Consider the following 114399-nt stretch of genomic DNA (forward strand, 5'->3'; position numbering starts at 1 on the left):
CTGAGTTGACGAATCCAATCGACTGGGGGCCTGTACGACCATGGGACATGGTTCCTCAGGGCTGCGAAGGATCCTTCGCGAGGTCGCCAAATTCGGTGCGGTCGGCGGAGCGGGGCTCCTCGTCAACCTCGTCGTCTTCAACGTCGTCCGGCATCTCACCGACCTTCCGGTGGTCCGGGCGAGTGTTGTCGCCACGGTGGTGTCGATCGTCTTCAACTACATAGGGTTCCGTTACTTCACGTACCGCGACCGCGACAAGAGCGGCCGCACGAAGGAACTGACCCTGTTCCTGCTGTTCAGCGTGGTCGGCCTGGTCATCGAGAACGGCATCCTCTACGCCGCGACCTACGGCTTCGGCTGGGACAGTCCCCTGCAGAGCAACATCTTCAAGTTCGTCGGCATCGGCATAGCCACCCTCTTCCGCTTCTGGTCCTACCGCAGCTGGGTCTTCAAGACCCTCCCGGCCCGCGAGGCGGTGGCGAGCGCGGAGCACTTCCTGGAGGAAGTGGAACAGGCAGCCACCCGCAAGAGCCGCCCCCGCCAGCGAGCACTCTGACGGTCCGCCAGGACAGGCGGTTGGCCGCGTACGGCGGGCAGGGGACGGGGTGGGGGGTGTCCGCCCGCAGCGGCCGGCGTCCGTTACCGAGCACAGCCAAAGCAGCCGAGCCGCCGGACCGAGGACGGACACCCCCCACCACCACCCCGGCACCGACCCACCCACCAAACCCCACGCGCTACACAAGCCCCCACCGGACCGCAACGGGCCGCCGCAGGCATCAGGGGCGCGGGGAACTGCGCAAAAACGCCCGCCCCCACCGAACCCGCAGACAAACACCGCCCAACCGCCGGAGGCTCACCGCACAGTCGGCTCGTCCTCGTCCAGCAGTGACGACTTCAGCGGGGTGCGGGAGAGGAACAGGCCGAAGACCGGGGGCTGGGCCTGGAGCATTTCCAGACGGCCGCCGTCGGCCTCCGCCAGGTCTCGGGCGACCGCGAGGCCGATGCCCGTGGAGTTGCGGCCGCTGATCGTGCGCTCGAAGATGCGGGCGCCGAGGTCGGCGGGGACGCCGGGGCCCTCGTCGGTGACCTCGATGACGGCCTGGTTGCCGGTGACGCGGGTGCGCAGCGCCACCGTGCCGCCGCCGTGCATGAGGGAGTTCTCGATCAGCGCGGCCAGGACCTGGGCCACCGCACCCGGCGTACCGACAGCCGTGAGGTGCCGCTTGCCCGAGCTCACGATCGCCCGGCCCGCACTGCGGTACGCGGGCCGCCACTCCGCGAGCTGCTGCTGGATGACCTCGTCGAGATCGAAGGTGACCGCGTTGCCGGCCCGGGGGTCGCGGGAGTTGGTCAGCAGCCGTTCGACCACGTCCGTCAGGCGCTCCACCTGGGTCAGCGCGACGTTCGCCTCCTCCTTCACCGTGTCCGGGTCGTCGGTGAGGGTGATCTCCTCCAGGCGCATGGACAGGGCCGTCAGGGGCGTGCGGAGCTGGTGGGAGGCGTCGGCGGCCAGGCGCCGTTCCGCCGTCAGCATGCGCGCGATGCGCTCGGCCGAGGAGTCCAGGACATCGGCGACCCGGTCCAGCTCCGGGACGCCGTAGCGCTTGTGCCGGGGCCGTGGGTCGCCGGAGCCGAGGCGTTCCGCGGTCTCGGCGAGGTCGGTCAGCGGTGAGGCCAGCTTGTTGGCCTGGCGGATCGCGAGCAGCACCGCGGCGATCACCGCGAGCAGCGCCACCAGGCCGATGATCAGGAGCGTACGGCCGACCTCCCGGGTCACCGAGGAGCGCGGCTCCTGCACGGTGACCGTCTCGCCCTCCTCGCCCTTCTCGGTGGAGCGGATGACCTCACCGGTGGGCCGGGCACCGACCTCGATCGGGTCCTTCCCGGGGATCCGGATCACGGCGTACCGTTCCTGCGCGACCTGGTCGCGCAGGATCTCCGCGGTCACGTCCTCCGCGGCGAAGAGCCGGCTGTCCACGATCCCGGCCAGCCGGATCGCCTCGGAATCCACCCGCTCCTGGGCGCTGTTGCTGATGGTGCGGGTCTCGACGATGACGAGGGAGACGCCGAAGACGGCGATCACCACGAGCACCACGGCGAGCGTGGACTGGATCAGTCGACGGCGCATGTCCTCTTACCTGCCGGCCGGATACCCCGACGGATACCCGGGGATTCAGCTCTTCTCGAAGCGGAAGCCCACTCCTCGTACCGTCGCGATGTACCGCGGGTTGGCCGCGTCGTCGCCGAGCTTCTTGCGGAGCCAGGAGATGTGCATGTCGAGCGTCTTGGTCGAGGACCACCACGTGGTGTCCCAGACCTCGCGCATCAGCTGGTCCCGGGTCACCACGCGGCCCGCGTCCCGCACCAGGACCCGCAGCAGGTCGAACTCCTTCGCGGTGAGCTGGAGTTCCTCGTCGCCCATCCACGCCCGGTGCGACTCGACGTCGATCCGCACCCCGTGGGTGGCCGGCGGCTGGGCCGGCTCGGTCGCCCCGCGCCGCAGCAGGGCCCGGACCCGGGCGAGCAGCTCGGCGAGGCGGAAGGGCTTGGTCACGTAGTCGTCAGCGCCCGCGTCGAGACCGACGACGGTGTCCACCTCGTCGGCGCGCGCGGTCAGGATGAGGATCGGTACGGCGTGGCCCTCGGCGCGCAGTCGGCGGGCCACCTCGAGGCCGTCCATGCCGGGCAGACCCAGGTCGAGGACGACCAGGTCGATGCCGCCCTGCATTCCGGCGTCGAGTGCGGTGGGGCCGTCCTCACGCACCTCGACCTCGTACCCTTCCCGGCGCAGGGCGCGGGCCAGCGGCTCCGAAATGGACGCATCGTCCTCGGCGAGCAGTACACGGGTCATGAGCTGATGGTAGACCGCTCTTGACACAAGCTGGGGTGTGATCACGACCCAGTGGTTCTTACCTTTCATGGCTGGGGTGTGAACCTGTGACTATGCGGTGCCAATCCTGTAAGGACCTTAGAAATCAGGTGTACGGTTCCACGGTCACCTGTGATTCACCTCTCAAGTCCTTCCATTTCCGTCAGTATCCTGCCGTATGGTGAATCAATGCCTTTCGCAACGTGGGGACCTTTGGCGCGCATCCGTCGCTGAAGGTCTCTTTTGTGTGCGGTGATCCCCACCAGCAAGGAACGACCATGGCGTCCAGCCTGACGAAGGACTCGGTGACTCCGGGCACCCCCGGTTCCGACAAAGCCTTCTTCGGCCACCCCCGCGGACTGGCCACCCTCTTCATGACCGAGATGTGGGAGAGGTTCTCCTACTACGGGATGAAAGCCCTGCTCACCGTCTACCTGCTCTCCGGCGGCCCCGACGCCGGCAAGGGCAGCATGGGCGGCGGCCTCGCGATGGACCTCGCGACCACCACCGTGATCGTCTCCGTGTACTCGGCGATGGTCTATCTGCTCGCCATGCCCGGCGGCTGGCTCGGCGACCGCGTCTGGGGCCCCCGCAAGACGGTCGCCATCGCCGCCGTCACGATCATGGCCGGCCATCTCACGCTGGCGCTGCCCGGCGGCCAGGCCCCGTTCTTCGCCGGTCTCGCGCTCGTCGCTGCCGGTTCCGGTCTGCTCAAGGCCAACATCTCCACGATGGTGGGCCACCTGTACGACGGCCCGGACGACCCGCGCCGCGACGGCGGCTTCACGATCTTCTACATGGGCATCAACGCGGGCGCCTTCTTCGCCCCGCTGGCCATCGGCACCGTCGGTCAGAAGGTCAGCTGGCACCTCGGATTCGGCATGGCCGCGGTCGGCATGGCGATCGGTCTGGCCGCGTTCCTGCTCGGCACCCGCAACCTGAGCCCGGTCAGCAACGTCGTCCCCAAGCCGCTGGCGGCCGAGGAGCGCGCGGCCTGGCTGCGCAAGGGCCTGTTCTGGCTGATCGCCGCGACCGTCTTCTACGGCGTCGTCGGCTTCACCGGCCACTTCACGCTGAACTGGGCGATGATCCCGCTCACCGTCATCGGCCTGGTCGTCCCGGCGGGTGTGCTGCTGCGCATCAAGCGGGACAAGGAACTGACGACCGCCGAGCAGTCGAAGATGTCCGGCTACATCTGGTTCTTCGTCGCGGCCGCCGTGTTCTGGATGATCTACGACCAGGGCGCGTCCACGGTCCAGGCGTTCGGCTCGAACGACCAGAAGACGGCCGGCTCGCTGCTCGGCTTCGACTTCCCGACCTCCTGGTACCAGTCGCTGAACCCGCTGTTCATCATGGCGCTGGCCCCGGTCTTCGCCTGGCTGTGGGTGTGGCTGAACCGCAAGGGCAAGGAGCCCGGCACCATCGTGAAGTTCGCGATGGGTCTGGTCCTGGTCGGGGTCTCGTTCTTCTTCTTCCTGATCCCGATCGCGATGGCGGCGAACGGCACCGCGGTCAGCCCGATGTGGCTCGTGGGCATCTACTTCATCCAGACCGTGGGTGAGCTGTGCCTCTCCCCGGTGGGCCTGTCGGTGACGACGAAGATGGCTCCCGCGAAGTACGCCTCGCAGATGATGGGCGTCTGGTTCCTCGCGGTCACCGCCGGCGACTCGATCACCAGCCTGCTGTCCAACCCGGCCATCGCCGGGGTCGACCTCAGCGGGACGCCCGCGGTGTTCGGTGAGGCTGCGCTCGCGGTTCTCGCCGGGTTCGCGGTGTGGATGTACCGGCGGAAGGTGAAGTCCCTCATGGGGGACGTTCGTTAGGGCCGGCACCAGAAACGACGGGGCCGTTGGAATCCGGGTGGATTCCAACGGCCCCGTCGGTTCACGTGCCGTGCGCGGTTCTCCGCGCCCCTGAACGCGTTACCTGGTCCGCCTTCCCGGCATGAACGTGAAGATCGCGCCGCCCAGCAGCACCGCCGTTCCCGCCACCAGGCCCAGCGCCTTCAGGGCCGCGTGGTCGTCCGCGCCCGTGGCCGCCAGGCCGCCGCTCGTCGACGAACCGGACGAGGAACCGCCGGAGGACGACGAACCACCCGACGCCCCGCCCTCCTGCTCCTTCGTGGTCAGGGTCAGGGAGACCTCGGTCTTGTCCGGCTTGCAGGTCGTGGTCGTCCCCAGGGCCTCGATCGTCAGCACACCCGGCGACAGCGTCGACTCCCCGGTCGCACCGGGCTTGTATGTGCCCGTCATGTCCGGGATCTCTATCGGGTCGCCCGACTTGATGGCCTCGGAGTTGGTGGGGCCCTCGACATGGACCGAGCCCGTGTCGTCGCCGCCCAGCACCACGTCCATGGAGGGCTTGACCGAGTTCGCCGGAATGTCGGCGGGGCTGTCCATCGGGGAGTTCTTGAACTGCACCGTCAGGCCGTAACTGCCGCCGTTCTTCTTGGCGTTGACCTGGATCGTGGAGGTGGCCTTCTTCTCGCCGAGGGGCGACTGGCAGGTGTAGGGGATGTCGACCGCCTTGCCGGTGAAGTCGGTCTGGCCGTCGTCGGAGGAGGTGGCGCTCGGGCTCGCCGTGGCCGTGTCGGTCGGGGTGGGCGTCGGTGTGGAGGTGGCGGTGTCCGTCGGATCAGGCGTCGGTGTCGGTGTCGGTGTCGACGTGCCGTTCCCCGCGGCCACGTCGATCGTCCCCGCCGCCGGAACCGTCTCCGTCGGCGTGCACACCGTGTTCGTGCCCATCGCGTTCACCGTGTAGGCGCCGGGCGTCAGGGTGACCTGCCCGGCCGCCGTCAGCTTCAGCGTGCCCTTCATGTCGGACAGCACCATGGCGCCGCCCTTGGGGATGGCCGGGTTCTCGCGCGGGCCGGTCATCGCGAGGTCGGCGCTCTGCGCGCCGGACACCTTCAACGTCCCGGTCGGCTGGACCGAGTTCGCCGGCAGGTCGATGATGTTCGGGTTCTTGGACGCGGCCTGGGTGAACTTCCACACCACGTCGATCTCGTCACCGACCTTCGCGCCGGCCGGCGCGGTGATCTCGACCTTGGTGGTGCCGTCGACGGGGTCGAGGCCGACACCGGCGGGCGGCACGCACCGGGTCGCGAACGACACCCCCGCGGCCTGGGCGGGGCCGGCCGCGAGGCCCAGGACCACGCCCGCACCGGCCAGCACCAGCGCCGCACCGGCCGCGCTCGCTCGTCCCGGCCCGCCGGCCGGTGGGACTCTCCTTCGCTTTCTCACGTGGAACCCTCTCTGGTGGGAGTCGTGGGACTCGTCGGGCTGTCGTCGTGCGGTGCGGAGAGCCGGCCACCGGCCGCGCCCGGATCGGCGTCCGGGGTGAACCACGGCAGGGTGGACGTCGAGGGGGCCGCGTGCGCGGCCGTGGAGGGCTTGAACCCCGGCAGGCGCAGGGCGAGTTCGGGCAGCCGCAGGCCGCGGTGCCGGACGCCTCCGGCGGGCCGGGGCCGTACCCGGTCCACCACCGCCATGCCGATGCGGAACAGCGCCGCGGGCACCACCAGGCAGACCAGGATCCAGAACAGGGTCACGCCCCAGGGCCGGCCTACTCCCCAGGGCTGCTCGGCCAGTACCTTGCCGCCGTACTTCAGCGAGACGGTGTACTCGCCGTGCGCGCCGCCGGTGAGCTCGACGGGCAGTTCGATCCGCGCCTTCCCGCCCGGCCGGATCGTGCCGCGCCACTGCTGTTCCTCCCACTGCGGGGCGAACACGCCGTGCGCGGTGCCCACTTGGAAGACCGGGTTCCGGACGGCGGAGGTGCCGACGTTGCCGACGGTGAAGACGAGGGTGCGTGTGGGGGGCGCCCCGAACCAGGTGAGCAGGCCTCCGGAGCCGTCGAGCGCGGTGTCGGTGAGGACGGACAGCCGCCCGCCGTCCGTCTGGGCGGGCAGCGGTTCCACGGCGTGCCCGGCCACCTGGAAGATCGCGTCGGCCTCGGCCTTCGCCCCGGTCACGGTGGCCACGTGCACCACGCAGGGACAGGGCACCGGTGGCTCGGCGACGGGCAGCTTCCTGCTGAAGCGCCCCTTCGCGTCCGTCGTGACGGCCCGGCCGTCCGCGTTGGCACAGGAGTTGGTGCCGCCCGGCACTCCGCGCGAGGGCACCGCCTGTCCGCACACCAGGATCATCAGCAGCGCCCGCTCGCGCCAGCCGCTGCCGCTCACGGTGATCGAACCGCCGGTCCCCGCCTGGGACTTGGACAGCTTCACGCTCGGCCTGTCCGCCGCGGCCGCCGTCCCCGCGAGCGGCGCGAGCAGCAGCGCGAGCACCGCCGCCAGCACCGCCCACCGCACCCTGCCACTGGGGCTCACGTCGTCGCTCCCGTCAACTCGGCTTCCGTACCGGGGATTCGGGCCCGGATGCGGCCGTACGACGCCTCGGGCGCCGTACGAGAGACCGACCGGCGCCCGCCACCACGGCGCCGGGCGGACCGGACCGCCTGGACCGGGCCGCTCAGCGGCGTACGCGGGCGGCCTGGTGGCGCCGGGTCAGCCACAGCGTGCCCGCCGCGCCGGCGAGCAGCACCGTGCCGCCGAGCGTGCCGAGGGCGATCGCCGAGTCCTCGGGGCCGGTCTGCGGGAGTGCGGCGCTCTCGTCGCCGCCGCTGTCGCTCTGAGTGCCGCCGGAGGAGCCCGAGGCGGCGGTGACGTCCAGGGTCAGCGCGGCGCCGGGGCTGTTGGTCGGCGTGCAGGTGGTCGTCGTACCGAGTGCCTTGATGGTGAGCACGCCCGGTGTGAAGGTGACCTTGCCGGACTTCTTCGGGGTGTACGTCCCGGTCAGGTCGTTGATCTTGATGGGGGTGTTGGCCGGGACCACGGCCTGGTTGGCGGGCCCGGTCACGTTCACGGTCCCGCTGTCCGCCCCGCCCAGCTTGATGGTCGCGCTCGGGTTCATCGCGCCCTTGCCGAGGTCGACCGGGCTGGAGGAGACGCCCTTCTGCCAGGACATGGTGAGCCGGTAGCCGCTGCCGCTCTTGACGCCCTTGATGTCGATGGGCGAGACGGCGCTCTTGTCACCGATCGGCGTCTTGCACTGGTAGTTGACGTTCACGACCGCGGCACGGGCAGCGGGGGCGGCCATCAGCACCGCCGAGCCGGCCAGAGCCGCGACGGACGCGAGCGCGGCGGTTCGTTTCGGGTACGACACGGTTCCGCTCCCCTTACTCGTTCCTGACGGCACATCAGATCGGCCGTCAAGGTACGCCGGGGCACCGGAGGAAGGAAGAGAAAGTAAGTGGCGGAACTGTGGGGACACCCGCGGGAGAGCGCCGGACGGCGGCTAGGCGGGTGCGCCGAGCTCCGCCCACACGGTCTTGCCGGTCATCCCGGGAGCCCGTACCACTCCCCAGTCGAGGCAGAGACGCTGCACGATGAACATGCCGTGCCCGCCGGGCCGTCCCGCCCGGTGCGGAGTGCGCGGCGCCGGCTGTCCGGTCCCGCGGTCCGAGACCTCGAGCCGGATCACCTTGTTGTCGCAGGAGATCCAGAGCTGGTCCGGGCCCTCCGCGTGAAGACACGCGTTCGTCACCAGCTCCGAGACGACCAGCAGCACGTCCTCCGCGGCGGCCCGCTGGTCCGCGGACGCCGCCGGCAGCCACCCCCACGCGTACAGCGCCTGCCGGGTGAAGTCGCGCGCGAGCGGGACGACCCCGCTCTCCCCCTCGAAGCTCAGCCGGCGGACCTGCCGTCCCGTCGACACCTCTGCTTCGCCGCCAGGCTCCACGCCGGGCTCCGGGTCACGGTCGCCCGGCGAGTAGGGCCGGGTGGTGCTCATCAGCGCTTCACCTCACCGATTCACCGGTTCACGATTCAAAACGTCGCTGCGTGGTCGCTCACCGAACAGTCAGTACGGATGTCTCCTGCCCGGGCGGACGGGTAGAACACCCCTCCATTCGGGACGTATGTCCGCCATAAGGGGTGTGACACCCGATGGACACCGGCCGGAGGAGACGAACGGGACATGAGCGGGCCACCGAGGGCCGCCACCCGCCCCGCCGCCTCAGTCGCCGGACTCACCGGCCAGGGCCTGCTCCAGCGTGTCGTGCACAGTGAAGACCGCGTCGGCTCCCGTGATCTCGAAGACCCGTGCCACGACCGGCAGCATGCCCGCAAGATGCACGGCACCCCCCGCCGCCTCGGCCTTCAGCCGTGCCCCCAGCAGCACATTCAGTCCGGTGGAGTCACAGAACTCCAGCCGTGTGCAGTCGACGACAAGTCGGCTCTTCCCCTTGGCGAGGCACTCCTCGAGTGGCTCACGCAACAAATCGGCCGTGTGGTGGTCCAACTCACCTGCTGGAGTCACGACGGCGCTGGAGCCCTCTTGCCGCACCTCAACCAGAAGCCGGCCAGACTGTGCGCTGCCGACCGTCCCGCGGTCCATGCCGTCTCTCTCTCCCGACGTCGTGGCTGCTGATGACGCCCTCGAACACTACGCCTTCTCCACACCCTCCGACACCCGAACAATCATCCGCAAACGGACATAACCGCACAGAAAACACTTGCGATCGTGTCGGGAAACCGGATAGGGCTAGTACAGACACGTACTCGACACGGCCGGCTTTGGAGGCGCCGCACACCGCAGTGCACGAACTGGCTTCGGCAGCCTTATGCCGAGAACGATGGAGGACATCATGTCACCCCGGCTCGACGCCTCGCATACCCATCAGGCGACGTCGGCATCCCCCCCGGAACATCTGAATCCCATCGAGCAGGACGGCGAGGACGATGTGCTCGCCGGGCTCCCGGACATCCCGCCCTTCGAAGAGGTGGGGGCCGTGGACGCGCGAGCGCTCTCCAAGACCCTCTTCGCACGGCTGGAGTCGCTGGAGGAGGGCACGTACGAATACTCGTACGTCCGCAACACGCTCGTCGAACTGAACCTCGCCCTGGTCAAGTTCGCCGCCTCCCGTTTCCGCTCCCGCAGTGAGCCGATGGAGGACATCATCCAGGTCGGCACCATCGGCCTGATCAAGGCGATCGACCGCTTCGAACTCAGCCGGGGTGTGGAGTTCCCCACCTTCGCGATGCCAACCATCGTCGGCGAGATCAAGCGCTTCTTCCGCGACACGTCCTGGTCGGTGCGGGTCCCGCGCCGCCTCCAGGAACTCCGGCTCGACCTGGCCAAGGCCGGCGACGAGCTGGCCCAGAAGCTCGACCGCGCCCCCACCGTGGGCGAGCTCGCAGAACGCCTCGGTCTCTCCAGGGAGCAGGTCGTCGAGGGCATGGCGGCGTCCAACGCGTACACCGCCGCCTCGCTGGACGCCCAGCCGGAGGAGGACGACTCCGAAAGCGCGCTGGCCGACCGGATCGGTTACGAGGACCACGGGCTCGAGGGCATCGAGTACGTCGAGTCCCTGAAGCCGCTGATCGCCGCGCTCCCCTCCCGAGACCGTCAGATCCTCTCGCTGCGCTTCGTCGCGGGCATGACCCAGTCGGAGATCGGCGACGAGCTCGGGATCTCGCAGATGCATGTCTCGCGGCTGCTGTCGCGGACTCTGGTACGACTGCGCAAGGCCCTGACCGTCGAGGAGTGACGCGGCGGGGACCACTGACCTGCGCGTGTGCCCGGTGTCCGGTGGGACACCGGGCACCGTGCGTGCGGGGCCCCTCGCGGTTACTCGGAGAAACCCTTTCCCCAACGGTGCGCTTCCCCCACTATGGTCCCTCACAGACTGGCCGGTACGTCAGGAGGAGGGTGCGCATGACTCGCCCCGACGGGGCGTCCGACGCCCGGCTCACGGAGCTGCTGCGCGCCGACACGGCCACGGCGTACGCGGCCCTGGTGGAGCTCCGCGCCCGCCACCAGCCCTCGGTGCTGGCCTACGCCCGCCTCTGCACGGCCGGGGAGAGCGCCGCCCGGCAGCTGGCCGCGCAGACCTTCACCCTCGCCGCCCGGGAGACCGCACGCGGGGTCGACCCCGGCGTCCCGTGGCGCCACCGGCTCCTGCTGCTGACGGCCCGGTCGGCGGCCGCGTGGGCGGGGGACGACCGGGCGGCGGGCCTGGACCCGGGCGTCCTGCTGCTCCTGAACACGGCGAGGCCGGCGGGCCCGGTGCCGCCCATGCTCGCCGCCTTCGAGTCGCTGCCGGCCCGCACCCAGGGCCTCGTCTGGTACGGCCTGGTGGAGGGCGAGCCGGAGCACCGCACCGCCGACCACCTGGGCCTCACCCGCGCGGACGTGGTCCACGGCACGGAGGGGGCCCTGCACTCCCTGGCCCGCACGTGCCTGAGACTGCGCCTGGCCGCCTCGGACGACCCCCGGTGCGCGGACTTCCACCGCCTCATCGAGGAGTCCGTACGACCGGACAGCCCCCGCGTCAGCGCCGACCTGCACGCCCACATGGCCCACTGCCCGCACTGCACGGCGGCCCATGAGGAGCTGTGCGCGCTGCGGGACACTCCGCGGGGGACCCTGGCGGAGGGTCTGCTGCCGTGGGGCGGGGCGGCGTACGCGGCACGGAGCGCGCCCGAGCCGCAGGCACGACCGCGGGCGGAGTCCCGTACGCCGTCCGGCACCTGGCCGCGGCCGCGTCCGCTCGTCCTGGCCTCGGCGGCGCTGGGAGTGGCTCTGGTGCCGCTGTTGCTGTTCCTGGTGCCCCAGGAGGGCGACTCTCCGGCGGACGTGTCGGCCTCGGCTTCGGCCTCTGCTTCAGTGGGCGTGGTGCTGCCCGGCCCACCGCAGGTGACGGTGACGACGACGGTCTCGCCGTCCCCCTCCCCGTCGACGTCGACCAGGCCGCCGTCCCCCTCCCCCACGAAGAGCCCGGCACCGCCCCGCCGGACCAGCCCGCCGCCCTTCCGCGCGCCGGGCGGCTCCTACGCCCAGGTGGTCAACGTCTCCACCGGACGCTGTCTGGACGTCTCGGGCGACTTCGCCGAGGGCACGGACGTCGTCACGGCCCCCTGCACCTCGGCCGGCTCCCAGCGCTGGCGCGTCGACACCGCCCGAGGTGTCCTCCAGTCGTCCGCCGACCCCGACTTCTGCCTCGACAGCCGCGGCGACGTCGACAAGGGCCTCGGCATCTGGTCCTGCGACTCGGTCGAGGGCGACAACGGCGACAACCTGCGCTTCACGGTCGACCCCGACGGGGTGATCCGCCCGGCGATCGCCATCGCGACGGGCATGACACCGGGGCGCGGGACCGGGGTCTCGCTGGAGCCGCTGACCGGGGGTGCGGAGCAGCGGTGGCGGGCGGGACCGGCGTAGCGGCGGCTGCCGTCAGATCACGCGCGTGCCGCGCCGCCAGACCCCGCTGACCAGCGGCACCCCCGGCCGGTAGGCCAGGTGCACATGGCTCGGGGCGTCCAGGAGGATCAGGTCGGCGCGGGCGCCCGGGGTGAGGCGGCCGATGTCGTCGCGGCGGAGGGCGGCCGCTCCGCCCGCCGTGGCCGACCAGACGGCCTCGTCCGGGGTCATCCGCATGTCGCGTACCGCGAGGGCGATGCAGAAGGGGACCGAGGAGGTGAAGGAGGAGCCCGGGTTGCAGTCCGTGGACAGGGCGACGGTGACGCCCGCGTCGAGGAGGCGGCGGGCGTCGGGCCACTCGGCGCGCGTGGAGAACTCGGCGCCGGGCAGGAGCGTGGCGACCGTACGGCTGTTCGCCAGGGCGTCCACGTCCTCGGCGGTGAGGTGGGTGCAGTGGTCGGCGCTGGCCGCGTCGACCTCGACGGCCAGCTGGACGCCGGGGCCGTGGGAGAGCTGGTTGGCGTGGACGCGGGGGTGCAGGCCCCTCGCCTTGCCCGCCGTGAGGATCGCGCGGGCCTGGTCGCCGTCGAAGGCCCCCTTCTCGCAGAAGACGTCGATCCAACGGGCGTACGGGGCGCAGGCGTCGAGCATCTCGCCGGTGACGAGGGAGACGTAGGCCGCCGGGTCGTGCGCGTAGTCGGGCGACACGATGTGGGCGCCGAGGTAGGTGACCTCGTCGGTGTGGGCGGCGGCGATGCGCAGGGCCCTCGCCTCGTCCTCGACGGTCAGGCCGTAGCCGGACTTGGTCTCGAAGGTGGTCGTGCCCTGGCGGAGGGCCTCGGCGAGGTAGCGGGTGAGGTTCGCCTCCAGTTCGGCGTCCGTGGCGGCGCGGGTCGCGGCGACCGTCGTACGGATGCCGCCCGCGCTGTAGGCCCGCCCCGACATGCGGGCGTTGAACTCCTGGGTGCGGTCGCCCGCGAAGACGAGGTGGCTGTGGGAGTCGACGAAACCGGGCAGGACCGCCCGGCCGCCCGCGTCGACCCGATTGTCAGTGGCGGGTGCTTTGCTTTGATCACCGGTCCACACGACGCGGTCGCCCTCGATGACGACGGCCGCGCCCTGGATCAGTCCGAGGGGGGTTCCGTCACCGAGGGAGGGGTCGTTGGTGACCAGAGCGGCGATGTTGGTGATGAGCGTGCTTGCGGTGCTCGCGGAGTGGGCGGGGCTGACGGTCGTCGCGTTGCTCATGGCGTCCTCGGTGGCCTGGTCGGCGGTGGGGGCGGGTTCGGGGACGGGCCGCCGTGGGGGCGGGCGGCCCGGGGTCATCCGTGCAGCGCCGCGACGGCGTCCGCGAGGGCTTTCGGCACATCCGGCACCAGCGCGTGGACCCCGTCCCGCACGACGTGCCGGCCTCCCACGACCGTGTGCGACACGTCTGCTGCCGACGCGGCGAATACGGCCGTCTCGGCCCCGAGCCGCGGAGGCGGCCCTGCCGTCCTGACCGAGTCGAGCGCGATGGTGGTGAAATCGGCGAGCGCACCGGGCTCCAGGGTGCCCGCGCCGTCCCAGCCGAGCGCCGCGTGGCCGTCGGCCGAGGCCGCCCGCAGGAGGGCCGCCGCCGTCCAGTGACCTCGCGTGCGGGTGCGCAGGCGCTCGTCGAGCTCCATCGCCCGTGCCTCTTCGAGCAGGTCGATGACGGCGTGGCTGTCGGAGCCGAGGGACAGCGGTGAGCCCGCCCCCTGGAGGGCCACGGCCGGTCCGATGCCGTCGGCGAGATCCCGCTCGGTGGTCGGGCACATGCAGGTGCCGGTGCCGCTGCCGCCGATCAGGGCGATGTCCTCATCGGTGAGGTGGGTGTTGTGGACGCCGGTGGTGCGCGGCCCGAGGACACCGTGCTCGGCGAGCAGTTCGGTGGGCGTGCAGCCGTGGGCCGCACGGCACGCGTCGTTCTCGGCGGTCTGCTCGGACAGGTGGACGTGGAGCGGGGCCCGCCGCTCCTCGGCCCAGCGCGCCACGGTCGCCAACTGGTCGGCGGGCACGGCCCGTACGGAGTGGATCGCCGCACCGATCCTCGCGTGATCCCGGTCCTTGAGAACTGAACAGCGTTCGGCCCAGGCCTGCGCGCTGCCGTCGGAGAAGCGCAGCTGGTGGGTGTTGGGCGGCTGTCCGAAGCCGGCGGAGAGGTACGCGGTGTCGAGGAGGGTGATGCGGATGCCGGCGTCGGCGGCCGCCTCGATCAGCGCCTCGCCCATGGCGTTGGGGTCGGCGTAGGGGGCGCCGCCGGGGGCGTGGTGCAGGTAGTGGAACTCGCCGACCGCCGTGACACCGGCCAGCGCCATCTCCGCGTACACGGCACGGGCGAGGTCGCGGTAGGTGTCCGGGGTGAGCCGGCCGGCGGTGGCGTACATGACCTCGCGCCAGGTCCAGAAGGTTCCGGAGCCGACCTGGACGGTGCCGCGCAGGGCCCGGTGGAAGGCGTGCGAGTGGGCGTTGGCCAGGCCCGGCAGGGTCAGTCCGCGAAGGATCTCGGCGCCGGGGGGCGGGGTGCCGGTGTCCGTGCGGACGGAGGCGATCCGGCCGTCCGCCCCCGCGGCGGAGCCGCTGGTCGACACCGTCACGGCCACGCCCGGCTCGACATGGGTGCCGAGCCAGGCGTGCTCCAGCCAGTACGTCTTCGCTGTCACCTGCAGGCCAGCCCTTCCAGTACGTCGGCGAGCGCGAGGACTCCGGCCACGCAGTCGTCCTCGGCGGCGAACTCGGCCGGGGAGTGCGAGACGCCGGTGGGGTTGCGCACGAACAGCATGGCGGTCGGGATGTGCCCGGAGAGGATCCCGGCGTCGTGTCCGGCTCCGGTTCCCAGGACGGGCACCTTGAGATCGGTGCCGGTGCCCAGGATGCGGGCGAGTTCGTCGCGCAGGGCGTGGTCGAACTCGACGACGGGGGTGAAGGACTCCCGGACCACGTCGAGATCGATGCCGTGCGCCTGCGCGTACTCCCTGGCCGCCTTCTCGATGCCGCCGACCACCTGGTCGAGGCTCTCCTGGTCGGCGGCGCGGGAGTCGAGCCAGCCGCGCACCAGGGAGGGGATGGCGTTGACGCCGTTCGGCTCGACGGCGATCTTGCCGAAGGTGGCGACGGCACCGGCGAGTTCGGCCTCCCGGCGGGCCGCGAGCACGGTCTCGGCGTACGACAGCATGGGGTCGCGCCGGTCCACGAGGCGGGTGGTGCCGGCGTGGTTGGCCTCGCCCCGGAAGTCGAACCGCCAGCGGCCGTGCGGCCAGATGGCGCTCGCGATGCCGACCCGGTCGCCGGAGAGGTCCAGCGCCCTGCCCTGCTCGACGTGCAGTTCGACGAAGGCGCCGATGCGGGCGAGCCGCTCCGGGTCGGCGCCGATGCCGTCGGGGTCGTGGCCGGCGGCCTCCATGGCCCGCGGGAGTGTGACGCCGTCCCCGTCGGTCAGCAGGTGCGCCTGCTCGGCGGTGAGCTGCCCGGCGGTGAGGCGGGACCCGACGCAGGCGAGCCCGAAGCGGGCGCCCTCCTCGTCACCGAAGTTGACAAGGGCGAGGGGCTTGGTGAATTCGGCCCGCCGCGACCGGAGTTCGTCGAGCGCGGCGAAGGAGGACACGACTCCGAGGGGTCCGTCGAAGGCGCCCCCGTCGGGTACGGAGTCGAGGTGCGACCCGGTGACGACGGCGTCCCCCCGGTCGGGGTCGCCGAGCCAGGCCCACTGGTTGCCGTTCCGGTCGACCTCGTAGGTCAGCCCGCGGGCTTCGGCCTGCTCCTTGAACCAGGCCCGGCACTCGGTGTCGGCCCCGGTCCAGGCGAACCGGCGGTAGCCGTGCGAGCCGGGGTGCCGGCCGATGGGGAGCAGCTCGCGCCACATCTCCTGAAAGGAGGAGGTGCCGGGGGGTCGAGCCGTTCCGGAGTCGGCGCCCACCGTCACGCGTCCTCACCCTCACGCATCGGCACGCGCACGCCCCGCTCGTCGGCGACGGACTCCGCGATGTCGTATCCGGCGTCCACGTGCCGGATGACGCCCATGCCGGGGTCGTTGGTCAGCACGCGGCGGACCTTCTCCCCGCCCAGCTTCGTGCCGTCGGCCACCGTGACCTGACCGGCGTGGATGGACCGCCCCATGCCCACGCCGCCGCCGTGGTGGATCGACACCCAGGACGCGCCCGACGCCACGTTGACCATGGCGTTCAGCAGCGGCCAGTCGGCGATCGCGTCGGAGCCGTCGAGCATGGCCTCGGTCTCCCGGTACGGGGAGGCGACGGACCCGGCGTCGAGGTGATCCCGTCCGATGGCCAGCGGTGCCACCAGTTCTCCGCTCGCCACCATGTCGTTGAAGCGCTCGCCGGCCTTGTCGCGCTCGCCGTAGCCGAGCCAGCAGATGCGCGCGGGCAGGCCCTGGAAGTGGACCCGTTCCCCGGCCATCTTGATCCAGCGGGCGAGGGACTCGTTCTCGGGGAACAGTTCCAGGATCGCCTTGTCGGTCTTGGCGATGTCGGACGCCTCGCCGGACAGCGCGGCCCAGCGGAAGGGGCCCTTGCCCTCGCAGAACAGCGGCCGGATGTAGGCGGGGACGAACCCGGGGAAGTCGAACGCCCGCGCGTACCCGGCGAGTTGCGCCTCGCCCCGGATCGAGTTGCCGTAGTCGAAGACCTCGGCGCCGGCGTCCATGAAGCCGACCATCGCCTCGACATGGCGGGCCATCGACTCGCGGGCCCGGGTGGTGAAGCCCGCCGGGTCCTTGGCGGCGGCGTCGGCCATGTCCTCGAAGGCGACCCCGACCGGCAGATACGCCAGCGGGTCGTGCGCGGAGGTCTGGTCGGTGACGATGTCGATGGGGGCGCCCTCGGCGAGCATGCGCGGGAGCAGTTCGGCCGCGTTGCCCAGCAGGCCGATGGAGAGCGGGCGGCGGGCGTCGCGGGCCTCGACGGCGAGCTGGAGGGCGTGCTCCAGGGAGTCGGCCTTCACGTCCAGGTAGCGGTGCTCGATGCGGCGCTCGATGGCGCGCGGGTCGCAGTCGATGCAGATCGCGACGCCGTCGTTCATGGTGACCGCGAGGGGCTGGGCGCCGCCCATGCCGCCGAGACCGGCGGTGAGGGTGATGGTCCCGGCCAGGGTGCCGCCGAACTTCTTGGCGGCGACGGCGGAGAAGGTCTCGTAGGTGCCCTGGAGGATGCCCTGGGTGCCGATGTAGATCCAGGAACCGGCGGTCATCTGGCCGTACATGGTCAGGCCGAGGGCCTCCAGGCGGCGGAACTCCTCCCAGTTGGCCCAGTCACCGACGAGGTTGGAGTTGGCGATCAGGACGCGCGGGGCCCACTCGTGGGTCTGCATGACGCCGACGGGGCGGCCGGACTGGACCAGCATGGTCTCGTCCTGCTTGAGGGTGCGCAGGGTGCGGACCATGGCGTCGAAGGAGCGCCAGTCACGGGCGGCCTTGCCGGTGCCGCCGTAGACGACGAGCTTGTCGGGGTGTTCGGCGACCTCGGGGTCCAGGTTGTTCTGGAGCATCCGCAGGGCGGCCTCCTGCTGCCATCCCAGGGCGCTCAGTTCCGTACCGCGCGGCGCTCGGACGGGGCGGGGTCCTGACATGGTCTGCCTCCTGGGGGCCTCTGCTGCGGACTGTCGATATTCACATCCTGGCTTTCTGAATAGAACTAGTCAATACGTTCTCGCGTCAGCGTCGGTAGGACAGGGATGTTTGGCTGGACATCCACGGCGCGGATGACGAGCAGGACGGGGACGTGATGGACGGGGACGTGAGGGACGGGTACGGCAACACCGGCGAAGGTCGGGCCGCCCGCCGGGACGAGGCGGTGCGGGCGGCGGTGGAGCAGGGTCTGCTGGGGCCGGACTCCCCCATCGTCGGGCTGCTCGACGTCACCGGCATCCGGGAGTCGGCGGCGGAGCTCCGCGCGGCCTTCGACGAGGTCACCGCGCCGGGCACGCCGGTGCTGCACGCGTTCGCGGTGAAGGCGACCCCGCTGGTGCCGGTGCTGCGGCTGCTGCGCGAGGAGGGCATCGGCGCGGAGGTGGCGAGCCCGGGCGAACTCGCGCTGGCGCGGGCGGCGGGGCTGTCGCCGGACCGGACCGTCCTGGACTCGCCCGCCAAGACGCCGGCCGAGCTCAGGGAGGCGCTGGCGCTGGGGATCGCCGTCAACGCGGACAACCCGCAGGAGCTGGACCGCATCGACGGCCTCATGCGGTCCGCGGTCAGCCGCTCGCCGCTCGGCATCCGGGTCAACCCGCAGGTCGGCGGCGGCTCCATCGGTGCGACCTCCACGGCCACGGCGACCTCGAAGTTCGGGGTGGCACTGCGGGACGAGGGGGCGCGCGAGTGGGTCGTGCGCGCCTATCTCGACCGGCCCTGGCTTTCCCGGCTGCACGCGCACACCGGCTCACAGGGCATCCCGCTCTCCCTGATGACCGAGGGGGTCGCGCAGACGTACGCGCTCGCCGAGGAGATCAACCGGCGGATCGGGCGGCCGCAGATCGACACGATCGACATCGGCGGCGGGCTGCCGGTGAACTTCGCCTCGGACGTGACGACACCGACTTACACGCAGTACGCGCGCACGCTCAAGGAGGCGGTGCCGGGGCTGTTCGACGGGCGGTACGGGCTGGTCACCGAGTTCGGCCGGTCGCTGCTGGCCAAGCACGGCACGATCGTGGCGCGGGTGGAGTACGCCAAGAGCGCGGGCGGGCGGCCGGTCGCGGTGACGCACGCGGGCGTGCAGGTGGCGACGCGGACGGTGTACGTACCGGGGTCGTGGCCGCTGAGGATCACGGCGTACGACGGCAAGGGGCGGCCCAAGAGCGGGCCCGAGGTGGTGCAGGACGTCGCCGGTCCGGCATGTTTCGCGGGGGACCTGCTCGCCGAGGGGCGTGCGCTGCCGTTGCTCGACCAGGGGGACTACGCGGCGGCGCTGGACACGGGCGCGTACTACTTCGCGCACCACTACGCGTACAACTCGCTGGCGCGGCCGGGCATTTACGGCTTCGCCCCCGACCCTGCGGGAGGCATCCGCTTCGCGACCGTGCGGGATCCCCAGACGCTCGCCTCGATCGTGGCCGAATCCGGAGGGGCGCACGCCGGTGCGCTCACCACCCTCCGCGCATCCGGGAGCAGTTGACACACGTCCGGCGGGTGCGCTGATCAAGGCCCCCGTAAGCAAGGCAAGTTGACCCACTCTAGCGACCCGGAGCATGTTCCACCGGAAAATGCCAGATTCCTCACCCGTCGCGCACACGTTGCGTAGTTTCGGCGTCACTCAGCCGAACCCCAGGCGGGAGGGGAGCCACGGTGCAGGGAATCGACGAGTGCCTGCTGGAAGCCATGCGGCTGCCGGGTGCGCGGGGGGCCGCGCTGGTCGACTGGATCAGCGGGCTGGCCCTGGGTGCCGTGGGCGAAGCCCCCGGCGGCGACCAGGAGGCGGCCGCCGCGGAGGCCGCCGAGCTCGCCCGGCTCGCCGCCGAGCAGCGCGCGTTCGCCTCCGGGAGTTCCCCGGCCGCTGAGGCGGGGGCGGGCGGGCCGGAGCCGGACCCACCGGTCGAGGACCTCATCCTCAGCAACCGGGACAGCTACCACGTCCTGCGGTTCGTGCCGACGTCCTTCGACAGCAGTGTGTTCCTGCACCTGTGGCTGGCCCGCGCGGAGGGCAACCTCGCACTGGCCCGGATCCGGCTCGGCGAGATGGCCGGACGGCTGGAGCTCGGATGACGGCCGTCAGAACCACGCCCGCCACCCCGCCGCCCCGGCTGCCGGTGCGGGACAAGGCGTCCGCCCTGGACCGCGGCTGGGGCGGTGTCTCGCCGATGCTGACCCGGCTGGCCGCCGAGCGCGCCACCGGAGTCCTGGTGCGCGAGCGCGGCACCCTGCACCTCGCCGACGGCAAGGTGGTGCACGCCGAGAGCCCGGCCGCCCCCGGCGCCGACGTCCTCCTCGCCGCGCACGGCACGCTGGACGCCGACGTCTGGCGGCAGGCCCTGGCCGAGAGCGTCGCGAGCACCGGCGGCGCCGGCACCGGGGCCCGCCGCCTCACCGGCGCCGAGGTCGTGCACCGGGCGGGCCGCAGGCTGGTCGCGGGCGGACTGCTCACCGCGGGCGCCCTGGAGCTGTGCCGGCTGACCGCGCTGTACGACGCGGCCTACTTCGCGCTCGCCCCGAGCAGCACCCCCGGCCGCTTCCGCTACGGCACCGAGGACGGCCCGGACGAGCCCGCCGGCGTGCCCCGGGAACCCGACGACGCCCCCGGTGTCCCGCGTCCCGTCCCGGTCGCCGACCTGGAGCGCGAGACCCTGCGCCGCCGCGACCTGCTGCACCGCATCTGGCCGGACGCCCTGCCGGACGAGGTGCCGCTGACCCGGGAGCACCGTCCCGCGCCCCCGCCGCTCCCGGCCCGGCGGCAGGCGGTGCTCGCCCACGTGGACGGCGTCCGCACGGCGTCGCAGATCGCGCGCGAGCTGGGCCGCCCGGCCTTCCACACCCTGGTGGACATACGGCGGCTGGTGGCGGCCGGAGTGGTCTCGCCCCGCCCGCCGGTGTCCTTCACCGAGCCTCGGCCCGGACCGCCGGGCGACGGTTCCCTCGTCGGACCCGTCGAGCCCGTCGATCCCCACGTCACCTTGCTGAAGAGGCTCAGGGATGCGCTGGAGGCCCTTTGAACGGCAGCGGATCCGCGCCGAGAGGAGAGACCTGATGGCAGCAGCTCAGGACGCGATCCTGGAGGAGCTGCGCCGGCTCAGAGCCAGGGTGCCGCAGCTCACGGGCGCCCTCGCGGCCGACACCGACGGTCTCGTCCTGGCCCAGGACACCCCGGGCGTCGATCCGGAGACCGTGGCCGCGCTCACCGGGGCCACCCGGGCGCTCGCCGCCCGGCTGGCCGACGGGACCGGCCAGGGGGACCTGCGCGAACTGCTCGTGCGGGGCGTGTACGGCTACGTCGCCACGTACCCGGCGGGCGCCGGGGCCGTCGTCACGCTGCTCGCGCAGGACCGGGTCAACGTCGGCCGCCTCCACCTGGAGGGCCGCCGTGCGGGCGCCCGGATCGCAGAGCTCGTCGGCGACGCGGCCGCCGAGCACACCGAAGCCATCACAAAGGCGCCCGCGAAGCCCGCTCCGGCACGTGCCAGAGCGGCTCGCACATCCCGGGCCAAGCCCGAGGACCCGCGCGCCGCGGCCACCGCACCGACGGCGGCCGGCACCACCACCGAAAGTTAGACAACCGAGGAGACCCAGTCATGGCCAACACCGAAACCACACTGAAGGAGGCTCTCGCCTCCATCGAGGGCGCGACCGGCGTCGCGCTCGTCGACTACACCAGCGGCATGGCGCTCGGCACCATGGGCGGCAGCAAGACCTTCGACCTGAACGTGGCCGCCGCCGGCAACACCGACGTGGTCCGCGCGAAGATGCGCACGATGGAGCACCTCGGCCTCAAGGCCCAGATCGAGGACATCCTGATCACCCTGTCCGACCAGTACCACCTGATCCGCCTGATCAGCGGACGCGGTGGCAACGGCCTCTTCCTCTACCTGGTCCTGGACGCCAAGCGGTCCAACCTCGCGATGGCCCGCCACCAGCTCCGGCAGATCGAGAACGACCTGGAGGTGTGACCCGGGAGCACCGGAACTAGACGAGTGCCGCGGTGCGGCGGCGCGCTCCTCCCGGGGCCGCGTCGCCCGCCGCGATACCCGTGCTGCGGTACGCCTCGACCGCCTTGCCGGCCGGGCGTCCGCCGTTCGCGGCGAGCCAGTCGACCCGCACCCACAGCAGCGCGTCCTCGGCCCGCTCGAGCCGCCCCAGCCAGGCGGCCTTGAGCCGCAGGCCCGTACCGCACCCGGCGAGCAGCATGCCGCCCGCGACGGGCACCGCGAACGAACTCCCCAGTGCGACCAGCCAGGCCAGCAGCAGCCACCAGCGGTGCCCGCGGCGCCAGTTGCGCACACTGACCGCACGGTCCTGGAGCACGTCGTGCCGGCCCGCGCGAGCAGCCCCCCGCCCCAGCGCCGTGTACCGCTTGCGGCGGCCGTACGACACCACGGCGACCGCGACGATGAACAGCGCCGCACCCGCCATCACCCCGATCCGGCGCCCGGTCAGGCCCGGGATCAGCAGCCCGACGCCCGCCGCGAACACTCCGAGCCACCACAGGGGCGCCGCCCCGGCGCGCACGACGACGGCCACCCGAGCCAGCCCCTGAACCCTGCGATCTGCACGTGCCACGTCCCGCCTCCTCGTCGTCCTGGCACAGTCCTGCCGGTCCGGGAGAGTAGCGAGCGAACGTGAGACGAGTGTGAAAAAACGCCCTACTCGACGAAGAGTCCGCGGGAAGCGGCCCGCACGTCGAACTCCTCAAGCCGGGCCTGCGCGTCCGGCAGGTCGTCGCACATCGCCTCCAGCAGCACCCGGCCGAGCAGCATGGGCGCGCAGGCCGTGTCGAAGGCGAGGCCGGTGCCGACGGCGGCGGGCAGCAGCAGGTCGGAGACCTTGGCGACCGGGGCGAAGGCGGAGTCGGCGACCGTGACGACGCTCAGGCCCGCCTCCTTGGCGTAGGCGAGGGTGTCGACGACCTCGCGGGGGTGCCGGGGCAGCGCGAAGCACAGCAGGGCCGAGGCGCCCGCGCGGACGGCGGCGTCGATCCGGTCGTGGATCATCGTGCCGCCCTCGTTGAGCAGCCGTACGTCCGGATGGACCTTGGCGGCGAAGTACGCGAAGCCGTACGCCTGGGAGGCGGCGGCCCGCAGCCCGAGCACCGGCAGCGGGCGGGAGGCGGCGAGCAGCCGCCCGGCCCTCTGCACCGGCCGCGGGTCGGCGAGGACCTCCGCCAGATGCCTGAGGTTCTCGATCTCGGCCTCGACGGCCTGCTGGTACTCGTTGTACGACGCGGAGGCCGCCGTCTGTTCGGCGGGCGCGACCTCGCGCAGGTGCCGGCGCAGGGCGGGGTAGCCGTCGAAGCCGAGGGCGACGGCGAAGCGGGTGACGGAGGGCTGGCTGACCCCGGCCAGTTCGGCCAGCTCCACGCTGGACAGGAACGGCACGTCGGCGGCCCGCCGCACCATGCTGTGCGCGATGCGCCGCTGGGTCGGCGTGAGCCGGTGCCCCTCGAACAGTGCCTGCAGCCGTCCCGCGGGCGTGTCCGTCACACCCGCCCCGCCCATCGCCCCGCCCATGTCGCTCATGCCTCGATCCCCCTCCAGATGTCCGTGAACCGGTCGAGCAGCGCGGCCGCCGCCGTCACGTCGCCCGTGAGCGGCCGGTCGGCCGGGTCCTCCTCGAGCACCGCCTCGGCGAGTTCCAGCGCGCGGCCCACCGGGAGGTCCGGGTCGGGCCGGAGGTCGCGCTGGCGCAGCGCCCGTACGGCGGCGACGAGTTCGCAGCCGACGACGAGACGGTACGCGCCGCACGCGCGCAGTGTCTGACGGGCGGCGAGCGAGGCGAAGCTGGCCTGTTCCTCGACGCCCCGGGAGAGTACAGCGTGGCCGAGCGAGGCGGGCGCGGAGAAGGCCCGCAGATCGCCGAGGGCGGCTCCGGCGGCGTACTCCAGGATCATCACGCCGGAGGAGGCGGGCTCCGGGTCGGCGAGGAAGGGCCTGAGGCGGGTGAAGGCGGGCTCGTTGAGCGTGGAGAGCCGGGACGTGGACAGACGGGCGACCTGGGTGAGGGCCAGTCTGAAGTGGTCCAGGGCGAGGGCGAGTTGGGCCTGGTAGAAGCCGCCGTGGTGGTAGGCGGCCATGTCCTCGGGACAGATGAGGGGGTTCTCGGCGGCCGCGTTGATCTCGATCGCGAGGACCTCCTCCAGGGCGTCGGCCGCGTCGTGGGCGGGCCCGTGGATCTGGGGCAGGCACCGGAAGCCGTACGGGTCCTGGATGCGGCCCAGCGGTGGGGTGGGCCGGTCCTCCGCCCCGATCAACTTGCGCATCCGCCGGGCCACTTCGACGGACCCCCGGTGCGGCCGGGCCGCGTGCACGGGAGCGGCGTACGCCTCGTGCGACCCGTCCACGGCCAGCAGCGACAGCGCCCCGACGACCTGCGTGGCCTCGACGAGCCCGCGCAACTCGTGCAGCGCGAGGGCGGCCTGGCCGAGCGTGAGGGCGTTGCTGCTGATGAAGGCGAGGGCGTCGTTGTTGTCGAGGAGCTGGGGCTCGGGGGCGCCGGCCTCCCTCCAGGGATGCTCCCCCGCCAGCGCCAGTCCCACCTGGGCCAGTGCCGCGATGTCCCCGGTGCCCACCGAGCCGAACTCGTTGACGACCGGGTACGTGCCGCTCTCCAGCGCCTCGCACAGGGCCGTCACGACGGTCGGCCGCAGCCCCGCGCCTCCGGCGAGCAGTTGGTTGGCCCGTACCGCGAGCATCGCGCGGACCTGCCGGGCGGGGAGTTCCTCGCCGATCGCGCCGGCGTGGCTGCGCAGCAGCCGCAGCCCGTGTTCGGCGGCCGCCTCGGTGGGCACGTCCTCGTTCCGGTTCGCGCCGACGCCGGTCGAGCGGCCGTAGACGCGCCCGGTCGCGGCGATCTGGCGGGCGGCGTCCCAGGACTCCGTGACGCGCTTCATCGCTTCGGTCCCGGGCACCGGCCGCGCGCTCCCGTCGGCGAGGCGGACCACGTCCGCGACGTCGAGAGCGATCCCGTCGAGGACCATCAGACCGGTGTGCCCGACCGCGACGGGATCCGGCGCGTCCACGATCCGAGACGACATCTGACTCGAACTCCCCTCGTCGCGGACACCCGACCATGCCTGGAAGTCATCGGTCACCCCGGGGTCGACCCCGGACCGTGACAACCTATTCACCTATCGAGAACTCTGCATGATGTTATGCAGCCAGGCAAGGGACAACCTAGGAAGGACCCCCGCCGCAACAGGGGGGATAACCCCAGTGCAGCGGGCGTTCCGGCTGCCTACCGTGGGCTCCATGACCCCAATGGATGAGCGGGACCCCGAACTCAAGAAGGAACTCAACGCCACCCTGCAGGCCCGCAGGGAACTGGGCGAGGAGTACGAGTCCGCGCTGGTCGACTCGTTCCTGGAGAAGGTCGACCAGCGGATCGACGGCGCCGTGGACCGCCGGCTGCGCCGGCAGCTCGCCGAGCAGCAGATGGTGACGGCCCGGGGCGCCCGTTCACCCAGGCCCACCGACTCCTTCGGCGAACGCTTCGGCTTCGGCATCGTCTCCCTGGTGCTGGCGATCCCGCTCTCCGCGATCGGCGGCGGCATCGCCCACCTGCCCGGCCTGCTGGTCTCCTGGGTCGGCATCGTCGGCGTCAACGCCTTCCAGGCGCTGCGCGTCAACCCGGACCTCTTCCGGGGCCGCCGCGCGAAGCAGTCCTCCCAGAGCAGCGACTGGGAGGGCTGACCCGGCGCTCACACCTGCGCGGTCGGCAGCACCATGACCTGCCGCAGATTGACGTGCCGCGGCCGGCTGGTGACGTAGGCGACGAGGTCGGCGAGCTCCGCGGCCGCCAGCGTGCCCATCGCCTCGGCCATCCCGACGACCTGCTCCCGCAGCCCGTCGTCGTCGATGTGCGTGGCCAGCTCACTCTCCGTTAGCCCCGGCTCGATGTTGGTGACCCGCACCGTTCCTAAAGACTGAGCGGGAGTGAGTCCTGTTGCCAGGATTCATGCTCAGCCGAACGCTCCGAACGGTGTTGGGCGTTCTCGTTGCCCGCGTTCGCTCCGCGGTCCGGCGGCACGCATCTGGTGCGTGGTCCGGGAACGGGAGGGCGGGGTCCCTCACGCCCAGGGACACACCGGTCAGCCTGGACGGTCCGATGCCCCGCACGATCACTCCGGTCGTGAGGGGGCGGTGCCGTCCGTCGCCGGATCGGATGCCCTTGGGCGCGCCTGCCGATCGCCACGGCGGCAACGTCGTGGCGGGTCGTCTTGCGGTTTGTGCTGGTGAGGGGCTTCTGCCAGTGCTGGGCGCCCCACTTGGAGGTGTAGGCCGGGTCGACCGCGATGATCGCGATGCCGGTCTGGTCAGCCATCGAGGTCAGCCGGGTGCGGAGTCTGCCGGTGGGCATGCCGGAGATCAACTGCCGGAAGCGGCGCTTACGTCCCTGCTTCTCGCGCGTTTTCTCCGCCGTGAAGTCCAGGTCCTCGACCGCGATGGCCTTCACGCCGCAGGTTGTGGCCCAGTGCAGGAGCCGGGTGAGGGCGTGACGGACCTGGGCGTCACGGTGATCGGCGGTGCCGGTGAGGTCGAAGAAGAACCGGCGCGGGCTGCCGGTCGGGTTGCCATGGGTATCGAGGCGCCATGCGGCCAGATGATCGGCGTTCATGTCGACGCCGATCACACCGTGCGCGAGCGCGGCGGCCAGCGGCACGGTGTGGCAGACCGGGATCCGCCAGGACGCGGTCACATACCAGCGGCCCCGGCCGGTGTCGTAGTGGATGCGGTAGGCGACGGCCCGGTTGGCCGCCACCCGGTCCGCCCACTCCTGCCCCCGGTGCGCAAACCGCACGTTCGCCGTGAGGATGTACCGGCCGTGCGGGGCATTGGCCAACTCCCTCAGCGGGGCGGGGAGTTTGATGCTGACCTCGCCGTCCGGGCTGATGCGGATCGTCTCGTTGCCGTACCGCTTCCCGGACTCTCCGTCCGCCTGCACAAACCACCGCTCCGCCTCCCACCGCTGGCGCCACTGAGCCTCGGTCAGCTGCGCGTCAGACAGGTGATGGCGAGTGCGGGCCAGGTGCTTGCCGCCGCGTACGACGTGCACCATCCCGGCCTCCCAGTCGGCCCGCGCGCGCTCCAGCCGGTCCTCCAGCACCCGCAGGCGGCGGGACTTGGCATGCCACTCCCGCGTGCTGCGGTAGCCGCCCGGCGTGTTCTTCGAGCCCTTCGCGCCGACCGGCAGCGACAACCGGTGCGTGATCGTACGGATCCCCGCCTCAAGGGACTGGATGTGGGCGAGCTGTCCGGCGGGCCAGCGCCCACTGGTCATGCGTGGCCTTGGTGAGCGAACCCGCCCACCGGGACGACGACACCCCCGTCAAAGCCCGCTTACGCGCCGCCCACGTCTGCGCGGAATGCTCCAGACCCTGCCCGCACCGCACCCTCAGATCCCGGGAGGCGAGGGATCCGAGGTGCGCGCCCACCAGCGCGAGGACCTTCTCATCGGCGGGCGTGAGCTGCTTGAGCCTCGTACGGACCGCCACCCCCGAAGGACTGGGCACGACGAACGACGCCACAAGCTCCCGCAACCCACCCACCCCACACCCCCCAAACCGCCCCTCGAAAACCCGCTCACCACACCCAACGAGCCCAACGCAGAAAGGTCACCCGTTCGACGGACGAACTCTCATTCACTTCGCACGACAACCCCACCCAACCCCGCGCCAGGAACTTCCACACTCACTCACACACGACAGAAGGCACTCGTACGCAGTCGAAACCCAGCAGTTCCCAGCCCCCGCCTTCGTCCTCGGGCCCAGGATGGACGTGCTTACCCGGAACGCCCTCGCCGATACGCTGAGCGGCTACAGCCGCATGGCTCCCGCACGCCGCAACATCGTCCGCCAGCTCTTCCTGGAGCCCGAGGGCCGCGACCTCGTCGGCGAACTCTCCCTCAAGAGCGAGGACTTCCGCCGACTGTGGGCCGACCACCAGGTCAAGGCGTGCATGTACGGCGTCAAACGCGCCCGGCACCCGGTGGCGGGCCTGCTAACCCTGCCGTACGAGTCCCTGGTCCTGCCGGAGACCCCCGACCGGACGCTCGTGGCATACACGCCGGAGCCGGGGTCGGAGACGGCGGAGAGGCTTGCGCTGCTTGGCAGTTGGGCCAGTACGAGCGCGTAGGAAAAAAGCAGAAAAGAGCAGAAGGATATGCGCGGGGACCGCCGCACCCCCGTTACCGGGGGGCGGGACGACGGCGGTCCCCGCGAGGGACGTGGACCGGGTCAGGCCAGGTCTCACGTCCGGCGTCCATGGAGGTCCGGGAGCCGCTCCGGAGGTCCTTGGACGTTCGGCGCCGGCCGGGGCGGGGAGCCGCTCCCGCCCTGCCGACATCCACCAATGTGCCGGACCCGTGTTAAGCGTGTGCTGCGCGGACGTGACGCCCTCGTACCAGTTCCGCGAAGTCCACCCTTTCGGTAGGAAACCGCAAGTCCGCCGCCGTCATCCGGGGTTCACCGGACGTTTGCCGCTACTTCCCGCCCTTGGCGAGGAAGGCGAGCAGGTCCTGGCGGCTGATGACTCCGGTGGGCTTGCCCTCCACGAGGACGATCGCGGCGTCCGCCGAGCCGAGGACCGACATCAGGTCGCCGACCGGTTCACCGGAGCCCACCTGGGGCAGCGGGGCCGACATGTGCTTCTCCAACGGGTCCTCCAACGAGGCCCGCTGGGTGAACAGGGCGTCCAGCAACTCGCGCTCGACGACGGAGCCGACGACCTCCGCGGCCATCACGTCCGGGTGACCGGCGCCCGGCTTGACGATCGGCATCTGCGAGACGCCGTACTCCCGCAGCACCTCGATGGCTTCGCCCACCGTCTCGTCCGGGTGCATGTGGACGAGAGAGGGGATGGCGCCGTGCACCTTGTCGTTGAGGACGTCGGCGACGCGGGCGCTGGGACCCTCGTCCTCCAGGAAGCCGTAGTCGGCCATCCACTCATCATTGAAGATCTTCGAGAGGTACCCGCGTCCGCTGTCCGGGAGCAGGACCACCACGACGCCGTTCTCGTCCAGGCGCTCGGCGACCCGCAGGGCCGCGACGACGGCCATGCCGCAGGAGCCGCCCACCAGGAGGCCCTCCTCCTTGGCGAGGCGGCGGGTCATCTGGAAGGAGTCCTTGTCCGACACCGCGACGATCTCGTCGGCGACGGTCCGGTCGTAGGCGGTCGGCCAGAAGTCCTCGCCGACGCCCTCGACGAGATACGGCCGCCCGGACCCGCCGGAGTACACGGACCCCTCGGGGTCGGCGCCGATCACCTGGACCTTGCCGTCACTGGAGTCCTTGAGGTACCGGCCGGTGCCGGAGATGGTGCCGCCGGTGCCGACGCCCGCCACGAAGTGGGTGATCTTCCCCTCCGTCTGCTCCCACAGCTCGGGGCCGGTGGAGTGATAGTGCGAGAGCGGGTTGTTGGGGTTGGAGTACTGGTCGGGCTTCCACGCGCCGGGCGTCTCGCGCACCAGCCGGTCGGAGACGTTGTAGTACGAGTCCGGGTGCTCGGGGTCCACGGCGGTCGGGCAGACCACGACCTCGGCGCCGTACGCCCGAAGGACGTTGATCTTGTCGGTGGACACCTTGTCGGGGCACACGAAGATGCACTTGTACCCCTTCTGCTGCGCCACGATGGCGAGCCCGACCCCGGTGTTGCCGCTGGTCGGCTCGACGATGGTGCCCCCGGGCTTCAGTGCCCCGCTCTCCTCCGCCGCCTCGATCATGCGCAGGGCGATGCGGTCCTTCACGGAGCCGCCGGGGTTGAAGTACTCGACCTTGGCCAGGACGGTCGCCTTGATGCCCTTGGTCACGCTGTTGAGCCTCACCAGCGGGGTGTTGCCGACGAGGCTGATCATCGAGTCGTGGAATTGCACCGTTGTCTCCGGATGCTTGCAAAAGAAGTGGTCCTAGTGGTCCAGCCAGCCTATGGCCTGATCGGGCGCCATGACGGCCGTTCACTCCCCGTGGGGATTGGGCCACCGTCCGTGCGGGGCAAGGAGTGGGTGTAGCGCGTACGACGGAGGTGGCGGCGACGTATGACGAGCATGTCGAGGGCGAGGGTGGCCCGCCGGATCGCGGCCGGCGCGGCATACGGCGGCGGCGGAATCGGTCTGGCCGGCGCGGCGGCCATGGGCCTGCTGCTGGCGGAGGTACGGCTGGCCAGGCGGCAGGTGGCCAACGGCACGACGACGCCGCACGTCCCGCGGGCCGAGGGCCGGTACGGCCACGTCTATGCCACCGCGGGCGATCCGGCCCTGCGGCTGACCATACTGGGCGACTCGACGGCCGCGGGCCAGGGGGTCAACCGGGCGGGCCAGACGCCGGGCGCGCTGCTGGCGTCGGGGCTGGCTGCGGTGGCGGAGCGTCCGGTGGAACTCCGTAATGTCGCCCTTCCCGGGGCCACCTCGGACGATCTGGACCGGCAGGTGACGCTGACGCTGGCGGACCCCGAGCGGATCCCCGACATCTGCGTGATCATGATCGGTGCGAACGACGTCACGCACCGGATGCCGGCGACGCGTTCGGTGCGGCATCTGTCCTCGGCGGTACGGCGGCTGCGTACGGCCGGGGCTGAGGTCGTGGTCGGTACCTGTCCCGACCTGGGGACGATCGAGCCGGTCCAGCAGCCGCTGCGGTGGCTGGCCCGCCGGGCCTCGCGTCAGCTGGCGGCAGCCCAGACGATCGGCGCGGTGGAACAGGGCGGCCGCACGGTGTCGCTGGGCGACCTGCTGGGACCGGAGTTCGAGGCGAATCCGCGCGAGCTGTTCGGTCCGGACCACTACCACCCCTCGGCGGAGGGTTATGCGACGGCGGCGATGGCGGTGCTGCCGACGGTGTGCGCGGCCCTGAGCCTGTGGCCGGCCGACGAGGACCGTCCGGACGTCTCGCGCCGTGAGGGCTTCCTGCCGGTGGCGAGGGCGGCGGCGGAGGCGGCCTCGGAGGCGGGCACGGAGGTCGCGGCCGCGATGCCGACGGGCCCGACGGGGCCCTGGGCACTGCTGAAGCGCAGGCGGAGGCGGCGGGTGCGGGCGATGGAGCCGGCTCCTGCCGCGACCGCCAATCCGGGCGATCCCCGTCCGTCGGGTGTGTGAGGGGCGGGGATCCGGGTGGGGGTGGCGGGGGTGGCCGAGGCGAGGAAAGCAAGCGCTTAGACATAGGTCACACCGTCATCCCCGTGACCCAGGCCATACGTACGGGTAACTTCCCAAGCAGCCCAGTCGGAAGAACACCCCGTACGCCAATGGAGCCGTGATGCCCGAAGCCGTGATCGTCTCGACCGCCCGCTCCCCCATCGGCCGCGCCGTCAAGGGCTCGCTCAAGGACCTGCGCCCCGACGACCTCACCGCCACGATCATCCAGGCCGCCCTCGCCAAGGTCCCCGAGCTGGACCCGCGCGACATCGACGACCTGATGCTCGGCTGCGGCCTCCCCGGCGGCGAGCAGGGCTACAACCTGGGCCGCATCGTCGCCGTGCAGATGGGCATGGACCACCTGCCGGGCTGCACGATCACCCGTTACTGTTCCTCCTCGCTGCAGACGAGCCGCATGGCCCTGCACGCCATCAAGGCCGGCGAGGGCGACGTCTTCATCTCGGCCGGTGTCGAGACGGTCTCCCGTTACGCCAAGGGCAGCTCGGACGGCCTCCCGGGCACCACCAACCCGCTGTTCGACGAGGCGCAGGCCCGCACCGCGGCCACCGCCGCCCAGGAGGGCACGACCTGGCACGACCCGCGCGAGGACGGTCTGCTCCCCGACCCGTACATCGCGATGGGCCAGACCGCCGAGAACCTGGCCCGCCTCAAGGGCATCACCCGCCAGGACATGGACGAGTTCGGTGTCCGCTCGCAGAACCTCGCCGAGGAAGCCATCAAGAACGGTTTCTGGGAGCGCGAGATCACCCCGGTCACGCTGCCCGACGGCACGGTCGTCTCCAAGGACGACGGCCCGCGCGCCGGTGTCACGCTCGAAGGTGTCCAGGGCCTCAAGCCGGTGTTCCGCCCCGACGGTCTGGTCACCGCCGCCAACTGCTGCCCGCTCAACGACGGTGCCGCCGCGGTCGTGATCATGTCCGACACCAAGGCCCGCGAGCTCGGTCTGACCCCGCTCGCCCGCATCGTGTCGACCGGGGTCTCGGGTCTGTCTCCCGAGATCATGGGTCTGGGCCCGGTGGACGCGTCGAACCAGGCCCTGCGCCGCGCCGGTCTCACGATCGACGACATCGACCTGGTCGAGATCAACGAGGCGTTCGCCGCCCAGGTGATCCCCTCCTACCGCGAGTTGAACATCCCGCTGGAGAAGCTGAACGTGAACGGCGGCGCGATCGCCGTCGGCCACCCCTTCGGCATGACCGGCGCCCGGATCACCGGCACACTCATCAACTCCCTCCAGTTCCACGACAAGCAGTTCGGCCTGGAGACCATGTGCGTGGGCGGCGGCCAGGGCATGGCGATGGTCATCGAGCGCCTGAGCTGATTCCCAACTCTCCGTGTGCGTACGGGGGCCGAGTGTCACCCTTCGGCCCAGAACCTGGGAAACTCCAAGGTTCTGGGCCGATTTGTGATCCAATCTCCCTCAGGATGTGACCTATCTCCCTCCCCAGAGGGATTTGCGCAGCTCAGAGCCGTTTCACCACGAACCCCGGGCTCAAAGCCCTGTCCGATTCGTGACGTTACGCACTGACAGCTGGATAGTCCGCCCTTCAAGCTGATGTAGGAAGTCGGGGGTCGACTTTGAACCGGGAGTACGTCAGTGAGCGCCATGCCGATCGCCTTGCTGGTCACCACGGCCGCCACGGGCGCCGTGGGCGTCGCTGTTCTGCGCACCCTCATGGTGCTGCGCCGACAGGTCGCCGCCCTGCACGCCGAGCTCGCCAGGAACAACCCCGTCTCCGCGCGGGGTCTCGTACCGGCCGCCCGTCCCGCCGCTGACGTCGACGAGATACGCGCCGCTGTGGCCGAGGCCCTCGCCGAGGAGCGCGAGCGTGAGCTCGCCGAGGCGCGGGCGTTCTGGGCCGCCCAGGAGGCCCGTGAAGCCTCCGACGCGCCCTCGCTGCTCGGTCTGCCCGACAGTGAGCTGTTCCTGCCCCGGCAGGCCGATTTCGTGGGCCTGGAGCCGCTGGAGTCGGTGTCGGAGTCCTCGGCCGACACGGACGAGTTCGCCGGGGAGAGTCCCGAACTGGCCGCGGCCCGGCGCCGCCACCCCTCCCACCCGGACTTCGTGCCGGTCGGCTCACCGACCGTGAGCGACCATGAGCGCACGGTGGCGACCCTGGAGGAACTGGCCGCCTCCGGCACCGAGCTGGCCGATGTCCGCCCGGGCCCGCTCGGCACCCTGGACGTCTATGTCTTCGCCGACGGCACGACCCTCTGCATGACCCCGGGCCACCGCGAGACGGCCGAGCGCCTCTCCGCGGCCCTGCGGGCGGGCGAGACCCCGGTGCTCCTGGGCGGCTCGGGGGTCTCGGGCGCGTACACGCTGACGTTCGCCTGCGGCGAGGAGAACGTCTACATCCTGGCCGACCGGGTCATAGCGTCCCTGTAGGAGCCGGGCTGCGGCGCGGGAGTCACACTCCGGCACGCCGCTGGGCCTGCGCCACCAGTTCCAGTGCTTCTTCCACTTGGCCCTCGTCCGTCAGGACGAGGGCCAAGTCGTGCACGGCCACGGTGATCTGGTCGGCGGCGGCGAACATGCCCACGTCCGGCATCTCGCGCGGCTCGGTCCCGGGCTCCTCCAGGGCCTGCGTCCGGCGGGCGAACTCCCGGGCCAGGCCCAGTGCTTCGGCGGCGGCGCCCCGTTGCAGCCGGCTCTGCGGAGCGGCCCGCAGACGGTCGGCGAAGTGGTCCACAGCCCGGGTCAGACGCGAAGTATCAGCCACCGGCCAACCGTACGTGTCCCACCGGGACTGTTGCCAACGGGCGAAGGCTCAGGCACGGTGACCTGAAGGACCGGCTTACATCCCCTTTGCGTCCGGAGGCGCCGATGTCCCACGTCCTCTCCGAGGAGACCCACCGCAACATGCTCGCCCGCATCCCCCATTGCACCGGTCGTGAAGTCTCCGACTGGCTCCGCACCGTCGACGAAGGCCCGGCGCTCTTCCGCTTCGAGGAAAAGGTCAGCTGGCTCCGCCACGAACACAACCTCGCGTACGGCCACGCCAAGGCGATCATCCACGAGTACGACCTGAGGAGGGCCGCGCGCAGGTACTTCTGAGCTGCGCACATGCCGAAGGGCCCCCGGTTGCGACCGGGGGCCCTTCGCCGTACGAACCGTGCGACCGTCGAGGACTAGTCGCTGCTGTTGAGGATCGCGACGAGTCGCAGGAACTCCATGTAGATCCACACCAGCGTCAGCGTGAGACCGAACGCGGCCAGCCACGCCTCCTCGCGCGGGGCGCCGTAGGCGATGCCGTCCTCGACCTGCTTGAAGTCGAGGGCGAGGAAGCACGCACCGAGCAGGACACCGATGATGCCGAACAGGATGCCGAGGCCGCCGCTGCGGAAGCCGAGGCCGTCACCGCCGCCGAAGGCGGCGAACAGCAGGTTGACCACCATCAGCAGCATGAAGCCGAGCGCGGCCGCCATGACGAAGCCGTAGAACCGCCGGTTGACGCGGATCCAGCCGGCCTTGTACGCCACGAGCACGGCGGCGAAGACCGCCAGCGTGCCGATCACGGCCTGCATGGCCGCGCCGCTCGCGATGCGGTTGTCGACCACACTGGAGACGACGCCGAGGAACACACCTTCGAACGCGGCGTACGACACGATCAGCGCGGGCGAGGCCTTGCGCTTGAAGGACTGCACGAACGCCAGGACCATGCCGATCAGCGCGGCACCGATGCCGATGCCGTACGAGCGGCCGATGTTGGCGTCGTCGACGGGCAGCAGCGCCCAGGCGAGCGCGGCCGTGACGATCAGGATGCCGAGCGTGGTGCCGGTGCGCAGGACGACGTCGTCCATCGTCATCCGGCCGGTGGTCACCGGGGTCTGCGGCGGCGCGCCCTGCTGAAGGTCCTGGGCATAGGGGTTGGTCGCGTACGGGTTGCCCTGCGGCTGCGCGTAGGGGTTGGCCTGCGTGCCCACGGCTGCGGCCCCGGCCTGCGGCGCGGTGTTGAAGCCCGCGTAGCCGTTGTCGCGGCTGAACCCCCGTCGCGAGAAGACCGGGTTGCTGCTCCTCATTTCACTCCTCCATGGCCACCGTGTGTGGACCTTGCCCTCAAGAGTAATGGGTAGGCAAAGGAATGACCCTAGTGCTTGAGGAGGATCTTCCCTCGATGTGCTGGCCAACACGCTACGCGTACGCGTGATTCCCGGCACCGGAGGGGCCTCACTCGAAGGGGAAGCCGGTGTAGCCCTCGGCGAGGTCCGTCTCGGCGGCCCGCGACCCGGCGATCCGCTCCAGCCGGGCCCGCTGCAGCCGGTCCTCGAAGGGAGTGGCGTCGGGCGCCCGGTGCAGGAGGCTCGTCATGTCGTACGAGAACCGTTCGGCCTGCCAGACCCGGCACAGGCAGGTCTCCGAGTACGCGTCGAGGCGCTCGGCCGAACCGGTCTCCTGCTGGTGCGTCAGCGCCCTCGCGAAGGTCACGACGTCCCCCACGGCGAGGTTCAGGCCCTTGGCGCCGGTGGGCGGGACGATGTGCGCCGCGTCGCCGGCGAGGAAGAGCCGGCCGTGGCGCATGGGCTCGTGGACGTAGGAACGCATGGGGGTGACCGACTTCTGGGTGATCGGTCCCCTGTCGAGCTTCCAGTCGTCGTCCGTCTCCAAGCGGCGCTCCAGCTCGCCCCAGATCTCCTCGTCGCCCCAGCTCCCGGCGTCCGTGCCCTCCGGGACCTGGAGGTAGAGCCGGGAGACGGACGGGGAGCGCATGGAAAGCAGGGCGAAACCGCGGTCGTGGCGGGCGTAGACGAGTTCGTCGTGGGAGGGCGGGACGTCGGCGAGGATGCCGAGCCAGGCGAAGGGGTACGTCCGCTCGAAGACCTGGGTCAGTTCGGCGGGGATCGCCTTCCTCGCCACTCCCCAGAAGCCGTCGCAGCCGACGACGTACTCGCACTCCAGGACGTCCTCGCGGCCCTCGTGCCGGAACCGGACGCGCGGGGTGTCGGTGTCGGCGCCCTCGACGGCCAGGGCCTCCGCCTCGAACAGCAGCGGGCCGCCGTCCTTCAGCTGGAGGGCGATGAGGTCCTTGCAGACCTCGGTCTGGGCGTAGACCATCACGGACCGGCCGCCGGTGAGGGCGGGGAAGTCGACGCGGTGGCGCTTCCTGTAGTGGCGCAGCTCGATGCCGTCGTGCGGGAGTCCCTCGCGGTCCATGCGCTCCCCCGCGCCGGCCGCGCGCAGCACGTCGACCGTGCCCTGCTCCAGGATGCCGGCGCGCTGGCGGTGCTCGACGTAGGCGCGGTCGCGGCTCTCCAGGACGACCGAGTCGATGCCGGCGTTGTGGAGGAGCCTGGCGAGGAGGAGGCCGGCGGGGCCGGCTCCGATGATGCCGACGGTGGTGCGCACGGGCGTTCCCTTCGGAGACCTCTGTGGTCGCTGTTCGCCTGGTGAAATTTCTTTCATTTTCGTGTGGCGAGTCTGCGCCCGAGGTCTGCCGATGTCAACGGTCTGTGCGGCCGCCGGACCCGCGGAAGGCTGCCGCGGGTCCGGCGGCCGGACGGGTCAGCGGCCGGGCCAGCCGTCCAGGTGGCGGTGCATGGTGACGTCCTCCTGCGCGTCTCCCTTCGGGGCGTGGGCCACGGCGTCCTCGAGGACGGTGTTGACCTCGGCGGCGAGGGCGTCGGCGCGCGTGCGCAGGTCGGTCGCGGGGACGTCGGAGCGGGTCAGGGCGTCCAGTCGGCGGTGGATGTCGGCGAGTTGGCGGCGGTGGGCGGAGTCGAGGGTGAGCGGGGCGGGTGTGGAGACCACGAACTGGTAGGCGCCGGCCAGGGTCTGGCAGCCGGTGCAGCTCTTGTTGGCGGCGTCGCTGAGGTTCACGGCGTTCAGTCGGGTGTGCTCGCCCGCGACGGTGACGATCTGGAACGACAGCGCGACCGAACGGCAGTCGTCGTCGGCGGTGCAGCCCGAGGAGACCGCGTTGGCCTGGTTGCGCACGGAGGCGGCGTTCACCTTGCCGAACTGCCGGATGGTGAACGAGTCCTTCTCCTCGGTGTGGTCGTGGCGGTCGGCGTGGCTGAAGACGTGGTCCGACGCGACGGCGACCTTGGCGGGCCCGCCGGTGGCGGCCTGCGCCGGCACGGCGGTCGCCACACCGGCGACACCGGCGGCGAACAGCCCCACGCGAACGGCACGCCGGGTCAATGGGCTGGAGGTACGGGGTTTTCGGTGGCTGCTCAAGAGGTCTCCTTGGGTGGATGGATGAGTAGGGGCGCGGGGCGGGAGGGGGTGTGGGAGGCGGGATACGGGCCGTCGGCCCGCGGCGGGGACACGGGCTGTCAGCCCACAGCGGGGATACGGACCGTCAGCCCACGGAGGCAGGCGGCCACCGGTCCTCCCCCCGCCGTCCGATCGGTTGTCGCCCTTCCCCCTCAGGACGCCCCTGGTGACCCGCTGGCCGCTGATGGTGACGGCGTCTCGACGGGTGAGGGCGGGATGCTCTCCGACGGGATCGGGGACGAGACGGGGGCGGCCGGTTCCGTGCCCGGGGAGGACGGCTCCGGGTCCGCCGACGTGCCCTGCGAGGACGCCGGCCCACGGGAGGAACCGCCCGACGCCGAGCCCGGTGCTGTCGCCGACGACGCCGGTGCGGCGGACGTCGAGGCGTCGGAGGACGCCCCCGGGGTGGGCGAGGCGGAGCCCTGGGAGCGGCCCGCCGCCGTGGGTGAGTCCGCCCCGGGGCCGGTGCCCGCCGGGTCGTCCGAGGTGTCCGTGTCCGACGTCGAGGCGTCGCCGTCGGGGGTCGTGGCCTGCCGGGGCCGTGGTTCCTCCGTCGAGACCCCGGGCTGGAGGATCGGCGCGATCGGGGGCTTCTTCGGGAGCGGCTGGGGCGTCAGTCCGGACGTCCAGGCGTAGCTGAGACCGGTCAGCCCGGCGAGGACCACCGCGCACAGCGCCACCCGCAACCGGGGCCGCCCCGCCGTGGACCGCTTCGCGGCCCGCAGGATCCGCCCCCCGATCTTCACGGTGAGATAGACGACACCGCCCATCGGGATCAGCAGCATCAGACAGCCCAGCACCCCGACGAGCCCCTCGACGAGCCGGCCGTCCGCGAAGGCCGACCCGGTGCCGGAGAACTGCTCGACCATGGACCGGGTCATCGTGGCGATGATCCGGGGCAGGTTCCACAGCGCATAGCCCATCTCGCCGATGATCAGCGGGACCATGGTGAGCACCCACGCGGCGACGATGGTCCGCGCCGACTTCTTCAGCCCGGCGACCTCTTTGCGCGCGGCCCGCCCCTTCCTGCCCGGCACCAGTCCGAGCAGGATCGGCTTGATCTTGCCGTAGAGGTCCGGGACCCCGGCGAGGTCACCGAGGATGTAGTAGCCGTCGAGGCGCACCGCCGGCATCAGCTGTTCGAGGATCTCGAAGTGCCCGAGATACACGGCGGCCAGGAAGAACGGCTCCCCCGTGGCGAAGTACAGCCCGGCCATGCCGAGCATGAAGACCACGTTGAAGTAGACGCCGCCCAGGTCGGTCCTGATCCGGCCGCCGCGTCCGATCCGGTACACGTCCGTCACGTCCGTGTACATCGACGGCCAGATGAGGAAGATCCCGCAGCCGATGCACCCGGGCCGGGCGCCGCCGTAGCTGCACGCGGAGGCGTGGCCGAACTCGTGGAAGACGAGCGAGGCCACGGTCAGGGCGAAGACGACGAGGATCAGCACCGGCTGGTCGAGGACCTCCAGGACCGGCTCGATGGCCCCGAAGAAACCGAACAGCCAGACGTCCATGGCCACGGTCGTGAGCAGCACGGCCGCGACCACGACCGGCCGGTGCAGCCACGCGAACATCCGCGCGATCCGGGCCGTGCGCCGCTCGTCGAAGATGATCCGGTGGCCCTTGAGGGCGAGCAGCAGGTCGGAGCGCGGCGCGTCGACCTCGTCGCTCTCCTGGCCCTCGGGGACCGTGACCCCGAGCGGTTCGAGCTTCTTCTCCACCAGGAAGCGGATGTTCTCGCCGCTGACCTCGCGGCCGAATCTCGCGCTCACCCGGTGGGCGATCGACTCGGTGTCGCGTACGCCGTCCACGGACGACGCCACGAGGTACAGCAGCCGCGACAGCTGTACGACCTGCCCGTCCCCCCGACGGGCGATGTACTTGGGCTCGGTGAAGCCCGATCCCTGGTACTCGCCGTGCAGTCGCAGTCCCGCGCTCAGCCGCGGCACGAGCCGCTGGTCGACGACCGGCAGGCTGCCCGTCGCCACCTGCTCGTACGTCACCGGCCAGCCGCCCGGCCCGGGCACCGGTCCCGGGTCGTACAGCGTCGGGGGCCCGTCTCCGAGCACTGTCATATGTGGTCTCCCCCCACGTCCTCCCCGCTCCCCCCTGGCACGGCCGTCGGGGTGGACCGCACCGCTGGTACGGGCGGCCCACCCCGACGGCCGGATCACGCCGGCGCTACTGCTTGACGACGATCGACTGCGAGGCCTGCGACTCGGCGACCGAGTAGGAGGAGTGGTCGTTGAGCGCCGCGGACTGGTTGTCCGCCTGGATGTTGGCGATGTGCTTGGTGACGTTGGTCGTCTTGTTGAAGCTGAACTTCAGACGGCCCAGGGCCTCGCGGCCCGGCAGCAGCTCGGCGGACTCGGTCTCCAGCTCGTGCATGTCCATGCTCATGTCGGACGTCCTTTCAGGTGATGCGGATCGGGTTCGAGATGGTGCGCGGGTGTTACTGGGTGACCGTGATGTTCTGGCCGGCCTGCGAGGCGGCGGCCGAGGCCAGGGAGTGGTCGTTGACGGCCAGGGACGAGTTGTGGGCCTCGACGTTGGCGATGTGCTTGGTGACGTTGGTCGTCTTGTTGAAGCTGAACTTCAGACGGCCCAGGGCCTCGCGGCCGGGCAGCAGTTCCGCGGACTCGGCCTCGAGCTCGTGAGCGTCCATCATGATCAATTCCCCCTCAGGGATGGGCATTTCCGGTCGGACCGAGTCAGGTTCCCCCCACACTCTGTCCAACTTGGTCGGACGTGCTGTCCAACGAGATTGGACACTAGGGCCTCGTGGGGCCAGTGCGCAACCCGTTCGGGGAATCACCCTTTCGGCGGCGGGTGGGGCCGCCCGTAGAATCGGCCCCGACATGGACGGTTCCGCCGAGCGGCGAGCAGGAAGTGACCCACCCGTGGCCAACGCACTCCAGCAGTTGATCCGTGAGCGCCTGGACCGCAAGGGCTGGTCCTACGGCGACGTGGCGCGCCGCGGCGGTATCCCGCGCTCCACCGTCCACCACCTGGCGACCACCGACCGCGTCGTCCGCATGCCTCAGTCGACGACCCTGGAGGGACTGTCCAAGGGCCTGGAACTCCCGTTGGACACCGTCCGCCGCGCCGCCGCGGAGGCCTGCGGCATCCACGTGTACGGCACCCCGGCCGGCACCGTCGCCCACCCGGCCGACCCCGAGGTGGACCTCCTGATCGCCAGCCTCCAGAAACTCTCACCCGACGACCGCCGCCACGTGGCCGCCCTTGTGGATTCCCTGCTGGACCGCACCCCCAAGAAGTAGCCGCCGACCCCCGCCCCCACGCCGGGCGGGCGGCCGTCCGGACCGACCCCGGGCCGACTCGCGGGGGCCGAGGCACCCGGCTCCGCTCAACGCATACGGAGCTCCCGGCCGGCTCACGCCCACCCGGACGCGCCGCAAAGCGGCCCCCGGTCGGCCCGCGGGGGCGAGGCCCCGGCTCCGCACAGCGCATGCGGACCCCCGGCCGACCCACGCCGGAGCCACGCCCACCCGGCCGCCGCCGAGCGGCCGCGGGGGCTTGAGGCACCCGCCTCCGCTCAACGCATACGGGGCGACCCACTCCCGGCCGACCCACGCCCACCCGGACGCCGCCGAGCGGCCGCTCGAGCCACCCCACCCAGGCCGCGCTTCCGGCCCCCGCACCACGCGAGTGACCACCGGAGACCGCCCGCCCGAGGCCGTATCGCACGACCGCCCCCAAGGGACCGACTCCGCGCCGCGCACACGGCCACCCGGAGCCCGCCCGCCGCGGCGCCGGCCCTCCGGAACAACCCGCCGCGCGCCCCGGCCGCCCTACCCCGTACGGCTCACGCCGCCCGCACCGCACAAGCGACCACCCGAACACCGGCCCACCCGGATCCGCGCCGGCCCGCCCTGCACGCGCGCCCCCCGCGCCCGCGTCTTCCGAGACCACCCCAAGCGCGCAACCCCCCGCACCCCGCGCCCCCCAAGTGACCGTCCGGAAGCCGGTCCCGGCGCTCCGCGATCGCGGATGTTCACTCTTCCGAGGAGTCGGAAAAAGAATTCGACTGTGCCCGAAAGTGCCGGACTCCCCCGCTAGTCTCTCGTCCTGCCCGAGGAGTGAGAGCCGTACGACCCCGGGCTCCCAGGGGGGAATGTGTTGTTCGTGCATGGCGGGCCGGCCACGGCCGTGGTCCGCGGGCCCGCCGGAGAATCAGTCGTTCTGCTCTCCGGTGAGCTGCCCGAGGTACTGACCGATCAGTCAGTGACCGAACTCGTGCAGCTGGCCGCCGCCGTCCTGGACGCGGACGAGCTGCCCCTGTTCCACACCTGCCTGAGAACACTGCGCCGCGACGGCCTGCGCGCCGGCCGCCGGATCGAGATCGACGGTGCCGTACTGACCGTCTACGAGGGATGACGACAGGACATCCGGCCCACGCGTGAGAACTCGCGTGGGCGGAAAAGTGCCCGGAGCCGGACTTGAACCGGCACGCCCGCGAAGGGGCAGCGAGGTTTAAGCTCGCCGTGTCTGCATTCCACCATCCGGGCAGGCCATGGGCTCCGCGTCGAGGTTCCGAGCCTATCGGGATACATCCCCCGAACAGCGGACGGGCGGACCGATGTTGTCTTATTTTATTGGCGCCTGAGGGTGCATCAGACCGTGGAACACGCCATCCGCACTTGCCAATAGCGTTACGTGCGGCACCCGGCCGCGCATGCGGAATGACGGAATTTCACCGCCCGAACGAGGACGCTCCACCTGTTCTTCGCGCATGCCCCCGTCAGGGGCCACCGTCATCCCCAGGTATGACACCGAGCGTCGCGGTCCCTCCGAAGTCTGCCTTCGGAACCAGAACTGCGGCTGACTACACGACGGGATCCGGCGACCACGATGGAAGACGTCCTTCAACGATGTCGTCCCGCTAGGAGTTCCATCCCGTGACCACCACAACCGTCGCCGGCCGGCCCACCACCGTGGCCGCACGCGCCACGGATCTTTCGAAGATCTACGGACAGGGCGAGACCCAGGTGGTCGCCCTGGACCGGGTCACCGTCGAGTTCCGTCAGGCCGAGTTCACCGCGATCATGGGCCCGTCCGGTTCCGGCAAGTCCACGCTGATGCACTGCGTGGCCGGCCTCGACACCTTCTCCTCCGGTTCGGTCCGCATCGGCGACACCGAGCTGGGCTCCCTGAAGGACAAGCAGCTGACCAAGCTGCGGCGGGACAAGATCGGCTTCATCTTCCAGGCGTTCAACCTGCTGCCGACCCTGACGGCCCTGGAGAACATCACCCTCCCGATGGACATCGCCGGCCGCAAACCGGACAAGCAGTGGCTGGAGTCGGTCATCGGGATGGTCGGTCTGCGGGACCGCCTCAGCCATCGCCCCGCCCAGCTCTCCGGCGGCCAGCAGCAGCGCGTCGCCGTCGCCCGGGCCCTCGCGTCCAAGCCCGACATCATCTTCGGTGACGAGCCGACCGGAAACCTCGACTCGCGCGCCGGCGCCGAGGTCCTGGGCTTCCTGCGCAACTCGGTCCGGGAGCTGGGGCAGACGGTCGTCATGGTGACCCACGACCCGGTGGCCGCGGCGTACGCGGACCGGGTGGTGTTCCTCGCGGACGGCCGGATCGTGGACGAGATGTACAAGCCCACGGCCGACAACGTGCTTGATTTCCTGAAGCAGTTCGACGCGAAGGGCCGCACCTCCTGATGTTCCGCACCGCCCTGCGCAACGTACTCGCGCACAAGGCCAGACTGCTGATGACCGTGCTCGCCGTGATGCTCGGCGTGGCGTTCGTGTCCGGCACCCTCGTCTTCACCAACACCATCTCCGAGGCCTACCAGAAGAGTTCGGCCAAGGGCTTCGACCAGGTCGACGTCGCCGTCACCGCCAAGTCCCGTGAGGACAAGGGCAACACGATCGGGAAGAACCCCGACCTGACCCAGGCGCTGCTCGAGAAGAGCGCCGAGGTTCCGGGCGCCGCGAACGCCATCGGCGTGGTGAGCGGCTTCACCGCCATCGCCGACAAGGACGGCAAGCTCGTCGGCGGCGGCTTCCAGTCGCAGGGCGGCAACTACTACGGGGACAAGGACCCCCGGTACCCGCTCGCCGAGGGCGCCGCACCGCACGGCGCGAACCAGGTCGCGATCGACTCCGAGACGGCGAAGCGGGCCGGCTACAAGGTCGGCGACACCGTACGCATCTCGGTCGACGGCCCGGTCCTCAAGCCGGTCGTCACCGGCATCTTCACCACCGACGACGGCAATGTCGCCGCCGGTGGCAGCCTCGCGCTGTTCGACACGGCCACCGCCCAGAAACTGTTCGGCAAGCCCGGGACGTACGACGAGATCGACGTGAAGGCGGCCTCCGGAACCTCCCAGACCGCGCTGCGGGCGGCACTGGACAAGGCGCTCCCCGCCGATCTGGTGGAGACCGAGACCGGGAAGGAACTCGCCGACAGTCAGGCCGAGTTGATCTCCTCCTCGATGGCCGGTCTCAAGCAGGGCCTGCTGGTCTTCGCCGGTATCGCGCTGTTCGTCGGCACCTTCATCATCGCCAACACCTTCACCATGCTGGTCGCCCAGCGCACCAAGGAGCTGGCCCTGCTCAGGGCGGTCGGCGCGTCTCGCAGGCAGGTCACGCGGTCGGTGCTGATCGAGGCGTTCGTGGTGGGCCTGATCGCCGCCGTGACGGGTCTCGTGGCCGGCATCGGCATCGGGGCCGGGCTCAGGTCGCTGATGGGCACGCTCGGGGCGACGGTCCCGGACGGACCGCTCATCGTCACGCCGGGCACGGTGGGCACGGCTCTCGCGGTCGGCGTCCTGATCACCATGCTGGCGGCCTGGCTCCCGGGCCGCAGGGCCGCGAAGATCCCGCCGGTCGCGGCGATGAGCAGTGTGCACGCCAAGGCGACCACCAAGTCGCTGGTGCTGCGCAACACGCTGGGCGCGCTGTTCAGCGGGGCGGGGGTCGCCGTCATCCTGGCGGCCACCACCATGGAGGGCTCGGACGGCCAGGCTCCCATGGGCATGGGCGCGGTCCTGCTGATCATCGGCGTCTTCATCCTCACCCCTCTCCTGTCCCGCCCGCTGATCGCGGCCGCGGCCCCGCTGCTGCGTGTGTTCGGCGTCTCCGGGAAGCTGGCCCGCCAGAACTCGGTGCGCAATCCGCGCCGTACGGCCGCCACGGCCTCCGCGCTGATGATCGGCCTCACTCTGATCACCGGCATGACGGTGATGGCGGGCAGCCTGCAGAAGTCGATCGACAAGATGGCGTCGGCGGCCGTCAAGGCGGACTACGTCGTCTCCATGGCCAACGGCAACGAACTCTCGGCGGACGTCGAGAAGAAGCTGGCGAAGGTCGACGACGTCACCGCCGTCAGCCCGCTGCGCAACGCGGCCTCCCGCATCGACGGCGAGACCGAGTACCTGACGGGCGTCAACGGCTCCGCGATCGGTGAGCTGACCGACCTCAAGGTGGACGACGGCGCGTTCAAGGTCGGCGGCAGCGACGTGGTCGTGGACAAGGACACGGCCAAGTCCTATGGCTGGAAGGCGGGTTCGGCCTTCACCGCGCACTACGAGGACGGCAAGGCGCAGAAGCTCACCGTCGCCGGGGTCTACGAGGGCAACGAGCTGATCAGCGGCATCATGCTCGACACCGCGACGCTCAGTCCGCACCTGAGCGAACTGTCCGACATGCAGGTCATGCTGAAGACGTCCGACGGCGCCTCCGCCGCGGCCAAGGACCGGCTGGAGAAGGCCCTCGGCTCCAACCCGGCCATCAAGGTCCAGGACAAGAAGGACCTGTCCGACTCCATCGCGCAGATGTTCACGCTGATGCTGAACATGCTCTACGGCCTCCTGGCGATGGCGGTGATCGTCGCGGTCCTCGGGGTCATCAACACCCTCGCGATGTCGGTGTTCGAGCGTTCCCAGGAGATCGGCATGCTCCGCGCGATCGGCCTGGACCGCAAGGGCATCAAGCGGATGGTCCGTCTGGAGTCCCTGGTCATCTCCCTGTTCGGCGGGGTCCTCGGCATCGGCCTGGGCGTCTTCTTCGGCTGGGCGGCCGGTGAGCTCCTCGGCACGAAGATGGCTACGTACGAACTCGTCCTGCCCTGGGCCCGGATGGCGGTGTTCCTGCTGCTCGCGGCGACGGTCGGCATCCTCGCCGCCCTGTGGCCGGCCCGCCGAGCGGCCCGCATGAACATGCTGACCGCAATCAAGGCGGAGTAAGCCCAGTCACCCGTTCACCAGGAGGGGCCCGCTGCTCACCAACGGGTCCCTCCTCTTTGCTCAGAGAGGGGCGGTCCCCTCTTCCCATACGGCATCCCACCCACGGGAGCACGGCAACCTGCGGGGCACACGGGGCCACCACGGAGAGAGCGCTGGCCCCTCGCCGGCCGCCCGGCAGGGCCGCCGTACCCATGGGCGGGCGGCTGCGTCAGTTCCAGGTGCGGGGTCTCAGGGGCAGGCCGGAGGTGCCGGATTCGGGGGTTCTGATGGCGAGGACCTGGTTGACGCCGATGCGGTTGCGTTCGAAGGCGAGGGCGCTCGCGGCCATGTACAGCAGCCACACGCGGGCCCGCCCGGGGCCGGCGATCCGGACCGCGCGCTGCCACTGGGCCTCCAGGTTGGTGACCCAGCGGCGCAGCGTGTGGGCGTAGTGCTCGCGGATCGACTCGACGTCCCGCACCTCGAACCCGGCCCGCTCCAGCATGGTCACGGTGGTGCCGAGGGGGGCGAGTTCGCCGTCGGGGAAGACGTAGGAGTCGATGAACTCGTCGACGTGGTACGCCGATTCGTCGGTGTGCGGGCGCCGGGCGATCTGGTGGTTGAGGAGCCGTCCGCCGGGCTTCAACAGCTTGAGCAGGTCCTCGGCGTACTCCAGGTACCGTTCGGCGCCGACGTGTTCGGCCATGCCGACGGAGGAGATGGCGTCGTACGGCCCGTCGGTGACGTCCCGGTAGTCCTGCACCCGGATCTCGACGCGGTCGGTGAGCCCCTCGTCGGCGACGCGCTTGCGGGCGTAGGCCGCCTGCTCCTGGGAGAGGGTGATGCCGACGACGGTCACGCCGTACTCGCGGGCGGCGTGGATGGCCATCGAACCCCAGCCGCAGCCGACGTCGAGGAGTCTCTGACCGGCCGTCAGGCCGAGCTTGCGGCAGACGAGGTCCAACTTGTCGTGCTGGGCCTGCTCCAGGGTGCCCTCGGGTTCGGGGGCCGCCCAGTAGGCGCACGAGTACACCATCGAGGGACCGAGGACGATCTCGTAGAAGGCGTTGCCGACGTCGTAGTGGTGGCTGATGGCCCGTTTGTCGCTGCGCCGGGTGTGCGGATGGCCGCGGACCCGGCGGACCTCCTCGGGCGGCGGGGCGGGCGGCAGCGGCGGCCCGGCGAGGGCGACGAGTCCGCGTACCGCGGAGCGCACCTCGGGTTCGCGCAGGGCCTGCCAGAGGGTCCTGGCGTCCTCCCCGCGCTCCCACACGAGCCCGGAGATCAGGCCGAGGGCGGTGTAGAGGTCGCCGTCGACGTCCACGTCTCCCGCGACCCAGGCGCGGGCCAGCCCCAGCTCGCCCGGTTTGAACAGCAGCCGGCGTACGGCACGCCGGTTGCGCACGACGAGCGCGGGCGCGTCGGGCGGCCCGGCCTCCGAACCGTCCCAGGCGCGGATCCGCACCGGTAGCGGTACTCCCAGCAACTGCTCGAAGAGGGCTCTGAGCCGCAGCGCGGCACCTGCCATGGCGCACACCTCCGTGACGAGGATCCCGGAATTGTCCACCCGGGTAAACAGCGCCATGCCGGAGCGCAGTCCCTTCGGCGGGTCACGTCCGGGCAAAACACATGCAGCAGCCATGTACACCGGGTGGGCGCGGGAAGCGCGGGAACGCCGAAGGACCTCCCGCACCACGGATGGCGGGAGGTCCTTCGGGGTGGATCAGCGACCCGGGCCGGTCAGGTGACCGGAGTGGGTCAGGAGGCCTTCGCCTCGGTCTTCTTCGGCTCGGCGGCCGGCACGGGCCGCGCGGCCTCGTAGAACTCCTCGCGCGGGTTCTCCATGGCGCCGAGGGAGACGACCTCGCGCTTGAGGAACATGCCGAGGGTCCAGTCGGCGAAGACGCGGATCTTGCGGTTCCAGGTCGGCATGGCCAGACCGTGGTAGCCGCGGTGCATGTACCAGGCGAGACGGCCCTTGAGCTTGATCTTCATCTTGCCCATGACGATCATCGCGACGCCCTTGTGCAGGCCGAGACCCGCGACAGCACCCTTGTTGGAGTGGCTGTACTCCTTCTGCGGGAAGCCCCGCATCCCGGAGATCACGTTGTCGCCGAGGACCCGCGCCTGGCGCAGCGCGTGCTGGGCGTTCGGCGGGCACCAGGCGTTCTCGACGCCGGCCTTGCGGGCGGCGACGTCCGGGACCTGGGCGTTGTCGCCGGCGGCCCAGATGTAGTCGGTGCCCTGGACCTGGAGGGTCGGGGCGGTGTCCACGTGACCGCGCGGGCCCAGCGGGAGGCCGTAGCGGGAAAGGACCGGGTTCGGCTTGACGCCGGCGGTCCACACGATGGTGCTGGAGTCGACCTCCAGGCCGTTCTTGAGCACCACGTGGCCGTCGACGCAGGAGTCCATCGAGGTGGAGAGGTAGATCTCCACGCCCCGGCTCTCCAGGTGCTCCTTGCCGTACTGGCCGAGCTTGGGGCCGACCTCGGGGAGGATCTTGTCGGCGGCGTCGACGAGGATGAACCGCATGTCCTCGCGCGAGACGTTGCTGTAGTACTTGGCCGCGTCGCGGGCCATGTCCTCGACCTCGCCGATGGTCTCCGCGCCCGCGAAGCCACCGCCGATGAACACGAAGGTGAGCGCCTTGCGGCGGATCTCCTCGTCGGTCGTGGAGTCGGCCTTGTCGAGCTGCTCAAGGACGTGGTTGCGCAGGCCGATGGCCTCCTCGATGCCCTTCATGCCGATGCCCTGCTCGGCGAGGCCGGGGATCGGGAAGGTGCGGGAGACCGCGCCGAGCGCGATCACCAGGTAGTCGAAGGGCAGCTCGTACGCCTCACCCACGAGGGGGGCGATCGTGGCGACCTTGCGGTCCTGGTCGATGGTGGTGACCCGGCCGGTGAGCACCTCCGCCTTCGGCAGCACGCGTCGCAGCGGGACGACGACGTGGCGCGGGGAGATGTTGCCGGCGGCGGTTTCGGGGAGGAAGGGCTGGTAGGTCATGTACGACCGGGGGTCGACGACCGTGACGGTCGCCTCGCCGTAGCGCATCTTCTTGAGAATGCGCCGAGCTGCGTACAGGCCTACGTACCCACCGCCTACTACGAGGATCCTGGGACGCTCCGTGGTGCTCATGCCATCGAGTATCCACCCGCCTCAGGGGGGTCGCTCGTGCGCCCCTTCACAAGCTCTTGCAAGGGGTGTGTTATCCTCCGCGACTCGCGTGATCCACGTCATGGCGCGGAACGGGAACCAGCGTATCGGGCGACCCGTTGTCAATGCCGCGTGAGCTGCCTCTCCGTGCCGGAACCGGTCCCGTGAGGAGCCCTCGCGGACCCCTCGTGCACGCCTCCCCCGAAGCCCGCATCCCACCGTTTTGAACGTGTTCACACGGGTGTTGAGCCCCCGGAAGGGTCAACCGGACCACATTCGTCGTCCGACGGGACCCAATTCCTTGTGAAGAACTTCACGAACTTTCTCGGCGGCACGTCAACGAGGGGCCCCGAAGGGCCCCCCGAACGCGCTCATACGTTGTTCTGCCTGCTCAGCAGAGGTGCCGACAGCGCCTACGCGATCGACCACGCGATGCCGTCGAGGATGTCGTGCTCGCTCACGACGACCTCCTCGGCCCCGATCCGCTCCATGATCGCGAGGAGTACGAGGGCCCCGGCGGCGATGACGTCCACGCGCCCCGGATGCATGGAGGGCACGGCCGCGCGCTCGGCGTGAGTGGAGTGCAGCAGCCAGTCGGTGATCTCGCGGACGCGGTCGTGGGAGACCCGGGAGTGGTGGATGGCCTCCGAGTCGTACTCGGGCAGCTCCTGCGCGATCGCCGACACGGTGGTGACGGACCCCGCGAGCCCCACCAGCGTGCGCGCCTCGCGCAGCGGGACGGTCTCCTCGGCGAGGTCGAGAGCGGCCTCGATGTCGCTCCTCATGGCGGCGATCTGCGCGTCGGTGGGCGGGTCGCTGACGACCCCGTCCCGCACCAGATGCCGTTCGGTCATCCGTACACAGCCGATGTCCACGGAGCGTGCGGCGCGCACATGGTCGTCGCCCACGACGAACTCCGTCGACCCGCCGCCGATGTCCACCACGAGGTAGGGCCTGGCCAGGTGGTCGCTGCCCTTGAGCTCCTTGGTCGCCCCGGTGAAGGAGAACTCCGCCTCCTGGTCCCCGGAGATGACCTCGGGCTCGACCCCGAGGATGTCCAGGACCCCGCGCACGAACTCGTCCCGGTTCTCGGCGTCCCGGGAGGCGGAGGTGGCGACGAACCGCAGCCGCTCGGCCCCGTGCTCCTTGATGACCGCCGCGTACTCCCGGCACGCGGCGAAGGTCCGCTCCAGCGCCTCTGGCGCGAGCCGCCCGGTCCGGTCGACCCCCTGCCCGAGCCGCACGATGGTCATACGCCGGTCCAGGTCGACCAGTTCACCGGTCTCGGGGTCGCAGTCCGCGACGAGGAGCCGGATCGAGTTCGTACCGCAGTCGACGGCGGCGACACGGGTCACTTGGGGTCCTCCTGCTGCTCGGTCAGGGTCACGCAGGCCCCCTTGCGCCACCACTCCGGCAGCATCGCGATCGCCTCGTCGCCCAGCGGGTTGACGCCCGGGCCGGCGGCCAGCGAGTGGCCCACCAGCACGTGCAGGCACTTCACCCGGTCCGGCATGCCGCCAGCGCTCGGGAAGCCCTCCAGGACCTCGATGGCGTCGCGGCGCGCGAGGTAGTCCTCGTGCGCGGCCCGGTACGCCTTCGCGAGCTCCGGATCGGTCTGCAGCCGCTCCGTCATCTCCTTCATGACGCCGTTCGCCTCCAGCGTGCCGATCGCCGAGGCGGCGCGCGGGCACGTCAGGTAGTACGTCGTCGGGAAGGGCGTGCCGTCCGGCAGCCGGGGCGCGGTCTCCACGACGTCCGGCTGCCCGCACGGGCACCGGTGCGCGATCGCCCGCAGCCCGCGCGGCGGCCGCCCGAGCTGCTGCTTGAATGCCTCGACATCCGCGTCGGTCGGCTCGGTGCGCGGGGTGGAGGGCGGAGGCGTTTCCATGCCTGTCTTTCTATCGGTCCATCGGTCGGTTCACTGGTCGGAGGCGTCGGACTTGTCGACCCCGTCCCAGACGTTCGCGTACCAGGGGCGGTCGGTCGCACCCAGGTCGGCGCGGGACTGCCGCGCCGCGTCCGGGTCGACGACGACGAAGCCCGTCTCCCCCGGCAGCACGTAGTGCAGCCGCTGCCGGATCTGCTGCTCCGCGTACGCGTCGTCCTGCCAGCGCGCCTTGAGGTCGCGCAGCTTCTCGACCCGCTCGGCGGCCCGCGCCTTCTCCCGCTGGAGATCGGCGATCTCGGCGCGCTGGGAGACGTACTGCCTTATCGGGTACGCCAGCGCCACCACCAGCGTGCACAGCACGAGGGCGAGCAGCGCGGCCCGGCCGGTCAGCCGGGAGCGGCGGGCCTGCCGCTTGGTCTGGGAACGGTAGACCCGGGCCGCGGTCTGCTCGCCGAGCAGCCTGATCCTGGTCGTGGTGGAGAAACGGTCCCGGTCCTTCACGGCCATCGGCTCTCCGCCTCCCCTTCTACGTACGTACGTCCCCGCACACGGTACGGGACCGGTACGGGGACGTACGTACGACTGGCTAAGGCTTAGCCCTGCCGGGGTCAGCCCTTGAGGCTGCTCAGCCCTTGCTGTGCTGATCAGTTCGCAGAGCGAAACCGCGGGAACGCGCTGCGGCCGGCGTACACCGCGGCGTCGTCGAGGATCTCCTCGATGCGCAGGAGCTGGTTGTACTTGGCGACGCGGTCCGAGCGGGCCGGGGCGCCGGTCTTGATCTGGCCGCAGTTCACCGCGACGGCGAGGTCGGCGATGGTGACGTCCTCGGTCTCGCCGGAGCGGTGGGACATCATGCACTTGAAGCCGTTGCGCTGGGCCATCTCGACGGCGTCCAGGGTCTCGGTCAGCGAGCCGATCTGGTTCACCTTGACGAGCAGGGCGTTGGCGCTGCCCTCCTCGATGCCGCGGGCGAGGCGCTCCGGGTTGGTGACGAACAGGTCGTCGCCGACGATCTGGACCTTGTCACCGATCTTCGCGGTGATGGTGTTCCAGCCGGCCCAGTCGTCCTCGTACAGCGGGTCCTCGATGGAGACGAGCGGGTACGCGGAGACGAGCTCCTCGTAGTACTCGGTCATCTCGGCGGCCGAGCGGGACTTGCCCTCGAACTCGTACTTGCCGTCCTTGTAGAACTCGGACGCGGCGACGTCGAGCGCGAGCGCGATCTGCTCGCCGGGGACGTAGCCGGCCTGCTTGATGGCCTCGATGATGAGGTCGAGCGCGGCGCGGTTGGACTCCAGGTTCGGGGCGAAGCCGCCCTCGTCGCCGAGGCCGGTGGACAGGCCCTTGGTCTTCAGCACCTTCTTGAGGGTGTGGTAGACCTCGGCGCCCCAGCGCAGGGCCTCGGAGAAGGACTCCGCGCCGATCGGGGCGATCATGAACTCCTGGATGTCCACGTTGGAGTCGGCGTGCGAGCCGCCGTTCAGGATGTTCATCATCGGCACCGGCAGCAGGTGCGCGTTCGGGCCGCCCAGGTAGCGGAAGAGCGGGAGGTCGCTGGCCTCGGAGGCGGCGTGGGCGACGGCGAGCGAGACGCCGAGGATGGCGTTGGCGCCGAGCGAGCCCTTGTTGTCGGTGGCGTCCAGGTCGAACATCGCCTGGTCGATCAGACGCTGCTCGGTGGCGTCGTAGCCGACCAGCTCCGGGCCGATCTGCTCGATGACGGCCAGCACGGCCTTCTCGACACCCTTGCCGTGGTAGCGGTTCGGGTCACCGTCGCGGAGCTCGATGGCCTCGAAGGCGCCCGTGGAGGCGCCGGAGGGGACGGCGGCACGACCGGTGCTGCCGTCGTCGAGGCCGACCTCGACCTCGACCGTGGGGTTGCCTCGGGAGTCCAGGATTTCCCGGGCTACGACGACGTCGATGGACGGCACGAGCATCTCCTTCTTGGGATGTGACACGGTCCGCCGGGACCGCGGTGGGTTCTGCGAGACCGAGCCTAACCGGCTCCGGGGGTTCGGCCACCGTGTGGACCGCCTCCTGGACAGAACCGAGAGTAAATTGTTTCTGAACTGAACAAAGACATGCCTCGACGGGGCATGAAAAAACCCCGCCCCGGTGCGTACGGGGGAACACGCACCGGAGCGGGGAGCCCGTGGGGACGGGGGGTGACCCTCACGAGGCCTTCATCCTGAAGGACACGGCTGTGAGGGCGCTGTGGTTCAGCTGGGTCCTACTTGAGGTGCAGCTGCTGACCCGGGTAGATGAAGTCCGCGTCGGTGATGATGTCCTTGTTCAGCTTGAACAGCTTCTGCCAGCCGCCCTTGACCTTGTGCTTCTCGGCGATCGAGCTGAGGGTGTCACCCTTGACGACCTTGTACTCGCCGTCGCCCTTCTTGACCTTCTTGCCGGTCGGGGTGGTGACCGTCTTCTTGGCGGCCGGACGGTCGGTCGAACGGGAGGCGCTCTGCTCGTCGGTCGAACGGCTGCTCGTGCTCGAGGAGCCGGAGTTCGAGGAGCTGGAGTTCGAGGAGCTGGAGGAGGACGAGCTGCTGCCGCTGTAGCCGGCGCTGGACAGGCCCTTGCCGCAGACCGGCCAGGCACCCTTGCCCTGGGAGGCGAGGACCTTCTCGGCGACGGCGATCTGCTGGGACTTGCTGGCCTGGTTGGCCTGCGCGGCGTACTGCGTGCCGCCGTACGCGGCCCAGGTGGAGGCCGAGAACTGCAGGCCGCCGTAGTAGCCGTTGCCGGTGTTGATGGACCAGTTGCCGCCGGACTCGCACTGGGCGACGGTGTCCCACTCGGAGGCGGTGGCGGCGGAGGCGTTGCCGGCCGCCATCAGCGGGGCGGCGATGGCGACACCGGTGACACCGGCAAGCGCGGCGGCACGGGTGGCCTTGGACGGACGACGGTGCTTGCCCTTACCGGAAAACAGCATGGTGGATCCCCTCACCGACGCCTGCGAGGTGAGCTGTCGGGTTCGGGCCGGTTGAGTTGCCCGGCCGCACATCTCGCGATGCGCGGCTTCACCCCAAGCCGGTCCAGCATGAACTGCTGGGCCCGGCACTTACCTTGGGTCCCCCGCTCCTGCCTACGGCGCTTGACGCGACGACTGTTCCCGTTCCGTCGCTGGCAGGATTCGGCGTTGCGACAGACGGGGCTCGGGTTGCCGAGCGGTCACGACCGTAGACACGGGCTCGGCGGAATTTCAAAGACGATCAGGGCTTCTGAGACTCATCCCACACTTTCACCAAAGTGGACATTCAGTGCGAAGTGTGACGTGAACTCCCGCTGTTTTTCAGGCCTTTTCAGCCCTATTCAACCCCTGTGTCGAGGGTCTGACCGGCGACGATGCCGCTCGGGTCGGCCCCGATGCGGTCCTTGTTCTCGGCGTAGAGGGCACGCCATCCGCCGTCGAGGCCAAGGGAGTCGGCGATGGAGGCGAGCGAGTCGCCCTCCTGGACGGTGTAGGTGCCCGCGGCATGCCGGCCGGCCGGGGAGGAGGCTGTGCTCTTCGTCGCAATCTCCTCGGCACTGCCGCCGCGGTGCTTGCCGGAACCGAGGGCGCCGACGTCCACGAGGGCCGAAGAGCTGCCCTGCTGCCACGACTTGTCCGCTTCGTCCTCTTCTGGGCTCACCACGGGCGAGCTGTCGGAAGGCTGTACGTCCTCCGCGGCGGAGCCCTCGGAAGGCGAAGGGTTCTTTTTGCCCGACTTGGCGGAACTGTCGCCATTGGAGGCGGTGGCCGACGGCGAGGGCGTGGCGGACGAACCGTCCAGCGCGCCGAGCAGACCGGAAGACTCCTCGGCGCCCGAGGAGTCGGAGGAACCGGATGAACCAGACGATCCGGATGAACCGGACGATGTCGATGAGTCGGACGCCGAGGCCGAGGGTGTCTCGCTCCCCACGCCCGTGTCGACGTCGGCCGCACTCGAGTCCTTGCTGAGACCGCCGAGCAGACCGCAGGTGGGCCAGGCGGCGATGCCCTGGTCCGCGAGGAGCTTCTCGGCCACGGCTATCTGCTGGTTGCGGCTGGCCAGGTCCGCCGTCTCGGCGTATTCGAGGCCGCCGTACTTCTCCCAGTTCTCCTGGGACATCTGGAGGCCGCCGTAGTAGCCGTTGGCGTCGTTGGCGCTCCAGGAGCCGCCGCTCTCGCATTCCGCGACCCGGTCCCAGGTGGTGCCGGTGGCGGCGCTCGCTCCGGTCGCTCCGAGCAGTGGGATCGCGATGGCGGAGCCCGTCACACCGGCCGCCACGAGGAGAGCGGGAGCCTGACGGGGGCGACGGTGACGACCGTTCCCGGAGAGCATGAGGGGACCTTTCCCGAGACAGCAAATACCCGCGCGGCGAGTGGTGCGGGGCACCGCGCTGGTCCGTGAACGTATAGGGGTTCGATCACTTGTCACAAGTTAATGCCGCGTAGATCACGTGAGGATCACAAACTTGAGGACTCGTCATGTTTACCCACTCCGTGCGGGGACAGGACGGGCCTCTCGGTCGATTACCGGACGGGCGTGAACTCCACGGGCAAAGTGCGCAGTCCACGCATGATGAGCCCCCCGCGCCACCGCAAATCAGCCGAATCGACCGCCAGTTGGAGATCCGGGAGGCGGGTGAGGAGGGTGGCGAGCGCGGTCTGGCCCTCCAGGCGGGCGAGCGGGGCACCGAGGCAGTAGTGGATGCCGTGGCCGTAACCGAGGTGCTGATTGTCACGGCGGGACAGATCGAGCACGTCGGGGTCGGCGAACCGCTCCGGATCCCGGTCCGCGGCGGCGAGCACGACGAGCACCGGGTCACCGGCGGCGATGTCCTGCCCGCCGATCCGCAGGGGTTCGGTGGCGAACCGCCAGGTGGCCAGTTCCACCGGACCGTCGTACCGCAGCAGTTCCTCCACACCGGTCTCCAGGAGGCCCCTCTCCTGCCTGGCCAGGGATTCCTGCAGCCGGTCGCGCTGCTCGGGATGGGTGAGGAGGGCGTAGGCGCCGTTTCCGATCAAATTGACGGTGGTCTCGAAACCTGCGAACAAGAGGATGAAGGCCATGGCCGCGGCTTCGTTCTCGGTGAGGTGCTCCCCGTGGTCGGAGGCGCGGATGAGCGCGGAGATGAGGTCCTCGCCGGGAGGGGGCTCGTCGGGCAGCGCTTCCCGCTTCCGGTGGATGAGCTCGGCGAGATAGCCGCGCATCTTCTTCACGGACCGCGCCACCCCGCCTCGCGGCCCGCCGCCGTGACGGATCATCATGCCCGCCCAGTCCCGGAAGTCGTCCTGGTCCTCCGCGGGGACGCCGAGCAGCTCGCAGACCGCGTAGATGGGGAGCGGGAAGGCGAACTCGTGGATCAGGTCGGCGCTGCCCGCGGCCGCGAAACCGTCGATGAGACGGTCGGTCAACCCCTGCACCCGGGGGGCGAACTCGGCGACCCTCCTGGGCGTGAACGCCTTGCTGACGAGCCGTCGGAGCCTGGTGTGGTCCGGTGGGTCGATGTTCAGCAGATGCGTCATCAGCTCCGCCTTGCGCTCCCCCGGGATACCGGTCTTGCCCTTGGCGTGCGCGGGCTCGTCGTGATGCGCCGGGTTCTTGCTGAGCCGCTGGTCGGCGAGGGCCTGCTTGGCATCGCCGTACCGGGTGACGAGCCAGGCCTCCACCCCACTGGGCAACCGGGTCCTGTGCACGGGGGCGTGCTCCCGGAGCCAGGCGTAGGCCGGGTAGGGGTCGGTGGCGAACTCCCAGGTGAAGAGCTCGGGGGCGGAGGGGGGAGGGACGGCGGGGGCAGGGGCGCTGGGGGTGGCGGGAGGCTGGTCGGTCACTCCTTGACGTTATCCGGCGGGGTGAGGGGGGTGTTCTCGGTGCCGTTTCCCTCACGTGCCGAGGGCCCTCCCTCCTCCCACCTGCCAGGCCCCTCCCCCACCCAACCGGCGCTACTTCCCCCCTCTCACCCCTCCGCCTCCCGGATCGCGTCCCGATACACCCGTGCCGCAGCCCTCAGCGCCGCCTCCGGGTCGACGCCCTCGGCCTCGGCACGGGTGGCCAGGGCGAGAAGTTCGTAGCCGATGCCCTCGGTCTTCGGGAGGGGGACGTCCAGCCCCGCCGTCCGCACCCGGGACGCCAGCTTCGCCGCGAGGGCGAGGCCGGGCTGGCCGAGGGGAATGCCCTCGGTCACCGAGGTGCGCTGTTTCTCTATCGCCTTGGTGCGCAGCCAGTGGGCCTTGACCTCTTCGGGGGTACTGGCCGTCTCGTCGCCGAAGACGTGCGGGTGGCGGTGGATGAGCTTGGCGACGATGCCGCCGGCGACGTCGTCGACCGAGAAGGGGGCGTCCGGGTCCTCCTCGGCGATCCGGGAGTGGAAGACGACCTGGAGCAGCACGTCCCCGAGTTCCTCGCGCAGTTCGTCGCGGTCGCCCTCCTCGATCGCCTCGACGAGTTCGTACGCCTCCTCGATTCCATACTTCGCCAGGCCCTCGTGGGTCTGCTGGGAGGACCACGGGCACTCGGCGCGGATGCGGTCCATGACCTGGACGAGGTCGAGGAGCCGGGCGCCGGGCAGATCGTAGGAGGCGGGGAGCAGTTCCAGCTCTGGCATCTGCACGCGTCCGGATCCGGCGAGGCGGGCCAGCCCGTCCGTGAGGGCCGGCTCACCCTCACCCGTGGCCACGACGACCACCGTGTACCCGCCCGCGCACGCTCGGACCAGTTCCTCCGCGGTCGGGGACGTCTCGTCGACCGGTATCCCCGCCTCCCGCAGATACGGCAGCTGAGGGTGGGCACCGTCCGCGCACAGAACTCGGTCGGCTTCGTGCAGCGCCTGCCAGGCGGGCCAGGACAGCAGGCCGGGGGCGACGCGGTGGCTGGTGGTGAGCAGGACGATGCGGCCGGGGGCGGACGCCGGGTCGGTGTCCTGGTCGGGGGCGGGCTCGAAGCCGGTTGCGTTCACAGTTCGAAGCTAACGCACGGCGCCGACGGGGCGATCGGGTTGTCCACAGGCAGGGGGTGGCGGGGTGATCGTACGATCATCCGCCCGCCCCACAGTCTGCCTGCTGCACCCTTTTCCGCTGCGCCCTTTTCCGCTGCGCGCTCTGTTCCCTGCGAGCTCTGGTCGCTACGCGGTCTGTTCGGTCCCCGCCGCCGTGACCTCCCGTACCCACGGGGTCTTCGCGTCGACGCGGGTGCTCTTCTTGACGTCCCAGGTGCCGTAGCGCGGGTTGAGGTCGACGTCGAGTTGCCTGGACGCCTTGCTCAGGGCGTTCCAGAAGGCGGGGTCGCTGGTGTCGGTGCCGAGCTTCCCGGCGAGTTTCTGGGCCTCCAGCTGGAGGCGGAGGTTGTCGTCGAGGCGTTCGGGTGCGATGCCGTACCGCTGGAGCCAGGTCGTCTCCAGGCCCTTGGCGCCGCCCGCCTGCTCCTCCAGGCCGGACCGCAGCTCCTGGACCTCCTTGCGGGTCACGGACACGCCCGCGTCGGCGGCCGCCCGGTGCAGTACCCGGTCCAGGACCATGCCGTGCAGGACGTCACGGGTGAGGGTGCCGGTCTTGGCGATGGCCTGCTTGTACTGCGTCTCGTCCGTGACGGCGGCCCGCTGTGCGTCACGCACCTCGGTCACCCGGTTCTCGAGCTGGGAGACGGTGATCCGCTGCCCGCCGACAACGGCCGCAGCGCCGGGATGCGCGTCGTTTCCGCAGGCGGTGAGCAGGGGTGCCGCGGCGGCGAGGGCGGCGGAGAGGACGAGCGCGGTGCGACGACGGCGGTGCAAGGAGGCCTCCCGAGGAGATTGTGCGACGGTGCACAAGGTCTTGCGGTGATCGATGGTAGGCAGGGGACCGGCTCTGGCCAACCCATTCGACCAACGATTCGCCGGGACTTCGGGCACCGCCGCGCATTCACCGCACGCACGCGCGTGCCGGGGTCAGCCGGTGATGGCCACCGGGCCGTCCCAGGCGTCGCGGTCCACGGTGATCGTGTAGCCGTTCCGCGTCTCCTTGCTGTTGACCATGTACTGGTGGCCGCGGCTGTGATCGGTGTACTGGGTCTTGCCGAACGGCCAGTCGGCCGTCGTGGTGTTCTGCTTGTCCCACAGCGCGTACCAGAGGTTGCCCGGCAGGTCCGTCTTGTCGGTCGCGTTGGCGATCGCCTTGGCACTGGAGCTGGTGAAGCCGTAGTAGCCCGCGCGGTAGGTCTTCGCGCGCAGGGTCTTGTCGAAGGCGCGCACATAGGTGAGCACGGCGTCGTTGCACGCCTTGTTCGTGATGTCGTACGCCTCCATGTCCAGGTAGATCGGGCTGCCGGTCTTCATGCCGAGCGCGGAGGCCTTGGCGACCGCGTCCGCGCCGTCCTTCGCGCCCAGGGAGGCGGCGGTGGAGGAGGTGAGCTTCTCGGGGCTGGAGCCGGTCTGGCAGGGCGGCTGGGCGCCGACGTAGAGCGGGATGAGCTTCCAGCCGGCCGTGCTGACGGACTTGACCCAGGAGGCGGTGAGGTTGGGCTGGGCGCAGCCGCGGTTCTTGCCGCCGACGTAGACGGCGGCGGCGCCGTAGAGGCCGCCCTTCCATGCCTTCATGGCGGACAGGGAGGGGGCTGCGCAGGTGTCGAAGGCGCGGCCGGTGTACGTCTTCTGCGCGGGCCAGGTGGTCGCGGCCATCGAGCTCTGCGCGGCGAGGCCCGCGCCGGCGACCACGGCGGCCCCGGCGACGCCCCAGGTGATGTATCTGCGCTTCTTCGACTGCCGATGGCTGGACCTGGACGACATGGACTACCCCACCCCTGGATGTGCTGTTGATCGTGCCGGTGATTGTGCTGTACATGCGTACTTGGTGGAAACGAAGCGTAGAGCCAAGCGGCGGGGCCTTGTGACCCGCCCCTAGCCCCGCACCTGTCCCAGCCACTGGAGCGTCCGGCGGACCTCCACCGCGAGCGGGTGACCCGGTCCCTGGAGGCGCTCCACGTCGTGCAGCAGCCGCACGAGGGTGTCGTGGGCGGCCGCGCGGTCGCCGACGGCGAGCAGGAGGTGGCCGATGCGGCGGCGGACGTCGTGGGCGAGTTCGGGGTCGCCGGCCACGTACTGGTTCTCGTAGTACGGCAGCAGGGCCCGGTACTCGGCCAGTGCGGCCGCGGGTTCGCCGAGTTGTTCCAGGCACTGGGCGGCGTCGTAGCGGAAGCGCAGGGACTGCGGGTCGGCGTGGCCGGCCTCGGTGGCGCGTTCGTCGGCGAGGCGGCGCAGTTCGGGCAGGGCGCGCCGGTACTGGCCGTCGTCCATGAGGGTGGCGGCGTACTGCTTGCGCAGGGTGCGTACGACCGGGGAGTTCGCGCCGTGCTGTTCGGCGGCCGCGGGCAGGATGGCGCCGAGGATGTCGACGGCCTGGGTGATGCGGCCCTCGCCGAGGAGCTGCTTGACCTCGTCGACCGCGCGCGCGACGTCCGGCTTCTCGGCCTTGTCGGGGGCGGGTGAGACGGGGGCGGGCTGGTGCGCGGGCGTGCGCGCGCGGTCCGGCCAGGGGGCGTGCGGACGGAGGAAGGGGCGAGTGGGGTCGAGGGGTGCTCCGGTGGGCGTTCCCCGCGCGGGCAGGAGCAGCGCCAGGTCCTCGTACACGTCCTGTGCCGAGGCCGGGCGGTGCTGCGGGTCCTTGGCGAGCAGCCGCAGGACGAGCGCTTCGAGGGCCTCGGGGACCTCGGGGCGGGTGCGGCGCACGGGCAGCGGGGGTTCGTACAGGTGCCGGTGCAGTACGCCGAGCGCGGTGGAGCCGGCGAACGGGACGTCTCCGCTGAGGAGTTCGTGGAGCAGTACGCCGAGTGCGTACAGGTCGGTGTACGGGCCGACCGCGCCGCCCATGGCCTGCTCGGGCGCCATGTAGGCGGGCGAGCCGATCGGTGAGCCGGTGTGGGTGAGGCGGGTGGTGTCGGTGTCCATGACGGAGGCGACGCCGAGGTCGAGGACGGTGACCGTGCCGTCCTGCTTCACCATCACGTTGCGCGGCTTGAGGTCGCGGTGGACGATCGGCACGGCGTGCACGGCGCTCAGTACGGCGCACAGTTGTGCGGCGACCGCGACCGCCCACTGCCAGGGGTACGGGTCGTGCTCGGCGAGATGGTCGGAGAGGTCCGCGCCGTCGACGTACTGCATGACGAGGAACAGCTCCTCGCCCTCGCTGCCCGCGTCGTGCACGGTGACGAGCCCGGGGTGGTCGACCTGCGCGGTCACCCGGCACTCCCGCACGAACCGGCGGCGCAGTTCGTCGGCCTCCTGCCCGGCCACCTTGTCGGGGCGCAGCAGCTTCACCGCCACGCGCCGGTCCAGCCGTTGGTCGTAGGCCGTCCACACCTGTCCCATGCCGCCCTGTCCGATGAGCGTGGACAGTGCGTAGCGGTCGGCGACGACACGTCCTGCCGCCGCGGTCACCTGCCGCCCTCGGGGTTGCCGTCGTGGCTGCCTTCGTGCTTGCGCAGATAGTCGCTGAGCTCGTCGAGTTCGGCGCGCACCTGGTCGATGCGGGCGGGCGCGGGGCGCTGCGGCGGCGGGGGCGGGACGACGCCGGGGGTGGGGGCCGGAGGAACCAGTGGCTGCGCATGAGGTTGCGGCTGAGGCTGATGCAGGAGCGTGGAGGTGTACGGCGGCGTCGGCTGCGGATAGCCGTAGCCGCTGTGGACGGTCGGGCCCTGGGGCGGCGGGTAGCCGGCGAACCGCCTCTGCTGGTGCACCCGGATGTCCATCACCAGGAAGTAGACGCTGCTGAAGAGGCCGAAGAGCATGACCAGCCCCATGGCGACGTCGGTCCGGGGGTCGCTCTCCGGCAGGGTGCCGACCACCGCGAAGCACGCGATGGACAGCGGAAGGCTCGCCCATGCCAGCACCCAGTCGACCGTCCGTCCGCGCAGGAAGGCGACCCGGAGCAGCGGAGCGCAGGCGAGCAGGCCGCACGAGAGGAAACCGGCGGCGGCGAGCAGCACGCGCAAGGTGATGACGGTGCCCGAGCTGCGGGCGGGCGGCACCGCGCCGTGGCCGTACATGAACGCTCCTGAACCGGGATTCGATGTGGGGTTCGAGCGTATAGGCCGATACCGACAACCGGTCACGGGTTGTACCGAACCGTTGTCGTCCTGATCAGTCGGGCGCGACCGTTCCATCGGTGAGCCCGTCGTACATCCCGCGCACGAGCTGCTCCCCGAGCCGGCCCGCGTGCCGGAGCGCCCGCTCGAACTCGTCGAGCGTGCGGAAGCGTTCGCCGTAGCGCCGTTGTTCGTCGAGCGGGAGGCGTGGCAACTGGAGCCTGCGCACGTCCAGGCGGGTCGCGGTGGAGGCATAGCTGCTGGCCTGGCGGTTGTTGGCGGTGCCGCGCAGGAAGCCGGCGAGGAACCAGGGGTCGAGCGCCGCGGGATCGGGGCGCAGCAGCACGAGGTTGCGCCCGAGGGCGGCTCCCCCGGTCGCCGCGTCGATCACGCGCGCCATCGAACCCCCGCCGAGCACCGGTACGACGACGTCGCCCACTTCGGTCAGCACGGCCTCCTCGTCGCTCTCGGGCAGCGTCCCGGAGGGGGCGGCGCCGGAGAGGACGTCGTGGTCGGTGAGGACGGGCACGCGTGCGTGGCCGCCGTTTCCGCCCGTGCGCAGCATCAGGGCGCCCCCGCGCGCGAGTTCGCCGATGGTGATGAGCGGCCACCGCGCGGGGTGCGCGGTGTCGGCGCGCGGCGGGGCGAGGTCCGCGGTCAGGCGCAGGGTCTCCCCGAGCAACTCGCGCACCGCCGTGAGCTGTTCGGCGCCGTCGGCCGCCGAGGGGGGCGGCAGATGGCGGGCGGGGGCGAGGTCCACGTCGTCGTCGAGGAGGTCGATGACGGGCAGCGCGCGTGCCAGACCGGGCCGTTCGGTGAAGCGGCCGGGTCGTCCGAAGGCCTGCCAGGCGTCCAGGACGGCTTCGCGCACGGTCCGCCAGTCCGCCCCGCCCCGCCCCTCACCGGCGAACTGCCCCACGTCGACGAGGAGCACCTCCGGCTGCGCGGGCGCCCTCTCCGGGCGGCGCAGCACCCACAGGTGCAGGGGGATGTTGTACGGCGGTGCGGCCCCGACCGGCAGGGCGATCACGGCGCGCAGGGCACCGCGGCGCAGCAGGTCGGCGCGGATACGGCGGCCGGAGCGGCGGGACGCTGCCGCGGGCGGCATGAGCAGGACACCGGCGCCGCCGTCCTTGAGGCGGGCGAGCGCGTGCTGGACCCAGGCCAGCTCGGACTCGGTGCGGGCGGGGAAGCCGTACTCCCAGCGGGGGTCGTAGGCGAGTTCGTCGTGGCCCCAGTTGCGCTCGTTGAACGGCGGGTGGCACAGAACGGCGTCGGCGCGCAGGTGCGGGTGGGCATCCGCGCGCAGGGTGTCGCCGGTGGCGCCGCGCACGGTGGACCAGGTGTGCAGGGCGAGTCGGAGCGCGGCGAGCGCGGCGAGTTCGGGGGCGCTGTCCTGTGCGTAGAGCTGCTGGTCGGGGCGGGTGGCGGCGGCCCGCAGGAGGGCGCCGGTGCCGCAGGCCGGGTCCAGGACGGTGCGGGCGGGGCCGGCGAGGTCGGCCATGAGACCGGCCAGGTCGGCGGGGGTGAGCGTGTACTGGCGCGGGTTGGCGTCGAGATGCCGGCCGAGCAGGAACTCGAAGGTCTGACGGGCGCCCAGCTCGGCGGCCAGCTCGGCGACGCCGCGGAGGAGGGGAACGGAGGGGAGGAGTTCCGGGCCGGTGGGGGTGTGGACGGCGGGGTGAACCGACTCCAGGGTGTTCACAGCGGAAGAGCTGCTCGTGGCCGACGCGGTGCCCGTTGCCGACTCGGCCCCGAATCGCGGTGTGAACACCTCTCGCAGCGCCCCCGGGAGCATCTCCGCCAGGCGCTCGTCGGAGCCGGCGCTCACCTCCAGCCAGACCGGCGGGCGGTCGTGGATCAGTAGCAGGACGCAGCCCGCGTGGATCAGTGCGGTGACCGGGCCGTCGGGGTGGCCGGAGAGCTGCTGCCAGACACGTTCACGGAGTGGGACCTCGGCGAGTTTTCCCTGCTTGCGCAGCCAGGACTCGACCTCGGCGAGCGCGAAGGAGGGGCTGGTCTCGGTGCCGCCGACGGGCCTCGGGAAGTCGGCGTGGCGGCGGCGCCAGTTGCTGACGGCCGCGCGGCCCACACCGGCCAGCCGTGCGATACCGGCGGCGGTCACCTCAGTCGCGTTGTCCTGCACCGGCCCGCTCCCCTCGTCATACCGCATCAGCCCTGCGGCCGCGTGTGACGCCGAGCATACCGATGTACGCAAGATCCACCCATTCACGCCGTGTACCTAATGGCTCGCGTGAATCGTGTTGACTCGGTTCACAGTCTCTGGTCTTATTGACCCAGCGAACGAGCGACTGCCCGTGACGGTGGTCGCCCCGTGGCCGCGCCCCACGCACAGCGCGTCCCGCATCACATGACCTCACACCACCGCATCCCCACCAAGGAATCGCCATGCGCCGTACCGCACTCGCCGCTCTCTGCATCGCCGCCGCGGCCACCGCAGGACTCACCGGCTGCCAGTCGGGGCAGGACAAGGCCGACAGCGGGACGAGCGCGTCCAGCGCATCCGCCGCGCCGGGCAAGTCGGCCGCGAAGAAGGAGCCCTTCGCCGGGCTGACCGGCGGTGAGATAGCCGACCGGGCCCTGCAGGCCACGACCGACGCCTCTTCGCTGCGAGTGAAGGGGGACATCCCCGACGACGAGAGCGGCGGCACCATCAGCCTCGACGTCCTCGCGAACAAGAAGGGCGAGTGCGCCGGCACCATCGGCATGGGCGGCAAGGGCAAGGCCGACCTGATCAAGACCGGCGACACCGTGTACATGAAGTTCGACGAGACGCTTCTGCGCGAGCAGGGCAAGGGCGAGTCGAAGGCGGACACCGACGCGGCCGTGGCCATGCTGGCCGGCAAGTGGACCAAGTCGAAGGCGACGGGCGCGGACGCCAAGGAGTTCGAGGGCTTCTGCGACCTGGGCACGGTGCTCGACGGCGCCGAGGACGGCAACTCCGACGCCACCCGCGGCAAGACGGCCACCGTCGACGGGACACCGGCGATCACGCTGCACGAGAAGGACGGCAAGGAGCGCTACACGCTGTACGTCGCCACCGAGGGCAAGCCGTATCTGCTGCGGATGGACAGCACGGCCGGTGCCGACCAGGGGTCCGTCACCTTCAGCGACTTCGACGAACCGGTCCCGGCGCAAAAGCCGGCCGGCGAGATCCTGGACCTCGACGCCCTGGGCGGCTGAGCCACCGGGACCGGCGCGGCACGCCTGGATGCGGCACGACAGGACGCGGCACGACAGGACGCGGCACGCTCAAAGGGCGTGCCGCATCCACACGTTGGGCTCGACGTACACCGCGTACCCGCGCTCCGGCTCGCACCGCACCGGCACCAGCCCCCCGGGCACCTCGATGTCGCCCTGGGTGTCGAAGGGCAGTCCGGTCCAGCGGCGCCACTGCTCCAGCGAGCCGGACACCGTCATGGAGGCCGGCGCCACGGCATGCACCTGGGCACCGGCCCGGACGTGCACGCGCATCCAGGGATCGTGCGGCAGACCGTCGGGGCGTACGCGACGGGCGTACTCCTCGATCGGGGTGTGCGGTTCCAGGTGCTTGGCGCTGGGGCGGACGGGGGCGACGACCTCGCCGAAGCCCTGGGCGCGGGCGTTGTCACGCATCGCCGAGAGCATCCGGGCGGACAGCCCGTGGCCCTGGACGCGCGGATCGACGACGACCGAGATCGCGCTGACCGTGTCGGGCCGTACGCCACGGCGCAGGTCACTGAAGGCCCACACCAGTACCTCGTCCCAGCCGCGGGCGGGCAGTTCGCCGCGGTCCTCGGCGCGAAGGGCGAAGGGCACGCTGTGGCCGTGCGCGACGACCTCGCCCCGCTCGTCCTCGACGAACAGCACGTACTCGGGGAGTTCGCCGGAGATCCGTGCGTAGTGGGCGTTGCCCACGAGGTCCTCGGTGACGAACTCGGGCCAGCTGCTGGCCATGCCGAGAACGCGCTCCCGCATCTCGGGACGCTCGGCGAGAGTCGAAATCTTCAGCTCCATACGATCACCGTAGGCACGGCCCCGCCCCGCCGGAAAGCGCATTTCCCTCCCGCCGACGGCTCGACCCTCAGTCGGCGTGGAACCGCGGCGGCGCCGCCGTCGGATTGCCTCCGGCCGGGAGCTTCTGGCCGGGGCAGCCCGAGAGGACCTTCTCCATCGCGGACTTCTCGGCGGCCGTGACCCACAGGTCGTACTTCTTCTTCACGGCGACCTGGGCGGCCACATACGTGCACCGGTACGCCTTGTTCGGCGGGAGCCAGGTCGCCGTGTCACCGTCCCCCTTGGAACGGTTGGTGCTCGCGTCGACGGCCAGGAGGTTGAGGGGGTCGTTGGCAAGAGCTATCCGCTTGCTGGGGTCCCAGTACTTGGCCCCCTTCTGCCAGGCGTCGGAGAGCGCGACCATGTGGTCGATGTCCACCTGGCTGCGACCCCGCCGGTAGGTCACCTCCTTGCCCGAGTACGGGTCCGACTCGAGCACGCCGTAGGAGACCTTGCAGTCCCCACGGGTGAACTTCACGTCCTCCAGGTCACGTTTGAGTATGTCGTCGCGGGTGTCGCACTCGTTCGAGTCGGTGTCCGCCCACGCGGTGCCGAACTTCTCCCGCTCGTAACCCGTCTTGGGGGCGCGCCCCTTCACGGTGAGCGACTCGGCAGCGCTCAGGGCCGCACCCGAACCGCCCGCGCCCCCGGCTTCCTCGGGCCCGCCGGATCCTGTGGTCGTCTCCGCCTTGCACCCGGCCACGGCGAACACCAGCACGACGGCGGCCGTAGCCCCGCCCCTCAGACGCATCACGTGCGCCCCTCCCCTTGAAACCGGTCCGCCCCCGCAGGAAGCGCCTTCCCTCGAACGACGCCACGCACACCGTAGCCAGCGGGCGCACCGCGGCATTCAGGAGGCCCAGGGCGTCAACGGCCGAACGGGCAACACAGCCCCGCGGGCGGCGTCGCGTGCCCGAGGGGTCACGCCGGTGGACCGGCCGGCCACGGCAGCACCGTGAGCTCCGGCCATTCCTCCTTCCAGCGCGCGGTCTTGGCCTCGTAGACCTCTCTCGGAGCGAGCACCGGGTTGGGCCGGACCACGAGGTTGAACACGTCGGACAGTCCGTGGGGCGCGTAGACACGCCACTGCCCGTCCGGTTCCAACCGCACGCCCAGACAGCACGTGGTCGCGGCGAAGCGGTCGATCGCGGACTCGGTGGAGTCGTGCGGCGGGCAGGGCACTTTGAACTTCCGCTCGTACCACAGGTGCACCCGGGCCTCGTTGCGGATCTCCACCTCGGCCGGCAGGCCGTCGAACACCTCCTGGCCTGCCTTGATCACGGCGTCCTCGGCCTGCCAGGAGAGGTCGGTGTCGTCGAAGTAGAAGACGTCGTAGTCCCTGATGCCGCGGGCCGGGGGTCGGTCGGTGACCACGTTCCACACGGTCTGGAACAGGCAGCCCGCCGTCACGTACCAGCCCGGCAGGTCAAGCGTCGCCGTCCTGGCCATCACCTCGGTCAGGATCTCGTTACGGCCGAGCGTGGAACGGAACGCGTCCAGTTGTTCCGCGAGGGGGAGTCGTCCGAGCATCCGTCCTGCCTATCACGGTCAGACCTTGCCGATGCCGAGGGTCGTCTCCGATGGAAGAAGCCCGGAGGACAGCACCGCGACCCAGAAGTCACCGAGCAGGTCCGCGAGCCGGGACGTGTCGGCCTCCCCGAGCAACTGCCATGGTGCGGCGGCGAGTTGGTCGGTCCGGTGTTCCACGCGGTGACGCAGGTCGCGGCCGGTGTCAGTGGCCTCGCCGTTCTCGTCGAGCAGACCGCGAACCGTCAGACGCTCGCGCGCGGACCCCCATTCCCTCGCGCTCCAGCCTCGGCTCTCGAAGCGCTCCACCGACGCGGCGCCGATCGCGGCGAAGGAGACCAGCGACTCGACCGGGTCGAGGCCGGCCACGAGCAGGGCCGCTATGTGGCCGTCGCCGCGGTGCTCGCGCAGGATCGTCGCCGCCTGCCACAGCTGGAGGTGAGGGGCCTCGGGCCACTCCAACGCGGCGTTGGACGCGGCGAGCGGACGGCCCGCGGTGTTCACCGCCTCGGCCGCGCGCCGGGCGAGGGCGGCGGCCTCCACCAGCTCGGGGCTGTCGACGCGGTCAGCGAAGATCGCACGGTAGGCCCGGTCGATCCCCCGCAGCCTCGCCGCCAGGATCGCACCGGGCTCGGCGGTCGCCCACGCGGAGTCGATGTGTTCGGCGACCATGCGGGGGCTGAAGCTGTAGAAGGCGGACGCCACCCGCTCGGCACCCACCGGCCCCAACGGCGCGGCACGCAGGGGGAAGTAGCTCGGCCAGCGCTCTTTCGTGTCGTATCCGAGCGCTGCAGCCTCCTCGAAGACCTCCGGCGCGTAGTAGAGCACCGCGTGCAGGGGCTCCAGCAGGTGGCAGAGCTGGCGCACACGGGCCGGCTCCACAGCGTGCACCACACCGCCGGTCTCCACCTCGGTCCTGCCGTCGTGCTTCGACATGACATGCCTCCGCGTCGTCGGTGAAGTCCCTCGAACCCACTCGGAACTTGACACTGACTAGATCGCCTGGGCAGCCTGAACTTGTCAATGCCTAGATCGGGCGTACGCTCAGTCCATGGCATCCGCGGAAACCGACAAGCCGAACCGCTCCGACAAGCAGGACCGCCGCTACCACCACGGCGACCTCCGCCACGCGATCCTCACCGCCGCCCTCGGCGTCATCACCGCCGACGGCCCCGCCGGGCTGAGTATGCGCGACCTGGCCCGCCGCGCCGGTGTCTCGCACGCGGCCCCGGCCCACCACTTCAGGGACCGCACCGGGCTCCTGACGGCGATCGCCGCCGAAGGCTTCGCGCTGCTCGCGGCCGCCCTCAACGACGCCTCGGACCTCAAGGACGCGGGCGTGCGCTACGTACGCTTCGCCCGCGAACACCCGGCCCACTTCCAGGTGATGTTCGCGCCCGGACTGCTGCGCGCCGACGACCTCGAACTCACCACGGCCCGCGCCCTGGCCACCGACGCCCTGCGCACCTCGGTCTCAGCCGTACACGCCGAGGACTTCGGCGTCGACAGCCGCCTCGCGGGAGTCGCCGCCTGGTCCCTCGCCCACGGCTTCGCCACGCTGCTCCTCGGCCACAACCTGGACGGCCCGGTCGGCGACCGTGACCCCGAGGAGGTGTTCCGTACCCTCGCGGCCACATTGTTCCGTACGCCCTGAGCTCACCCCGGTGGCCCGACCGCGGCTCACACCGTCGAGGCCACCCGGTCACGGTCCCCCCGCCGTCAAGACCCCAGAATCGACGTGAGGAACTCCCCCACCCACCCCAGCAACTCCCGCCCGACCAGCGGCTTTCCGCCGACCTTCGCGGTCTTCGGGCGCGGTACCAGCACCTGGTGCGCGGCCGGCTTGATGACGGTGCCCGGGTAGAGCCGCTTGAGCCGCAGTTCCTGGGACTCCCGCAACTCCACCGGCGCGAAGCGGATGTTGGTGCCCTGGAGGACGATCTCGCCGACGCCACACGCGCGTGCCAGCATCCGAAGGCCCGCCACCAGCAGCAGGTTCTCCACCGGCTCGGGCAACTTGCCGTAGCGGTCGACGAGTTCCTCGCGTACGGCCTTGACGTCCTCCTCGGTGTTCACCGAGGCGATCGCGCGGTAGGCCTGCAGGCGCAGCCGCTCGCCCGGCGCGTAGTCGTGCGGGACGTGCGCGTCGACCGGGAGCTCGATCTTGACCTCCAGCGGCGGCTCCTCCTCCACACCGCCCTCCAGCGAGGCCCGGTAGTCCGCGACGGCCTCGCCGACCATGCGGACGTACAGGTCGAAGCCGACGCCCGCGATGTGCCCGGACTGCTCGCCGCCGAGGAGGTTGCCCGCGCCGCGGATCTCGAGGTCCTTCATCGCGACGTACATGCCCGCGCCCATCTCGGTGTGCTGGGCGATCGTCGCGAGGCGTTCGTGTGCCGTCTCCGTCAGCGGCTTCTCCGGCGGGTACAGGAAGTAGGCGTAACCGCGCTCGCGGCCACGCCCGACCCGGCCGCGCAGCTGGTGCAGCTGGGACAGGCCGAAGTTGTCGCCGCGCTCCACGATCAGTGTGTTCGCGTTGGAGATGTCGATGCCCGACTCGACGATCGTGGTCGACACCAGCACGTCGAACTTCTTCTCCCAGAAGTCGACGACGACCTGCTCCAGTGCCTGCTCCGACATCTGGCCGTGCGCGGTCGCGATGCGTGCCTCGGGGACGATCTCGCGCAGCCGCGCGGCCGCCCGGTCGATCGACTCGACCCGGTTGTGGATGTAGAAGACCTGGCCCTCGCGCAGCAGTTCACGGCGGATGGCCGCGCCGATCTGCTTCTCCTCGTACGGCCCGACGAAGGTGAGCACCGGGTGGCGCTCCTCCGGGGGCGTGGTGATCGTCGACATCTCGCGGATGCCGGTGACCGCCATCTCCAACGTCCTGGGGATCGGGGTGGCGGACATGGTCAGCACGTCGACGTTGGCGCGGAGCTTCTTCAGCTGCTCCTTGTGCTCGACGCCGAAGCGCTGCTCCTCGTCGACGATGACCAGGCCGAGGTCCTTGAACTTGGTCTCCGAGGAGAACAGCCGGTGGGTGCCGATGACGACGTCCACCGAGCCCTCGCGCAGCCCCTCCAGGGTGGCCTTCGCCTCGGTGTCGGTCTGGAAGCGGCTGAGCGCCTTCACGACCACGGGGAACTGCGAGTACCGCTCGCTGAACGTCCCGAAGTGCTGCTGCACCAGCAGCGTGGTCGGCACCAGCACCGCGACCTGCTTGCCGTCCTGGACGGCCTTGAAGGCGGCCCGGACCGCGATCTCCGTCTTGCCGTAGCCGACGTCGCCGCAGACCAGGCGGTCCATGGGGACCGACTTCTCCATGTCCTCCTTGACCTCGGCGATGGTGGTGAGCTGGTCGGGCGTCTCCGCGTACGGGAAGGCGTCCTCCAGCTCGCGCTGCCACGGGGTGTCCGGGCCGAAGGTGTACCCGGGGGCCGCCATGCGCGCGCTGTACAGCTTGATCAGGTCGGCGGCGATCTCCTTGACGGCCTTCTTCGCGCGTGCCTTGGTCTTGGTCCAGTCGGCGCCGCCGAGCCGGTGCAGCGTGGGGGACTCGCCGCCGACGTACTTGGTGATCTGCTCCAGCTGGTCGGTGGGGATGTAGAGCCGGTCGCCGGGCTGGCCGCGCTTGGCGGGGGCGTACTCGACGACGAGGTACTCGCGTGTGGCGCCCTGCACGGTCCGCTGGACCATCTCGATGTAGCGGCCGACGCCGTGCTGTTCGTGGACGATGTAGTCGCCCGCTTCCAGGGTGAGCGGGTCGATCGTCTTGCGGCGCCGGGCGGGCATCCGGGCGCCGTCCTTGCCGGCCGCCTTCTGCCCGGTCAGGTCGGTCTCCGTCAGGACGGCGAGTCTGAGCGCCGGGTCGACGAAGCCGTACTCGATGGAACCGCACGCCACGTGGACGACGGACGGGCTCAGGGATGCGAGCTCCGCGTCGAGGCGGGCCGCGATGCCCTCGCCGCCCAGCACCTCGACGGTACGGGCCGCGGGGCCGTGCGCCTCGGTCACGAAGACCGCGCGCCAGCCGTCGGCGAGCCAGCCCTTGGTGTCGGCGAGCGCCTTGGCGGTGTCGCCGCGGTAGGTCTCGGGCGCGTGCATGCCGAGCTTGAGGGTGTCCGCCTCCAGTTCGAGGTCCGCGGCGAACGGCGACACCGACCACCACATCATGTCCAGCTCGCGCGCGCGGTCGCGGACGTCGGCGATGGACCACAGGGAGGCCGCGCCGACGTCGATGGGTGCCTCGCCGCCGCCCGCGGTGGCCGCCCAGGATGCCTGGAGGAACTCCTGCGAGGTGGCCACGAGGTCGGACGCACGCGTGCGGACCCGCTCCGGATCGCAGACGACGGCCATGGAGCCCTTGGGCAGGACGTCGATCAGCAGCTCCATGTCGTCGACGAGGACCGGAGCCAGGGACTCCATGCCCTCCACGGCGATCCCCTCTGCGATCCTGCCGAGCAGGTCGCCGAGCTCCGGGTGCTCCTCGGCGAGGGCACGCGCACGTGCGCGTACGTCGTCCGTCAGGAGCAGTTCGCGGCAGGGCGGGGCCCACAGGCCGTGATCGGCGACCTCCAGGGAGCGCTGGTCGGCGACCTTGAAGTAGCGGATCTCCTCGACGTCGTCGCCCCAGAACTCCACGCGCAGGGGGTGTTCCTCGGTGGGCGGGAAGACGTCGAGGATGCCGCCTCGTACGGCGAACTCGCCCCGCTTCTCGACGAGCTCCACGCGCGCGTACGCGGCGGCGGCGAGGGCCTCCACGATCGCGTTCAGGTCGGCGGTCTGGCCGGTGCGCAGGGCCACCGGTTCCAGGTCGCCGAGGCCCTTGACCTGCGGCTGGAGCACGGAGCGTACGGGCGCGACGACCACGGAGACCGGGCCGGTCTCGGGGTCGTCGGGGCGGGGGTGGGACAGGCGCCGCAGGACGGCCAGACGGCGGCCGACGGTGTCGGAGCGGGGGCTGAGGCGCTCGTGCGGGAGGGTCTCCCAGGACGGGTACTCCACGACCCCTTCCGAGGGGAGCAGGGAGCGCAGGGCGGCGGCCAGGTCCTCCGCCTCGCGGCCCGTCGCCGTCACCGCGAGCACCGGCCGGCCGGCCTCACGCGCGAGTGCGGCGATCGCGAAGGGGCGGGCCGCCGGGGGGCCGACCAGGTCGACGTGCATGCGGTTGCCGTCCTGGGCCGCCGTGATCGCTTCCGCGAGGGCGGGATCCTTGACGACGGCGTCGAGCAGACCGTGCAGGCTCATTCGGGGCGGCTTTCGTCCGGGGGTTTTCGGGGGGTGGGCAACGCGAAGGGCCCGACACAACAAGGGCCGGGGGGTCTCCAGCCTACGACGGCGTCGGCCCCGCCGTCGGAGCCTGTGGACAACCCTGCCCCGCCCGCGAGTGCCCTGTGGACAACTCCGTCTCACCCCCGGGTGCCCGGTGGACGGCGAAGAACCCGCGAGCTGCTCCCCGGGGACCGCAAAGAACCCGGCGCCGAGAAGTCCCCCGTGACTTCTCGGCGCCGGGCGTTCCCCCGTGTTCCCCCGTCCCCAGGGGTGGCTACTCGGTCGCGATGGCGTTCAGGACGTTCATCCGGCCCGCCCGGAACGCCGGGACGAGGGCGGCGAACAGGCCCACGAAGGCCGAGCCGACGAAGACCCCGATGATCGTCGGCCAGGGGATGTCCAGGACCTTCAGGCCCTCCAGGGCGAGGAGCTTCTGGGCGGTGGCGCCCCAGCCCATGCCCAGACCCAGCCCCAGCAGTGCACCGAAGAGGGCGATCACCACCGACTCCATGCGGATCATCCGCCGCAGCTGGCGCCGCGAGAGGCCGATCGCCCGCATGAGGCCGATCTCCCGGGTCCGCTCGACCACCGAGAGCGCCAGGGTGTTCACCACACCCAGGATGGCGACGATGATCGCGAGGGCCAGCAGGCCGTAGATCATGTTCAGGAGCTGGCCGATCTGGTCCTTGAACGCTTCCTTGTAGTCGGTCTGGTCGCGCACGGTGTACTGCGGGTACTCGTGCAGCGCCGACTTCAGGGACTTGTACGCGGCGTCCTGCTGCCCGTCCTTGGCGTTGGCGAAGACCAACTGGTCGAGCGGCATCTTGTCGGCCGGCACGTACTTGGCGAGCGTGGCGATCGAGATGTACTTCGAGCCGGCGTCGATGACGACGTCGCTGCTGGTGATCGCCCGGACCGTCAGCTCGGCGGTCGCGCCGCCCTTGAAGGCGACCTTGATCTTCGAGCCCAGGTGGATGCCGTGCGCCTTGGCGAACTTCTCGTGCACGGACATCGAGTCGGGCCTGTAGGCGTCGGCGAGGTCGCCCGCCACCGTCTTGGTCTGCAGGTCGGTCGCGTACGTCGGGTCGGCCGCCGTGATGTCGGTGTCCTTGAGCGTCTTGCCGTCGGGGGTCGTGTAGTCGGCCTCCGTGGTCCTGTACTCGGTGACGTGCGCCAGGCCCGGGGTGTCCTTCACGGCCTTGACCGCGGCCGGGGTGACCAGCTGTCCGCTGTCGGACTGGATGATGAAGTCGGTGCCGACCGTCTTGTCGAGCTCGTCCGTCGCCGAGGCGACCATGGACGAGCCGACGACCGCCAGACAGGCGACCAGCGCGAGGCCGATCATCAGGGCGGCGCCCGTGGCACCGGTACGGCGCGGGTTGCGCAGGGCGTTGCGCTCGGCCAGGCGGCCGATCGGGCCGAACATCCTGAGGACGATCGTGCCCAGGACGCGCACCACGACACCCGCGAGGAGCGGTCCGATGACGACGAAGCCGATCAGGGAGAACACCACGCCGAGGCCCAGCCAGGCGGAGCCCTCCTTGGCCTTGTCGGCGGTGGCGGCCAGGTAGAGCAGGCCTGCACCGGCGCCGGTCAGCACCGTGCCCAGCAGGGCCCGCACGCGGCCCGCCTTGGCGTCGGCCGGGGCGCCCGCGTCGCGCAGCGCTGCCATGGGCGAGACCTTGCCCGCGCGGCGGGCCGGCAGCCAGGCGGCGAGGACGGTGACGACCACGCCGAGCAGCAGGCCGACCACCGGGGTCGTCCAGGCGATGGTCAGGTCACTGGTCGACAGGTGGATGCCCAGGGAGCCCATGAGCTTCATCAGCCCGACCGCGAGGCCGACGCCCGCACCGACCCCGAGCACCGATCCGAACACGCCCAGCAGGAGCGCCTCGACCAGCACGGACCGGTTGACCTGTCCGCGGGAGGAGCCGACGGCCCGCATCAGTCCGATCTCCCTCGTCCGCTGCGCGACCAGCATCGAGAAGGTGTTGATGATCAGGAAGATGCCGACGAGGAAGGCGATCCCGGCGAAGCCGAGCATCGCGTACTTCATGACGTTCATGAAGCCCTCGACGTCCTTCTGGTTGGCGTCGGCGGTCTCCTTGGCCGTCTGCACCTTGTAGGTGCCGCCGAGTTCGGCGGCGACGTTCTTCTTGAGCTGTGCGTCGGTGACCCCGGACGCGGCCGTGACGTTGACGTTCGTGAAGACGTTCGACTCGCCGACGAGCGTCTTCTGGGCGGTCTCGGTGTCCAGGTAGAAGATCGCCGCACCGGGGTTGGTGACCTCGAACTCGGCGACGCCGGAGATCTTCGCGGTGTGCGTGCCGACCGCGCTGATCACACCGATCTCGTCACCGAGCTTCAGGTGGTGCTTGTCGACGGTGTCCTTGTCGACCATGACCTGGCCGGAGTTCTTCGGCGCCGTACCCGAGGTGATCTCCATGGTGCGGGCGTCGTTGCGGTTCCAGTTGCCGACGATGGTCGGGCCGCCGCCGGACGGCGAGAGGCTGTCCTTGTCGGCGTCCACGACGGTCACCGAGGTCGAGAAGACGGTCCCCTCCGCCGTCTGCACGCCCTGCGCCTGGCGCACCTTGCCGAGCACGGAGGCCGGCATGACCGGCGGCTTGCCGTTGTCCGAGGTGGTCTCGCCGCTGTCGGAGGCGCCCTTGGCGCTCACCGTCACGTCCGAGGACGTGGCCGCGAAGAGCTTGTCGAAGGTGGTGTTCATGGTGTCGGTGAACACCAGCGTCCCGCAGACGAAGGCGACCGACAGCAGGACCGCCACGGCCGACAGGGCCATGCGTCCCTTGTGCGCGAAGAAGTTGCGCATGGAGGTCTTCATGACGGTCATGACGTGCGCCCCCGGGCGTCGAAGTCCTTCATGCGGTCCAGGACTGCCTCCGCGGTCGGCTTGTGCATCTCGTCGACGATCCGGCCGTCGGCGAGGTACAGCACACGGTCCGCATACGAGGCGGCCACCGGGTCGTGCGTGACCATCACGATGGTCTGCCCGAGCTCGTCGACGGAACGGCGCAGGAAGCCCAGTACCTCGGCACCCGCGCGCGAGTCGAGGTTTCCGGTCGGCTCGTCACCGAAGATGATCTCGGGACGCGCGGCCAGGGCGCGGGCCACGGCGACCCGCTGCTGCTGTCCGCCGGAGAGCTGGGTGGGCCGGTGCTTGAGCCGGTCCGAGAGCCCCACGGTGTCGACGACCCGCGCGAGCCACTGCTTGTCCGGCTTGCGCCCGGCGATGTCCATGGGCAGCGTGATGTTCTCGAGCGCGTTGAGCGTCGGAAGCAGGTTGAAGGCCTGGAAGATGAACCCCACCCGGTCCCGGCGCAGTTGGGTGAGCTTCTTGTCCTTCAGACCGGTGATCTCGGTGTCGTCGAGGTGGATCTGACCGCTCGTCACGGTGTCGAGTCCGGCGAGGCAGTGCATGAGGGTGGACTTGCCGGACCCCGAGGGGCCCATGATCGCGGTGAACTGTCCGCGAGCGATGTCCACGTCCACATGGTCCAGGGCGACGACCCGGGTCTCCCCGGACCCGTACGCCTTGACGACCTGCCGCGCCCGCGCGGCAACGGCCGTACGCCCTCCAGTGCCCCCGTGCCTGGTGATGGTTACAGCCGATGTCACGGTAAGTCTCCTATATCGGTCAGCCAATGAGCCGCCGGGGCCGCCCGGCGTTCGGTAAGTACTGGTGCCTGCTTGGGTACGGCGTTCAGTCTGGTGCCGCGAGGCGGTGCGGCGCCCTGGTGCTCAGCACCCTCTTCTACGGGGGAAAACCCCACCCCCCGTCGATCCGGTCGCCCCTCCCCCACCGCTCCCCAGCGGCGTAAAGCCAGGTTAAGGACGGACCATGGCCCTTCTCCTCCTCCGGCGGTACGAACCCTCCCCCAGCCCTAGTACGGAGGTACCCCTAGGGGCAGTCCACCGCTGGGTGGAGGCGATCCAGGGGACGGCTCCACCCTCCTGCCCACCGAGACTGCACCCTGCCGCCACGTGAGGGGCAAGTGGGAGAGTGGTCGCCGGCAGATAGATGCAGGGGGAAGGAATCCGCGTGGGCGACACGAAGCCGGCGATACGGGAGCTCGCGCGGCACGTCTCCACGAACCGGCGCGGGGCCGTCGTGGCCGCCCTGATGCTCGCGATGGCGCTCGCGGCCCTGGACGCCACCATCGTCTCCACGGCGGTCCCGCAGATCGTCGGCGACCTGGGCGGCTTCTCGGTCTTCTCCTGGCTGTTCTCCGGCTATCTGCTGGCTGTGACGGTGACGCTGCCGGTGTACGGCAAGCTGTCCGACACCTTCGGGCGCAAGCCGGTGCTGATCGCGGGCTCGGCGCTGTTCCTGCTTGGCTCGCTGCTGTGCGCGGTGGCGTGGAACATGGGGGCGCTGATCGCGTTCCGGATCGTGCAGGGGCTCGGTGGCGGGGCCCTGCAGGGCACGGTCCAGACGCTCGCCGCCGATCTGTACCCGCTGGAGCAGCGCCCGAAGATCCAGGCCAAGCTGTCCACGGTGTGGGCGGTGGCGGCGGTCGCGGGGCCGGGGATCGGCGGAGTGCTCGCGGCGTACGCGGACTGGCGGTGGATCTTCCTGGTCAACCTGCCGATCGGCGCGGTCGCGCTGTGGCTGGTCGCCCGTCACCTGCACGAGCCGCAGCGCTCCTCCCGCGGAACGAGGGCCACGCGTACGCGTGTCGACTGGGCAGGCGCGCTCGCGGTGTTCGCGTGCGGGGGCGTGCTGCTGACGGCGCTCGTGCAGGGCGGGGTGGCCTGGCCGTGGCTGTCGTGGCCGTCACTGGGCCTGTTCGGCACGGGACTCGCCCTGGTGGCCGCCGTGGTCCTGATCGAACGCCGGGGGCCGAGCCGATCATCCCCGGGTGGGTCTGGCGCCGCCGCACGATCGCCGCGGTGAACCTGGCACTGGGCGCCCTGGGACTCCTCATGGTGGCCCCCACGGTCTTCCTGCCGACCTACGCCCAGTCGGTGCTCGGCCTCGCCCCGGTCGCCGCCGGATTCGTGCTGTCCGTATGGACGTTGAGCTGGCCGGTGTCGGCGGCCCTGAGCCAGCACGTCTACCGGCGCATCGGCTTCCGCAACACGGCGATGCTGGGCATCGGTACGGCGGCCCTGATCCTGTTCGCCTTCCCCTTCCTCCCGTACCCGGGCGCGGCCTGGCAGCCGACCCTGCTGATGCTGCTCCTGGGCGGTGCGCTGGGCCTGTTCCAACTCCCCCTGATCGTCGGGGTCCAGTCGACGGTCGGCTGGGCGGAACGCGGCACGACGACGGCCTCCGTCCTCTTCTGCCGCCAGACCGGCCAGACGGTGGGCGCGGTGGTCTTCGGACGCGGTCGCGAACGGCGTCCTGGCGAGTCGCCTGGGCGGCGCGAGCGACCTCGACTCCGTCACGCGCGCGTTGGACGCCGGTACGGCCCCGGAGGCCACCCACGCGGCCATCGCGGACGCGGTGCACGCGGTGTACGTGGGCGCGGGATGTGCGGCGGCCCTGGCGTTCGCGGTGCTGCTGGTGCTGGCGCCGCGGCGGTTCCCGGTGCTCGAGGAGCACCCGGCGTAAGGGACCGAGCACGCTGCGGTGAGATCAAAAGTCTGAGTTAACGGGGGTAACACCGCAGGTCAGAGAAGTAAGCGCATACCGACCGATCAGTTTGTCGAAGGGGCTGTGCAACTCCGGACCGCCGAGTAACGTGCGGGGCTCCGCTCCCCCGTCCACCCCCCAACTCCCTGCGGTCCGCCGCGTCGGACCCGAGCCTCGCAAGGAGCACCGGGTGTCTTACGACCCGTCACAGCCGTACCCCACCTATCCCTGGCAGCCCCCCGCCCCGCCGCCCGAACCGGCCCGGCACCGCCCCAGCCACCGCGATCCGCTCGGCCACCACAGCGACCTGCGGATCCTGCGCAGCGCCTACCGCTGGCAGCGGCGCACCGCCACGCTCACCGCGCTCGGCTACTTCACGCTCTTCCTGGTGCTGTCCGCGTACGCGCCGTCCTTCATGGCGAGCAGCGTCACCGACGGACTGCCCACAGGACTGCTCCTCGCCCTGCTCCAACTGCCCGTCACCTGGCTGGCGATCGCCGTGTACGAGCACACCGCGCGCCGCTACGTCGACCCGCTCGCGGACCGCATCCGCAAGCAGTCCGAGGTGGACGCCCGGCGAGGGGCGGCGGCGCGATGACCGGCTTCAGCGACTCCGCGCAGGCGATGAGCCTGGTGGCGTTCTCCGCCGTTGCCACCATCACCCTCCTGTTGTGCGTGATGACCGGCCCGGACGGCGACGACCTCGACGAGTTCTACACCGGCTACAGCTCCCTGTCCGCCCTGCGCAACGGCCTCGCCATCGCGGGCGACTACATCTCCGCCGCGACCGTCCTCGGTACGGGCGGCGTGATCGCCCTGTGCGGCTACGACGGCATCGTCCTCGCGCTGAGCACGGTCCTGTCGCTGATGCTGCTGATGTTCCTGCTGGCCGAACCCCTGCGCAACGCGGGCCGGTTCACGATGGGCGACGCGCTCGCGCGCCGGATGCCGGGACGTGCGGTACGTGTCGCCGCGTGCGTGGTCACCCTCGCCGCGCTGCTGCCGCTGATGCTGGTGCAGCTCGCCGGTGCCGGCCAACTGCTGGCGTTCATCCTCGGGTTCTCCGGCGACTCGCTGAAGACGGGCTTCATCATCGGCCTCGGCATTCTGATGATCAGCTACGCGGCCATCGGCGGCATGAAGGGCACCGCCCTCATCCAGATCCTGAAGATCATCATGCTCCTCGGCTCGGGCGCCGTGATCGCCGTACTCGTCATGCACCGGTTCGACTGGAACCCCGCGGCGCTGTTCGACACGGCGGCCCGGCAGAGCGGGGTGGGGCCGGACTACCTGCGCTCGGGGCTGGAGTTCGCGGGTGGGCCGTACCCGCGCCTCGACATGATCATCTCGCAGCTCGCGGTCGTCATCGGCGGGGCGTGCCTGCCGCACGTCACCATGCGCATGTACACCGCGTCCAGCGCCCGTCAGGTGCGCCGTTCGATGTCGTGGGCGGTGTCGTCGGTGGCCGTGTTCGTCCTGGTCATCACGGTCGTCGGGGTCGGGGCGACGGCGATGATCGGACGTACGGTGATCGCGGAGGCGGATCCGCAGGGCAACACGGCGTATCTGCTGGGCTCCCGGGCGGTGTTCGGGCCCGAGGTGTCGACCGGAGAGACGTTTCTCTTCACGACGGTCACCACGGCGCTCTTCCTCACCCTGCTCGCGTCCGTCGCCGGCATGATCCTCGCCTGTGCCAACTCCCTCGCGCACGACGTGTTCGCGGCGCGGCCACGGTCGATGCCGGCGCACCGCGAGATTCTGCTGGCCCGGGTGTCCGCGCTGGCGGTCGGCGTCCCCACGATCTTCCTGGCGACGCTCATCCAGCACCGCAGTCTGCAGCCGCTGGTGATCCTGTCCTTCTGCGTCGGGGCGTCCGCGCTGGCGCCGGCGCTCGTGTACAGCCTGTTCTGGCGGCGCTACACGCGAACGGGGCTGCTGTGCACGCTGATCGGCGGCACGGTGACGGTGCTCCTGCTGATGCCCGGCACGAATCTCGTCTCCGGGTCACCTGTGTCCGCGTTCCCCGAGGCCGACTTCAACTGGCTGCCGTTCACGACGACGGGGCTGGTGTCGATTCCGGCGGGGTTCTTGTTCGGGTGGCTGGGGACGGTCGCCTCGGGGCGGCGGAAGGCGGAGGAGCAGCGGCGGCAGTACGAGGCGGTGGAGGGGTGGATCTTGGCGGGGGCTGTGCGGAGGGGGTGAGTTGGGGGGGCGTTGAGTGTCGGGTGCGGGTCGGTGGGGGCTGGTCGCGCAGTTCCCCGCGCCCCTGGGTGGGTGCGGGTGAACGGTGTCGGGTCTGCGCCGCCGACCCTGGATGGGGGCGGGTGGCCGGCGTCGGGGCTGCGCTGTCGGCCCCGGGTGGGGGCGGATGGCCGGCGTCGGGTCTGCGCCGTCGGCCTGACTGGCTCGGTGCCGCGGACAGTTGTTCCCGGCCCGGCTGTCACTCCGTTGCCGCTCTTCCCGTGAGGGCCGTCAGGCTGCTGCGTACGTGGTCCATCTGTGCCTGCATCTCGTCCCAGCGCTCCGCGTGCTTCCGCAGTACCCGTTCCGTCTCGCCGGCGATCCGCTCCTCCTGGGCCCGCGCCTCCGCGAGGATCTCCGCCGCACGCGCGCGTGCGTCCTCCTCGCACCGGCCCAGCGATGCCTCCGCCTCCGCGAACTCCCGCCGCGCGTCCGACAGCGCCGCCTCCGCCCGCGCCACCCGTTCGGAGTCCCGCGCGTCCGCCTCGGCCACCCGCTTCTCCTCGGCTCGCTCCACCTCGGCCCACCGCTCCGCCTGCTCCTTGGCCTGCTCGGCGAGCATCGCGATGGTGCGCTGGCGTACGTCGCGCAACGCGGCGAGCGCCTCTCCGCGCCCCTGTTTCACCTCACGCCGGGCGGTGACACGGATCTCGTCGGCCTCGGCGCGCGCAACGAGCAGCCTCTGACGAGCGCGTTCGTCGGCCTCGGCGAGCACGGCATCGGCATGCGCCTGTGCGGCATTCAGTAGGCCGTCGGCGTGCGCCCGCGCCTCGTCCGTGAGGCGCCGCGCCTCCTGCCGCCCCCTCTCCCGAACGGCCGCGGCCTCCTCCTGCCCCAGCTCGAAGAGGCGCCGCGCCCCCTCGCCGAGGGCCTCGTACGCCTGCGGGGCCAGCGTCGCCACGACCTCCCGCATCCGCACCGCCTCGGCCTCCATCTCCCGGGCGAGCACGGTGAGCCGAGCGGCCCGTTCCCAGGCGGCGTCACGGTCCCGGGACAGGGCGGCGGCGTACGCGTCGACCTGTTCGGGGCGGTAGCCGCGCCCCCGTACGGCCACGAACCCCGGGGGCGACACCGGTGCGCTGCTCATCCTGGAACCCCTCTCCACCGACCACGCAAACGGACGCGAAATGATGATTTCGCGCACATCTTGATGTATCGGACGGAAATGTTCATAACGCGACACTCCGCAGAAAGACCCCGGGGCACGAGGTCGACACGAGGTCGACACGGGGGGGCGTCGCGTCATCGGATGCGCGCGCAAAAGGGCCGGACCCGGTCGCACGACCGGGTCCGGCCCTCCACGCGCGCGTGGCTCAGCGGCGGCGGGGCGTCACAGCAGCCCGTCCCACATCTGTTCGAGCAGCACCGACCACCAGCTCTCCGGTGAACCCAGCGCCGCCGGATCGAGCGAGGCCAACTGGGCCTGGAAGTCGACGGTCCAGCGGCCCGCCTGCTCCTGGTTCAGGCCGAAGCGAAGCCGCCACATCCGGCCGAGCAGTGCCAGACAGCGCTGGAACTCGGGCAGGCCCGTGTTCACGAACTGCGGCGGTACGGGCGCACCGCCCGGCCCGGACTCCACGGGTACGGCGACGATGTTGGCCGTGCCGTACTGCACACAGATCGCCTTGCCGAAGTCGCTGCCCATGACGAGGTACGAGCCCGCGTCGGAGGCCGGCCGCACCCCGCGCTCGGCCGCCAGCTCGGCCAGCGTCGGCACCGGCCGCCCCGGCTGGGCCTGCGCCCAGAAGAACGGGCCCATGTCCAGCGGCAGCCCCGCCACGACCAGCGAGTGCGCGACGACCGGCGGCACGCCCTGGCGGTCCACCGCGACCTGCTCGAACCGGAAGATCCCCGGCCCGAAAGCCCCGGCCAGCTCCTGCGCCACACCCTCCGGCGGGATCGGCGGCGCGGCCTGCACGGGCGGCAACGGCGCGCGCACCGGCGCGGGACGGGCGGGGCCGTCCGCCACCTGGTGCAACTCCCCCTGGTGTACCAGCAGTTGCTGCATGCCCTGCTGACGGCTCGCGTGATCCATGCCGTACGGGGCGATGCTCGCGATCCGCGCCTGCGGCCACTGTTCGCGGATCATCCGCGCGCAGTACGCCCCCGGGAGCTCGCAGGACTCCAACTCGGTGTGGAGCTCCAGCACTTGGTCCGGGGGGACGTTCATGCCGCGCAGCTCGTGGAAGATCTGCCACTCCGGGTGCGGCGTCCCCGGCGCCGACCGCCGGATCAACTGCTGCTCCGACCCGTCCTGCGCACGGTACCGAAGGACGGCCTGGTACCCGGGCCCGACGGTGGGCTGCGACTGCTGGGGGTAGCCGTAGGCCGGCGGCGGAGCGGGGGCGGGGGGCACGGGAGCGGGGTGGCCCGGTGTGGGCTGCCCGGCTGCGGGGTGACCCGGCATCGGCCGGCCCGGCGGAGGCACCGGGCCCGGGGACGGTACGGCACCCGGAGGCGGGGGCGGCATCGCGCCGGGCGGCATCGGCTGCGGAGCACCTGGAGCGGCGCCGGGGACTCCGGGGGCAGCGGGAACGCCCGGGGCGCCAGGAGAGCCGGGGGCACCGGGAGAGCCGGGGGCCTGCGGCGGCGGAGGCACGCCGGGGCCGCCGCTCACCGGAGGTGCGGACAGCAGGGTTTCCGCGTGATGCACGGCTCCGGGTCCACCCGGGGTGCCCGGGAACCCCGAAGCACCGGGCCCTCCCGCAGCACCCGGAGCGCTCGGGAACTGTGCTGCACCGTGAGCGCCAGGAGCCTGAGGCCCGCCCGGCCCACCCGACGGCTGCGGAGCACCCGGGAACCCGTACCCACCCGGCGCACCCGGAGTGGGAGCACCAGGGGCCGACGGCGCCCCCGACCCCGAAGGCCCCTCGACACCCGGCGCCGACACGAACTGGGTGGGCACATACCCGCCCCCCGGCGCACCGGGAGGGGGCGGCGTGGGCAAGTTGCCCGGCTGTGCACCGGGCACTCCAGGGGGACCCGGCGGAGGCGGCGGGGTCGGTCCCCCGGCCTGCGCCCCCCGCGAGGGAGGTGCCAACTTGCTGGTGGCGACATCGGCGATGTCCCCGGCACTCGGCGCGGGCCCCGGAGCACCGGGAGCGCCAGGCACACCCTGCGGCTGAGGAGCCCCAGCACCCCCACCAGCCCCCTGCGGGTAGCCGTACGCAGACGACACCCCGGACGACGACCGCCCGCCCCCAGAAATCCGCGCAGTCCTGGAGTCCAAGCCCTCCGACCCCTCGGAGCCCTCAGGGTCCTCCGAGACCTCAGAGATCTCCGACCCCTCCAAGACCGCCGAAGCCTCTTCCTCCGTACCGCTACCGCCGCCACCGTCACCGCTCACCGGCGCCGAGAACACCGTCTCCGGCAACGCCACCGAGAGGTCCTCACCCCCGTTGGTGTCGGTCCCGGTCCACGGCCTGGCCCCGGCAGGCACCTCCGGCGCGGCGCCCGAACCGGCACCCGCTCCCCCGGGCCCGCCGATCCCCAACTTGTCCGCCGCGTCCTGCAACCACTCCGGCGGCGAGAGAAGGAACGACGTCTGATTCAGATCGACCCGGGACGCCGCGGACGCGACCCCCGCGTCCCCGTCGCCATCCCCGGCCTCCCGCCCGTACTCCTCCTCGTACCGGCGGATCACCTCGCCCACCGGCAGCGAGGGCCACAGCGTGGCGTCCCCGCTGTCCCGGGCGATCACCAGCCGCTGCGCGCCCCCGTCCGAACGGGGCCCGTCCGCCCGGTCCTCGGCCCACACCACGAACCCGAGGTCGAACTCCCGTACCCGCACCTCACGGTGCTGGTACGACGGCACGTCCCCGTTGATCCACTCTTCCGCGCGCTCCTGCGCCTGCGCGAACGTCACCATCGCTGAAGCTCACTCCCCCGACACGGAAGAAGACACGGGAACGGAACGGGCGAACCCGCCGTCCACCATCAGGTTCGCCACCGTCTCCAACTCCGGTGGATTACCGGCCAGTCGGGACAGGAACACGTCGAAGTCGGCGCCGCAGGGCAGCAGCAGACGTTCCACGCGCTCGGCCGGCGGCATCGAAGGGTCGACGTCGCGCGCGTCGTCGTAGGCGCAGAACCAGACCGATCCGATGCCCTCGCCCTTCACCTTCACGGCCAGCAGACCGCCCTGGACGAAGCCGACACCGAGGTAGTCCTTCGTCAGGTGGTCCCGCAGGCACTTGTTGACGTACACGAGGTCGTTGACCGCCGCCTCGTCGCGGACCGTGAAGAACGGCTGGTCGACCAGGAGCCCCAGCTCCGCGTCCAGGGCGGTGCCCACCGGGGCCGATCCGCCCGCCGCCTTCAGGAAGGAGCGGTACGCGCCCGGGAGCCGGTAGCCGAGATCCTCCTCGACGCCCTGCACCTGTGACTCCGTCACGGCGAGGGCCGACTTCGGCAGACCGAAGTGCGCCGGCCGCGTCTCCTGCAACGGCCGCGTCCCCCGCTTGTTCTGGTCGACACGTGTCGTCGCGATCCCGCCGTGATGCCGCAGCAGCGCCTTGACCTCGACGGGGACCAGCTCGAGCCGCCGCGAACCCACCACGTGATGCCACGTCCAGCCGTGCGGCGTCGCCACCGCCGGCACCGTGTCCCACAGCTCGTGACCGGTCGCGGCGAGCGCCGCGTTCGCCGAGACGTAGTCCGTCAGCCGCAACTCGTCGACCCCGAAGCCCTCCGGCGGCTCGGCGATCTCCGCGGCGGCACGCGCGTAGGGCGAGAAGTCGGGGTAGCCGTGCTCGTCCACCCGTACCCCTCTGGGGTGACGCGCGGCCCGGACCGGATCCGGAAAGTGCACGACCTGCCCGGCATAGGCCGCGTTCGGCGGCGCGGCTTGTTGCCCGAGCCGACCTGTCGTCATGGCGAAAGCCCCCTGCGGCGCTCTGGTACGACCCGCGGCGCCCCTGGGCAAAGCAGGGCCGCCACGCGCCGTATCGACTGTCTCGTCCGTCTCCACGCGTCAACCGCGCGCATCGCGGCGACCACTTGGATCGCGGTGCCGACAGCCTATGCGGTACGACGACACCGGTCACCGGGCACCGGCCAGGCCCCCTCCGCTTCCGTGACCAGCCGTCACCCCACCGTGACAGCCCGCCCGAACCCGGGCGTGTCGCACGCCCCAGCTTCCCCGCGAGCCACGCCATTTGGCAGTCTGTGACCTCCGGGGGGATGCTCGGGAGGGGATGACGATCATGAACACGACGCAGACGGGACCGGACACAGGACCGCACACGCCCACGACGACCGGCGCGAACGGCGGCCCGCACGCCGGCGCCTACGGCGATCCCCGCATCGGCTGGAGCAGCGCCGAAAGACCCCAGGCGCCCGTGCTCCGGCACCGCCGCGACGGCATACTGCCCACGGTCGCCGCCGCCCTCTCCGTGCGCGGCGCCACCCTCACCTCCACCGCCGCCCGCGGCGACCAGGCCCCACCGCTGCACCCGCTCGTCCAGGACTTCCTCGACACCCTCGGCAGCGACCGGCGCGACCGCTTCACCGGCCGCTGCGCCGAGACCATGCTCATATCCCGGCACATCGCCGCCGCCGACGCCGCCCGCAGCAAGCGCGCCGCCCGCAAGCCGATGACCAACGGCGAGGCCCGCCGCGCCCTCAAGCAGGCCAAACTCACCGCCCGCCGCATCCGCGAGGACGGCGACCCGCTGCACGGCAGCTTCGCCGCCCCCTGCCGCGCCTGCACCGCCCTGAGCGCCCACTTCGGCGTCCGCATCGTCGACCCGACGGCGAACGGCGGCTGACACCCCCCACCGGCACGACCCGTACGACCCGTACGACGGCGCCCCACGCACCCCGGCGCCCACCCATGACCTCGACGAACGCGAAGGGCAGATGCACCCCGACCGCACCGGTACCACCCGCTTCCCCGTCCCCGTCGACGCCGCTCTGCGCGCCGCCGGCTGGCAGCCCGGACGCTGGGACATAAAGCAGGCCGAGATCTGGGCCGACGCCCTGCGCGAGCACACCTCACCGGCCGGACACCGGCACGCCGTGTTCCCGGCCGCCGTCGAGGCCTGGGCCGAGTTCGGCGGACTGCACCTGACCCCCACCGGCCCCGGCCGCCAGGTCGCCCCCGCCCACCTCCACCTCGACCCCCTGCACGGCCTCCACATGGCCCGCACCCTCGCCGACCTCGGCCGCGCCCTCGACACCGAGGTCTGCCCCGTCGGCGCCGAGACCGACACCGAGGCCCTTCTCGCCATCGACACCGAGGGCCGCGTCTACGCCCTCGACCACACCGGCGACTGGTATCTCGGCCCCGACATCGACCAGGCCCTGACCGGCCTCGTCTCCGGCATCGAACCGGCCCGCCTCGTCGCGGGCTGACGCGAGGGGCCTACGCCGCCGGAATCACCGCCGACACCCGGAAACCCCCCGCCTCCGTCGGGCCCGACACGAACACCCCGCCCAGCGCGGAGACCCGCTCCTTCATCCCCACCAGACCGTTGCCCCCCGACGGCAGCCGGGCCGACGCGAGCGACGGCACCTCCGGCGGCGGTTCGTTCTCCACCTGCATCGCGATCTCCGACACCCGGTGCGCCAGCCGTACGTGCGTCTTCGCACCCGCGGCGTGCTTGTGGACGTTGGTCAACGCCTCCTGCACCACCCGGAACGCCGTCTGCTCGATCTGCGCGGCGTACGACCGCACATCACCCTCCACTGACAGATCCACGGCCATCCCCGCCGCGGCCGACTGCCCGATCAGCGTCTCCAGATCGTCCAGGCAGGGCCCGTCGGCCTCGTCCACGACCCGGGTGGCCGCCGCGGCCGCCGCCACACCCACCGCGACGAGCGGCACCGCCGCCCGCTCCTGGCGCCCGAACCCGTCCCCGCTGCGCAGCACCCCGAGCATCTCCCGCAGCTCGGTGAGCGCCTGCCGCCCCATGTCCCCCACCAGCGCGGCGTTCCTGACGGCCTTCTCGGGGTCCTTGCGGGCCACGGCCTGAAGCGCGGCCGCGTGCACCACCATCAGGCTCACCCGGTGCGCGACGACGTCGTGCATCTCGCGGGCGATACGGGTCCGCTCCTCGCCCCGCGCCCACTCGGCCCGCTCCTCGGCCCGCTCGGCGAGCAGCTGGAGCTCCCGCTCCAGGTCGTCGGCCCGCTCCCGCAGGCTCTCCATGAGCCGGCGCCGGGCCCCCACGTACAGCCCGAGCAGCAGCGGCGGCGCGGTCATCCCGATCGCGGTCGTGATCGAGGCGAAGGGGACGAACCAGTCCCCCAGGTCCAGCTCGCCGTGCGCCATGTCCTGCCGCACCCGCACGAACATCACGATCAGCATCCCGACCAGGGACATCCCTGCCAGCGAGCCGATGATCCGGCGCGGCAGCTCGGACGCGGCGAGCGTGTACAGGCCGACGATGCCCATGAGGTAGCCCATCTGGGCGGGTGTGATGGCGATGCCCACCAGCACGACGGCGATAGGCCACTTGCGCCGGACGACCAGCACCGACCCGGCCAGCACCCCGAACACGATCCCCGCGGCCATCGGGATCCCCGCGTCCTCGGCGAACCGGATCCCCTCGAACGCACACTCCACCGCGGACGCGGACGCCAGGCCCACGTCCAGCACCGCACTACGCCACCGTGCCCACCACCACGGCCCCGTCTGAGCCGCGGTGGTGTCTTCCCCCGTCGTGGTCATGCCTCCAGCCTACGTTCGGCGCCCGCAGGTTTTCCGGTGCATTTCGACGACTGGCCTACACCACCTTGAGTGACCGATCGACCACGAAACCGCCCGGTATCCCTCGAACTGCTGAATCGGTCACCGTTCGAGTGCGGAAGATCAGATTCCAGCTGGACGGTATGCGTATGGCACATCCACATGGCAAGTTCGAGGGTCTGCGCGAGCAGGCGGTGGCTCTTCGGCGCCACGGTTACAGCCTTCGACAGATCCGCGACGAACTTCAGGTCCACAACAAGGAGACGCTTCAGCGTCTCGTCGAGGGTGAACCGCCACCGGAATGGACTAAGCGGCCGCGAGCGAAGGACGATCTACGCAAGAGGGCGCGAGAACTACGGACGCTGGGCTGGACCTACAACCAGATCCGGGCGGAGCTGGGGTGCTCGAAGAGTTCGGTGTCGCTTTGGGTGCGGGATCTGCCGACCCCGGAGCCCAAGTGCACACAGGAAGAACAGCGCGCGCGCATGAACGCCGGGCTGACCCGCCTGCGCGACGCATGGGACCAAGAGCGTCAAGCGACCAAGGCAGTTGCAGAAGCGGCCGTCGGTGAGCTGTCGGACCGCTAGCTCTTCTTCGCAGGCGTGGCCCTCTACTGGGCCGAGGGCGCCAAGGACAAGCCGCACCGTCGGACCGAGGTGTTGCAGTTCATCAACAGCGACCCCAACGTGATCACACTCTTTCTGCGCTGGCTCGAGCTCCTCGGAGTGCAACGGGAGCGCCTGACCTTGCGCGTCAGCATTCACGAGACCGCAGATGTCGAGGCCGCCGAGAGGTTCTGGGCCGGCGTCGCCGGTGTCGACACGTCAGCATTCAGCAGAGCGACCCTGAAACGGCACAACCCCCGGACGGTTCGCAAGAACACCGGAGACACCTATCACGGCTGTCTCGTGATTTACGTCCGGCAGAGCGCCGATCTGTACCGTCGCATGGAGGGCACCTGGTACGGCATAGTAGGAGCCGCCACTCGGCAGCCTGACTAGATGTCCGGTTTAGCCGAACTTATTCCCCCGTGGTGTAATTGGCAGCACTGTGGCTTTTGGTGCCATCTGTCCGGGTTCGAGTCCTGGCGGGGGAGCCGCATCTTGTTCGCACCCTGTTCGGGCCCTGACAGCACTGTCAGGGCCCACTCTCATGTCCCCCGAGAAACGCCCCGGTATCCTGCGGATGTCACCCCACCCCCTCCACAGCCGAAGGGCATCCCGTGAGCGCCATTCGCCCGGCAGCCGTCGTTGTTCTCGCAGCGGGTGAGGGCACCCGTATGAAGTCGGCCACACCCAAGGTCCTGCATGAGCTGTGCGGACGGTCCCTCGTGGGTCATGTGCTCGCCGCCGCCCGTGAGTTGGACCCCGAGAACCTCGTCGTGGTCGTGGGGCACGCCCGGGAGAAGGTCACCGCCCACCTCGCCGGCACCGACGCCGACGTACGTACGGCCGTGCAGGCGCAGCAGAACGGCACCGGGCACGCCGTACGGATGGCGTTGGAGGAGCTCGGCGGCCGTGCCGAGGGGACCGTCGTCGTCGTGTGCGGGGACACCCCCCTGCTGACCGGCGAGACCCTCAACGCCCTTGCCGCCACGCACTCCGCGGACGGGAACGCGGTCACCGTGCTGAGCGCCGAGGTGCCGGACGCGACGGGGTACGGGCGGATCGTGCGGGACGAGACCACCGGTGCCGTGACCGAGATCGTCGAGCACAAGGACGCCTCCGAGACGCAGCGGGCGATCCGGGAGATCAACTCCGGAGTCTTCGCCTTCGACGGGCAGTTGCTCGCGGACGCGCTGGGCAAGGTGCGGACCGACAACTCCCAGGGCGAGGAGTACCTGACGGACGTGCTCGGCATTCTGCGCGAGGCCGGACACCGCGTCGGTGCCTGTGTCGCCGCCGATCACCGTGAGATCGCCGGGATCAACAACCGTGTGCAGCTCTCCGAGGCACGGCGGATCCTCAACGACCGGCTGCTGACCCGCGCCATGCTCTCCGGGGTCACCGTCATCGACCCGGCCACCACCTGGGTCGACGTCACCGTCACCTTCGGCCAGGACGCCGTCGTACACCCTGGCACGCAGCTGCACGGCTCGACGCATGTGGGTGAGGGCGCCGAGGTGGGCCCCAACAGCCGGCTGAAGGACACGGTCGTCGAAGCCGGCGCCCGGGTCGACACCACGGTCTCCGACAGCGCCCACATCGGCGCCGGCGCGAGTGTCGGGCCGTACGCCTATCTCCGTCCCGGCACCCGGCTGGGCGCGAAAGGCAAGATCGGGACGTACGTCGAGACGAAGAACGCCTCCATCGGGGAGGGGACGAAGGTCCCGCATCTCTCCTATGTCGGGGACGCGACGATCGGTGAGTACACGAACATCGGTGCCGCGAGCGTGTTCGTGAACTACGACGGTCAGGACAAGCACCACACGACCGTCGGGTCGCACTGCCGTACGGGTTCGGACAACATGTTTGTGGCGCCTGTCACGGTCGGGGACGGTGCGTACACCGCCGCGGGGTCGGTGATCACGAAGGATGTGCCGCCCGGTTCGCTGGCCGTGGCCCGTGGCCAGCAGCGGAATATCGAGGGTTGGGTGGCCCGCAAGCGTCCGGGGAGCGCGGCGGCGCAGGCCGCCGAGGCGGCTTCCCGGGAGGGCTCGAGCGAGGACTGACCGGAAACACGTGCGCCGAAGTCGTCGTACCGTGATAACTGCACACCCAGTTGAAACACCTCTGAGGAGACAGCTGTGACCGGGATCAAGACGACCGGCGAGAAGAAGATGATGTTCTTCTCCGGCCGCGCCCACCCCGAGCTTGCCGAGGAGGTCGCCGAGCAGCTGGGTGTCGGGGTTGTCCCGACCAAGGCCTTCGACTTCGCGAACGGCGAGATCTACGTCCGTTACCAGGAGTCGGCGCGCGGCGCGGACTGCTTCGTGATCCAGAGCCACACGGCTCCGATCAACCAGTGGATCATGGAGCAGCTGATCATGATCGACGCGCTGAAGCGTGCGTCGGCCCGCTCCATCACGGTCATCGTGCCGTTCTACGGTTACGCGCGGCAGGACAAGAAGCACCGTGGCCGTGAACCGATCTCGGCGCGGCTGATCGCGGACCTGATGAAGACGGCGGGTGCGGACCGCCTCCTCACCGTCGATCTGCACACGGACCAGATCCAGGGCTTCTTCGACGGTCCGGTGGACCACCTGTTCGCGCTTCCGCTGCTGGCGGACTACGTGGGCCGCAAGGTCGACCGGAACAAGCTGACGGTCGTGTCCCCGGACGCGGGCCGGGTGCGGGTCGCGGACCGCTGGTGCGACCGGCTGGGTGCGCCGCTGGCGATCGTGCACAAGCGGCGCGACAAGGACGTGGCGAACCAGGTGACGGTCCACGAGGTCGTGGGCGAGGTCAAGGGTCGGGTGTGTGTCCTGGTCGACGACATGATCGACACGGGTGGCACCATCTGCGCCGCCGCGGACGCGCTGTTCGCGCACGGCGCGGAGGACGTCATCGTGACGGCCACCCACGGTGTGCTGTCCGGTCCGGCCGCGGACCGGCTGAAGAACTCCCGGGTGGGCGAGTTCGTGTTCACCAACACCCTGCCGACGCCGGGTGAGCTGGGTGCGGACCTGGACAAGCTGACGGTGCTGTCGATCGCGCCGACGATCGCGAGCGCGGTGCGTGAGGTGTTCGAGGACGGGTCCGTGACCAGCCTCTTCGACGAGCAGTAAGGGTTCTGCAGAAGATCGTTTTGGTGACGGCCTCCCCCTCCGAGTAAGCTGCTGAAGTTGCTCGGCGAGGGAGGCCGTACCTGTTCGCGCAGGTGCCGGCGGTCCGTTATCGACGCGCTCTTCGTAGCAGGCCGATTGTTTGGCCGGGTGACCCCATCCCCAACTGTTCTACGAGGAGTGACCATGGCCGACGTCAAGCTCACCGCCGAGACCCGCACCGAGTTCGGCAAGGGTGCCGCCCGCCGTATCCGCCGTGACAGCAAGGTTCCCGCCGTGGTCTACGGTCACGGTGCCGAGCCGGTGCACATCACGCTGCCGGGCCACGAGCTTCAGCTCGCCCTGCGTACCCCGAACGTCCTGCTCACCCTGGACATCGAGGGCAAGAGCCAGCTGGCGATCCCGAAGGCCGTGCAGCGCGACGCCATCAAGGGCTTCCTCGAGCACGTCGACCTGCTCCTGGTGAACCGCGGCGAGAAGGTCAACGTCGAGGTCTACGTCCACACCGAGGGCGAGCTGGCGCCGGGCGCCTACCTGCTGGAGCACGTGCTCAGCACGCTGAACGTCGAGGCCGAGGCCACGCACATCCCGGAGTCGGTCACCGTCTCCATCGCGGGCCTGGAGGCCGGTGACTCCATCCTCGCCAAGGACATCCCGCTGCCCGAGGGCACCACGCTGCTGACGGACGAGGACGCGGTCGTCCTCCAGATCCTGGCCGCCCAGGCCGAGGAGGCCCCGGCGGAGGGCGAGTCCGAGGCCACCGAGGCCTGATCCTCGCCGCGATACCGGCTGTCGGCCGCCGCTCCCTTGGGGGGCGGCGGTCGGCGCGTATCACGGAGGCCGGGCAGCACGGAGACCGCGTATCAAGGAGACATGGACGTGACGACCGACGCCAACGGGCCCTGGCTCATCGTGGGACTGGGCAATCCGGGACCCGAGTACGCGGGCCATCGGCACAACGTGGGCTTCATGGTGGCCGATCTGCTGGCCGAGCGGGTCGGGGGCCGGTTCAAGCGGGCCGGGAAGGCGCAGGCGCAGGTCGTGGAGGGGCGGATCGGTCCGCCCGGCCCCGCGAACCGGCGGGTGATCCTGGCGAAGCCGATGTCCTTCATGAATGTGTCCGGCGGTCCGGTGAACGCGCTCAAGGACTTCTACAAGGTGCCGGTCGCCAACATCGTGGCGATCCACGACGAGCTGGACATCGGCTACGGCACCCTGCGGCTGAAGCTGGGCGGCGGGGACAACGGTCACAACGGGCTGAAGTCGATGACGAAGGCGTTCGGGTCGGAGTACCACCGGGTGCGGTTCGGGATCGGGCGCCCGCCGGGCCGTATGGAGGTCGCGGACTTCGTGCTGAAGGACTTCTCGTCGAGCGAGCGCAAGGAGCTCGGCTACTTCGTGGACCGCGCGGCCGACGCGGTGGAGGCTCTGGTGATCGAGGGGCTCGAGCGGGCGCAGAGCACGTACAACTCCTAGCCCGAATTGACTTGCGTAATCCCATGGCCAATGATCCCGGCCATGCCTGCCCTCGCCGCCTCCGCCCGCCGGACCTCGACCGCCGCACTGCGGTTCGGGCGGCTCGCGTCGATGGGCACCATCGCCCTGGTGATCCTGGTCGCCGGGGTGTGGGCGTCCTGGGGCAGCGCCCAGTACGTGATGCTCACCAAGGGGCGCGAGCAGGGCAGGGTCATGGTGACGCGGTGTGCCGAGGATGCCTGCACGGGCCCGTACACCCCGTTGTCCCACGGGTCGCGGGCACGGGCGCGGGCCGTCATCGAGGACACCGCGGCCGTGCGCAAGGGGCAGACCTACCCGGTCGTGGTCAAGCCCGGCACCGACGACCTCGTACGGTCCGGACCGGCCGGCGTGCTCTATTCCTGGGTGCCGATGGGCGGGGCGCTGCTGCTCGCGTCGGTGGTCGTGGCGGGCGGGCTGCGCCGGTCGCGGCTCGCGTGGGTCATGGCAGGGTCGGGAATCGCGCTGCTCACGGCGGCTTTCGTGGCTGTCTGAGGGCTTTCGCCGGCCTCTCTTTCCATGGAGAAACCGAGTGTTCCCTGTTCGTGCTTGACCAGAGGTCAGTCCGCACTGGAAGCTGAGCCGCCCCCTCCACATCTTCCCGTTCCACTCTCGAAGATGGACTACTGCCCCATGCGCACCCTCACCCGCTTCGGCGTCCTGTCCGCCGTCACCTCTGCGGCCTTCCTGGTCGCCCCGGTCGCCCACGCCACCGCTCCCGGTGACAACGGCACCGTGAAGATCCACGACGCCATCACCGGCGAAGAGCTCCGCAAGAACGAGCCGCACGTCTGCACCTTCTACCTCGACGCCTTCGGCTTCGACGCCGTCCAGGAGGTCGACTGGCACATCGAGGCCTGGGCCCCGACGGCCGAGGTCAAGGGCGACACCGTGAAGTCCGGCGAGATCACGCTGGACTCCGACGGACACGGCCGTACGGAGGACCTGTCGCTGCCCGACGGGCACTACAAGCTGTTCTGGAACTTCGAAGGGGAGAAGGGCGCCGCCAAGCACAAGGTGTTCTGGACCGACTGCGCGGAGGAGGAAGGCGGCGGCGGTACGGCCACGCCCAGCGCGTCGGCCTCCGGCACTCCGGGGTCGGGCGAGTCCGCGTCTCCCAGCGGCGAGCCGAGCTCGGATCCCAGCGCCGACCCCAGCGGATCCGCCGAGGCCGGGGCCTCCGCGTCGGCCTCTCCCTCCGCATCCGCTTCCGCGCAGGGCTCCACCGGTGACCTCGCCGAGACCGGCAACAGCGCTCCCGTCGGCCTCCTCGCGGGGGTCGCCGCCGCGCTGACGGCGGCAGGCGGTTACCTCGTGGTCAGGCGGCGCCGGGCCTGACGTAGAACCGAAAAAGCGGTGCCCCCGAGTCCCGGGGGCACCGCTTTTTCGTGTCCGGAGGTCAGCCGGTGTTGCGCAGGCCCGCGGCCACGCCGTTGACCGTGAGGAGCAGGGCGCGGGCCAGCAGCGGGTCGGCGGGCTCGCCGGCGGCGGCCGCCTCGCGCTGGCGCTTGAGCAGCGTCACCTGGAGGTAGGAGATCGGGTCCAGGTAGGCGTCGCGGATGGCGAACGTCTGCTTCAGGACCGGGGTGGCGTCGAGGAGTTCGGCCTCGCCCGTGACCTTCAGGACCTCGCGGACGGTGAGCTCGTGCTCGGCCTCGATGTCGGCGAAGACGTGCTGGAGCTCGGCGGGGACGAGGGTCTCGACGTAGTGGCGGGCGATGCGCAGGTCGGTCTTCGCGAGCGTCATCTCGACGTTGGAGATGAAGTTCCGGAAGAAGTGCCACTGCTCGTGCATCTCGTCCAGGACGGTGTCCAGGCCCGCCTCGCGCAACGCCTTCAGACCGGAACCGACGCCGAACCAGCCGGGCACGATCTGCCGGGACTGGGTCCAGCCGAACACCCACGGGATGGCCCGCAGTCCGTCGAGGGAGACGCCCGAGCCGGGGCGGCGGGAGGGCCGTGAGCCGAGGTGCAGGTCGGCGAGCTGGTCCACCGGCGTCGACGCGAGGAAGTACGTCGGCAGGTCCGGGTCCTCGACGAGCCTGCGGTACGCGGCGTGCGCGGCGTCCGACACGACGTCCATGGCCGCGTCCCAGCGGGCCAGGGCCTCGTCGGACTGGCGGGGCGCGGTGTGCAGGGCGGACGCCTGGAGGGTGGCGGCGACCGTGAGTTCCAGGTTCTCCCGGGCCAGGGACGGCACGAGGTACTTGTCCGAGATGACCTCGCCCTGCTCGGTCACCTTGATCTCGCCCTCCAGGGTGCCCCAGGGCTGGGCGAGGATGGCGTCGTGGGAGGGGCCGCCGCCGCGGCCGACGGTGCCGCCGCGGCCGTGGAACAGGCGCAGCCGTACGCCGTACCGGTGGGCGACGTCGCGCAGCCGCCGCTGGGCGCGGTGGATCTCCCACTGGCTGGTGGTGATGCCGCCGAACTTGGAGGAGTCGGAGTAGCCGAGCATGACCTCCTGGACGTCCCCGCGCAGCGCCACGAGCCTGCGGTACGACGGGTCGGAGAGCATGTCCTCCAGGATGGTGTCGGCGGCCTTGAGCTCGTCGGTGGTCTCCAGGAGCGGCACGATGCCGATCTTCGCCCAGCCGGCGTGCAGGTCGAGCAGGCCGGCCTCGCGGGCCAGTACGGCCGCAGCGAAGACGTCGTCGGCGCCCTGGCACATGGAGATGATGTACGACTCGATGACCTCGGGTCCGAAGACCTCCAGGGCCCGCTTCACGGTCTGGAAGACCCCGAGGGTCTTCTCGCCGGCCGCGTCGACCGGAGCCGGCGTCGGCGCGAGGGGCCGGCGCGAGCGCAGCTCCTTCGCAAGCAGCTTGGCCCGGTACTCCCGGGGCATGTCCACATACCGCCAGGACTCCTCGCCGAGCCGGTCGAAGAGCTGGCCGAGGGCGTGGTGGTGGGCGTCGGCGTGCTCGCGGACGTCCATGGTGGCGAGCTGGAGGCCGAAGGCGGACAGGGTGCGGATGGTGCGGTTCATCCGGCCGTCGGCGAAGAGCCCGCCGCGGTGTTCCCTGAGCGAGGTCTGGATCAGGGTCAGGTCGTGCAGCAGTTCGCCGGTGCCGAGGTAGTCGCGGCCGTCCTCGTGCGGGATGCCCTTGGCCAGGCGAGTCTTGGTGTTCTCCAGCTTCTGCCGGATGCAGGTGGCCTTGAGGCGGTACGGCTCCTCGGCGTTGAGTCGCTTGTAGCGGGGGCTGATCTCCGGCAGGCGCTCCAGGTCGAGCTTGAGGGACTCCAGGAGCTCCTCGGTGGCGCCGGTGTAGCGGATGGAGTTCGACAGGAAGCCGCGCAGCTCGTCGATGAGCTCCAGGGCGTCGTTGATGCCGTGCTCGTGCTGGAGGATCAGGACGTCCCAGGTGACCTGGGGCGTGACGTTGGGGTTGCCGTCGCGGTCGCCGCCGATCCAGGTGCCGAAGGTCAGGGGGCGGGTCGCGTCCGGGATCTTGACGCCGACGCGCTCCAGCTCGGCCGTCAGGTCCTCCAGGACGTCCCCGACGGCGCCGGCGTGCAGCTCGTCGAGGTAGTAGATGGCGTTGCGGGCCTCGTCGGCGGGCTCGGGGCGCACCACGCGCAGCTCGTCGGTCTGCCAGACGAGGTCGATGTTCTCGGCCAGACGGGTGTCGTAGCGGCGCCGGTCCGCCTCTATGACGGGCATCTCCAGGAGCGCGGCGATCCGGCGGAGCTTGTTCAGCACCGAGCGGCGGGCGGCCTCGGTCGGGTGGGCGGTGAAGACCGGGCGGACGTTCAGGTTGGAGACGGTCTGGCGCAGGTGCTCGGGGTCGGCGTCCTTGAGGCGGTCGGCCGTACGGGCGAGAAGACCGCCCTCGGCGGCGCGTCTGGCCCGCAGTTCGCGGCCGCGGTGCACCTGCTCGGTGACGTTGGCCAGGTGGAAGTAGGTGGAGAAGGCGCGCACCAGCTTGGCGGCGGTCTCCAGTTCGATGCCACGCAGCAGCTCGGCGGCGGCCTCGCCGTCCTCACGGGTGAGGCGGCGCACCTTCTCGACGAGTTCCAGCAGCTCGGGGCCCTCCTGGCGGACGAGGGTCTCGCCCAGGAGGTCGCCCAGCCGTCGGATGTCGGCGCGCAGCTCGGTACTGGTCGACGTGGCGCTCATGGTCAGGTCGTCGGCACTGCTCACAGGTGCGGCTCCTTGCAGTGTTGAAGCTCGTCCGGCAGGGGAACCCGGAGGGCGGTCGTGCGGCAGCCGCCGCATACGGCCGGGCCATCCGGGAAGAATTCAGAGCGGACCGCGCTGTCCGACCGACTCCAAGGATAGGTGTCCATGCGGACGCGCAGACTCTCGGGCTCTTGCCGCCGGGCGCCCCACTGCCATACTTACGATGCCGTAGGTTACGGAACCGTAGGGACCGTCGTCACGGACCCCCGTGAAGGATTCCCGCAGCCCGGCACCTGTCTCCACTCCTCGAAACCCCACAGGGGACGCCCATGACCACGCGCTCCGATGTGATCGCAGACGCCCCGAAGCCAGATGACGACCCCCCACACCCCGCAGCGACCCTTGGCGGCGAGACGAAGGGGACGGTCGAGCAGCTCGCCCTTCTCCTCTTCATCGTCGTCCCCTTCCTCGCGCTCCTCGCGGCGGTGCCGCTGGCGTGGGGCTGGGGAGTGAGCTGGCTGGACCTCGGTCTGCTGGTCTTCTTCTACTTCCTGGGCTGCCACGGCGTCACGATCGGCTTCCACCGCTACTTCACCCACGGCTCCTTCAAGGCGAAGCGCCCGCTGCGCATCGCGCTCGCCATCGCCGGCTCACTGGCGGTGGAGGGCCCGCTGGTGCGCTGGGTCGCCGACCACCGCAAGCACCACAAGTTCTCGGACGCCGAGGGCGACCCGCATTCGCCGTGGCGTTTCGGCGAGACCCTTCCGGCGCTGATGAAGGGCCTGTGGTGGGCGCACATCGGCTGGATGTTCGACGAGGAGCGCACCCCGCAGGAAAAGTACGCCCCCGATCTGATCAAGGACGGGGCCATCCGGGCGATCTCCCGGCAGTTCCTCTACTGGACGATGCTCTCCCTGGCCCTGCCCGCCGTGATCGGCGGTCTGGTGACGATGTCCTGGTGGGGCGCGTTCACCGGCTTCTTCTGGGGCTCCCTGGTCCGCGTCTGCCTGCTGCACCACGTGACCTGGTCGATCAACTCGATCTGTCACGCGGTCGGCAAGCGGCCCTTCAAGTCGCGGGACCGCTCGGGCAACGTGTGGTGGCTGGCCGTGCTGTCCTGCGGTGAGTCCTGGCACAACCTGCACCACGCCGACCCGACCTCGGCGCGGCACGGGGTGATGCGGGGGCAGGTGGACTCCTCGGCGCGGATCATCCGCTGGTTCGAGATGCTGGGCTGGGCGTACGACGTGCGCTGGCCGTCACGCTCGCGTATCGATTCACGCCGGATCACGGACGGGGACGGCTCCGGGCGCAAGAAGGAGGCCGCCGAGGCGGCATGATGGACGCCGTGGCGACCGACTCCAGCAGTACCCCGAGCAGCGAAGCGAAGCCGCGGCGTGCCCGGCGCACCCGGATGACGGGGGCCGAGCGCCGCGCCCAGCTTCTGGAGATCGGTCGCACGCTCTTCGCCTCGAAGGGCTTCGAGGCCACGTCGGTGGAGGAGATCGCCGCGAAGGCGGGCGTCTCCAAGCCGGTGGTGTACGAGCACTTCGGCGGCAAGGAGGGGTTGTACGCGGTGGTGGTGGACCGTGAGATGCGGCGCCTGCTGGACATGGTGACGAGTTCCCTGACCGCCGGCCACCCCCGTGAACTGTGCGAACAGGCGGCCTTCGCCCTCCTCGACTACATCGAGGAGCACACCGACGGCTTCCGCATCCTGGTCCGCGACTCCCCGATCCCCCAGTCCACCGGGTCCTTCGCGTCCCTCATCTCGGACATCGCGACGCAGGTGGAGGACATCCTGGGCCGCGAGTTCAAGAGGCGCGGTTTCGACCCCAAGCTGGCCCCGCTGTACGCCCAGGCCCTGGTCGGCATGGTCGCCCTGACCGGCCAGTGGTGGCTGGACGTGCGCCGCCCGAAGAAAGCGGAGGTGGCGGCGCATCTGGTGAACCTGGCATGGCACGGCCTGGACGGCCTGGAGGCGAAACCGCGCCTGATAGGCCGCCGGAAGAGCTGACCCGTCACCGGAACGTACGACGACGGCCCGTGCACCCAGGGGTGCACGGGCCGCTGCGTTCGCGTGGGTGTCAGTGCTTGAAGGTGTCCTTGGCCTTCTCCTTGGCCTGGCGCGCGTCGCCCTTGGACTGCCCCGCGCGGCCCTCGGCCTCCATGCGCTCGTTGCCGACCGCACGGCCCACGGCTTCCTTGGCCTTGCCCTTGACCTGTTCCTTCTTGGCCTTGGCCTTCTGGTCTTCCGCCACCGTACTCACTCCCAGCGCTTGCAGAGTCCGTTGTCATCACTGCGGGTGACCCGGACCGCCCCGGTCAAACAACGAACTCCAGCCGGTTGCCCACGGGGTCGTACGAGTAGAACCTCTGCCGCCCCCGGAGTCCCTCGTCCCACAGAACCGTGGCGTCGTGGGCCTTCCGCGCGGGCCGGCCGCGAGCATCAGCCCTCCCTGCGGGCCACCGCGAAGATGCGGCGGAAGGGGAACGGCGTGCCGTGCGGCCCCGCCGGATACGCCTCGCGCAGGGCTGCCCGGTACTGGTCCAGGAAGCTCTCCCGTGCCGCCGGGTCGTCGGCGAGGGCGGCCAGGACCGGGCGCAGACCGGTGCCCTTCACCCAGTCGAGGACCGGGTCCTCCCCCTGCAACAGGTGTACGTACGTCGTCTCCCACGCGTCCACCTCGCAGCCCAGGTCGGCCAGCGCCGTCAGGTAGTCCTGGGGGGCGAGGACGGCGTCGTCGTGGCGCAGGGTCTCCGCGAGGCCCGTCGCCCCGGCGAGGTCGCGCATCAGGCGGTGGCTCGGGGAGTCGAAGTTGCCGGGGACCTGGAAGGCGAAGGTGCCGCCGGGGGCGAGGCCCTCGATCCAGTCCGGGAAGCGCGCGACGTGCCCCGGCACCCACTGGAGCGTGGCGTTGCTGACGATGAGGTCGTACGGCTGTGCGGGCGTCCAGGTGCGGACGTCCGCGTGGGCGAAGTCGAGGCTGCCGCCGCCGGGCGTGGGGCCCGCGTACTCGACCCGCGCCTTGTCGAGCATCTCGGCCGAGTTGTCGTAGCCGGTGATGCGGGCCGTGGGCCAGCGTGCGGCGAGCAGCGTCGTCACGTTGCCGGGGCCGCAGCCCAGGTCGGCGATCACGGGCGCGTCCCCCGGAAGTTCCGGGACGCGGGCGAGGAGGTCGGTGAAGGGGCGGGCGCGGTGGTCCGCGTGGCGGAGGTACTGGGCAGGGTCCCAAGTCGTCATGGGATCCACTGTCCCCAACTTTTTATCTTGATGTCAAGATGCTTTACATCAAGAGACTTCACATCGACACAACCACTACACTGATCGTCATGGAGGACGAGGTCGATCGGCTGGTCGCTGCGTGGCGCCGGGAGCGCCCTGACCTCGACGTGGAACCGCTCGAGGTGCTCAGCCGGGTGAGCAGACTGGCCCGGCATCTGGACCGGGCACGCCGGCTGGCCTTCGCGGAGCACAGCCTGGAACCCTGGGAGTTCGACGTGCTGACCGCGCTCAGGCGCGCGGGGACGCCGTATCAGCTCTCGCCGGGGCAGCTTCTGACCCAGACCCTGGTCACCTCGGGCACGATGACCAACCGCATCGACCGGCTGGCCAAGAAGGGCCTGGTGGAGCGGCTGCCCGACCCGAGCGACCGGCGCGGGGTACTGGTCCGGCTCACCGAGGACGGCCAGGACCGCGCGGACCAGGCCCTCGCCGGCCTGCTGGAACAGGAGCGCGCGATCCTCGCCGAGCTCTCCCGCGCCCAGCGCGGGGAACTGGCCGGGCTGCTACGCCAGCTGACCGCCCCGTTCGACAACATCCCCGGCTAGATCCACCGGTCCCACGCCCGCGCGCCGCGCCAGGGCGACGGCGGCCAGGGTGGAGTGGACGCCCAGCTTGCCGAGGACGTTCTGCATGTGGGTGCGCACGGTGTGCGGGGACAGGAACAGTCTCTCCGCGACCGCCTTGCGGCCGAGCCCGGCCACCATGCAGCGCAGCACCTCCCGCTCGCGCGGGGTGAGGGACTCCACCAGCCGCTCGCTCTCGGTGCGGTGCTTGCGGGCCGCGGTGAGTTCCCGCAGCACGCCGGTGAGCAGGGCGGGCGGCAGATGCGTCTCGTCGCGCAGCACCCCCCGGATGACGGTGAGCAGCCGGGACAGCGAGCAGTCCTTGGCCACCCAGCCCGAGGCGCCGGCCTGCAGGGCGAGCGCCGCCCGCCGCGGATCGTCCTTCTCGGCGAGCACGACGATACGGACCGCCGGCTGCCCCGTACGGACCCCGGCGACCAGCGATATGCCGTCGACCAGCCCGTCCTCGTTGGCGTCCGGCACGGACACGGCGGGCCTGATGCCCTGGACGTTGCCGCCCAGATCGGCGTCGACGAGCAGCACGTCGTAACGGCGGCCCTCGGCGGCCGCGCGCTCCAGACTACGCAGCGCGGCGGGACCGCTGCCGGCCGCGGAGACCTCCACGTCGGGCTCGGCCGCCAGTGCGGCGGCGAGCGACTCGGCGAAGATGCGATGGTCGTCGACGACCAGGACTCGGATACGAACCACGAAACCCCCTTCCCCAAGCTCTCGAAGAGCAGGGGATACCCCATCGTCTTCGTCTGAGGACGACTCGGGGACGACACCGCCGCGGGTACGACTCCCGAAGCACGATGGCCGCACGGCCGCCGCCGCGCAAGAACTGCTACCCCCACTTCGGGCGCCGTACCCGACTGTCTCGCCCCCTGATCAGCACCGGCCCCCACCGGTGCTGTTCATCAGGGTACGGCCGGGGGGCAGGAGCGGAAGGTTATTTGCAGAACTGGCTGTCCGCTGCGTTTATGGTGAGCCGCATGTTTCGTCTGGAGACAGAAGTCGACAAAGCCCGGCAGGATCTGCTCCGCAAGCGGCTGCGGGACACCAACACGGCGGCCTCCCCGGTGCTGCGCGCGCTGCGCGGAACCCCAGGTGAACGGGAACTTCCGCTCCACGTCTGGGCTTTGGACGACTCCGGCGACCTCGCGGGCGGACTGGTCGGCCACACCTGGACGAGCTGGCTGCACGTGACCTATCTGTGGGTGGACGGACGGCACCGCGGGGCGGGCCTGGGTTCGCAGTTGCTCGCACGGGCGGAGCGCATGGCCCGGCGCGGCCGCGGCTGCACCGCCGCACGCCTGGAGACGTGGGACTTCCAGGCGCCGGAGTTCTACCAGAAGCAGGGCTACGAGGTGGTGTGCGTGATCCCGGACTATCCGCCGGGGGCCACGGAGTACACGCTGACCAAGCGGCTCACCGTCTGAAGCGCCAGGAGCCCGGCTCGTCCGCCGGCTCCAGCCCCAGCTGCCCGGCGATACCGGCCGCACGGCGGTGCGAGACGTCGGGATAGTGCGCGGGGTGCACCTCGATGACCCCGTGGTCGTCGGCCGAGGCCGTGCGCAGTGCCTCGCGGAGCGTGTGTTCCTGTTCCGCCACCCTGGCCCGCTCCTCCCGCCGGCGGGCGACGGTCGTGCCCCGGCGGGCGGTGGCCGCGACGACGCCGAGCGCGATCACCGCCAGCGCCCCCACGCCCAGCACGTCACCGGTCGCGTCCGCGTCGCCCGGGACCCGCGGCCGCAGGACGCCCTCGGGGTCCGCGAGCACGGTGACGGTCTGCCCCACGGCGAAACTGCCGGAGCCGGCCTGGAGGGCGGGGCCCGGGAGCCTGCTGCCGTCGCGGCGGGCGAGGGCGTAGTCATAGGTGTCCGGCCGGCGCCCCCGGTCCGGGGCGGGCCAGTCCCGTACGACGGTGGCGGTGATCCGTTCGCCCCGCCGCTCCAAGGTGAGGTCGTCGCGGGCCAGGTCGGCGATGTGGACGGCCATCAGGGAGGCCCCCACCACCAGCAGTGCCGCGGACAGGCCCGTCCCGTCCGCGCACAGCTTCGTCAGCAGCAGGACGAGGAGCACGCCGTGCGCGATCCACAGGGGCACCAGAAGACCGTAGCCCTGGTGGTCCGCCAGGAGGTGGAAGCCGACGATCGCGGCGAGCGCGTAGCAGCCGATGCCGATCGCCGACAGGATGCGAAGGCGCCCTCGACTCACGCTCCGACGTTACTGGGGCGTATGTCAGGGAGAGGCCCGGCTTTCCCCAAGTTCGGATCAAGCCGGGCAAAACAGCGGTCGGTCGGTCTCAGACCAGGCGCCGCGCTCCGGCCGAGGGCACCGCCTCGAACACCCGCGGGGCGGTGAACTCCGCCCCGGCGAAGGCCTCTTGGACCGCCTTGGTGATCGTCTCCACGTCGGCCGCCTCCGCCAGCACGATCGCCGAGCCGCCGAAGCCGCCGCCGGTCATCCGCGCGCCCAGGGCGCCCGAGGCGAGGGCGGTGTCGACGACCAGGTCCAGCTCCGGGCAGGAGATCCGGAAGTCGTCGCGCAGCGAGGCGTGTCCGGCGACCAGCACGGGGCCGATCGCGCGGGTCTCGCCCGACTCCAGCAGGGCGACGGTCTTCTCGACCCGCTCGTCCTCGGTGACGATGTGGCGGACCAGGCGTACGGCCTCCTCGTCGTCGCCGAGCCGGTCGAGGGCCGCGTCGAGCTCGCCGTAGGGGATGTCCCGCAGCGCGTCCACGCCCAGCAGTGCCGCGCCCCGCTCGCAGCCCGCACGGCGCTTGCCGTACTCACCCTCGCTGTGCGAGTGCTTGACGCGGGTGTCGACGACGAGCAGGACCATGCCCTCGGCGGCGAGGTCGAAGGGGATCTGCTTCTGGGAGAGGTCCCGGGTGTCGAGGAACAGGGCGTGCCCGGCCTCGCAGCAGGCGGACGCGGTCTGGTCCATGATCCCGGTGGGGGCACCGACGTAGACGTTCTCGGCACGCTGGCACAGCCGGGCCAGCTGCCAGCGCTGGAGACCGAGGTCGTAGAGGTCGTTCAGCGCGAGCGCGACGACGACCTCCAGGGCCGCCGACGAGGACAGGCCCGCGCCCGCGGGGACCGTGGAGGTCAGGTGGACGTCCGCGCCGGTGACCGGGTGTCCGGCCTCGCGCAGCGCCCAGACGACACCGGCCGGGTACGCGGTCCAGTTCCGGTCGCTCTCCGGGGCGAGGTCGTCGAGGCGCAGTTCCACGACACCGCCCTCGACGTCCGAGGAGTGCAGGCGCAGGACGCCGTCCGTGCGCCGGGAGACGGCCGCGACCGCGGTGTGCGGCAGCGCGAAGGGCATCACGAAGCCGTCGTTGTAGTCGGTGTGCTCACCGATGAGGTTGACGCGGCCCGGCGCCGCCCAGACACCCTCGGGCTCGGTTCCGTAGAGCTCGACGAAACCGTCCCGGACCTGCTGTGCCGCCACTACTGCTCCCTTGCTGCGCTGATGGTCTGAGCGAACTCCCACGCGTCCGCGACGATTCCCGCGAGATCCGTGCGGGACGGGTTCCAGCCCAGCTTCTCGCGGGCGGTGGCGGCGGAGGCGACCAGGGTGGCCGGGTCGCCGCCCCGGCGCGGGGCCACGACCTCGGGGATCGGGTGGCCCGTGACCTGGCGGACGGTCTCGATGACCTGGCGGACGGAGAAGCCCTCGCCGTTGCCGAGGTTGCAGATGAGGTGCTCGCCCGCGGTGGCCGCCTTGATGGCGAGGAGGTGGGCCTCGGCCAGGTCGGCGACGTGGATGTAGTCGCGCACGCAGGTGCCGTCCGGGGTCGGGTAGTCCTCGCCGAAGACGTTGATCGCCTCCCGCTTGCCCTGGGCGACCTGGAGGATCAGCGGGATGAGGTGCGACTCGGGGTCGTGCCGCTCGCCCTGCTTGCCGTACGCGCCGGCCACGTTGAAGTAGCGCAGGGACACGGCACCGAGGCCGTGCGCGTTCGCCTCGCTGGTGATCATGAAGTCGACGGCGAGCTTGGAGGCGCCGTACGGGTTGGTGGGCCTGGTGGGCGCGGACTCGACGATCGGCACCTCCTCGGGCTCCCCGTACGTGGCGGCCGTGGAGGAGAAGACGAGCTTCTTGACACCGGCCTCGCGCATCGCGCCGAGCAGCGCCATGGTGCCGCCGACGTTGTTCTCCCAGTACTTCTCGGGCTTCACGACCGACTCGCCGACCTGCGAGGACGCGGCGAAGTGGAGCACGCCGTCGAAGGAGCGGTCGAGCCACTTGGCGGCGTCGCGGATGTCACCCTCGATGAAGGCGGCCCCGGCCGGGACACCCTCGCGGAAGCCGGTGGAGAGGTTGTCGAGGACGACGACCTCGTGCCCCGCCTCCAGCAGGTGCTGGGCCACGACCCCGCCGACATACCCCGCGCCACCTGTCACCAGGTACTTCATGAACTCGCTACCTCTCGCAGTCGCTGTGCCGCGGCTTCCGGACTGATGTCGTTGATGAAGACGTTCATGCCCGACTCGGAGCCCGCGAGGAACTTCAGCTTGCCGGACGTACGGCGAATGGTGAAAAGCTCGAGATGCAGCGCGAAGTCGTCACGGCTCACACCCTCGAACTCCTCCAGCTGACCGAAAGGCGCCTGGTGCCAGGCGGCGATGTACGGCGTAGCGGGCTCACTCTCCCCGAAGATCCGGTCGAAGCGCCTCAAGAGTTCCAGATAGACCTTGGGGAACTCTGTGCGGGCCTCCTCGTCCAGGCCGAGCAGATCCGGCACCCGGCGCTTGGGATACAGGTGCACCTCGTACGGCCAGTGCGCCGCGTAGGGCACGAAGGCGACCCAGTGCTCACCCTCCAGGACGACCCGCTCACCGGCGAGCTCGCTCGCCACGACGGCGTCGAAGAGGTTCTCCCCTCCGGTCGCCTCCTTGTGGGCCGCGAGAGAACGCAGCATCAGGGCGGTGCGCGGCGTGGTGAAGGGGTAGGCGTAGATCTGGCCATGGGGGTGACCCAGGGTCACACCGATCTCCGCACCCCGGTTCTCGAAACAGAAGACCTGCTCCACGGAGGGCAGATGCGACAGCTCCGACGTCCGGTCGGTCCATGCGTCCAGGACGAGCCGTGCCTGCTCCTCCGTGAGGTCCGCGAAGGACGCGTTGTGGTCCGAGGTGAAGCAGACGACCTCACAGCGGCCCGAGTCACCGGCCAGCGAGGGGAAACGGTTCTCGAAGACCACGGCGTCGTACGACGAGTCCGGGATCTCACTCAGCCGCTCACCCTGCGAGGGGCACAGCGGGCACTCGTCGGCGGGCGGGTGGTAGGTGCGCCCCTGTCGGTGCGAGGCGATGGCCACGGAGTCGCCGAGCAGCGGATCCCGACGAACCTCGGACGTGGTGACAGTCCGCTCCAGCGGCCGCCGGTCCACGGCGTCGCGGACGGTGTCGTCGCGCAGGTCGTAGTAGATGAGCTCGCGACCGTCGGCCAGCCGGGTCGAGGTCTTCTTCACCGCTGGACTCCTTCAGTCAAACATAACTAAACACAAGTAACCATAACCGCGCAGTCACGTCAACATCGGAATCAAACAAAGCGCATCAGTCGAGGTGTTCAATTGCTGACTATGCAAAACCCCACAAAAGGCGTAGAAACCGCATACCTCGCGGCCGAGCTGAGACTCCCCACCAACTGGCTCGACTACACGATCCTCGGCATCTACTTCGTCGTCGTCCTCGGCATCGGCTTCGCGGCCCGCCGCTCGGTGAAGACGAGCCTGGACTTCTTCCTCTCCGGCCGCTCACTGCCGGCCTGGATCACGGGTCTCGCCTTCATCTCCGCCAACCTGGCCGCCACGGAGATCCTGGGGATGGCCGCCAACAGCGCGCAGTACGGCGCCTACACGGTCCACTGGTACTGGATCGGCGCCATCCCGGCCATGGTCTTCCTCGGCCTGGTGATGATGCCCTTCTACTACGGCAGCAAGGTGCGCTCGGTCCCCGAGATGCTCCTGCTGCGCTTCGACAAGTGGGCCCACCTGCTCAGCTCGGCCCTCTTCGCCTTCGCGGCCATCCTGATCGCGGGCGTGAACCTCTACGCCCTGGCGATCGTGGTCGAGGCCCTGCTGGGCTGGCCGCAGTGGGTGGCCATCGTCGTGGCCGGCGCCTTCGTGCTCGCCTACATCACCCTCGGCGGCCTGTCCTCCACGATCTACAACGAGGTCCTCCAGTTCTTCGTGATCCTGGCGGCCCTGATCCCCCTGGTCGTCCTGGGCCTGAAGAAGGTCGGCGGCTGGGACGGCCTGACCGACAAGCTGACGGCGGAGCACGGCGCCAACTTCACGACGGCGTGGGGCGGTACGGGCATCGGCAGCGCGAACCCGCTGGGTGCGAACTGGCTGACGATCGTGCTGGGCCTCGGCTTCGTCCTGTCCTTCGGCTACTGGACGACGAACTTCGCCGAGGTCCAGCGAGCGCTGTCGGCGAAGAACCTGAGCGCGGCCCAGCGCACCCCCCTCATCGCGGCCTTCCCCAAGATCTTCATCGTGTTCCTGGTGATGATCCCGGGCCTGACGGCGGCGGCCCTGATCCCCGGCTTCGGCACCGCCGACTCGGGCTACCAGTACAACGACGCCATCCCCTACCTGATGGAACAGCTCCTGCCGAACGGCGTCCTGGGCATCGCGGTCACCGGCCTCCTGGCCGCCTTCATGGCGGGCATGGCGGCCAACGTCTCGTCCTTCAACACGGTGTTCACGAACGACATCTGGGGCCGCTATGTGGTGCGGGGCCGTGACGACACGTACTACGTCCGCTTCGGCCGCCTGATCACGGTGATCGGCGTCTGCGCGTCGGTGGGAACAGCGTTCCTCGCGTCGTCCTTCTCGAACATCATGAGCTACCTCCAGACGCTGTTCTCCTTCTTCAACGTGCCGATGTTCGTCGTCTTCATCGTCGGCATGTTCTGGAAGCGCGCGTCCGTGAAGTCCGGCTTCTGGGGTCTGCTGGCCGGCACGGTCGCGGCGATGGTGAACTACTTCTGGATCTACAAGCAGGGCATCATCGACATCCCCTCCGACCAGGGCGCCAACTTCGTCTCCGCGATCGTGGGCTTCGTGGCGGGCGCGGTGGTGATGGTCGCCGTGTCCCTGTTCACGGCCCCCAAGCCCGCCGAGGAACTCCAGGGCCTCGTCTACGGCACGACGTCCCCCGGCATGACCGAGCCCCCCGCCGTCGGCGACGACGCCTGGTACCGCAGGCCGGCCCTGCTGGGCTGGGGCGCGGTGGTGCTGGCGGCCGTCTGCTACATCCCGTTCTCGTTCTGATCCCGGCCGAATCGAGGAACCATGTCCGAACACGACGTCCAGCGGGAAGTCTCCGAACTCCAGGCCAAGTCGGCCACCGCGGCCCGCATCTTCGACCTGCGCCGCATCATCGGCGGCCTGTTCGTCCTCTACGGCATCATCGTCACGATCGCCGGCATCAACCCCTCCGACGCCACCCTCGACAAGGCAGAGGGCATCAACATCAACCTCTGGACCGGCCTCGGCATGCTGCTCCTGGGCATCTTCTTCCTGGTCTGGCTGAAGCTGCGCCCAACGCCACCTCCGGCGCCGGCGCCGGGCGAGGAACGGACCGAGTAGCGCCGTGCCGCTGCGCTGGGCTTGAGCGGGGCGCCTATGGGGGTGCCGGGTCAGGTTCTCGGGCGGCTATCGGCCGGCGGGGGCTGGTCGCGCAGTTCCCCGCGCCCCTGGGTGAGACTCGTGCACCCGCGTACGACCCCCGGCCGCCGCAGGCATTCAGGGGCGCGGGGAACTGCGCACAACGCCCGCCCCCACCGAACCCGCACCCGTCAAACCGCCGGAGGCGGAGGCTGCTGTTGGCCCACAGGGCCGGCCCGGTCCAGCAACCCCGTCCGCGCAGCCAACGCCGCCGCCTCCAAGCGAGAGCCCACCCCCAGTTTCATCAGCACCCGCTGCACATGCGTGCGCGCAGTGGACGGCGCTATCCCCATCCCCGCCGCGATCAGCCGCGTGTCCTCCCCGTCGGCCACCCGCACCAGCACCTCCACCTCCCGAGGCGTCAGCAGTTGCAGCAGCCGCTGCCCCTCGTCGTCCGGCTGGGCCGCGGGATTCAGCAGCTCACTGAAGGCCCCCTGAAGCAACTGCGGGGCGACCGCCGCCTCCCCCGCGCGGGCCTTCATGATCGCCCGCTCGACCCCCTCGATCCGCTCGTCGTGCCGCACATAACCGCAGGCCCCCGCGGCAAAGGCGGCCGCGATGCCGCGCGGACTCGGCACCGGCCCCAGCACCAGCACCGCCACCTGCGGCCGCTCCCGCTTGATCTTCACGACCGGGTCGAACATCCCCGGTTCGGCCGGCGTGGCCGTCCCCAGCAGGCACACCTCGGGCGACCGGCTGATCACCAGCTCCGCCGCCCCCGCGGCAGGCGCGGCCGCCGCGAGCACCCGGTGCCCGCGCAGTTTCAACGCCGAGGCCAGCGCCTCGGCGAGCAATCGGTGGTCGTCGACCACCATGAGCCGAACTCCCATCGAGCAACCCCCCAGTCCCCCATGGATCCGCGTGAAGGCCCCACTATGGATGCCCTCTGATCCGCACGGACAGAGGCACTCTCCCGGCACCCCGCCCTTCATGCCCCCGGAAGCTACACGCTAGTTCGACGTTGCGCTTCCCCTACCGGTGAGAAGTGTCCCGGAAGGACTGAATTCCTGGCTTTCCTGTCGTTCGAGGACGATGTGCCGCACCTTCACGTGCCGCACCTTCACGCGTCCTCGGCCAGCTCCAGCCACCGCATCTCCAGCTCCTCCCGCTCCCCGGCGAGATCCCGCAGCTCGGCGTCGAGGGTGGCCACCTTCGCGAAGTCGGTGGCGTTGTCGGCGATCCGGGCGTGCAGCTTGCTCTCCTTCTCGGAGATCTTGTCGAGCTGCCGCTCGATCTTCTGGAGCTCCTTCTTGGCGGTCCGCTGATCCGCGGAACTCTTCTCGGCCACCGGCTTCACCACCACCGGCGCCGAAGCCGCGGCCGCCTCCTCCATCCGCTGCCGTCGCTCCAGGTACTCGTCGATGCCCCGGGGCAGCATCCGCAGGCTGGCGTCCCCGAGCAGCGCGAAGACCCGGTCGGTCGTGCGCTCGACGAAGAACCGGTCGTGGGAGATGACGATCATCGAGCCGGGCCAGCCGTCGAGGACGTCCTCCAGCTGGGTCAGCGTCTCGATGTCCAGATCGTTCGTCGGCTCGTCCAGGAACAGCACGTTCGGCTCGTCCATCAGCAGCCGCAGCAGCTGCAGCCGCCGCCGCTCACCACCGGACAGGTCCCCGACCGGCGTCCACTGCTTCTCCTTGTTGAAGCCGAAGGTCTCGCACAGTTGCCCGGCGGTCATCTCGCGTCCCTTGCCGAGGTCGACGCGCTCCCGCACCTGCTGGACGGCCTCCAGCACCCGCAGCGCGGGATCGAGTTCGGCGACCTCCTGGGACAGGTAGGCGAGCTTGACGGTCCTGCCGACCACGACCCGCCCGGCCGCGGGCTGTGTCTCGCCCTCGGTCAGCGCGGCCTCGGCCATCGCGCGCAGCAGGGACGTCTTCCCTGCCCCGTTGACCCCGACGAGACCGATCCGGTCACCTGGGCCGAGCTGCCAGGTCACATGCTTCAGCAGGACCTTGGGCCCGGCCTGGACGGTCACGTCCTCCAGCTCGAAGACGGTCTTGCCCAGCCGCGTCGACGCGAACTTCATCAGCTCGCTGCTGTCCCGCGGCGGCGGCACGTCGGCGATGAGCTCGTTGGCGGCCTCGACGCGGAACCGCGGCTTGGACGTACGGGCGGGGGCGCCCCGCCTGAGCCAGGCCAGCTCCTTGCGGACGAGGTTCTGCCGCTTGGTCTCCTCGGTGGCGGCGATCCGCTCGCGCTCGGCACGCGCGAAGACGTAGTCGGAGTACCCGCCCTCGTACTCGAAGACGTCGCCCTTCTGCACGTCCCACATGCGCGTGCAGACCTGGTCGAGGAACCAGCGGTCGTGGGTCACGCAGACGAGCGCCGAGCGCCGCTCGCGCAGGTGTTTCGCCAGCCAGGCGATGCCCTCGACGTCGAGGTGGTTGGTGGGCTCGTCGAGGACGATCAGGTCCTGTTCCTCGATGAGCAGCTTGGCCAGGGCGATACGGCGGCGCTCGCCACCGGAGAGCGGCGCGATGACGGTGTCGAGACCCTGCGGGAAGCCGGGCAGGTCGAGTCCGCCGAACAGTCCGGTCAGCACGTCGCGGATCTTGGAGTTGCCGGCCCACTCGTGGTCCGCCATGTCCCGGATGACCTCGTGCCGGACGGTGGCGGCCGGGTCGAGGGAGTCGTGCTGGGTGAGGACCCCGAGGCGCAGTCCGCCGGAGTGCGTGACGCGTCCGGTGTCGGTGTCCTCCAGCTTGGCGAGCATGCGGATCAGGGTGGTCTTGCCGTCGCCGTTGCGGCCCACGACGCCGATGCGATCGCCCTCGGAGACGCCGAGCGAGACACCGTCCAGCAGGGCACGGGTGCCGTACACCTTGCTGACGTTCTCGACATTGACCAGATTGACGGCCATTTCTCTCCTGCCCAGGGGGATCGATCGACCCTCCAGGGTAGTCCGCCCGCTACGCCCCGATCACCGTCGCACCCGGCGCAGGCCCCGACGCGACCCGCACTGTCCGGCAGGTGCCGGAGGCGCGCAGGGTGTCCGCGATCTTCGCCGCCGCCTCGCTGTCGCGGGCGAGGAAGGCCGTGGTCGGGCCCGATCCCGAGACGAGCCCGGCGAGGGCGCCCGCGGCGCTGCCGGCCGCGAGGGCGCCGGCGAGTTCCGGGAAGAGCGAGAGGGCGGCCGGCTGGAGGTCGTTGGAGACGGCGGCGGCGAGCGCGTCCGGGTCGCCCCCGGCGAGCGCGGCCAGCAGGTGCTCGGAGGCCACGGGCTCGGGGACGTCGAGGCCCTCGGTGAGCCGGTCGAACTCCCGGAAGACGGCCGGGGTCGACAGCCCGCGCTCGGCCATCGCGAACACCCACGAGAAGGTGCCGCCGACGTCGAGCGTCCTGAGCTTCTCCCCGCGCCCGGTGCCGAGCGCGGCCCCGCCGACCAGGCTGAACGGTACGTCGCTGCCCAACTCGGCGCAGATGTCGAGCAGTTCGCCGCGGGAAGCACCCGTACCCCACAGCGCGTCGCAGGCCAGCAGCGCGCCGGCGCCGTCCGCGCTGCCGCCCGCCATGCCGCCGGCGACGGGGATGTCCTTGGCGATGTGGAGGTGCACGGCGGGATCCAGACCGTGCCGCTCCGCGAGGGCGATCGCCGCGCGCGCCGCCAGGTTCGTACGGTCCAGGGGCACCTGGTCGGCGTCCGGACCGGAGCAGGTGACGCGGAGCTCCTCGGCCGGCGTCACGGTCACCTCGTCGTAGAGGCCGACCGCGAGGAAGACGTTGGCCAGATCGTGGAAGCCGTCGGGGCGGGCGGCACCGACGGCGAGCTGGACGTTGACCTTGGCGGGGACGCGGACGGTGACGCTCACTGCTGACTGGACTCCTTGTTCTCGGCAATCCGCGCGAACTCCTCGACGGTGAGCGCCTCGCCGCGGGCCTGCGGCGAGACCCCGGCCGCCACGAGGGCGGTCTCGGCGGCCGCGGCCGAACCCGCCCACCCGGCGAGCGCGGCCCGCAGGGTCTTGCGGCGCTGGGCGAAGGCGGCGTCCACGACGGCGAACACCTCGCGCCTCGACGCGGTGGTCTTGATCGGCTCGGTCCTGCGGGTGAGCGCGACGAGTCCGCTGTCGACGTTCGGCGCGGGCCAGAAGACGTTGCGGCCGATCGACCCGGCCCGCTTGACCTCGGCGTACCAGTTGGCCTTCACGGACGGGACGCCGTACACCTTCGAGCCGGGCGGCGCGGCGAGCCGGTCGGCGACCTCGGCCTGCACCATGACGAGGGTGCGCTCGATGCTCGGGAAGTTGTCGAGCATGTGCAGCAGCACGGGTACGGCGACGTTGTAGGGAAGGTTCGCGACGAGTGCGGTCGGCGCGGGGCCGGGGAGGTCGGTGACGTGCATGGCGTCGGAGTGCACCAGCGCGAACCGGTCCGCGCGGTCGGGCATGCGGGCCGCGATGGTGGCGGGCAGCGCGGAGGCGAGTACGTCGTCGATCTCGACGGCGGTGACGCGGTCGGCCGCTTCCAGCAGCGCCAGGGTGAGCGAGCCGAGCCCGGGCCCCACCTCCACCACCACGTCGTCGGGGCGGACGCCTGCGGTCCGGACGATACGGCGGACCGTGTTCGCGTCGATCACGAAGTTCTGGCCGCGCTGCTTGGTGGGGCGGACCCCTAGGACAGCCGCGAGTTCACGGATGTCGGCGGGGCCGAGGAGGGCGTCTGGGGAGGGGCTGCTGCTCACGGCCCCAAGGGTACGGGGCGGGGGTGGTGCTCCACTCACCCGTGCAACCGGCCACCGCAGTGCGGCCAGGGGCTCGCCCCGCGCCGTACGTACAACTTCTTCGCCCGGAGCGTCTGCTCCGCGGCGGGGGCGTCCTGCGGTCGTCCCGAGCCTCCCAGCGCCTGCCAGGTCCTGGTGTCGAACTGGTAGAGGCCGCCGTAGGTCCCCGAGGGGTCCACCGCGTTCGGGCGGCCGCCGGACTCGCAGTGCGCCAGGCCCTGCCAGTTCAGGTGGTCCGCGCCCTGCACGGAGGTGGGCATCGGTTTCGTTCCGACTCTCACCACCTGGTCCCGTGGCTCGCGCACCACCTCGGTCCTGAGCCGCCGCGGCTTCTGCTTCACGCCGTTGACGGTGCGCAGGGAGTACGTGACCCGCCGGATCCCCGGCCGGCCCGCCTGTTCCACGATCTCGGTGCCCCTGAAGACGGTGGCGTCCTCGCTCCGCCGTACGCGGAAGGGGATCTGCTCCTCGCGCACTTCTTTCGTCGCGGTGATCCGCAGCACCGTGACGGTCTGCCCCTCGCGGGGAAAGCTCTCCGGCGCCACCGAGGTGGTGTCCATCCCGCTCAGCGTGACCCCGGCCTGCTCGACGGCCTCCGCCACGGTCGCCGCGTTCGTCCGGATCGTGCGCGCCCGGCCGTCGGCCATGATCGTCACGGACCGCTCGGTCCGCACGTCGAGCGCGAGCCCCTCCCGTCCGATCAGCCGGGAGCGCGAGGTGGACACATACGCGCCCTCCGCTCGCACCCCGAGCTGTTCGAGAGCCCCGTCCACGGTCCGTGCCGTGGTCCACACCTCACGCCGGTGTCCGTCGAGGGTGAGCCGCAGGGGACGCCCGTACCGGACCGCGATCTCGTCCCCGCTGGCGAGCGGTTCGCCGGGCGCGGGCGCGACCACGTCGTGCGCACCGACCGCGACTCCCTCCTCGGCGAGCAGTTCACTCACGTCGTCCGCGAAGGTGTGCAGGGTGCGCGGCTTGCCGTCCACGCTCAGCTCGATCGCCTTGTCCTTGGCGACGAAGGC

General features: G+C 70.9%; 97 protein-coding genes, 2 tRNA genes, 5 pseudogenes and 1 riboswitch (1 of these 105 cut by a window edge). Of the genes and pseudogenes, 40 read left to right on the forward strand and 64 right to left on the reverse strand.

Annotation, left to right across the window (positions count from 1 at the left end; translation table 11 throughout):
* The first annotated feature begins 40 nt into the window (after positions 1 to 40).
* Positions 41 to 556 (forward strand): GtrA family protein, encoded by a 516-nt coding sequence (locus ACZ39I_RS23775; protein ID WP_467246308.1) that lies wholly within the window; start codon positions 41 to 43, stop codon positions 554 to 556.
* 297 nt (positions 557 to 853) lie between these two features.
* Here ACZ39I_RS23775 and ACZ39I_RS23780 read toward each other — a convergent pair whose 3' ends face one another.
* Both ACZ39I_RS23780 and ACZ39I_RS23785 read right to left on the reverse strand, forming a co-directional pair.
* Positions 854 to 2128 (reverse strand): ATP-binding protein, encoded by a 1275-nt coding sequence (locus tag ACZ39I_RS23780; RefSeq protein ID WP_467246309.1) that lies wholly within the window; start codon positions 2126 to 2128, stop codon positions 854 to 856.
* A gap of 45 nt (positions 2129 to 2173) precedes the next feature.
* Positions 2174 to 2851, reverse strand: a complete 678-nt coding sequence (locus tag ACZ39I_RS23785; protein ID WP_132893872.1) for a response regulator transcription factor — start codon at positions 2849 to 2851, stop codon at positions 2174 to 2176.
* A 296-nt stretch (positions 2852 to 3147) separates the two neighbouring features.
* Here ACZ39I_RS23785 and ACZ39I_RS23790 point away from each other — a divergent pair, with 296 nt between their 5' ends.
* Positions 3148 to 4692, forward strand: a complete 1545-nt coding sequence (locus ACZ39I_RS23790) for a peptide MFS transporter (RefSeq protein WP_467246310.1) — start codon at positions 3148 to 3150, stop codon at positions 4690 to 4692.
* A gap of 99 nt (positions 4693 to 4791) precedes the next feature.
* On the opposite strand, the gene ACZ39I_RS23795 is transcribed toward ACZ39I_RS23790, so the two are convergent.
* The 5 genes from ACZ39I_RS23795 to ACZ39I_RS23815 form a co-directional block, all read right to left on the reverse strand.
* On the reverse strand, positions 4792 to 6042 hold the full coding sequence (locus ACZ39I_RS23795) for a hypothetical protein (protein WP_467246935.1): 1251 nt from the start codon (positions 6040 to 6042) through the stop codon (positions 4792 to 4794).
* A gap of 65 nt (positions 6043 to 6107) precedes the next feature.
* Positions 6108 to 7199: a hypothetical protein gene (locus tag ACZ39I_RS23800; RefSeq protein ID WP_467246311.1), complete on the reverse strand. Its 1092-nt coding sequence runs from the start codon at positions 7197 to 7199 to the stop codon at positions 6108 to 6110.
* Positions 7200 to 7341: 142 nt separating this feature from the next.
* Positions 7342 to 8034 carry an LPXTG cell wall anchor domain-containing protein gene (locus tag ACZ39I_RS23805; RefSeq protein ID WP_467246312.1) on the reverse strand — a complete coding sequence of 231 codons (693 nt, stop codon included), beginning with the start codon at positions 8032 to 8034 and terminating at the stop codon, positions 7342 to 7344.
* 132 nt (positions 8035 to 8166) lie between these two features.
* Complete coding sequence (locus ACZ39I_RS23810; RefSeq protein ID WP_467246313.1) at positions 8167 to 8661, reverse strand: ATP-binding protein; 495 nt, start codon at positions 8659 to 8661, stop codon at positions 8167 to 8169.
* Between the two features lie 225 nt (positions 8662 to 8886).
* A complete protein-coding gene (locus ACZ39I_RS23815; protein WP_467246314.1) occupies positions 8887 to 9267 on the reverse strand; it encodes an STAS domain-containing protein in 381 nt (126 codons plus the stop codon).
* 238 nt (positions 9268 to 9505) lie between these two features.
* Here ACZ39I_RS23815 and ACZ39I_RS23820 point away from each other — a divergent pair, with 238 nt between their 5' ends.
* The gene (locus tag ACZ39I_RS23820; RefSeq protein WP_467246315.1) at positions 9506 to 10420 is read left to right on the forward strand and encodes an RNA polymerase sigma factor SigF; all 915 of its coding nucleotides are present in this window, start codon (positions 9506 to 9508) and stop codon (positions 10418 to 10420) included.
* Positions 10421 to 10587: 167 nt separating this feature from the next.
* The gene (locus ACZ39I_RS23825; protein WP_467246316.1) at positions 10588 to 12093 is read left to right on the forward strand and encodes a ricin-type beta-trefoil lectin domain protein; all 1506 of its coding nucleotides are present in this window, start codon (positions 10588 to 10590) and stop codon (positions 12091 to 12093) included.
* A gap of 12 nt (positions 12094 to 12105) precedes the next feature.
* On the opposite strand, the gene hutI is transcribed toward ACZ39I_RS23825, so the two are convergent.
* From hutI to hutU, 4 genes are read right to left on the reverse strand one after another with little or no spacing between them, the layout of a single operon-like run.
* Entirely contained in the window at positions 12106 to 13398 is a 1293-nt protein-coding gene (hutI, locus tag ACZ39I_RS23830) for an imidazolonepropionase (RefSeq protein ID WP_467246317.1), read from the reverse strand.
* On the reverse strand, positions 13395 to 14756 hold the full coding sequence (locus ACZ39I_RS23835; protein ID WP_467246318.1) for a formimidoylglutamate deiminase: 1362 nt from the start codon (positions 14754 to 14756) through the stop codon (positions 13395 to 13397). Before ACZ39I_RS23835 ends, hutI begins: the two co-directional genes overlap by 4 nt.
* Positions 14753 to 15955 (reverse strand): allantoate amidohydrolase, encoded by a 1203-nt coding sequence (locus ACZ39I_RS23840; protein ID WP_467246936.1) that lies wholly within the window; start codon positions 15953 to 15955, stop codon positions 14753 to 14755. Before ACZ39I_RS23840 ends, ACZ39I_RS23835 begins: the two co-directional genes overlap by 4 nt.
* A 56-nt stretch (positions 15956 to 16011) precedes the next feature.
* The gene (gene hutU / locus ACZ39I_RS23845; protein WP_467246319.1) at positions 16012 to 17676 is read right to left on the reverse strand and encodes a urocanate hydratase; all 1665 of its coding nucleotides are present in this window, start codon (positions 17674 to 17676) and stop codon (positions 16012 to 16014) included.
* Between the two features lie 155 nt (positions 17677 to 17831).
* Here hutU and ACZ39I_RS23850 point away from each other — a divergent pair, with 155 nt between their 5' ends.
* From ACZ39I_RS23850 to ACZ39I_RS23870, 5 genes are all read left to right on the forward strand, one after another.
* A complete protein-coding gene (locus ACZ39I_RS23850) occupies positions 17832 to 19217 on the forward strand; it encodes a type III PLP-dependent enzyme domain-containing protein (RefSeq protein WP_467246320.1) in 1386 nt (461 codons plus the stop codon).
* 170 nt (positions 19218 to 19387) lie between these two features.
* Complete coding sequence (locus tag ACZ39I_RS23855; RefSeq protein WP_451475488.1) at positions 19388 to 19804, forward strand: hypothetical protein; 417 nt, start codon at positions 19388 to 19390, stop codon at positions 19802 to 19804.
* Positions 19801 to 20748: a hypothetical protein gene (locus ACZ39I_RS23860; protein ID WP_467246321.1), complete on the forward strand. Its 948-nt coding sequence runs from the start codon at positions 19801 to 19803 to the stop codon at positions 20746 to 20748. Before ACZ39I_RS23855 ends, ACZ39I_RS23860 begins: the two co-directional genes overlap by 4 nt.
* A 34-nt stretch (positions 20749 to 20782) precedes the next feature.
* A complete protein-coding gene (locus ACZ39I_RS23865) occupies positions 20783 to 21304 on the forward strand; it encodes a roadblock/LC7 domain-containing protein (protein WP_467246322.1) in 522 nt (173 codons plus the stop codon).
* 20 nt (positions 21305 to 21324) lie between these two features.
* Positions 21325 to 21699 (forward strand): roadblock/LC7 domain-containing protein, encoded by a 375-nt coding sequence (locus ACZ39I_RS23870; RefSeq protein ID WP_069764032.1) that lies wholly within the window; start codon positions 21325 to 21327, stop codon positions 21697 to 21699.
* A 16-nt stretch (positions 21700 to 21715) separates the two neighbouring features.
* On the opposite strand, the gene ACZ39I_RS23875 is transcribed toward ACZ39I_RS23870, so the two are convergent.
* The 3 genes from ACZ39I_RS23875 to ACZ39I_RS23885 form a co-directional block, all read right to left on the reverse strand.
* Positions 21716 to 22309, reverse strand: a complete 594-nt coding sequence (locus ACZ39I_RS23875; protein ID WP_467246323.1) for a hypothetical protein — start codon at positions 22307 to 22309, stop codon at positions 21716 to 21718.
* 83 nt (positions 22310 to 22392) lie between these two features.
* A complete protein-coding gene (locus ACZ39I_RS23880; protein ID WP_393603456.1) occupies positions 22393 to 23256 on the reverse strand; it encodes a MurR/RpiR family transcriptional regulator in 864 nt (287 codons plus the stop codon).
* Positions 23257 to 23261: 5 nt separating this feature from the next.
* The gene (locus ACZ39I_RS23885; RefSeq protein WP_467246324.1) at positions 23262 to 24779 is read right to left on the reverse strand and encodes an aromatic amino acid ammonia-lyase; all 1518 of its coding nucleotides are present in this window, start codon (positions 24777 to 24779) and stop codon (positions 23262 to 23264) included.
* Positions 24780 to 25002: 223 nt separating this feature from the next.
* On the opposite strand from ACZ39I_RS23885, the gene ACZ39I_RS23890 reads away from it, so the two are divergent.
* Complete coding sequence (locus ACZ39I_RS23890) at positions 25003 to 25434, forward strand: hypothetical protein (RefSeq protein WP_467246937.1); 432 nt, start codon at positions 25003 to 25005, stop codon at positions 25432 to 25434.
* Positions 25435 to 25442: 8 nt separating this feature from the next.
* Here ACZ39I_RS23890 and ACZ39I_RS23895 read toward each other — a convergent pair.
* A pseudogene (locus ACZ39I_RS23895) lies at positions 25443 to 25655 on the reverse strand (short-chain dehydrogenase); the annotation flags it as partial.
* A 5-nt stretch (positions 25656 to 25660) separates the two neighbouring features.
* Positions 25661 to 27290 (reverse strand): annotated as a pseudogene (locus ACZ39I_RS23900) (nuclease/transposase family protein).
* A 199-nt stretch (positions 27291 to 27489) separates the two neighbouring features.
* Here ACZ39I_RS23900 and ACZ39I_RS23905 point away from each other — a divergent pair.
* Positions 27490 to 27876: pseudogene (locus tag ACZ39I_RS23905) on the forward strand (MmyB family transcriptional regulator); the annotation flags it as partial.
* A gap of 346 nt (positions 27877 to 28222) precedes the next feature.
* Here the strand turns inward: ACZ39I_RS23905 and ACZ39I_RS23910 are convergent.
* Complete coding sequence (locus tag ACZ39I_RS23910) at positions 28223 to 29611, reverse strand: cystathionine beta-synthase (protein ID WP_467246325.1); 1389 nt, start codon at positions 29609 to 29611, stop codon at positions 28223 to 28225.
* A 162-nt stretch (positions 29612 to 29773) separates the two neighbouring features.
* On the opposite strand from ACZ39I_RS23910, the gene ACZ39I_RS23915 reads away from it, so the two are divergent.
* The 3 genes from ACZ39I_RS23915 (at position 29774) to ACZ39I_RS23925 (ending at position 33278) form a co-directional block, all read left to right on the forward strand.
* Entirely contained in the window at positions 29774 to 30829 is a 1056-nt protein-coding gene (locus tag ACZ39I_RS23915) for an SGNH/GDSL hydrolase family protein (protein ID WP_467246326.1), read from the forward strand.
* A gap of 160 nt (positions 30830 to 30989) precedes the next feature.
* Complete coding sequence (locus ACZ39I_RS23920; RefSeq protein ID WP_352388229.1) at positions 30990 to 32210, forward strand: acetyl-CoA C-acetyltransferase; 1221 nt, start codon at positions 30990 to 30992, stop codon at positions 32208 to 32210.
* A 285-nt stretch (positions 32211 to 32495) separates the two neighbouring features.
* On the forward strand, positions 32496 to 33278 hold the full coding sequence (locus ACZ39I_RS23925; RefSeq protein ID WP_467246938.1) for a hypothetical protein: 783 nt from the start codon (positions 32496 to 32498) through the stop codon (positions 33276 to 33278).
* A 22-nt stretch (positions 33279 to 33300) separates the two neighbouring features.
* On the opposite strand, the gene ACZ39I_RS23930 is transcribed toward ACZ39I_RS23925, so the two are convergent.
* Positions 33301 to 33612 carry a hypothetical protein gene (locus ACZ39I_RS23930; protein ID WP_352388231.1) on the reverse strand — a complete coding sequence of 104 codons (312 nt, stop codon included), beginning with the start codon at positions 33610 to 33612 and terminating at the stop codon, positions 33301 to 33303.
* 104 nt (positions 33613 to 33716) lie between these two features.
* Between ACZ39I_RS23930 and ACZ39I_RS23935 the strand changes: the two genes are divergently transcribed.
* On the forward strand, positions 33717 to 33947 hold the full coding sequence (locus ACZ39I_RS23935) for a DUF4287 domain-containing protein (RefSeq protein ID WP_020120819.1): 231 nt from the start codon (positions 33717 to 33719) through the stop codon (positions 33945 to 33947).
* A gap of 74 nt (positions 33948 to 34021) precedes the next feature.
* Here ACZ39I_RS23935 and ACZ39I_RS23940 read toward each other — a convergent pair whose 3' ends face one another.
* The 6 genes from ACZ39I_RS23940 to ACZ39I_RS23965 all read right to left on the reverse strand — a co-directional run bounded on the left by ACZ39I_RS23940 (position 34022) and on the right by ACZ39I_RS23965 (position 39777).
* On the reverse strand, positions 34022 to 34912 hold the full coding sequence (locus tag ACZ39I_RS23940; RefSeq protein ID WP_467246327.1) for a Bax inhibitor-1/YccA family protein: 891 nt from the start codon (positions 34910 to 34912) through the stop codon (positions 34022 to 34024).
* A gap of 148 nt (positions 34913 to 35060) precedes the next feature.
* Positions 35061 to 36236, reverse strand: a complete 1176-nt coding sequence (locus ACZ39I_RS23945) for a 4-hydroxybenzoate 3-monooxygenase (protein ID WP_467246328.1) — start codon at positions 36234 to 36236, stop codon at positions 35061 to 35063.
* Between the two features lie 156 nt (positions 36237 to 36392).
* Complete coding sequence (locus ACZ39I_RS23950; protein ID WP_467246329.1) at positions 36393 to 37067, reverse strand: hypothetical protein; 675 nt, start codon at positions 37065 to 37067, stop codon at positions 36393 to 36395.
* A 191-nt stretch (positions 37068 to 37258) separates the two neighbouring features.
* Complete coding sequence (locus tag ACZ39I_RS23955; RefSeq protein WP_467246330.1) at positions 37259 to 39184, reverse strand: zinc metalloprotease; 1926 nt, start codon at positions 39182 to 39184, stop codon at positions 37259 to 37261.
* A gap of 106 nt (positions 39185 to 39290) precedes the next feature.
* Positions 39291 to 39509, reverse strand: coding sequence for a hypothetical protein (locus tag ACZ39I_RS23960; protein ID WP_007382551.1), 219 nt, complete (start codon positions 39507 to 39509; stop codon positions 39291 to 39293).
* Positions 39510 to 39561: 52 nt separating this feature from the next.
* On the reverse strand, positions 39562 to 39777 hold the full coding sequence (locus ACZ39I_RS23965) for a hypothetical protein (protein ID WP_352388241.1): 216 nt from the start codon (positions 39775 to 39777) through the stop codon (positions 39562 to 39564).
* Positions 39778 to 40009: 232 nt separating this feature from the next.
* Here ACZ39I_RS23965 and ACZ39I_RS23970 point away from each other — a divergent pair, with 232 nt between their 5' ends.
* Entirely contained in the window at positions 40010 to 40390 is a 381-nt protein-coding gene (locus ACZ39I_RS23970) for a transcriptional regulator (RefSeq protein ID WP_467246331.1), read from the forward strand.
* A gap of 856 nt (positions 40391 to 41246) precedes the next feature.
* On the forward strand, positions 41247 to 41507 hold the full coding sequence (locus ACZ39I_RS23975; protein WP_467246332.1) for a hypothetical protein: 261 nt from the start codon (positions 41247 to 41249) through the stop codon (positions 41505 to 41507).
* Positions 41508 to 41554: 47 nt separating this feature from the next.
* On the opposite strand, the gene ACZ39I_RS23980 is transcribed toward ACZ39I_RS23975, so the two are convergent.
* A tRNA-Leu gene (locus ACZ39I_RS23980) sits at positions 41555 to 41638 on the reverse strand.
* A gap of 390 nt (positions 41639 to 42028) precedes the next feature.
* On the opposite strand from ACZ39I_RS23980, the gene ACZ39I_RS23985 reads away from it, so the two are divergent.
* Entirely contained in the window at positions 42029 to 42799 is a 771-nt protein-coding gene (locus ACZ39I_RS23985) for an ABC transporter ATP-binding protein (protein ID WP_352388246.1), read from the forward strand.
* A complete protein-coding gene (locus tag ACZ39I_RS23990) occupies positions 42799 to 45327 on the forward strand; it encodes an ABC transporter permease (protein ID WP_467246333.1) in 2529 nt (842 codons plus the stop codon). Before ACZ39I_RS23985 ends, ACZ39I_RS23990 begins: the two co-directional genes overlap by 1 nt.
* 208 nt (positions 45328 to 45535) lie before the next feature.
* Here ACZ39I_RS23990 and ACZ39I_RS23995 read toward each other — a convergent pair whose 3' ends face one another.
* The 15 genes from ACZ39I_RS23995 to ACZ39I_RS24065 form a co-directional block, all read right to left on the reverse strand.
* Complete coding sequence (locus ACZ39I_RS23995; RefSeq protein WP_467246939.1) at positions 45536 to 46834, reverse strand: class I SAM-dependent methyltransferase; 1299 nt, start codon at positions 46832 to 46834, stop codon at positions 45536 to 45538.
* A gap of 230 nt (positions 46835 to 47064) precedes the next feature.
* Positions 47065 to 48441, reverse strand: coding sequence for an NAD(P)/FAD-dependent oxidoreductase (locus tag ACZ39I_RS24000; protein WP_352388250.1), 1377 nt, complete (start codon positions 48439 to 48441; stop codon positions 47065 to 47067).
* A 431-nt stretch (positions 48442 to 48872) separates the two neighbouring features.
* Positions 48873 to 49814 (reverse strand): Ppx/GppA phosphatase family protein, encoded by a 942-nt coding sequence (locus ACZ39I_RS24005; protein ID WP_467246334.1) that lies wholly within the window; start codon positions 49812 to 49814, stop codon positions 48873 to 48875.
* Positions 49811 to 50347 carry a DUF501 domain-containing protein gene (locus tag ACZ39I_RS24010; RefSeq protein WP_403653973.1) on the reverse strand — a complete coding sequence of 179 codons (537 nt, stop codon included), beginning with the start codon at positions 50345 to 50347 and terminating at the stop codon, positions 49811 to 49813. The genes ACZ39I_RS24005 and ACZ39I_RS24010 overlap by 4 nt, the downstream gene beginning before the upstream one ends.
* Positions 50348 to 50377: 30 nt before the next feature.
* Positions 50378 to 50854: an FtsB family cell division protein gene (locus tag ACZ39I_RS24015; RefSeq protein ID WP_451475505.1), complete on the reverse strand. Its 477-nt coding sequence runs from the start codon at positions 50852 to 50854 to the stop codon at positions 50378 to 50380.
* A 137-nt stretch (positions 50855 to 50991) separates the two neighbouring features.
* Entirely contained in the window at positions 50992 to 52284 is a 1293-nt protein-coding gene (gene eno / locus ACZ39I_RS24020) for a phosphopyruvate hydratase (protein ID WP_467246335.1), read from the reverse strand.
* A gap of 293 nt (positions 52285 to 52577) precedes the next feature.
* Complete coding sequence (locus ACZ39I_RS24025) at positions 52578 to 53282, reverse strand: transglycosylase family protein (protein WP_467246336.1); 705 nt, start codon at positions 53280 to 53282, stop codon at positions 52578 to 52580.
* A gap of 3 nt (positions 53283 to 53285) precedes the next feature.
* Positions 53286 to 53453, reverse strand: a riboswitch (cyclic di-AMP (ydaO/yuaA leader).
* Between the two features lie 205 nt (positions 53454 to 53658).
* Complete coding sequence (locus ACZ39I_RS24030) at positions 53659 to 54654, reverse strand: transglycosylase family protein (RefSeq protein ID WP_467246337.1); 996 nt, start codon at positions 54652 to 54654, stop codon at positions 53659 to 53661.
* Positions 54655 to 54845: 191 nt separating this feature from the next.
* A complete protein-coding gene (locus ACZ39I_RS24035) occupies positions 54846 to 56147 on the reverse strand; it encodes a cytochrome P450 family protein (protein WP_467246338.1) in 1302 nt (433 codons plus the stop codon).
* A gap of 125 nt (positions 56148 to 56272) precedes the next feature.
* Positions 56273 to 57271, reverse strand: coding sequence for a nucleoside triphosphate pyrophosphohydrolase (locus ACZ39I_RS24040; protein ID WP_467246339.1), 999 nt, complete (start codon positions 57269 to 57271; stop codon positions 56273 to 56275).
* 165 nt (positions 57272 to 57436) lie between these two features.
* Positions 57437 to 58084: a SurA N-terminal domain-containing protein gene (locus tag ACZ39I_RS24045; RefSeq protein ID WP_467246340.1), complete on the reverse strand. Its 648-nt coding sequence runs from the start codon at positions 58082 to 58084 to the stop codon at positions 57437 to 57439.
* Positions 58085 to 58237: 153 nt separating this feature from the next.
* Complete coding sequence (locus ACZ39I_RS24050) at positions 58238 to 59074, reverse strand: glycoside hydrolase domain-containing protein (RefSeq protein WP_467246341.1); 837 nt, start codon at positions 59072 to 59074, stop codon at positions 58238 to 58240.
* 111 nt (positions 59075 to 59185) lie between these two features.
* Entirely contained in the window at positions 59186 to 60679 is a 1494-nt protein-coding gene (locus tag ACZ39I_RS24055; protein WP_352388884.1) for a serine/threonine-protein kinase, read from the reverse strand.
* 38 nt (positions 60680 to 60717) lie between these two features.
* On the reverse strand, positions 60718 to 61329 hold the full coding sequence (locus tag ACZ39I_RS24060; RefSeq protein WP_467246342.1) for a hypothetical protein: 612 nt from the start codon (positions 61327 to 61329) through the stop codon (positions 60718 to 60720).
* A gap of 94 nt (positions 61330 to 61423) precedes the next feature.
* On the reverse strand, positions 61424 to 63514 hold the full coding sequence (locus ACZ39I_RS24065; protein WP_467246343.1) for an N-6 DNA methylase: 2091 nt from the start codon (positions 63512 to 63514) through the stop codon (positions 61424 to 61426).
* A gap of 263 nt (positions 63515 to 63777) precedes the next feature.
* Between ACZ39I_RS24065 and ACZ39I_RS24070 the strand changes: the two genes are divergently transcribed.
* Positions 63778 to 64572, forward strand: a complete 795-nt coding sequence (locus ACZ39I_RS24070) for a hypothetical protein (protein ID WP_467246345.1) — start codon at positions 63778 to 63780, stop codon at positions 64570 to 64572.
* A gap of 69 nt (positions 64573 to 64641) precedes the next feature.
* On the opposite strand, the gene ACZ39I_RS24075 is transcribed toward ACZ39I_RS24070, so the two are convergent.
* The 4 genes from ACZ39I_RS24075 to ACZ39I_RS24090 all read right to left on the reverse strand — a co-directional run bounded on the left by ACZ39I_RS24075 (position 64642) and on the right by ACZ39I_RS24090 (position 67887).
* Entirely contained in the window at positions 64642 to 65385 is a 744-nt protein-coding gene (locus ACZ39I_RS24075; RefSeq protein WP_467246346.1) for a GNAT family N-acetyltransferase, read from the reverse strand.
* Positions 65386 to 65452: 67 nt separating this feature from the next.
* Complete coding sequence (locus tag ACZ39I_RS24080; protein ID WP_467246941.1) at positions 65453 to 66175, reverse strand: HNH endonuclease family protein; 723 nt, start codon at positions 66173 to 66175, stop codon at positions 65453 to 65455.
* A 170-nt stretch (positions 66176 to 66345) separates the two neighbouring features.
* Positions 66346 to 66954, reverse strand: coding sequence for a nucleotidyltransferase family protein (locus tag ACZ39I_RS24085; protein ID WP_467246347.1), 609 nt, complete (start codon positions 66952 to 66954; stop codon positions 66346 to 66348).
* An 18-nt stretch (positions 66955 to 66972) separates the two neighbouring features.
* The gene (locus ACZ39I_RS24090; protein WP_467246349.1) at positions 66973 to 67887 is read right to left on the reverse strand and encodes an SCO6745 family protein; all 915 of its coding nucleotides are present in this window, start codon (positions 67885 to 67887) and stop codon (positions 66973 to 66975) included.
* A 115-nt stretch (positions 67888 to 68002) separates the two neighbouring features.
* On the opposite strand from ACZ39I_RS24090, the gene ACZ39I_RS24095 reads away from it, so the two are divergent.
* On the forward strand, positions 68003 to 68605 hold the full coding sequence (locus ACZ39I_RS24095; RefSeq protein WP_467246351.1) for a TetR/AcrR family transcriptional regulator: 603 nt from the start codon (positions 68003 to 68005) through the stop codon (positions 68603 to 68605).
* 65 nt (positions 68606 to 68670) lie between these two features.
* Here the strand turns inward: ACZ39I_RS24095 and mfd are convergent, their stop codons facing one another.
* The 3 genes from mfd to ACZ39I_RS24110 all read right to left on the reverse strand — a co-directional run bounded on the left by mfd (position 68671) and on the right by ACZ39I_RS24110 (position 75864).
* Entirely contained in the window at positions 68671 to 72201 is a 3531-nt protein-coding gene (gene mfd, locus ACZ39I_RS24100; protein ID WP_467246353.1) for a transcription-repair coupling factor, read from the reverse strand.
* A 298-nt stretch (positions 72202 to 72499) separates the two neighbouring features.
* Positions 72500 to 75079 carry an ABC transporter permease gene (locus ACZ39I_RS24105; RefSeq protein WP_467246355.1) on the reverse strand — a complete coding sequence of 860 codons (2580 nt, stop codon included), beginning with the start codon at positions 75077 to 75079 and terminating at the stop codon, positions 72500 to 72502.
* Positions 75076 to 75864: an ABC transporter ATP-binding protein gene (locus tag ACZ39I_RS24110; RefSeq protein WP_280851046.1), complete on the reverse strand. Its 789-nt coding sequence runs from the start codon at positions 75862 to 75864 to the stop codon at positions 75076 to 75078. The genes ACZ39I_RS24105 and ACZ39I_RS24110 overlap by 4 nt, the downstream gene beginning before the upstream one ends.
* A 424-nt stretch (positions 75865 to 76288) precedes the next feature.
* Between ACZ39I_RS24110 and ACZ39I_RS24115 the strand changes: the two are divergent.
* The 3 genes and pseudogenes from ACZ39I_RS24115 to ACZ39I_RS24125 all read left to right on the forward strand — a co-directional run bounded on the left by ACZ39I_RS24115 (position 76289) and on the right by ACZ39I_RS24125 (position 80026).
* Positions 76289 to 77803 (forward strand): annotated as a pseudogene (locus ACZ39I_RS24115) (MFS transporter).
* A 211-nt stretch (positions 77804 to 78014) separates the two neighbouring features.
* Positions 78015 to 78422, forward strand: coding sequence for a DUF485 domain-containing protein (locus tag ACZ39I_RS24120; protein WP_403653923.1), 408 nt, complete (start codon positions 78015 to 78017; stop codon positions 78420 to 78422).
* Positions 78419 to 80026 carry a sodium/solute symporter gene (locus ACZ39I_RS24125; RefSeq protein WP_467246357.1) on the forward strand — a complete coding sequence of 536 codons (1608 nt, stop codon included), beginning with the start codon at positions 78419 to 78421 and terminating at the stop codon, positions 80024 to 80026. The genes ACZ39I_RS24120 and ACZ39I_RS24125 overlap by 4 nt, the downstream gene beginning before the upstream one ends.
* 238 nt (positions 80027 to 80264) lie before the next feature.
* Here the strand turns inward: ACZ39I_RS24125 and ACZ39I_RS24130 are convergent, their stop codons facing one another.
* The 3 genes from ACZ39I_RS24130 to ACZ39I_RS24140 form a co-directional block, all read right to left on the reverse strand.
* Positions 80265 to 81152 (reverse strand): cellulose-binding protein, encoded by an 888-nt coding sequence (locus tag ACZ39I_RS24130; protein WP_467246359.1) that lies wholly within the window; start codon positions 81150 to 81152, stop codon positions 80265 to 80267.
* A 243-nt stretch (positions 81153 to 81395) separates the two neighbouring features.
* A complete protein-coding gene (locus tag ACZ39I_RS24135) occupies positions 81396 to 83933 on the reverse strand; it encodes an SUKH-4 family immunity protein (protein ID WP_467246361.1) in 2538 nt (845 codons plus the stop codon).
* A gap of 9 nt (positions 83934 to 83942) precedes the next feature.
* Positions 83943 to 84938: an SMI1/KNR4 family protein gene (locus ACZ39I_RS24140; protein WP_467246363.1), complete on the reverse strand. Its 996-nt coding sequence runs from the start codon at positions 84936 to 84938 to the stop codon at positions 83943 to 83945.
* A gap of 322 nt (positions 84939 to 85260) precedes the next feature.
* On the opposite strand from ACZ39I_RS24140, the gene ACZ39I_RS24145 reads away from it, so the two are divergent.
* Together ACZ39I_RS24145 and ACZ39I_RS24150 are read left to right on the forward strand one after the other, a co-directional pair.
* Positions 85261 to 85833, forward strand: a complete 573-nt coding sequence (locus ACZ39I_RS24145; RefSeq protein ID WP_467246365.1) for a YwqJ-related putative deaminase — start codon at positions 85261 to 85263, stop codon at positions 85831 to 85833.
* A gap of 91 nt (positions 85834 to 85924) precedes the next feature.
* The gene (locus ACZ39I_RS24150; protein ID WP_467246367.1) at positions 85925 to 86419 is read left to right on the forward strand and encodes an SUKH-3 domain-containing protein; all 495 of its coding nucleotides are present in this window, start codon (positions 85925 to 85927) and stop codon (positions 86417 to 86419) included.
* Positions 86420 to 86429: 10 nt separating this feature from the next.
* On the opposite strand, the gene ACZ39I_RS24155 is transcribed toward ACZ39I_RS24150, so the two are convergent.
* Entirely contained in the window at positions 86430 to 87737 is a 1308-nt protein-coding gene (locus tag ACZ39I_RS24155) for a sensor histidine kinase (protein WP_467246369.1), read from the reverse strand.
* A 167-nt stretch (positions 87738 to 87904) separates the two neighbouring features.
* Between ACZ39I_RS24155 and ACZ39I_RS24160 the strand changes: the two are divergent.
* From ACZ39I_RS24160 to ACZ39I_RS24195, 8 genes and pseudogenes are all read left to right on the forward strand, one after another.
* Positions 87905 to 88756: pseudogene (locus ACZ39I_RS24160) on the forward strand (hypothetical protein).
* Positions 88757 to 88779: 23 nt separating this feature from the next.
* Positions 88780 to 88851 (forward strand) — tRNA-Gln (locus tag ACZ39I_RS24165).
* Between the two features lie 126 nt (positions 88852 to 88977).
* Positions 88978 to 90426, forward strand: coding sequence for a bifunctional UDP-N-acetylglucosamine diphosphorylase/glucosamine-1-phosphate N-acetyltransferase GlmU (glmU, locus tag ACZ39I_RS24170; protein WP_467246371.1), 1449 nt, complete (start codon positions 88978 to 88980; stop codon positions 90424 to 90426).
* Between the two features lie 75 nt (positions 90427 to 90501).
* On the forward strand, positions 90502 to 91482 hold the full coding sequence (locus ACZ39I_RS24175) for a ribose-phosphate diphosphokinase (RefSeq protein WP_467246373.1): 981 nt from the start codon (positions 90502 to 90504) through the stop codon (positions 91480 to 91482).
* Positions 91483 to 91665: 183 nt separating this feature from the next.
* Positions 91666 to 92250, forward strand: a complete 585-nt coding sequence (locus tag ACZ39I_RS24180) for a 50S ribosomal protein L25/general stress protein Ctc (RefSeq protein ID WP_467246375.1) — start codon at positions 91666 to 91668, stop codon at positions 92248 to 92250.
* A 102-nt stretch (positions 92251 to 92352) separates the two neighbouring features.
* Entirely contained in the window at positions 92353 to 92955 is a 603-nt protein-coding gene (gene pth, locus ACZ39I_RS24185) for an aminoacyl-tRNA hydrolase (RefSeq protein WP_352388310.1), read from the forward strand.
* Positions 92956 to 92985: 30 nt separating this feature from the next.
* On the forward strand, positions 92986 to 93489 hold the full coding sequence (locus tag ACZ39I_RS24190; protein ID WP_467246377.1) for a hypothetical protein: 504 nt from the start codon (positions 92986 to 92988) through the stop codon (positions 93487 to 93489).
* A 138-nt stretch (positions 93490 to 93627) separates the two neighbouring features.
* The gene (locus ACZ39I_RS24195) at positions 93628 to 94332 is read left to right on the forward strand and encodes an LPXTG cell wall anchor domain-containing protein (RefSeq protein WP_467246943.1); all 705 of its coding nucleotides are present in this window, start codon (positions 93628 to 93630) and stop codon (positions 94330 to 94332) included.
* A 61-nt stretch (positions 94333 to 94393) separates the two neighbouring features.
* Here ACZ39I_RS24195 and ppc read toward each other — a convergent pair whose 3' ends face one another.
* Positions 94394 to 97135 carry a phosphoenolpyruvate carboxylase gene (ppc, locus tag ACZ39I_RS24200; protein ID WP_467246379.1) on the reverse strand — a complete coding sequence of 914 codons (2742 nt, stop codon included), beginning with the start codon at positions 97133 to 97135 and terminating at the stop codon, positions 94394 to 94396.
* A 308-nt stretch (positions 97136 to 97443) separates the two neighbouring features.
* Between ppc and ACZ39I_RS24205 the strand changes: the two genes are divergently transcribed.
* Together ACZ39I_RS24205 and ACZ39I_RS24210 are read left to right on the forward strand one after the other, a co-directional pair.
* Positions 97444 to 98454 (forward strand): acyl-CoA desaturase, encoded by a 1011-nt coding sequence (locus ACZ39I_RS24205; RefSeq protein WP_467246381.1) that lies wholly within the window; start codon positions 97444 to 97446, stop codon positions 98452 to 98454.
* Positions 98451 to 99131 carry a TetR family transcriptional regulator gene (locus tag ACZ39I_RS24210; protein ID WP_467246382.1) on the forward strand — a complete coding sequence of 227 codons (681 nt, stop codon included), beginning with the start codon at positions 98451 to 98453 and terminating at the stop codon, positions 99129 to 99131. Before ACZ39I_RS24205 ends, ACZ39I_RS24210 begins: the two co-directional genes overlap by 4 nt.
* Before the next feature lie 70 nt (positions 99132 to 99201).
* On the opposite strand, the gene ACZ39I_RS24215 is transcribed toward ACZ39I_RS24210, so the two are convergent.
* The gene (locus ACZ39I_RS24215) at positions 99202 to 99375 is read right to left on the reverse strand and encodes a CsbD family protein (RefSeq protein ID WP_352388323.1); all 174 of its coding nucleotides are present in this window, start codon (positions 99373 to 99375) and stop codon (positions 99202 to 99204) included.
* Positions 99376 to 99563: 188 nt separating this feature from the next.
* Complete coding sequence (locus ACZ39I_RS24220; RefSeq protein ID WP_467246383.1) at positions 99564 to 100358, reverse strand: trans-aconitate 2-methyltransferase; 795 nt, start codon at positions 100356 to 100358, stop codon at positions 99564 to 99566.
* Between the two features lie 89 nt (positions 100359 to 100447).
* Here ACZ39I_RS24220 and ACZ39I_RS24225 point away from each other — a divergent pair, with 89 nt between their 5' ends.
* A complete protein-coding gene (locus ACZ39I_RS24225; protein WP_352388327.1) occupies positions 100448 to 100945 on the forward strand; it encodes a MarR family winged helix-turn-helix transcriptional regulator in 498 nt (165 codons plus the stop codon).
* On the opposite strand, the gene ACZ39I_RS24230 is transcribed toward ACZ39I_RS24225, so the two are convergent.
* Positions 100904 to 101671 carry a LuxR C-terminal-related transcriptional regulator gene (locus ACZ39I_RS24230; RefSeq protein ID WP_467246385.1) on the reverse strand — a complete coding sequence of 256 codons (768 nt, stop codon included), beginning with the start codon at positions 101669 to 101671 and terminating at the stop codon, positions 100904 to 100906. The two genes, ACZ39I_RS24225 and ACZ39I_RS24230, sit on opposite strands and share 42 nt — an antisense overlap.
* Before the next feature lie 272 nt (positions 101672 to 101943).
* Between ACZ39I_RS24230 and ACZ39I_RS24235 the strand changes: the two genes are divergently transcribed.
* A complete protein-coding gene (locus tag ACZ39I_RS24235) occupies positions 101944 to 102402 on the forward strand; it encodes a GNAT family N-acetyltransferase (RefSeq protein ID WP_467246387.1) in 459 nt (152 codons plus the stop codon).
* Here ACZ39I_RS24235 and ACZ39I_RS24240 read toward each other — a convergent pair.
* The 4 genes from ACZ39I_RS24240 to galT form a co-directional block, all read right to left on the reverse strand.
* Positions 102392 to 103180, reverse strand: coding sequence for a hypothetical protein (locus ACZ39I_RS24240; RefSeq protein ID WP_467246389.1), 789 nt, complete (start codon positions 103178 to 103180; stop codon positions 102392 to 102394). The genes ACZ39I_RS24235 and ACZ39I_RS24240 overlap by 11 nt on opposite strands.
* A gap of 88 nt (positions 103181 to 103268) precedes the next feature.
* Positions 103269 to 104423, reverse strand: coding sequence for a galactokinase (gene galK / locus ACZ39I_RS24245; protein WP_467246391.1), 1155 nt, complete (start codon positions 104421 to 104423; stop codon positions 103269 to 103271).
* Positions 104423 to 105391, reverse strand: coding sequence for a UDP-glucose 4-epimerase GalE (galE, locus tag ACZ39I_RS24250; RefSeq protein WP_467246393.1), 969 nt, complete (start codon positions 105389 to 105391; stop codon positions 104423 to 104425). Before galE ends, galK begins: the two co-directional genes overlap by 1 nt.
* Positions 105388 to 106449 (reverse strand): galactose-1-phosphate uridylyltransferase, encoded by a 1062-nt coding sequence (galT, locus tag ACZ39I_RS24255; RefSeq protein WP_467246395.1) that lies wholly within the window; start codon positions 106447 to 106449, stop codon positions 105388 to 105390. Before galT ends, galE begins: the two co-directional genes overlap by 4 nt.
* Positions 106450 to 106560: 111 nt before the next feature.
* On the opposite strand from galT, the gene ACZ39I_RS24260 reads away from it, so the two are divergent.
* Together ACZ39I_RS24260 and ACZ39I_RS24265 are read left to right on the forward strand one after the other, a co-directional pair.
* On the forward strand, positions 106561 to 108258 hold the full coding sequence (locus ACZ39I_RS24260) for a sodium:solute symporter family protein (protein WP_467246944.1): 1698 nt from the start codon (positions 106561 to 106563) through the stop codon (positions 108256 to 108258).
* A gap of 21 nt (positions 108259 to 108279) precedes the next feature.
* Complete coding sequence (locus tag ACZ39I_RS24265) at positions 108280 to 108576, forward strand: hypothetical protein (protein ID WP_467246397.1); 297 nt, start codon at positions 108280 to 108282, stop codon at positions 108574 to 108576.
* A gap of 209 nt (positions 108577 to 108785) precedes the next feature.
* Here ACZ39I_RS24265 and ACZ39I_RS24270 read toward each other — a convergent pair whose 3' ends face one another.
* From ACZ39I_RS24270 to ACZ39I_RS24290, 5 genes are all read right to left on the reverse strand, one after another.
* Positions 108786 to 109484 carry a helix-turn-helix transcriptional regulator gene (locus ACZ39I_RS24270; RefSeq protein ID WP_467246398.1) on the reverse strand — a complete coding sequence of 233 codons (699 nt, stop codon included), beginning with the start codon at positions 109482 to 109484 and terminating at the stop codon, positions 108786 to 108788.
* A 230-nt stretch (positions 109485 to 109714) separates the two neighbouring features.
* Positions 109715 to 111517 (reverse strand): ABC-F family ATP-binding cassette domain-containing protein, encoded by a 1803-nt coding sequence (locus tag ACZ39I_RS24275; protein ID WP_467246399.1) that lies wholly within the window; start codon positions 111515 to 111517, stop codon positions 109715 to 109717.
* A 49-nt stretch (positions 111518 to 111566) separates the two neighbouring features.
* Positions 111567 to 112466 (reverse strand): 4-(cytidine 5'-diphospho)-2-C-methyl-D-erythritol kinase, encoded by a 900-nt coding sequence (locus tag ACZ39I_RS24280; RefSeq protein WP_467246401.1) that lies wholly within the window; start codon positions 112464 to 112466, stop codon positions 111567 to 111569.
* Complete coding sequence (rsmA, locus tag ACZ39I_RS24285; RefSeq protein WP_467246402.1) at positions 112463 to 113338, reverse strand: 16S rRNA (adenine(1518)-N(6)/adenine(1519)-N(6))-dimethyltransferase RsmA; 876 nt, start codon at positions 113336 to 113338, stop codon at positions 112463 to 112465. Before rsmA ends, ACZ39I_RS24280 begins: the two co-directional genes overlap by 4 nt.
* Before the next feature lie 35 nt (positions 113339 to 113373).
* Positions 113374 to 114399, reverse strand: partial view of a ubiquitin-like domain-containing protein gene (locus ACZ39I_RS24290; protein ID WP_467246404.1) — the 3' portion only. Its footprint extends 330 nt past the window's final position; only the last 1026 of its 1356 coding nucleotides appear in the window; its start codon lies beyond the right edge, outside the window; its stop codon occupies positions 113374 to 113376.

The organism is Streptomyces sp. NPDC024687, assembly GCF_055559055.1.

Excerpts from the sequence above, each read along its gene's own strand:
- ACZ39I_RS23775 (WP_467246308.1), top strand. The coding sequence starts at position 41 with ATGGGACATGGTTCCTCAGGGCTGCGAAGGATCCTTCGCGAGGTCGCC.
- ACZ39I_RS23780 (WP_467246309.1), bottom strand. The coding sequence starts at position 2,128 with ATGCGCCGTCGACTGATCCAGTCCACGCTCGCCGTGGTGCTCGTGGTG.
- ACZ39I_RS23785 (WP_132893872.1), bottom strand. The coding sequence starts at position 2,851 with ATGACCCGTGTACTGCTCGCCGAGGACGATGCGTCCATTTCGGAGCCG.
- ACZ39I_RS23790 (WP_467246310.1), top strand. The coding sequence starts at position 3,148 with ATGGCGTCCAGCCTGACGAAGGACTCGGTGACTCCGGGCACCCCCGGT.
- ACZ39I_RS23810 (WP_467246313.1), bottom strand. The coding sequence starts at position 8,661 with ATGAGCACCACCCGGCCCTACTCGCCGGGCGACCGTGACCCGGAGCCC.
- ACZ39I_RS23815 (WP_467246314.1), bottom strand. The coding sequence starts at position 9,267 with ATGGACCGCGGGACGGTCGGCAGCGCACAGTCTGGCCGGCTTCTGGTT.
- ACZ39I_RS23820 (WP_467246315.1), top strand. The coding sequence starts at position 9,506 with ATGGAGGACATCATGTCACCCCGGCTCGACGCCTCGCATACCCATCAG.
- ACZ39I_RS23825 (WP_467246316.1), top strand. The coding sequence starts at position 10,588 with ATGACTCGCCCCGACGGGGCGTCCGACGCCCGGCTCACGGAGCTGCTG.
- hutI (WP_467246317.1), bottom strand. The coding sequence starts at position 13,398 with ATGACCCCGGGCCGCCCGCCCCCACGGCGGCCCGTCCCCGAACCCGCC.
- ACZ39I_RS23840 (WP_467246936.1), bottom strand. The coding sequence starts at position 15,955 with ATGTGGCGCGAGCTGCTCCCCATCGGCCGGCACCCCGGCTCGCACGGC.
- hutU (WP_467246319.1), bottom strand. The coding sequence starts at position 17,676 with ATGTCAGGACCCCGCCCCGTCCGAGCGCCGCGCGGTACGGAACTGAGC.
- ACZ39I_RS23850 (WP_467246320.1), top strand. The coding sequence starts at position 17,832 with ATGGACGGGGACGTGAGGGACGGGTACGGCAACACCGGCGAAGGTCGG.
- ACZ39I_RS23860 (WP_467246321.1), top strand. The coding sequence starts at position 19,801 with ATGACGGCCGTCAGAACCACGCCCGCCACCCCGCCGCCCCGGCTGCCG.
- ACZ39I_RS23865 (WP_467246322.1), top strand. The coding sequence starts at position 20,783 with ATGGCAGCAGCTCAGGACGCGATCCTGGAGGAGCTGCGCCGGCTCAGA.
- ACZ39I_RS23870 (WP_069764032.1), top strand. The coding sequence starts at position 21,325 with ATGGCCAACACCGAAACCACACTGAAGGAGGCTCTCGCCTCCATCGAG.
- ACZ39I_RS23880 (WP_393603456.1), bottom strand. The coding sequence starts at position 23,256 with ATGGGCGGGGCGATGGGCGGGGCGGGTGTGACGGACACGCCCGCGGGA.
- ACZ39I_RS23885 (WP_467246324.1), bottom strand. The coding sequence starts at position 24,779 with ATGTCGTCTCGGATCGTGGACGCGCCGGATCCCGTCGCGGTCGGGCAC.
- ACZ39I_RS23890 (WP_467246937.1), top strand. The coding sequence starts at position 25,003 with ATGGATGAGCGGGACCCCGAACTCAAGAAGGAACTCAACGCCACCCTG.
- ACZ39I_RS23915 (WP_467246326.1), top strand. The coding sequence starts at position 29,774 with ATGACGAGCATGTCGAGGGCGAGGGTGGCCCGCCGGATCGCGGCCGGC.
- ACZ39I_RS23920 (WP_352388229.1), top strand. The coding sequence starts at position 30,990 with ATGCCCGAAGCCGTGATCGTCTCGACCGCCCGCTCCCCCATCGGCCGC.
- ACZ39I_RS23925 (WP_467246938.1), top strand. The coding sequence starts at position 32,496 with ATGCCGATCGCCTTGCTGGTCACCACGGCCGCCACGGGCGCCGTGGGC.
- ACZ39I_RS23935 (WP_020120819.1), top strand. The coding sequence starts at position 33,717 with ATGTCCCACGTCCTCTCCGAGGAGACCCACCGCAACATGCTCGCCCGC.
- ACZ39I_RS23940 (WP_467246327.1), bottom strand. The coding sequence starts at position 34,912 with ATGAGGAGCAGCAACCCGGTCTTCTCGCGACGGGGGTTCAGCCGCGAC.
- ACZ39I_RS23955 (WP_467246330.1), bottom strand. The coding sequence starts at position 39,184 with ATGACAGTGCTCGGAGACGGGCCCCCGACGCTGTACGACCCGGGACCG.
- ACZ39I_RS23960 (WP_007382551.1), bottom strand. The coding sequence starts at position 39,509 with ATGAGCATGGACATGCACGAGCTGGAGACCGAGTCCGCCGAGCTGCTG.
- ACZ39I_RS23965 (WP_352388241.1), bottom strand. The coding sequence starts at position 39,777 with ATGATGGACGCTCACGAGCTCGAGGCCGAGTCCGCGGAACTGCTGCCC.
- ACZ39I_RS23990 (WP_467246333.1), top strand. The coding sequence starts at position 42,799 with ATGTTCCGCACCGCCCTGCGCAACGTACTCGCGCACAAGGCCAGACTG.
- ACZ39I_RS23995 (WP_467246939.1), bottom strand. The coding sequence starts at position 46,834 with ATGGCAGGTGCCGCGCTGCGGCTCAGAGCCCTCTTCGAGCAGTTGCTG.
- ACZ39I_RS24000 (WP_352388250.1), bottom strand. The coding sequence starts at position 48,441 with ATGAGCACCACGGAGCGTCCCAGGATCCTCGTAGTAGGCGGTGGGTAC.
- ACZ39I_RS24010 (WP_403653973.1), bottom strand. The coding sequence starts at position 50,347 with ATGGAAACGCCTCCGCCCTCCACCCCGCGCACCGAGCCGACCGACGCG.
- ACZ39I_RS24015 (WP_451475505.1), bottom strand. The coding sequence starts at position 50,854 with ATGGCCGTGAAGGACCGGGACCGTTTCTCCACCACGACCAGGATCAGG.
- eno (WP_467246335.1), bottom strand. The coding sequence starts at position 52,284 with ATGCTCGTGCCGTCCATCGACGTCGTCGTAGCCCGGGAAATCCTGGAC.
- ACZ39I_RS24025 (WP_467246336.1), bottom strand. The coding sequence starts at position 53,282 with ATGCTGTTTTCCGGTAAGGGCAAGCACCGTCGTCCGTCCAAGGCCACC.
- ACZ39I_RS24030 (WP_467246337.1), bottom strand. The coding sequence starts at position 54,654 with ATGCTCTCCGGGAACGGTCGTCACCGTCGCCCCCGTCAGGCTCCCGCT.
- ACZ39I_RS24050 (WP_467246341.1), bottom strand. The coding sequence starts at position 59,074 with ATGTCGTCCAGGTCCAGCCATCGGCAGTCGAAGAAGCGCAGATACATC.
- ACZ39I_RS24060 (WP_467246342.1), bottom strand. The coding sequence starts at position 61,329 with ATGTACGGCCACGGCGCGGTGCCGCCCGCCCGCAGCTCGGGCACCGTC.
- ACZ39I_RS24070 (WP_467246345.1), top strand. The coding sequence starts at position 63,778 with ATGCGCCGTACCGCACTCGCCGCTCTCTGCATCGCCGCCGCGGCCACC.
- ACZ39I_RS24075 (WP_467246346.1), bottom strand. The coding sequence starts at position 65,385 with ATGGAGCTGAAGATTTCGACTCTCGCCGAGCGTCCCGAGATGCGGGAG.
- ACZ39I_RS24080 (WP_467246941.1), bottom strand. The coding sequence starts at position 66,175 with ATGCGTCTGAGGGGCGGGGCTACGGCCGCCGTCGTGCTGGTGTTCGCC.
- ACZ39I_RS24085 (WP_467246347.1), bottom strand. The coding sequence starts at position 66,954 with ATGCTCGGACGACTCCCCCTCGCGGAACAACTGGACGCGTTCCGTTCC.
- ACZ39I_RS24090 (WP_467246349.1), bottom strand. The coding sequence starts at position 67,887 with ATGTCGAAGCACGACGGCAGGACCGAGGTGGAGACCGGCGGTGTGGTG.
- ACZ39I_RS24095 (WP_467246351.1), top strand. The coding sequence starts at position 68,003 with ATGGCATCCGCGGAAACCGACAAGCCGAACCGCTCCGACAAGCAGGAC.
- mfd (WP_467246353.1), bottom strand. The coding sequence starts at position 72,201 with ATGAGCCTGCACGGTCTGCTCGACGCCGTCGTCAAGGATCCCGCCCTC.
- ACZ39I_RS24105 (WP_467246355.1), bottom strand. The coding sequence starts at position 75,079 with ATGACCGTCATGAAGACCTCCATGCGCAACTTCTTCGCGCACAAGGGA.
- ACZ39I_RS24125 (WP_467246357.1), top strand. The coding sequence starts at position 78,419 with ATGACCGGCTTCAGCGACTCCGCGCAGGCGATGAGCCTGGTGGCGTTC.
- ACZ39I_RS24130 (WP_467246359.1), bottom strand. The coding sequence starts at position 81,152 with ATGAGCAGCGCACCGGTGTCGCCCCCGGGGTTCGTGGCCGTACGGGGG.
- ACZ39I_RS24135 (WP_467246361.1), bottom strand. The coding sequence starts at position 83,933 with ATGGTGACGTTCGCGCAGGCGCAGGAGCGCGCGGAAGAGTGGATCAAC.
- ACZ39I_RS24140 (WP_467246363.1), bottom strand. The coding sequence starts at position 84,938 with ATGACGACAGGTCGGCTCGGGCAACAAGCCGCGCCGCCGAACGCGGCC.
- ACZ39I_RS24145 (WP_467246365.1), top strand. The coding sequence starts at position 85,261 with ATGACGATCATGAACACGACGCAGACGGGACCGGACACAGGACCGCAC.
- ACZ39I_RS24150 (WP_467246367.1), top strand. The coding sequence starts at position 85,925 with ATGCACCCCGACCGCACCGGTACCACCCGCTTCCCCGTCCCCGTCGAC.
- ACZ39I_RS24155 (WP_467246369.1), bottom strand. The coding sequence starts at position 87,737 with ATGACCACGACGGGGGAAGACACCACCGCGGCTCAGACGGGGCCGTGG.
- ACZ39I_RS24180 (WP_467246375.1), top strand. The coding sequence starts at position 91,666 with ATGGCCGACGTCAAGCTCACCGCCGAGACCCGCACCGAGTTCGGCAAG.
- pth (WP_352388310.1), top strand. The coding sequence starts at position 92,353 with ATGGACGTGACGACCGACGCCAACGGGCCCTGGCTCATCGTGGGACTG.
- ACZ39I_RS24190 (WP_467246377.1), top strand. The coding sequence starts at position 92,986 with ATGATCCCGGCCATGCCTGCCCTCGCCGCCTCCGCCCGCCGGACCTCG.
- ACZ39I_RS24195 (WP_467246943.1), top strand. The coding sequence starts at position 93,628 with ATGCGCACCCTCACCCGCTTCGGCGTCCTGTCCGCCGTCACCTCTGCG.
- ACZ39I_RS24205 (WP_467246381.1), top strand. The coding sequence starts at position 97,444 with ATGACCACGCGCTCCGATGTGATCGCAGACGCCCCGAAGCCAGATGAC.
- ACZ39I_RS24210 (WP_467246382.1), top strand. The coding sequence starts at position 98,451 with ATGATGGACGCCGTGGCGACCGACTCCAGCAGTACCCCGAGCAGCGAA.
- ACZ39I_RS24220 (WP_467246383.1), bottom strand. The coding sequence starts at position 100,358 with ATGACGACTTGGGACCCTGCCCAGTACCTCCGCCACGCGGACCACCGC.
- ACZ39I_RS24225 (WP_352388327.1), top strand. The coding sequence starts at position 100,448 with ATGGAGGACGAGGTCGATCGGCTGGTCGCTGCGTGGCGCCGGGAGCGC.
- ACZ39I_RS24235 (WP_467246387.1), top strand. The coding sequence starts at position 101,944 with ATGGTGAGCCGCATGTTTCGTCTGGAGACAGAAGTCGACAAAGCCCGG.
- galE (WP_467246393.1), bottom strand. The coding sequence starts at position 105,391 with ATGAAGTACCTGGTGACAGGTGGCGCGGGGTATGTCGGCGGGGTCGTG.
- ACZ39I_RS24260 (WP_467246944.1), top strand. The coding sequence starts at position 106,561 with ATGCAAAACCCCACAAAAGGCGTAGAAACCGCATACCTCGCGGCCGAG.
- ACZ39I_RS24265 (WP_467246397.1), top strand. The coding sequence starts at position 108,280 with ATGTCCGAACACGACGTCCAGCGGGAAGTCTCCGAACTCCAGGCCAAG.
- ACZ39I_RS24270 (WP_467246398.1), bottom strand. The coding sequence starts at position 109,484 with ATGGGAGTTCGGCTCATGGTGGTCGACGACCACCGATTGCTCGCCGAG.
- ACZ39I_RS24275 (WP_467246399.1), bottom strand. The coding sequence starts at position 111,517 with ATGGCCGTCAATCTGGTCAATGTCGAGAACGTCAGCAAGGTGTACGGC.